The organism is Sulfurisphaera sp., assembly GCF_059755235.1.
This window is the reverse complement of record NZ_DBPRYF010000048.1, coordinates 165,286-254,481: the sequence shown is the minus strand read 5'-3', so window position 1 is coordinate 254,481 and position 89,196 is coordinate 165,286. Positions and strand designations below refer to the sequence as shown.

Annotated in this window: 112 protein-coding genes, 11 tRNA genes and 1 pseudogene (1 of these 124 only partly in view); 59 read left to right on the top strand and 65 right to left on the bottom strand. The window is 33.1% G+C overall.

Features of this window, described 5'->3' with window-relative positions; all coding sequences use genetic code 11:
* Positions 1-29: 29 nt before the first annotated feature.
* The gene (locus AC3OCB_RS10275; protein WP_498342362.1) at positions 30-1,061 is read left to right on the top strand and encodes a hypothetical protein; all 1,032 of its coding nucleotides are present in this window, start codon (positions 30-32) and stop codon (positions 1,059-1,061) included.
* Positions 1,062-1,309: 248 nt separating this feature from the next.
* Here AC3OCB_RS10275 and AC3OCB_RS10270 read toward each other — a convergent pair.
* Positions 1,310-1,387: transfer RNA gene (locus tag AC3OCB_RS10270), tRNA-Arg, on the bottom strand.
* Positions 1,388-1,939: 552 nt separating this feature from the next.
* Between AC3OCB_RS10270 and AC3OCB_RS10265 the strand changes: the two genes are divergently transcribed.
* The 6 genes from AC3OCB_RS10265 to cedD are packed head-to-tail and all read left to right on the top strand — an operon-like array spanning position 1,940 to position 7,489.
* Entirely contained in the window at positions 1,940-3,751 is a 1,812-nt protein-coding gene (locus AC3OCB_RS10265) for a ribosome biogenesis/translation initiation ATPase RLI (RefSeq protein ID WP_498342361.1), read from the top strand.
* A 32-nt stretch (positions 3,752-3,783) separates the two neighbouring features.
* Positions 3,784-4,938 carry a fructose-1,6-bisphosphate aldolase/phosphatase gene (gene fbp / locus AC3OCB_RS10260; RefSeq protein WP_498342360.1) on the top strand — a complete coding sequence of 385 codons (1,155 nt, stop codon included), beginning with the start codon at positions 3,784-3,786 and terminating at the stop codon, positions 4,936-4,938.
* Between the two features lie 42 nt (positions 4,939-4,980).
* Positions 4,981-5,217, top strand: coding sequence for a 30S ribosomal protein S17e (locus AC3OCB_RS10255; RefSeq protein ID WP_498342359.1), 237 nt, complete (start codon positions 4,981-4,983; stop codon positions 5,215-5,217).
* A gap of 3 nt (positions 5,218-5,220) precedes the next feature.
* On the top strand, positions 5,221-5,472 hold the full coding sequence (gene urm1 / locus AC3OCB_RS10250; protein ID WP_498342357.1) for a Urm1-like protein: 252 nt from the start codon (positions 5,221-5,223) through the stop codon (positions 5,470-5,472).
* Positions 5,473-5,476: 4 nt separating this feature from the next.
* A complete protein-coding gene (locus tag AC3OCB_RS10245) occupies positions 5,477-5,842 on the top strand; it encodes a hypothetical protein (RefSeq protein ID WP_498342356.1) in 366 nt (121 codons plus the stop codon).
* A gap of 18 nt (positions 5,843-5,860) precedes the next feature.
* Entirely contained in the window at positions 5,861-7,489 is a 1,629-nt protein-coding gene (cedD, locus tag AC3OCB_RS10240) for a DNA-translocating ATPase CedD (RefSeq protein ID WP_498342355.1), read from the top strand.
* Here cedD and thsB read toward each other — a convergent pair.
* Both thsB and AC3OCB_RS10230 read right to left on the bottom strand, forming a co-directional pair.
* Positions 7,486-9,138, bottom strand: coding sequence for a thermosome subunit beta (gene thsB, locus AC3OCB_RS10235; protein WP_498342353.1), 1,653 nt, complete (start codon positions 9,136-9,138; stop codon positions 7,486-7,488). The genes cedD and thsB overlap by 4 nt on opposite strands.
* 56 nt (positions 9,139-9,194) lie before the next feature.
* The gene (locus AC3OCB_RS10230) at positions 9,195-9,758 is read right to left on the bottom strand and encodes a TFIIB-type zinc ribbon-containing protein (RefSeq protein WP_498342352.1); all 564 of its coding nucleotides are present in this window, start codon (positions 9,756-9,758) and stop codon (positions 9,195-9,197) included.
* Between the two features lie 63 nt (positions 9,759-9,821).
* Between AC3OCB_RS10230 and AC3OCB_RS10225 the strand changes: the two genes are divergently transcribed.
* From AC3OCB_RS10225 to psmB, 3 genes are read left to right on the top strand one after another with little or no spacing between them, the layout of a single operon-like run.
* Complete coding sequence (locus AC3OCB_RS10225) at positions 9,822-10,100, top strand: ribonuclease BN (protein WP_498342351.1); 279 nt, start codon at positions 9,822-9,824, stop codon at positions 10,098-10,100.
* A gap of 5 nt (positions 10,101-10,105) precedes the next feature.
* Complete coding sequence (gene hisS, locus AC3OCB_RS10220; RefSeq protein ID WP_498342350.1) at positions 10,106-11,383, top strand: histidine--tRNA ligase; 1,278 nt, start codon at positions 10,106-10,108, stop codon at positions 11,381-11,383.
* 35 nt (positions 11,384-11,418) lie between these two features.
* A complete protein-coding gene (gene psmB, locus AC3OCB_RS10215; RefSeq protein WP_498342349.1) occupies positions 11,419-12,012 on the top strand; it encodes an archaeal proteasome endopeptidase complex subunit beta in 594 nt (197 codons plus the stop codon).
* Here psmB and AC3OCB_RS10210 read toward each other — a convergent pair.
* The gene (locus AC3OCB_RS10210) at positions 11,999-12,376 is read right to left on the bottom strand and encodes a DNA-directed RNA polymerase subunit G (RefSeq protein ID WP_498342348.1); all 378 of its coding nucleotides are present in this window, start codon (positions 12,374-12,376) and stop codon (positions 11,999-12,001) included. The two genes, psmB and AC3OCB_RS10210, sit on opposite strands and share 14 nt — an antisense overlap.
* Positions 12,377-12,423: 47 nt before the next feature.
* Between AC3OCB_RS10210 and AC3OCB_RS10205 the strand changes: the two genes are divergently transcribed.
* Together AC3OCB_RS10205 and tgtA are read left to right on the top strand one after the other, a co-directional pair.
* On the top strand, positions 12,424-12,858 hold the full coding sequence (locus tag AC3OCB_RS10205; protein WP_498342347.1) for an Lsm family RNA-binding protein: 435 nt from the start codon (positions 12,424-12,426) through the stop codon (positions 12,856-12,858).
* A gap of 1 nt (position 12,859) precedes the next feature.
* Complete coding sequence (tgtA, locus tag AC3OCB_RS10200; protein ID WP_498342391.1) at positions 12,860-14,326, top strand: tRNA guanosine(15) transglycosylase TgtA; 1,467 nt, start codon at positions 12,860-12,862, stop codon at positions 14,324-14,326.
* Here tgtA and AC3OCB_RS10195 read toward each other — a convergent pair.
* Genes AC3OCB_RS10195 through AC3OCB_RS10185 form a run of 3 tightly spaced genes read right to left on the bottom strand, consistent with a single transcriptional unit; the run spans position 14,291 to position 16,686 of the window.
* A complete protein-coding gene (locus AC3OCB_RS10195; protein ID WP_498342346.1) occupies positions 14,291-15,013 on the bottom strand; it encodes a proteasome assembly chaperone family protein in 723 nt (240 codons plus the stop codon). The genes tgtA and AC3OCB_RS10195 overlap by 36 nt on opposite strands.
* Entirely contained in the window at positions 15,003-15,512 is a 510-nt protein-coding gene (locus AC3OCB_RS10190) for a PUA domain-containing protein (protein WP_498342345.1), read from the bottom strand. The genes AC3OCB_RS10195 and AC3OCB_RS10190 overlap by 11 nt, the downstream gene beginning before the upstream one ends.
* Positions 15,505-16,686 carry a proteasome-activating nucleotidase gene (locus AC3OCB_RS10185; RefSeq protein WP_498342344.1) on the bottom strand — a complete coding sequence of 394 codons (1,182 nt, stop codon included), beginning with the start codon at positions 16,684-16,686 and terminating at the stop codon, positions 15,505-15,507. Before AC3OCB_RS10185 ends, AC3OCB_RS10190 begins: the two co-directional genes overlap by 8 nt.
* Positions 16,687-16,755: 69 nt before the next feature.
* Between AC3OCB_RS10185 and AC3OCB_RS10180 the strand changes: the two genes are divergently transcribed.
* The 7 genes from AC3OCB_RS10180 to AC3OCB_RS10150 all read left to right on the top strand — a co-directional run bounded on the left by AC3OCB_RS10180 (position 16,756) and on the right by AC3OCB_RS10150 (position 20,843).
* Positions 16,756-17,256, top strand: coding sequence for a multiprotein bridging factor aMBF1 (locus tag AC3OCB_RS10180; RefSeq protein ID WP_498342343.1), 501 nt, complete (start codon positions 16,756-16,758; stop codon positions 17,254-17,256).
* Positions 17,253-18,311 (top strand): GTPase HflX, encoded by a 1,059-nt coding sequence (gene hflX, locus AC3OCB_RS10175; RefSeq protein WP_498342342.1) that lies wholly within the window; start codon positions 17,253-17,255, stop codon positions 18,309-18,311. The genes AC3OCB_RS10180 and hflX overlap by 4 nt, the downstream gene beginning before the upstream one ends.
* A 65-nt stretch (positions 18,312-18,376) precedes the next feature.
* Positions 18,377-18,841: a tRNA methyltransferase gene (locus AC3OCB_RS10170; RefSeq protein ID WP_498342389.1), complete on the top strand. Its 465-nt coding sequence runs from the start codon at positions 18,377-18,379 to the stop codon at positions 18,839-18,841.
* Positions 18,834-19,370 carry a transcription factor gene (locus AC3OCB_RS10165; protein WP_498342341.1) on the top strand — a complete coding sequence of 179 codons (537 nt, stop codon included), beginning with the start codon at positions 18,834-18,836 and terminating at the stop codon, positions 19,368-19,370. Before AC3OCB_RS10170 ends, AC3OCB_RS10165 begins: the two co-directional genes overlap by 8 nt.
* Entirely contained in the window at positions 19,351-20,319 is a 969-nt protein-coding gene (locus AC3OCB_RS10160) for a DNA cytosine methyltransferase (RefSeq protein WP_498342339.1), read from the top strand. The genes AC3OCB_RS10165 and AC3OCB_RS10160 overlap by 20 nt, the downstream gene beginning before the upstream one ends.
* Positions 20,294-20,749: a RecB-family nuclease gene (locus tag AC3OCB_RS10155; RefSeq protein WP_498342338.1), complete on the top strand. Its 456-nt coding sequence runs from the start codon at positions 20,294-20,296 to the stop codon at positions 20,747-20,749. Before AC3OCB_RS10160 ends, AC3OCB_RS10155 begins: the two co-directional genes overlap by 26 nt.
* 19 nt (positions 20,750-20,768) lie before the next feature.
* Positions 20,769-20,843, top strand: a tRNA-Val gene (locus AC3OCB_RS10150).
* Positions 20,844-21,078: 235 nt separating this feature from the next.
* Here AC3OCB_RS10150 and AC3OCB_RS10145 read toward each other — a convergent pair.
* The 7 genes from AC3OCB_RS10145 to AC3OCB_RS10115 form a co-directional block, all read right to left on the bottom strand.
* Positions 21,079-21,172, bottom strand: a tRNA-Tyr gene (locus AC3OCB_RS10145).
* A 196-nt stretch (positions 21,173-21,368) separates the two neighbouring features.
* Positions 21,369-21,469: transfer RNA gene (locus AC3OCB_RS10140), tRNA-Ile, on the bottom strand.
* Positions 21,470-21,535: 66 nt separating this feature from the next.
* Complete coding sequence (gene ahcY / locus AC3OCB_RS10135) at positions 21,536-22,783, bottom strand: adenosylhomocysteinase (RefSeq protein ID WP_498342337.1); 1,248 nt, start codon at positions 22,781-22,783, stop codon at positions 21,536-21,538.
* A 34-nt stretch (positions 22,784-22,817) separates the two neighbouring features.
* Positions 22,818-23,291: a hypothetical protein gene (locus AC3OCB_RS10130; protein ID WP_498342336.1), complete on the bottom strand. Its 474-nt coding sequence runs from the start codon at positions 23,289-23,291 to the stop codon at positions 22,818-22,820.
* A gap of 20 nt (positions 23,292-23,311) precedes the next feature.
* Positions 23,312-23,500: a hypothetical protein gene (locus AC3OCB_RS10125; RefSeq protein WP_498342335.1), complete on the bottom strand. Its 189-nt coding sequence runs from the start codon at positions 23,498-23,500 to the stop codon at positions 23,312-23,314.
* A 140-nt stretch (positions 23,501-23,640) separates the two neighbouring features.
* Positions 23,641-23,715, bottom strand: a tRNA-Val gene (locus tag AC3OCB_RS10120).
* A 63-nt stretch (positions 23,716-23,778) separates the two neighbouring features.
* Positions 23,779-25,701, bottom strand: coding sequence for a beta-CASP ribonuclease aCPSF1 (locus tag AC3OCB_RS10115; RefSeq protein ID WP_498342334.1), 1,923 nt, complete (start codon positions 25,699-25,701; stop codon positions 23,779-23,781).
* 69 nt (positions 25,702-25,770) lie between these two features.
* On the opposite strand from AC3OCB_RS10115, the gene AC3OCB_RS10110 reads away from it, so the two are divergent.
* Positions 25,771-26,823 (top strand): NAD(P)-dependent glycerol-1-phosphate dehydrogenase, encoded by a 1,053-nt coding sequence (locus AC3OCB_RS10110; RefSeq protein ID WP_498342333.1) that lies wholly within the window; start codon positions 25,771-25,773, stop codon positions 26,821-26,823.
* On the opposite strand, the gene AC3OCB_RS10105 is transcribed toward AC3OCB_RS10110, so the two are convergent.
* Positions 26,813-27,514 carry a peptidylprolyl isomerase gene (locus AC3OCB_RS10105; protein ID WP_498342332.1) on the bottom strand — a complete coding sequence of 234 codons (702 nt, stop codon included), beginning with the start codon at positions 27,512-27,514 and terminating at the stop codon, positions 26,813-26,815. The genes AC3OCB_RS10110 and AC3OCB_RS10105 overlap by 11 nt on opposite strands.
* Positions 27,515-27,603: 89 nt before the next feature.
* Here AC3OCB_RS10105 and AC3OCB_RS10100 point away from each other — a divergent pair, with 89 nt between their 5' ends.
* From AC3OCB_RS10100 to AC3OCB_RS10085, 4 genes are all read left to right on the top strand, one after another.
* On the top strand, positions 27,604-27,789 hold the full coding sequence (locus AC3OCB_RS10100) for a 50S ribosomal protein L37e (protein ID WP_498342331.1): 186 nt from the start codon (positions 27,604-27,606) through the stop codon (positions 27,787-27,789).
* Position 27,790: 1 nt separating this feature from the next.
* Complete coding sequence (speE, locus tag AC3OCB_RS10095) at positions 27,791-28,693, top strand: polyamine aminopropyltransferase (protein ID WP_498342330.1); 903 nt, start codon at positions 27,791-27,793, stop codon at positions 28,691-28,693.
* A 32-nt stretch (positions 28,694-28,725) separates the two neighbouring features.
* Positions 28,726-28,833: transfer RNA gene (locus AC3OCB_RS10090), tRNA-Ser, on the top strand.
* Positions 28,834-28,940: 107 nt separating this feature from the next.
* Positions 28,941-29,039, top strand: a tRNA-Leu gene (locus AC3OCB_RS10085).
* Here AC3OCB_RS10085 and AC3OCB_RS10080 read toward each other — a convergent pair.
* The 3 genes from AC3OCB_RS10080 to AC3OCB_RS10070 all read right to left on the bottom strand — a co-directional run bounded on the left by AC3OCB_RS10080 (position 29,021) and on the right by AC3OCB_RS10070 (position 30,747).
* Positions 29,021-29,779 carry a hypothetical protein gene (locus AC3OCB_RS10080; protein WP_498342388.1) on the bottom strand — a complete coding sequence of 253 codons (759 nt, stop codon included), beginning with the start codon at positions 29,777-29,779 and terminating at the stop codon, positions 29,021-29,023. The two genes, AC3OCB_RS10085 and AC3OCB_RS10080, sit on opposite strands and share 19 nt — an antisense overlap.
* A gap of 551 nt (positions 29,780-30,330) precedes the next feature.
* Positions 30,331-30,422, bottom strand: a tRNA-Glu gene (locus AC3OCB_RS10075).
* 37 nt (positions 30,423-30,459) lie between these two features.
* Positions 30,460-30,747 (bottom strand): TIGR00304 family membrane protein, encoded by a 288-nt coding sequence (locus AC3OCB_RS10070; RefSeq protein ID WP_498342328.1) that lies wholly within the window; start codon positions 30,745-30,747, stop codon positions 30,460-30,462.
* A 144-nt stretch (positions 30,748-30,891) separates the two neighbouring features.
* On the opposite strand from AC3OCB_RS10070, the gene AC3OCB_RS10065 reads away from it, so the two are divergent.
* A complete protein-coding gene (locus AC3OCB_RS10065; protein ID WP_498342327.1) occupies positions 30,892-31,818 on the top strand; it encodes a transcription initiation factor IIB in 927 nt (308 codons plus the stop codon).
* Positions 31,819-31,856: 38 nt separating this feature from the next.
* Here AC3OCB_RS10065 and yciH read toward each other — a convergent pair whose 3' ends face one another.
* Complete coding sequence (yciH, locus tag AC3OCB_RS10060; protein ID WP_498342326.1) at positions 31,857-32,159, bottom strand: stress response translation initiation inhibitor YciH; 303 nt, start codon at positions 32,157-32,159, stop codon at positions 31,857-31,859.
* Positions 32,160-32,245: 86 nt separating this feature from the next.
* On the opposite strand from yciH, the gene AC3OCB_RS10055 reads away from it, so the two are divergent.
* Positions 32,246-32,392 (top strand): DNA-directed RNA polymerase subunit P, encoded by a 147-nt coding sequence (locus AC3OCB_RS10055; RefSeq protein ID WP_498342324.1) that lies wholly within the window; start codon positions 32,246-32,248, stop codon positions 32,390-32,392.
* Here AC3OCB_RS10055 and speB read toward each other — a convergent pair.
* Positions 32,379-33,266: an agmatinase gene (speB, locus tag AC3OCB_RS10050; RefSeq protein ID WP_498342322.1), complete on the bottom strand. Its 888-nt coding sequence runs from the start codon at positions 33,264-33,266 to the stop codon at positions 32,379-32,381. The genes AC3OCB_RS10055 and speB overlap by 14 nt on opposite strands.
* Positions 33,267-33,307: 41 nt before the next feature.
* On the opposite strand from speB, the gene glyS reads away from it, so the two are divergent.
* The 6 genes from glyS to AC3OCB_RS10020 all read left to right on the top strand — a co-directional run bounded on the left by glyS (position 33,308) and on the right by AC3OCB_RS10020 (position 37,389).
* Positions 33,308-35,023, top strand: a complete 1,716-nt coding sequence (glyS, locus tag AC3OCB_RS10045) for a glycine--tRNA ligase (RefSeq protein ID WP_498342321.1) — start codon at positions 33,308-33,310, stop codon at positions 35,021-35,023.
* On the top strand, positions 35,016-35,366 hold the full coding sequence (locus AC3OCB_RS10040) for a hypothetical protein (RefSeq protein WP_498342319.1): 351 nt from the start codon (positions 35,016-35,018) through the stop codon (positions 35,364-35,366). Before glyS ends, AC3OCB_RS10040 begins: the two co-directional genes overlap by 8 nt.
* Positions 35,363-35,761: a hypothetical protein gene (locus AC3OCB_RS10035; protein ID WP_498342318.1), complete on the top strand. Its 399-nt coding sequence runs from the start codon at positions 35,363-35,365 to the stop codon at positions 35,759-35,761. Before AC3OCB_RS10040 ends, AC3OCB_RS10035 begins: the two co-directional genes overlap by 4 nt.
* A gap of 23 nt (positions 35,762-35,784) precedes the next feature.
* Complete coding sequence (locus AC3OCB_RS10030) at positions 35,785-36,414, top strand: DUF47 domain-containing protein (RefSeq protein WP_498342317.1); 630 nt, start codon at positions 35,785-35,787, stop codon at positions 36,412-36,414.
* 1 nt (position 36,415) lies between these two features.
* The gene (endA, locus tag AC3OCB_RS10025) at positions 36,416-36,958 is read left to right on the top strand and encodes a tRNA-intron lyase (protein WP_498342316.1); all 543 of its coding nucleotides are present in this window, start codon (positions 36,416-36,418) and stop codon (positions 36,956-36,958) included.
* Between the two features lie 101 nt (positions 36,959-37,059).
* Positions 37,060-37,389 carry a hypothetical protein gene (locus AC3OCB_RS10020; RefSeq protein ID WP_498342387.1) on the top strand — a complete coding sequence of 110 codons (330 nt, stop codon included), beginning with the start codon at positions 37,060-37,062 and terminating at the stop codon, positions 37,387-37,389.
* Here the strand turns inward: AC3OCB_RS10020 and AC3OCB_RS10015 are convergent.
* Positions 37,352-38,002 carry a UbiX family flavin prenyltransferase gene (locus AC3OCB_RS10015; RefSeq protein WP_498342314.1) on the bottom strand — a complete coding sequence of 217 codons (651 nt, stop codon included), beginning with the start codon at positions 38,000-38,002 and terminating at the stop codon, positions 37,352-37,354. The genes AC3OCB_RS10020 and AC3OCB_RS10015 overlap by 38 nt on opposite strands.
* On the bottom strand, positions 37,936-38,142 hold the full coding sequence (locus tag AC3OCB_RS10010; RefSeq protein WP_498342313.1) for a TRASH domain-containing protein: 207 nt from the start codon (positions 38,140-38,142) through the stop codon (positions 37,936-37,938). The genes AC3OCB_RS10015 and AC3OCB_RS10010 overlap by 67 nt, the downstream gene beginning before the upstream one ends.
* Before the next feature lie 78 nt (positions 38,143-38,220).
* Between AC3OCB_RS10010 and AC3OCB_RS10005 the strand changes: the two are divergent.
* The 6 genes and pseudogenes from AC3OCB_RS10005 (at position 38,221) to AC3OCB_RS09980 (ending at position 41,752) form a co-directional block, all read left to right on the top strand.
* Positions 38,221-39,020 (top strand): annotated as a pseudogene (locus AC3OCB_RS10005) (sulfide-dependent adenosine diphosphate thiazole synthase).
* A gap of 26 nt (positions 39,021-39,046) precedes the next feature.
* Positions 39,047-39,409: an eS24 family ribosomal protein gene (locus AC3OCB_RS10000; RefSeq protein ID WP_498342312.1), complete on the top strand. Its 363-nt coding sequence runs from the start codon at positions 39,047-39,049 to the stop codon at positions 39,407-39,409.
* Positions 39,381-39,581 carry a 30S ribosomal protein S27ae gene (locus tag AC3OCB_RS09995; RefSeq protein WP_498342311.1) on the top strand — a complete coding sequence of 67 codons (201 nt, stop codon included), beginning with the start codon at positions 39,381-39,383 and terminating at the stop codon, positions 39,579-39,581. Before AC3OCB_RS10000 ends, AC3OCB_RS09995 begins: the two co-directional genes overlap by 29 nt.
* Positions 39,578-40,573 carry a KEOPS complex N(6)-L-threonylcarbamoyladenine synthase Kae1 gene (kae1, locus tag AC3OCB_RS09990; protein ID WP_498342310.1) on the top strand — a complete coding sequence of 332 codons (996 nt, stop codon included), beginning with the start codon at positions 39,578-39,580 and terminating at the stop codon, positions 40,571-40,573. The genes AC3OCB_RS09995 and kae1 overlap by 4 nt, the downstream gene beginning before the upstream one ends.
* A complete protein-coding gene (locus AC3OCB_RS09985) occupies positions 40,564-41,220 on the top strand; it encodes a Kae1-associated kinase Bud32 (protein WP_498342309.1) in 657 nt (218 codons plus the stop codon). The genes kae1 and AC3OCB_RS09985 overlap by 10 nt, the downstream gene beginning before the upstream one ends.
* A complete protein-coding gene (locus AC3OCB_RS09980; RefSeq protein WP_498342308.1) occupies positions 41,183-41,752 on the top strand; it encodes an XTP/dITP diphosphatase in 570 nt (189 codons plus the stop codon). The genes AC3OCB_RS09985 and AC3OCB_RS09980 overlap by 38 nt, the downstream gene beginning before the upstream one ends.
* Here AC3OCB_RS09980 and AC3OCB_RS09975 read toward each other — a convergent pair.
* On the bottom strand, positions 41,736-42,713 hold the full coding sequence (locus AC3OCB_RS09975; RefSeq protein WP_498342307.1) for an aldo/keto reductase: 978 nt from the start codon (positions 42,711-42,713) through the stop codon (positions 41,736-41,738). The two genes, AC3OCB_RS09980 and AC3OCB_RS09975, sit on opposite strands and share 17 nt — an antisense overlap.
* Positions 42,714-42,770: 57 nt before the next feature.
* On the opposite strand from AC3OCB_RS09975, the gene ubp reads away from it, so the two are divergent.
* Positions 42,771-43,097 (top strand): UBP family nucleoid-associated protein, encoded by a 327-nt coding sequence (gene ubp / locus AC3OCB_RS09970; RefSeq protein ID WP_498342305.1) that lies wholly within the window; start codon positions 42,771-42,773, stop codon positions 43,095-43,097.
* Here ubp and AC3OCB_RS09965 read toward each other — a convergent pair.
* The 5 genes from AC3OCB_RS09965 to AC3OCB_RS09945 form a co-directional block, all read right to left on the bottom strand.
* Positions 43,080-44,045, bottom strand: a complete 966-nt coding sequence (locus AC3OCB_RS09965; protein WP_498342304.1) for a V0D/AC39 family V-type ATPase subunit — start codon at positions 44,043-44,045, stop codon at positions 43,080-43,082. The two genes, ubp and AC3OCB_RS09965, sit on opposite strands and share 18 nt — an antisense overlap.
* Complete coding sequence (locus AC3OCB_RS09960; RefSeq protein WP_498342303.1) at positions 44,046-44,375, bottom strand: hypothetical protein; 330 nt, start codon at positions 44,373-44,375, stop codon at positions 44,046-44,048.
* A 14-nt stretch (positions 44,376-44,389) separates the two neighbouring features.
* Positions 44,390-45,163 (bottom strand): tRNA (adenine-N1)-methyltransferase, encoded by a 774-nt coding sequence (locus AC3OCB_RS09955; RefSeq protein WP_498342302.1) that lies wholly within the window; start codon positions 45,161-45,163, stop codon positions 44,390-44,392.
* Between the two features lie 77 nt (positions 45,164-45,240).
* Positions 45,241-45,390, bottom strand: a complete 150-nt coding sequence (locus AC3OCB_RS09950) for a ribbon-helix-helix domain-containing protein (RefSeq protein WP_498342300.1) — start codon at positions 45,388-45,390, stop codon at positions 45,241-45,243.
* Positions 45,391-45,433: 43 nt separating this feature from the next.
* A complete protein-coding gene (locus tag AC3OCB_RS09945) occupies positions 45,434-46,174 on the bottom strand; it encodes a TrmB family transcriptional regulator (protein ID WP_498342299.1) in 741 nt (246 codons plus the stop codon).
* Positions 46,175-46,221: 47 nt separating this feature from the next.
* Here AC3OCB_RS09945 and AC3OCB_RS09940 point away from each other — a divergent pair, with 47 nt between their 5' ends.
* Positions 46,222-46,551, top strand: a complete 330-nt coding sequence (locus tag AC3OCB_RS09940; RefSeq protein WP_498342298.1) for a 30S ribosomal protein S25e — start codon at positions 46,222-46,224, stop codon at positions 46,549-46,551.
* On the opposite strand, the gene AC3OCB_RS09935 is transcribed toward AC3OCB_RS09940, so the two are convergent.
* Positions 46,552-47,436 (bottom strand): carbon-nitrogen hydrolase family protein, encoded by an 885-nt coding sequence (locus AC3OCB_RS09935; RefSeq protein ID WP_498342296.1) that lies wholly within the window; start codon positions 47,434-47,436, stop codon positions 46,552-46,554.
* Positions 47,437-47,440: 4 nt separating this feature from the next.
* Complete coding sequence (gene rgy / locus AC3OCB_RS09930; RefSeq protein ID WP_498342386.1) at positions 47,441-51,130, bottom strand: reverse gyrase; 3,690 nt, start codon at positions 51,128-51,130, stop codon at positions 47,441-47,443.
* 107 nt (positions 51,131-51,237) lie between these two features.
* Here rgy and AC3OCB_RS09925 point away from each other — a divergent pair, with 107 nt between their 5' ends.
* Both AC3OCB_RS09925 and AC3OCB_RS09920 read left to right on the top strand, forming a co-directional pair.
* Positions 51,238-53,487, top strand: coding sequence for a CDC48 family AAA ATPase (locus tag AC3OCB_RS09925; RefSeq protein ID WP_498342295.1), 2,250 nt, complete (start codon positions 51,238-51,240; stop codon positions 53,485-53,487).
* Positions 53,484-54,725, top strand: coding sequence for a 2,3-bisphosphoglycerate-independent phosphoglycerate mutase (locus AC3OCB_RS09920; RefSeq protein ID WP_498342294.1), 1,242 nt, complete (start codon positions 53,484-53,486; stop codon positions 54,723-54,725). Before AC3OCB_RS09925 ends, AC3OCB_RS09920 begins: the two co-directional genes overlap by 4 nt.
* A 47-nt stretch (positions 54,726-54,772) precedes the next feature.
* Here AC3OCB_RS09920 and AC3OCB_RS09915 read toward each other — a convergent pair whose 3' ends face one another.
* The 6 genes from AC3OCB_RS09915 to AC3OCB_RS09890 are packed head-to-tail and all read right to left on the bottom strand — an operon-like array spanning position 54,773 to position 58,352.
* On the bottom strand, positions 54,773-55,270 hold the full coding sequence (locus tag AC3OCB_RS09915) for a GTP-dependent dephospho-CoA kinase family protein (RefSeq protein WP_498342293.1): 498 nt from the start codon (positions 55,268-55,270) through the stop codon (positions 54,773-54,775).
* 14 nt (positions 55,271-55,284) lie between these two features.
* A complete protein-coding gene (spt4, locus tag AC3OCB_RS09910) occupies positions 55,285-55,488 on the bottom strand; it encodes a transcription elongation factor subunit Spt4 (protein WP_498342292.1) in 204 nt (67 codons plus the stop codon).
* Complete coding sequence (locus AC3OCB_RS09905) at positions 55,488-56,039, bottom strand: DNA-directed RNA polymerase (protein ID WP_498342291.1); 552 nt, start codon at positions 56,037-56,039, stop codon at positions 55,488-55,490. The genes spt4 and AC3OCB_RS09905 overlap by 1 nt, the downstream gene beginning before the upstream one ends.
* Positions 56,040-56,050: 11 nt before the next feature.
* A complete protein-coding gene (locus tag AC3OCB_RS09900) occupies positions 56,051-56,467 on the bottom strand; it encodes a type II toxin-antitoxin system VapC family toxin (RefSeq protein ID WP_498342290.1) in 417 nt (138 codons plus the stop codon).
* Positions 56,446-57,702: a translation initiation factor IF-2 subunit gamma gene (gene eif2g / locus AC3OCB_RS09895; protein WP_498342289.1), complete on the bottom strand. Its 1,257-nt coding sequence runs from the start codon at positions 57,700-57,702 to the stop codon at positions 56,446-56,448. Before eif2g ends, AC3OCB_RS09900 begins: the two co-directional genes overlap by 22 nt.
* Before the next feature lie 8 nt (positions 57,703-57,710).
* The gene (locus AC3OCB_RS09890; protein ID WP_498342288.1) at positions 57,711-58,352 is read right to left on the bottom strand and encodes a 30S ribosomal protein S6e; all 642 of its coding nucleotides are present in this window, start codon (positions 58,350-58,352) and stop codon (positions 57,711-57,713) included.
* A 66-nt stretch (positions 58,353-58,418) separates the two neighbouring features.
* On the opposite strand from AC3OCB_RS09890, the gene AC3OCB_RS09885 reads away from it, so the two are divergent.
* Entirely contained in the window at positions 58,419-58,778 is a 360-nt protein-coding gene (locus AC3OCB_RS09885; protein ID WP_498342287.1) for a CbiX/SirB N-terminal domain-containing protein, read from the top strand.
* Here AC3OCB_RS09885 and AC3OCB_RS09880 read toward each other — a convergent pair.
* From AC3OCB_RS09880 to pcn, 4 genes are read right to left on the bottom strand one after another with little or no spacing between them, the layout of a single operon-like run.
* The gene (locus tag AC3OCB_RS09880; protein ID WP_498342286.1) at positions 58,758-59,216 is read right to left on the bottom strand and encodes a 30S ribosomal protein S15; all 459 of its coding nucleotides are present in this window, start codon (positions 59,214-59,216) and stop codon (positions 58,758-58,760) included. The genes AC3OCB_RS09885 and AC3OCB_RS09880 overlap by 21 nt on opposite strands.
* Positions 59,217-59,222: 6 nt before the next feature.
* On the bottom strand, positions 59,223-60,239 hold the full coding sequence (locus tag AC3OCB_RS09875) for a methionine synthase (protein ID WP_498342285.1): 1,017 nt from the start codon (positions 60,237-60,239) through the stop codon (positions 59,223-59,225).
* Positions 60,232-61,200 (bottom strand): uroporphyrinogen decarboxylase/cobalamine-independent methonine synthase family protein, encoded by a 969-nt coding sequence (locus AC3OCB_RS09870; RefSeq protein ID WP_498342284.1) that lies wholly within the window; start codon positions 61,198-61,200, stop codon positions 60,232-60,234. The genes AC3OCB_RS09875 and AC3OCB_RS09870 overlap by 8 nt, the downstream gene beginning before the upstream one ends.
* Positions 61,200-61,937: a proliferating cell nuclear antigen (pcna) gene (gene pcn, locus AC3OCB_RS09865; RefSeq protein WP_498342283.1), complete on the bottom strand. Its 738-nt coding sequence runs from the start codon at positions 61,935-61,937 to the stop codon at positions 61,200-61,202. Before pcn ends, AC3OCB_RS09870 begins: the two co-directional genes overlap by 1 nt.
* Positions 61,938-61,984: 47 nt before the next feature.
* On the opposite strand from pcn, the gene AC3OCB_RS09860 reads away from it, so the two are divergent.
* Positions 61,985-63,298, top strand: coding sequence for a cobyrinic acid a,c-diamide synthase CobB (locus AC3OCB_RS09860; protein ID WP_498342281.1), 1,314 nt, complete (start codon positions 61,985-61,987; stop codon positions 63,296-63,298).
* On the opposite strand, the gene AC3OCB_RS09855 is transcribed toward AC3OCB_RS09860, so the two are convergent.
* The gene (locus AC3OCB_RS09855) at positions 63,263-64,024 is read right to left on the bottom strand and encodes a DUF2208 family protein (protein ID WP_498342280.1); all 762 of its coding nucleotides are present in this window, start codon (positions 64,022-64,024) and stop codon (positions 63,263-63,265) included. The two genes, AC3OCB_RS09860 and AC3OCB_RS09855, sit on opposite strands and share 36 nt — an antisense overlap.
* Positions 64,025-64,615: 591 nt before the next feature.
* Here AC3OCB_RS09855 and AC3OCB_RS09850 point away from each other — a divergent pair.
* From AC3OCB_RS09850 to AC3OCB_RS09830, 5 genes are read left to right on the top strand one after another with little or no spacing between them, the layout of a single operon-like run.
* A complete protein-coding gene (locus AC3OCB_RS09850; protein WP_498342279.1) occupies positions 64,616-65,272 on the top strand; it encodes a 3,4-dihydroxy-2-butanone-4-phosphate synthase in 657 nt (218 codons plus the stop codon).
* Positions 65,266-65,733, top strand: coding sequence for a riboflavin synthase (gene ribC / locus AC3OCB_RS09845; protein WP_498342385.1), 468 nt, complete (start codon positions 65,266-65,268; stop codon positions 65,731-65,733). Before AC3OCB_RS09850 ends, ribC begins: the two co-directional genes overlap by 7 nt.
* The gene (ribH, locus tag AC3OCB_RS09840; protein WP_498342278.1) at positions 65,714-66,178 is read left to right on the top strand and encodes a 6,7-dimethyl-8-ribityllumazine synthase; all 465 of its coding nucleotides are present in this window, start codon (positions 65,714-65,716) and stop codon (positions 66,176-66,178) included. Before ribC ends, ribH begins: the two co-directional genes overlap by 20 nt.
* On the top strand, positions 66,175-66,840 hold the full coding sequence (locus AC3OCB_RS09835; RefSeq protein ID WP_498342277.1) for a GTP cyclohydrolase IIa: 666 nt from the start codon (positions 66,175-66,177) through the stop codon (positions 66,838-66,840). The genes ribH and AC3OCB_RS09835 overlap by 4 nt, the downstream gene beginning before the upstream one ends.
* Positions 66,821-67,924, top strand: coding sequence for an amidohydrolase family protein (locus AC3OCB_RS09830; RefSeq protein ID WP_498342276.1), 1,104 nt, complete (start codon positions 66,821-66,823; stop codon positions 67,922-67,924). Before AC3OCB_RS09835 ends, AC3OCB_RS09830 begins: the two co-directional genes overlap by 20 nt.
* Here AC3OCB_RS09830 and AC3OCB_RS09825 read toward each other — a convergent pair.
* The 3 genes from AC3OCB_RS09825 to AC3OCB_RS09815 are packed head-to-tail and all read right to left on the bottom strand — an operon-like array spanning position 67,891 to position 70,329.
* Positions 67,891-68,637: a DNA polymerase sliding clamp gene (locus AC3OCB_RS09825; RefSeq protein WP_498342275.1), complete on the bottom strand. Its 747-nt coding sequence runs from the start codon at positions 68,635-68,637 to the stop codon at positions 67,891-67,893. The two genes, AC3OCB_RS09830 and AC3OCB_RS09825, sit on opposite strands and share 34 nt — an antisense overlap.
* Positions 68,634-68,987 (bottom strand): RNA polymerase subunit Rpo13, encoded by a 354-nt coding sequence (locus AC3OCB_RS09820; RefSeq protein WP_498342274.1) that lies wholly within the window; start codon positions 68,985-68,987, stop codon positions 68,634-68,636. The genes AC3OCB_RS09825 and AC3OCB_RS09820 overlap by 4 nt, the downstream gene beginning before the upstream one ends.
* Positions 68,988-68,997: 10 nt before the next feature.
* A complete protein-coding gene (locus tag AC3OCB_RS09815) occupies positions 68,998-70,329 on the bottom strand; it encodes an ATP-binding protein (RefSeq protein WP_498342273.1) in 1,332 nt (443 codons plus the stop codon).
* Between the two features lie 360 nt (positions 70,330-70,689).
* Between AC3OCB_RS09815 and AC3OCB_RS09810 the strand changes: the two genes are divergently transcribed.
* The 6 genes from AC3OCB_RS09810 to AC3OCB_RS09785 all read left to right on the top strand — a co-directional run bounded on the left by AC3OCB_RS09810 (position 70,690) and on the right by AC3OCB_RS09785 (position 75,460).
* The gene (locus tag AC3OCB_RS09810) at positions 70,690-73,425 is read left to right on the top strand and encodes a DEAD/DEAH box helicase (protein ID WP_498342272.1); all 2,736 of its coding nucleotides are present in this window, start codon (positions 70,690-70,692) and stop codon (positions 73,423-73,425) included.
* Between the two features lie 42 nt (positions 73,426-73,467).
* Positions 73,468-73,758: a 50S ribosomal protein L14e gene (locus tag AC3OCB_RS09805; protein WP_498342271.1), complete on the top strand. Its 291-nt coding sequence runs from the start codon at positions 73,468-73,470 to the stop codon at positions 73,756-73,758.
* Between the two features lies 1 nt (position 73,759).
* The gene (locus tag AC3OCB_RS09800) at positions 73,760-74,014 is read left to right on the top strand and encodes a tRNA pseudouridine synthase A (RefSeq protein WP_498342270.1); all 255 of its coding nucleotides are present in this window, start codon (positions 73,760-73,762) and stop codon (positions 74,012-74,014) included.
* A gap of 76 nt (positions 74,015-74,090) precedes the next feature.
* Entirely contained in the window at positions 74,091-74,804 is a 714-nt protein-coding gene (locus AC3OCB_RS09795; RefSeq protein ID WP_498342383.1) for an RNA-guided pseudouridylation complex pseudouridine synthase subunit Cbf5, read from the top strand.
* Positions 74,797-75,351: a class I SAM-dependent methyltransferase gene (locus tag AC3OCB_RS09790; RefSeq protein ID WP_498342269.1), complete on the top strand. Its 555-nt coding sequence runs from the start codon at positions 74,797-74,799 to the stop codon at positions 75,349-75,351. Before AC3OCB_RS09795 ends, AC3OCB_RS09790 begins: the two co-directional genes overlap by 8 nt.
* Positions 75,352-75,376: 25 nt before the next feature.
* Positions 75,377-75,460 (top strand) — tRNA-Ser (locus AC3OCB_RS09785).
* Positions 75,461-75,658: 198 nt separating this feature from the next.
* Here the strand turns inward: AC3OCB_RS09785 and AC3OCB_RS09780 are convergent.
* Positions 75,659-75,737: transfer RNA gene (locus AC3OCB_RS09780), tRNA-Gly, on the bottom strand.
* 131 nt (positions 75,738-75,868) lie between these two features.
* On the opposite strand from AC3OCB_RS09780, the gene AC3OCB_RS09775 reads away from it, so the two are divergent.
* The 4 genes from AC3OCB_RS09775 to AC3OCB_RS09760 all read left to right on the top strand — a co-directional run bounded on the left by AC3OCB_RS09775 (position 75,869) and on the right by AC3OCB_RS09760 (position 78,490).
* On the top strand, positions 75,869-76,528 hold the full coding sequence (locus tag AC3OCB_RS09775; protein WP_498342267.1) for a DUF5752 family protein: 660 nt from the start codon (positions 75,869-75,871) through the stop codon (positions 76,526-76,528).
* Positions 76,525-77,778: a glycosyltransferase gene (locus AC3OCB_RS09770; protein WP_498342265.1), complete on the top strand. Its 1,254-nt coding sequence runs from the start codon at positions 76,525-76,527 to the stop codon at positions 77,776-77,778. Before AC3OCB_RS09775 ends, AC3OCB_RS09770 begins: the two co-directional genes overlap by 4 nt.
* A gap of 67 nt (positions 77,779-77,845) precedes the next feature.
* Positions 77,846-77,935, top strand: a tRNA-Phe gene (locus AC3OCB_RS09765).
* A 21-nt stretch (positions 77,936-77,956) separates the two neighbouring features.
* Complete coding sequence (locus AC3OCB_RS09760) at positions 77,957-78,490, top strand: archaemetzincin family Zn-dependent metalloprotease (protein WP_498342263.1); 534 nt, start codon at positions 77,957-77,959, stop codon at positions 78,488-78,490.
* Here the strand turns inward: AC3OCB_RS09760 and AC3OCB_RS09755 are convergent.
* From AC3OCB_RS09755 to rplX, 20 genes are all read right to left on the bottom strand, one after another.
* Positions 78,467-78,886, bottom strand: coding sequence for an archease (locus AC3OCB_RS09755; protein ID WP_498342262.1), 420 nt, complete (start codon positions 78,884-78,886; stop codon positions 78,467-78,469). The two genes, AC3OCB_RS09760 and AC3OCB_RS09755, sit on opposite strands and share 24 nt — an antisense overlap.
* Before the next feature lie 276 nt (positions 78,887-79,162).
* Entirely contained in the window at positions 79,163-79,912 is a 750-nt protein-coding gene (locus AC3OCB_RS09750) for a DNA import protein CedA (RefSeq protein WP_498342261.1), read from the bottom strand.
* 12 nt (positions 79,913-79,924) lie between these two features.
* Complete coding sequence (gene cedA1 / locus AC3OCB_RS09745) at positions 79,925-80,158, bottom strand: DNA import protein CedA1 (RefSeq protein WP_498342260.1); 234 nt, start codon at positions 80,156-80,158, stop codon at positions 79,925-79,927.
* A gap of 43 nt (positions 80,159-80,201) precedes the next feature.
* Entirely contained in the window at positions 80,202-80,744 is a 543-nt protein-coding gene (gene cmk, locus AC3OCB_RS09740) for a (d)CMP kinase (RefSeq protein ID WP_498342259.1), read from the bottom strand.
* Positions 80,741-81,004: a 50S ribosomal protein L34e gene (locus AC3OCB_RS09735; RefSeq protein ID WP_498342258.1), complete on the bottom strand. Its 264-nt coding sequence runs from the start codon at positions 81,002-81,004 to the stop codon at positions 80,741-80,743. The genes cmk and AC3OCB_RS09735 overlap by 4 nt, the downstream gene beginning before the upstream one ends.
* A 23-nt stretch (positions 81,005-81,027) precedes the next feature.
* Positions 81,028-81,372 (bottom strand): hypothetical protein, encoded by a 345-nt coding sequence (locus AC3OCB_RS09730; RefSeq protein WP_498342256.1) that lies wholly within the window; start codon positions 81,370-81,372, stop codon positions 81,028-81,030.
* A 97-nt stretch (positions 81,373-81,469) separates the two neighbouring features.
* Positions 81,470-82,051: an adenylate kinase gene (locus AC3OCB_RS09725; protein WP_498342255.1), complete on the bottom strand. Its 582-nt coding sequence runs from the start codon at positions 82,049-82,051 to the stop codon at positions 81,470-81,472.
* Between the two features lie 2 nt (positions 82,052-82,053).
* Positions 82,054-83,445, bottom strand: a complete 1,392-nt coding sequence (gene secY / locus AC3OCB_RS09720) for a preprotein translocase subunit SecY (protein ID WP_498342254.1) — start codon at positions 83,443-83,445, stop codon at positions 82,054-82,056.
* Positions 83,446-83,460: 15 nt separating this feature from the next.
* A complete protein-coding gene (locus tag AC3OCB_RS09715) occupies positions 83,461-83,895 on the bottom strand; it encodes an uL15 family ribosomal protein (RefSeq protein ID WP_498342253.1) in 435 nt (144 codons plus the stop codon).
* Positions 83,896-83,897: 2 nt separating this feature from the next.
* Positions 83,898-84,374 carry a 50S ribosomal protein L30 gene (locus AC3OCB_RS09710; protein WP_498342251.1) on the bottom strand — a complete coding sequence of 159 codons (477 nt, stop codon included), beginning with the start codon at positions 84,372-84,374 and terminating at the stop codon, positions 83,898-83,900.
* Between the two features lies 1 nt (position 84,375).
* On the bottom strand, positions 84,376-85,020 hold the full coding sequence (locus AC3OCB_RS09705; protein ID WP_498342250.1) for a 30S ribosomal protein S5: 645 nt from the start codon (positions 85,018-85,020) through the stop codon (positions 84,376-84,378).
* A 1-nt stretch (position 85,021) separates the two neighbouring features.
* Positions 85,022-85,612: a 50S ribosomal protein L18 gene (locus tag AC3OCB_RS09700; protein ID WP_498342249.1), complete on the bottom strand. Its 591-nt coding sequence runs from the start codon at positions 85,610-85,612 to the stop codon at positions 85,022-85,024.
* Positions 85,613-86,068 (bottom strand): 50S ribosomal protein L19e, encoded by a 456-nt coding sequence (locus AC3OCB_RS09695; protein WP_498342248.1) that lies wholly within the window; start codon positions 86,066-86,068, stop codon positions 85,613-85,615.
* 7 nt (positions 86,069-86,075) lie between these two features.
* Entirely contained in the window at positions 86,076-86,471 is a 396-nt protein-coding gene (locus AC3OCB_RS09690) for a 50S ribosomal protein L32e (protein ID WP_498342247.1), read from the bottom strand.
* Positions 86,455-87,015, bottom strand: a complete 561-nt coding sequence (locus AC3OCB_RS09685) for a 50S ribosomal protein L6 (protein ID WP_498342245.1) — start codon at positions 87,013-87,015, stop codon at positions 86,455-86,457. The genes AC3OCB_RS09690 and AC3OCB_RS09685 overlap by 17 nt, the downstream gene beginning before the upstream one ends.
* Positions 87,016-87,025: 10 nt before the next feature.
* Entirely contained in the window at positions 87,026-87,427 is a 402-nt protein-coding gene (locus AC3OCB_RS09680) for a 30S ribosomal protein S8 (protein WP_498342244.1), read from the bottom strand.
* Between the two features lie 5 nt (positions 87,428-87,432).
* Positions 87,433-87,597: a 30S ribosomal protein S14 gene (locus AC3OCB_RS09675; RefSeq protein WP_498342243.1), complete on the bottom strand. Its 165-nt coding sequence runs from the start codon at positions 87,595-87,597 to the stop codon at positions 87,433-87,435.
* 5 nt (positions 87,598-87,602) lie between these two features.
* Complete coding sequence (locus AC3OCB_RS09670) at positions 87,603-88,142, bottom strand: 50S ribosomal protein L5 (RefSeq protein ID WP_498342241.1); 540 nt, start codon at positions 88,140-88,142, stop codon at positions 87,603-87,605.
* Positions 88,142-88,873 (bottom strand): 30S ribosomal protein S4e, encoded by a 732-nt coding sequence (locus AC3OCB_RS09665; protein WP_498342240.1) that lies wholly within the window; start codon positions 88,871-88,873, stop codon positions 88,142-88,144. The genes AC3OCB_RS09670 and AC3OCB_RS09665 overlap by 1 nt, the downstream gene beginning before the upstream one ends.
* Position 88,874: 1 nt before the next feature.
* Positions 88,875-89,196, bottom strand: partial view of a 50S ribosomal protein L24 gene (rplX, locus tag AC3OCB_RS09660; RefSeq protein WP_498342239.1) — the 3' portion only. It continues 92 nt past the right edge of the window; the window shows 322 of its 414 coding nt (coding positions 93-414); its start codon lies off the right edge, out of view; its stop codon occupies positions 88,875-88,877.

Sequence of the window (89,196 nt, the reverse complement as noted above, 5' to 3'; positions counted from 1 at the left end):
AGGAGAATTGTTATATCATGAGATGTTAGATGAGGAACCAAACACCTTATCTTGTCTATTTAGACTTTCTCATCACAATAATAGGTGCCTTTGCCATATACTCAACAAACTATATAGCATACACTAACACAGTCCCAATATTTGGAACCGTCTATGGCATGATAATAGTTACGCGGGGATTCATGCCATTACTACTTCATAGCGAACTACTTTTCAAGAAGTTGCCATTTGTCCACCTCTTCTTCCTATTCTCAACGATAACGCTAGCTCTACTCCTCAATAACATCACAATATACCTTATAGGAATTTCAATCTCCGCGCTACTCGGTATTTACACTGGAGGATACATATACAACCTGGAAGTTAGCTGGTCAAAGAACTTAAGAGATCCTTCAAAATTCTTCTCACTAATTTCTGGAGCTGAAGCTGTAGCATTTTTCATAGCACCAATACTTACGTACATGACGGTGAACAAGATAGTCTTCCTCACAATTCTGTTAATATCTACGGCTCTCGGGTTCATTCTACTCATGTATTTTGCTCGTCTTGGCGGCGCTGAGATAAAGCCTAGATTCTTCTCTGGAGAGCCGGCATTAATTAGGAAGGCTGCTCTTCTTGCAGCGTTAGCTGGTTTCAACTGGTTCCTCCAGTACCTCTGGATGGGAATGGTGTTTGGGCTTGGGGCTAGGCAAGGTATATCTAGTTTCCTAGTCTTCTTAGCAGTGGAGCTTGAAACAGTCACATATATGACTATCCAGTTCGTGATCAGTAAGAGGGGCATTAAGAGGCTAGCAAGCATGAGAATTGTTTCTATGTTAGTAGCAGTCTATGCACTGGTTGTATTACTATTTACATCTCTCATTTTCGTTAAAATAGACCCAACTGTATTCTTTCTTATATTACTTGCTCTAGCGGTCTTATCAAGCCCACTAGAGCTCCTCATTAATACACTAGTCTCATTTAACGACCGCGCACCTGAGGTCTCCACTATTGTGTTGAGCTTCAACTACATAGGTGGTGGGATTGGATATACCTTATCCTCGCTTCTGCTCAGAATCTAACCATTTTTCGTTAGACTACCTCGTGGCATCAAGGAAAACATGGAGGTAGCGTTCTTAACCACTCCGAGCATTTGGGCTAGTTTACGAACGTTGCGTCCACGCTTCTTGTGTAGATACAGCAAGACTTCCTTAGCCTGGTCAAGGTTCAGTATGCAGTGTCCCATGTTCCACCATGTTATGGGACAGCCCCAGAGACATAAATAGTTTATAGGGACAAGAGGAAAAGACTTAAAAAGAGGGTATATGAATGGCGGACCCGCCGGGATTTGAACCCGGGACCACTGGCTCCGAAGGCCAGCGCTCTGTCCTGGCTGAGCTACGGGTCCATAGTATAAATCTTAATTCGTTCAAAGGATAAATATCTTTTTTCTTCTCGATAAAGTAAAAACTAGATGATATAAGAATATATAGTAAAGCTAGTAGCAGAATAAATGGTATTTATGGTCTATTTGTATTCAGATTTTATTTCTACACATTTATACCAAATGATATTTTTATCACTTTGACTTTATCGAGCTGAAGTTATCTTTTAACTACTTGATGCAGAGATTGTTTAATGTTGCTAATTGTTATAAAAAATTTATTAATAAAATTAAAATTAATTAAATTTGAGTTGTTAAATAACTAAGATTTTATCCCCCTAACATATTTTTGAATCGGTTCTGAAAGACGTCTTGTTAGACTCGAATAGGTAATTTTTTAAGTTAAACAATCATGTGTTGAAATGGTGAAGGTTTTGGTTTTTGAGGAAGATTGGGAAGAAGAGGAATTTGATGAGCTTGATGAGGAAGATTGGGAAGAAGAGGACTTCGAAGAAGATGAATGGTAATTAAAAACAAAGTTTTTTCTTCGATTTTATTTTGATAAAAGGTGTTACTATGAGGGTTGCTGTAATTAACTACGATTTTTGTAAACCAGACAAATGCAACTTAGAATGTATCACATTTTGTCCTATCAATAGGTCAGGGAGTAAAGCAATTGAACTTGCAGAGATAGTTAAAGGCAAACCTATAATTTATGAGGAAACGTGCATAGGCTGTGGTATTTGTATCAAGAAATGTCCTTTTGAGGCAATTGATATTGTTAATCTTCCAGACGAATATGGAGAAGATGTTGTACATAGATATAAGATAAATGGGTTCAAACTCTTTGGTTTGGTTACTCCTAAACGCGGTTATGTAGTCGGTATATTAGGTAAGAATAGTACTGGTAAGTCTACTATTCTCAGAATTCTAAGTGGAGAGATAATTCCAAACTTTGGAGACCCACAAGCTAAACCAACTGTAGATGATGTTCTTTCTCACTTTAAAGGTAAAGAACTTTATGACTATTTTTATCAATTATATAATAAAAAACTTAAAGTAGCACATAAAATTCAGTACGTAGAGTATGCCTCAAAGTATATTAGTGGTAATGTTAGTGAATTGCTAAAGAAAGTAGATCAGAGAGGAAAGGTCGACGAGGTTAAAGAGTTACTTAATATGAGAAACTTTTGGGATAAAGATGTAAAATATCTTAGTGGTGGTGAATTACAGAAGTTACTAATAGCAGCCACTTTACTTAAGGAGGCCGACGTATACTTGTTTGACGAACCTTCTTCTTACCTAGATATTAAAGAAAGAATAAACATGGCCTACGCAATAAGGGAAATGACTAAAGACAAATATGTGCTAGTAGTAGAGCATGATTTAATTGTCCTTGATTATCTTGCTGATTTGGTGAATATAATTTACGGTAAAAGTTCTGTTTACGGAAGAGTATCAAAAACTTATAGTAATAGAGTTGGGATAAATAATTTCTTAAGAGGATTTTTACCAGCAGAAAATGTTAAAATTAGGCAAGAGGAAATTAGGTTCAATCTTAAAGATCTTACAGATTTAGATTTTAATCCAAATGCAATCCAAAAAGTTATTTGGACAGATATAACTAAAAATTTAGATAAATTCTACCTCGAGGTTAAGAGTGGCTTTGCAAGAGAAGGAGAAGTTATAGGAATTGTTGGTCCTAATGGAATAGGAAAGACTACATTTATGCGTATTCTAGTAGGGGAAATTAAGCCTGACACTGGAGAAGTCTTAACAGAAGGTTTAACGTTAGCTTACAAACCACAAAAGATTGTACCAGATTTTGATGGCACTGTACAACAGTATTTAGAGAATGTAAGAAAAGATGTACTTTCTTCCTCATCTTGGTTCTTTGAAGAAGTCATAAAAAGGTTGAATCTACATAGAATTTTAGAGTCTAATGTAAAGGACCTTAGTGGCGGTGAATTACAGAAACTATATATAGCAGGTACTCTGTCTAAAGAAACAGATATCTATGTGTTAGACGAACCATCTTCATATCTTGATGTAGAAGAACGTTATATAGTAGCTAAAGCAATTAAGAGAGTTACAAGAGAGAGGAAAAGTGTTACATTCATGGTGGATCATGATCTGGCATTACATGATTATATAGCTGATAGAATCATGGTATTTGTAGGCCAACCAGGTTCTCATGGCATTGGCAAAACACCACAGAGTCTCATCAATGGTATGAACGAGTTTCTTAAAGAGTTACAAATTACATTTAGGAGAGATATGGAAACTGGAAGACCCCGTGTAAATAAACCAGGTAGTTACCTGGATAGGTTACAAAAGGAAAGCGGAGAATATTATTCGTTAAAAACGATAAAAGAAGAATCTACATAAAGTTTTTATGTGTAGAAAGCATTAAGTATTTGATGAAAACAACTATAAGTGTTATAAAAGCGGATATTGGAAGCCTAGCTGGTCATCATATAGTTCACCCTGATACAATGGCAGCAGCTAATAAGGTCTTAGCGTCTGCAAAGGAGCAGGGAATAATAATAGATTATTATATAACACATGTGGGAGACGACTTACAGTTAATAATGACTCATACAAAAGGTGAACTCAATACTAAAGTTCATGAAACTGCTTGGAATGCTTTTCAAGAGGCTGCAAAAGTAGCTAGAGATTTAGGATTATATGCTGCAGGTCAAGATTTATTATCAGATTCATTTTCGGGTAATGTTAGAGGTTTAGGCCCCGGAGTAGCTGAAATGGAAATAGAAGAAAGAACCTCAGAGCCTTTTGCTGTATTTATGGCTGATAAAACGGAGCCTGGTGCGTATAACTTACCTTTATATAAGATGTTTGCTGATCCTTTTAACACGCCTGGTTTAGTTATAGACCCAGCAATGCACGACGGATTTAAGTTCGAAGTGCTAGATGTTTATCAAGGAGAAGCCGTAACACTTAGCGCTCCTCAAGAGATCTATGATTTGCTAGCTTTTATTGGAACTCCTGCAAGATATGTGATAAGGAGAGTTTATAGGAATAGTGATAATATGCTTGCGGCAGTAGTATCCATAGAAAGACTTAATCTTATTGCAGGAAAATATGTAGGAAAAGATGATCCTGTAATGATTGTTAGATTACAGCATGGATTACCAGCATTAGGAGAAGCCTTAGAGGCCTTTGCATTTCCTCATTTAGTTCCAGGGTGGATGAGAGGTAGTCACTACGGTCCATTAATGCCAGTATCTCAAAGAGATGCTAAAGCTACTAGATTCGATGGTCCACCAAGATTATTAGGTTTAGGCTTTAATGTAAAGAATGGGAAACTGGTTGGTCCTTCCGATTTATTTGATGATCCAGCATTTGATGAAGCAAGGCATTTAGCTAATACTATTGCTGATTATATGAGACGCCATGGCCCGTTCATGCCTCATAGACTAGAACCAACAGAAATGGAGTATACAACATTACCTTTAATACAAGAGAAATTGAAGCCAAGATTTAAGAAAGAAAGTGATGTATATAAGGTAAAAGAAAGCATATATGCTAAAGAAGAAAGCCAAGGTCATGATTAATTTTTTCTTCTTATCTCCTTACTTTAACTTAAGGTGAAATAATTGGGTAACGTGTACACGAAGGACATCAAAAGAGTGGCTATTCAATTGTATGAGAAATTCAAAGATCAATTATCTACCGATTTTAAAACTAACAAAAAATTTGTAGATAGTTACGTAGACGTTCAATCGAAAAAAGTTAGAAATAGAATAGCAGGATATTTAACTAGGTATGTTAAGATGCAAAAAACTCAGGCTAAAAAGGAGGCTACAGAAGAGTATATTGAAGGTGAAGAATAAATAATGGTAAATGTCATTTTTAAAGGTCCTCTTGCTACTTCTTTTGGAAAGGAAAAAATCAGTTTACCTAATTCTTATTCTAACATTTATGATTTGTTAAACGATATCGATATAAATGGAATTTTAGTTAATAATGATAGAATTAAATCAGGGTATATAATATTAATTAATGGTAAGGATTATAGGTTACTTGAAAATAAGAAAATTGATGATAATGATGTAATAGAAATAATTCCAATTAACCATGGTGGATAGCTGAATGTATGTTAAGGAGCTTCATGAAGACGATTTTAAGAAATATATAAATTATGACTCGAAGTGTATAACTCAAATAACTAATTTTATCCCTGATAATATAATATTGGCTCAAGTTTGTGAAATTTTCCATTATTATATTAACTCTGCAAAAAATATAAAAATAAAGGCACCTTCTATTTTTTTCCTGGCATTATTGTATGGTTCTTCGAATATTAAGGATATATTAAACCAAATAACTGAATCACCAAGAAAATTCCTTGTACAATGTTGTACTGATGAGAAATATAGTGACACAAAGATAACTAGTAAGGAAACGAGGTTAAAACTTAGCAAAGTAGCTATAAGTTCGCTTGACTCTCTATTATAATATATTACAGTAAATTACATGAATAATAGGTACTTAGCATTAGTTCTACTGCTCTTAGGAGGGTATTTACTTTTAAACTCTCTGCACATTATATCATATAATCCTCTGTATATTTCAGCTATTATAATTCCATTAATCCTACTCCTTATTATTATATCTAGATTGAAGATAGGAAAGAAAATAGAAAAACTATTAATTAAATCATCGATAGAAAACTCATTATATACGGTCCAACTAGAAGATGGTGAATATTATTTTTTGGGTTTTAAAGTAATTGGAAAAGAAAATAATGAAATTAAAATTGATTATGGGAAAGAATTAGAGCAAGCGATAGACGCTGTTCAACGTAATAAGACTAGATATCTTAAGGTTGCAATAATAACGTTACTAGATCCTTTACCTGGGAGTGCAATTCTCTTTTATGTCAAAAAAGATAATAATATGAACAAGGAATTTTTGTTAAACGAGGCTATAGTAATAAAGAGTACGATAGAAAGTGTAGCTCCTCATATTTCACTTGAGCCAATAGGATTAAATACTAATTCAATCCTACCTATGCCCAAAGCATTAGGAAGTGTTGTGTACGGAGGATATGTAAGTCAAAAGAAGTTTGATATAAAATCTGATCATAATATTTTTGGAGAGTATGATATTGAAATTGGAAGAATAATTGGAAATAATGAAATGCCTATAGGTATAAGATCAGATGATGTCTTTAAGCATGTGGCTATATTTGGATCTACTGGAAGCGGTAAATCAAATACTTCTGCATTATTAGCTAGAGAATTTTTTAAAAAAGGGTTTGATGTAATTATTTTAGACTGGCATGGAGAATATAGGCAAATATTGCCAGAATTTACTTTTTATAGCGAGAAAAACTATCTTACACTGAATCCTATTGATGTAGATGATCTGACTGCTATTGATATAGCAGAAATTATTGGAGATGCGTTAGAGTTAACAGAACCGCAGAAGTTCGTATTATATCTCGGTCTGGAAGTGCTTAATCAAATGAAAGAGTTTGATTTTAAAACTTTGCTACAAGTTATATCTTCGAGCCTTTCAGATAACACCTACATGCAGAGAGATATAAAATTTGCACTAACAAGAAAAATTATCATGTTATTTTCTGGTTTAGGTGAGAAATTAATATCGTCAAAAAATGGATATACATACATAGACTTGGCAGAGAAGTTAAAGGGAGGGAATATAATAGATCTAAGCTTTATTAGAAATATAAAGCTTAGGAAACTGTACGCTATGATGATTTTAAAATTCTTACTAGAATATATAGTAGAGACTAAAAATAATTCAAGAAAAATACTTATAATAATAGAAGAAGCTCAGAATTATTTTAATCAGTCCAATGTAATTATAAATAAGGCTTTGCAAGAAATTAGAAAATTTAATGTTGGGATATGCATTATATCACAAAGCCCCTCAAACGTAGACCCAGAAGTTATTAAAAATACCAGTATAAAGATAATACACTCTATAAAATCAAATATTGATAAAAAAGTTATAGCAGATTCATTATCTTTAGACAAAGAAGAAATACAAATACTTGATAAATTAGATGTTGGAGAAGCAATATTAGTAGCTCCAAATCTCAGAAAAGAAGTTATAGTTAAGATAAAAAAAATTTAGTCTTCTTCATGTCCTCCTGCTTTCTGTTCTGGTTTTGATTCTGATTTCTTTCCTGCTGCAATTAGATCATCTATTCTTAATATTAATGTAGCTGCTTCTGTTGCTGCTTTTATTGCATTCATTTTAACTACTGCTGGCTCAATAACACCTAATTTCCACATATCTTCTACTTGACCATTAAATACATTTATACCATGCCATTTGTTAGCCTCATTTTCGTGAGCACTCCTTAACTTTACTAACAAATCAATAGGATCATAACCTCCATTCTCTATTAATATCATTACTAGGTTTTCTAATGCATTAGCATAAGCTTCTATGGCTAATTGCTCTTTTCCACCTATTTGTGGTGCATATTTTCTTAGTCTTTTAGCAATCTCTAATTCAACTGCTCCTCCACCTGCTACCGCTCTACCATCTCTTATTACATCTGCTACTGTACCTAGCGCATCCCTTAGTGCTCTTTCTGTTTCATCCACCACTCTTTCTAAACCTCCTCTTATCAATATGCTGACTGCTTTTGGATTCTTAGCTCCTTCAACAAATACCATTTTGTCTTCTCCAACTTTTCTTTCTTCAACTAATGCCGCATATCCTAGATCTTGAGAGGTTAATTCATCAATGTTAGATACAACTCTTCCACCAGTTGCTCTAGCTAATTTCTCAAGGTCACTCTTTTTAGCTCTTCTTACTGCTAATATACCCTTCTTCGCTAGGTAATGTTGAGCTACTTCATCGATTCCTTTCTGGCATATTACAACGTTCGCACCAGTGGCTGCAATTTTGTCTACCTTCTCTCTAAGTAAGTTTTCTTCTTCTTCAAGGAACTTTTGCATCTGGGTTGGATCATTTATACGTATTTCCGCATCTAATTCAGGTTTTTCTACCTCTAATGAGGCATCGAGAAGTGCAATTTTGGCATTTTCAACTCTCTTTGGCATACCTGGATGGACTACTTCCTTATCAACTACTATTCCATAAATTATCTGTGTGTCATTTATGCTCCCGCCATGCTTTTTAACTATTTGTATATTATCTAGATCTACGTACCATTTATCTCCTCTTAATTCAGCAACTTGAGTTACAGCTTTTGCTACTATATCAGATAGGTATTCTCTAGCTCCGGCAACAGCTTTACTATTTAAGGATGTCATAGCAACTTTTTTCAATATATCCATGTCATTAACTGAAACTTTTTGAGCAATTTCTTCAATCGTCTTAAGTGCTTGCTCTTCTGCTTTCTTATAACCGCTTACAATAATAGTAGGATGTATTTCTTTATATAATAATTCTTCTGCTTTCTTAACTAATTCACCAGAAAGTATAACTGCAGTTTTTGTTCCATCTGCTGTTTCTTCATCTTGTCCCTTAGCTATTTGTACTAAAAGTTTTGCAGCAGGGTGCTGGAGATCCATTTTATCAAGGATTGTTGCACCATCATTTGTGATTGTTATATCTCCTAAGCTATCTACTAACATTTTATCCATTCCCCTAGGTCCATAGGTGCTCTTTAACGCCTCTTCCACTGCTTTTACTGCAGCTATGTTTATTCTTAGAGCTTCTTTTCCATATGTTCTACTTGAACCTTCTTTTAAAATTATAACAGGAATACCTTCTGGAGTAGTTGCAACTGTAGCAGTAGTTGACATAAAACTTTCACCGCTAAAACCTCATAAGAAGTGGTTATATAAAAAATTTACTCTAACTAATATCTTTTAGTCTGTTCATTAACTAATTTCGGATCTATCTTTCTCTTTAATAGACTCTGAATTTTTAATTTATCTTTGACTTTTAATTTAGATAATATTTTTTTCATATATTTATCACTTATATTTAAATTTCTTTTTAATTTATTAAATTCTTTTTTGTCGAGCAAATATATTCCAACAGCCAGCTTATATTTTGAATTTTTTGATCTAAATTGAGGTAAAGTATCCATTATGTCGTATAAGATTAATAATCTCTCATTATTTTCTAAAATTTTCATTGTATTTAAGGATGATTCTTTTATTGATGAACCATTATAAATTATCGTTTTTCTTAATTTTCTCTTATTTTTCTTAATTTTCTCTTTATATTCATTTAATCTCTCTAATTTTTTGAAAAAATTATAATAAGCATACTTAGGCGTTATCACTACGTCATCAGACGTTTCATATAGATTATCATAGTATATTTTATCTATCACTGATGCGCATTTTGAGCAAACCATGTCCCCAGTTTTATAATCCCAGACTATTTCACTACTTCCACAATATGGGCATTTCATATATAAAATGAACTAAAGAAGTATATTTGACACTTATAAGCTATAACTTGAATTTAGAGGGTGATGAGTGAAGATATTGATATAAAGATAGTATCAAATGATCTTAAACAACGTGGCAGAAAGACCACAGCAAGTGGTAAATATATTTTCATTTCTATGTCTAATGAGTTAGAGTATATTGTATATCCAGTTAACGAGAACAAGGTTATTGATGTAAAGGAATTGGAAAATTTCGTAGATTTTTCAAGTAAAATTAAAAAGAAAGGAGTTTTAGCAGTAGTTGATAAGTATGGCGATGTTACATATTACTTTTTATCGGAGATAAAATTAGGTAAGAGGTGAATAATATGGTTTCCTATGAACCTGTAAGAGGAATGAAAGATTATTATAATGATGAATTATACAAAATAAAGATAGTTGAGAATGCGTTCTTGAAAATTGTAAAGCTAGCTGATTATAAAGAAGTTGAAACGCCCATAGTAGAGGATTTTAGATTGTTCGCATTAAAAGGAGGAGAAGAGCTAAGAAACACTATGTATGTTTTTAAAGACAAAGCAAACAGAGAAATAGCATTGAGACCAGAGTTTACACCCAGTATTGTTAGGTTTTACCTTAACTCTTTACAGCATTTACCTAAGCCTATACGTCTATACTATCTGGGTACCGTCTATAGATACGATGAGCCTCAATTCGGTAGATATAGAGAATTCAGACAAGCAGGAATAGAATTGTTAGGATCGTCTAATATCTTAGCCGATCTGGAAGTTCTTCAGATAATTATTCAAATATATAGAGAATTAAATTTGTTAGAGCGAATACAAATAAAGTTAAATAATATAGGTATAATTAGGAAAATTTTATCCAAAATGGGCGTAAATGAAGAGAAACAAGAGCATATATTACATTTGATAGATAAGAATAGAATCGATGATGCTTTATCAGAGTTACCAAAGAGCGAATACATAGATCTACTTACACTAATACTTAATATAAACCATCTAACTGAAAATGATTACGTAAAATTAAAAGAAGAAATAGAAGAGAAATACAAAGTAGAAAATCTTGTGCAAGAAATTGATAAAATATTAACCATAAAAAATATAATAACGACTCTAGGTGTAAATTCATATGTTAACTTAGGTTTTGTTAGAGGATTAGCATATTATACTGGATTAATATTTGAAGTTGTTCATCCATCTGTCCCATTTAGTATTGCTGGTGGCGGAAGATACGATAATTTAGTAGAGTTATATGGTGGAAATCCTACTCCTGCGGTAGGTTTTGCAATAGGTATCGAAAGAACGGCGTTGGTTTTGGATAATTTACAGAAAAATGAAATTTATCCTAAAATTAGTGTTATAATATTATCGGAAGATGGACTCCAGTATGGAATAAGTATTATAGATAAACTAAGGAGTAATAACTATGTTGCAGTATTAAATCTTAAATGCAGTCCAGTATCTAAGTTAATTCCATTATACGCTGAAGAAGGCTTCTCTCATTTAATATTCATTGGTAAGAAAGAACTAGAAGAGAAAACATTAACTATAAAGAATTTGAGAACAAAAGAGCAGATTATAGTAAAAGAAGAAAACCTAATCGACTATCTTAAGCAAATAATTTAAGTTATAAAACACTCATTTTCATGGGTTATTAAAATATGGAAGAATTACCCGCAACAGCTTTGGGAATTAAACTTAATGAGGGCATAATTCTAGCAGCAGAAAGGAGATTAAGTTATGGTGGCTTTGTACTTAGTAGATCAGCAAAGAAAGTATTCAAGTTAGGTAGATTCGGTATAGCCGGAGCTGGTATAATGGGAGATATCCAAACACTCACACGTATTATGAACATGGAGATAAAATATTATGAGATGTATAATGGTAAACCCATTTCAGTAAGGTCTGCAGCTAAGCTACTATCAGTTATTCTATACCAATATAAATGGACTCCTTTTATTTCTGAACTTCTGTTTGGAGGAATAGATGAAGAAGGGCCCAAACTTTTTGTTTTAGATCCAATTGGATCCTTAATTGAAGATAATTACGCTGCTGTTGGTTCAGGTGCAAGAGTAGCAGTGGGTGTGCTAGAAGCCGAATATGATCCAAATACTCCATTAGATAAAGGTAAAGAGATTGTAACCAAAGCAATAAAAGCCGCTATAGAGAGAGATACTACTTCCGGAGACGGTATAGATATCTTAACAATAAAAAGAGATAATACCAGTACAGAAGATTTCATTAAGATTTTTTAACACAATAATATACATGATCCATCATATTGAAGATTTTATCACCTATTAGACCATTATTGCTATATATTTTTACTATCAAGCCATACAGTGATATTTGATCCAATACTTTTTCTCCTTCCTTTCTTTCATAGAAAAGATAGCCATGAGCACAAAAATCATTTGAAGTAAATGTAGGTTTTTCTCTAGATATAATCATTTTTACCTTTTCTTCTTGCTTAAATATGTTTATAGTATCTATAATATCAAATTCAACATAATAGTTATCACAGTTCATTTTAACTATATATAATCCTTTTAAGCTGCCTCGATCGATCGATACTATCTTACAATCTGTCTCCAATTTACCTTCGACTTGAATTGACATATGAGAAGTAATAGTTTAATCTTAAATAATATTAACTGTTATTCAATTTGATGAGTAGCAGAAGAGTTGCAACAGAACTAAATTCCTTGCTAGATAAAGCGATCATTGTAAGACTTGTAAACAATAAGGTATATGATGGAGTATTATCTTCATATGAGTTATCCCCATTTCTCTTAGTTTTAACGAATGCAAAAGATAACGATAATAACAATTACTATAAGGTAATCTTAAACGGTACTTCCATAACTGAAATTCTAGTAAAATCATCACCTATATTTAATCCAAGAGAATTTGCAGATTTAGTAACAAAAGAACTTAATTTAAGGGCAGCTGACACAAAAATATATGATGAAGCAGGAGTAGTCGTTATATTAGATAGAATTAAAGTTTCTGAGGTCGGAGTAGAAGGAAGCGGTCCTTTGGCTCAAAGAGTTTATGATCTTTTTAATGATTATATTAATAAAAAGAGAAAAGGAGCCTAAAATGGTTGGAGAGTTTGAAGTAACAGATGAAGATCTTGCTGGAAGAGTTGGCTTGTTAATTACTAAAAGTGGAAAGCTTGAGACACCCGCTTTTTTTCCCGTCATAAACCCCTTCAAATCAGAAATCACAACTAGAGATATCGAGGAAGTAGGTTTTAAAAATATTATAACTAATGCGTATTTAATTAAAAAGAAATTTGGAAAAAATATCGACATTCATGAATTATTAAACTTTAATGGAATTATTATGACCGATTCTGGGGCTTATCAGATCCTTCAGTACGGTAATATAGAGGGTTCTAATAGAGAAATAGTACAGTATGAAAAAGAAATCAACACTGATATTGCAGTATTTTTAGATCTTCCTACAGGTGATACTGAAAATAGAGAAGAAGCTGTTAATAGCGTCAATACTACATTAGAGAGAGCAAAAGAAATTGAAGATTTAATAAAAGAAGATGAAAACAGAATTTGGGTTCATCCGATACAAGGAGGAAAATTTCTTGATCTGATCAGTTATTCTGCATTAGAAGCCGATAAAAATGAAATGTTTAAAATGTTTGCTTTAGGTAGCCCTACAGTAGTTATGGAGAGATATGATTATTCTTTGCTTATTGATATGATATTCTCAGCTAAGAGTAATGTAAGCAGAGGAAAACCTTTTCATTTATTTGGCGGAGGGCTACCACATATTATACCATTAGCAGTCTCTTTAGGTGTAGATTCTTTTGATTCTGCTTCTTATATATTATATGCGAGAGATAATAGATATATAACAAGAAGTAGAGTATACAGATTAGAGGAACTAGAATATTTCCCTTGCTCATGTCCAGTATGTCTTAGACATACGCCTAAAGATTTATTACAACTGCCGAAAAATGAGAGAATAAAGTTATTGGCTCTTCATAATCTCTATGTTATTAAAGAAGAAATAAATGCTACTAAACAAGCAATAAAAGAAGGTAGATTATTTGAATACATCCAAGAAAAGGCCTATTCTCACCCAGCAGTTTATACAGCATTCAGAAAACTACTAAAGTATAAGGATTATTTAGAGAAATATGATCCCAGAGTAAAAGGAGAAATAAAGGGAATATTCCTATTTGATAATAATTCATTAGAAAGACCCGAAATTGCCAGGCACGAAAAATTTATGTCCACTTACCCAGCCAATAATGATACAGCAATAATAATATGTAATAGATCTAATCCTATTAGGACTACTACATATAATGCAGATGTTTATTTGTTTGATCCATTTTATGGGTTAATACCTAAAGATTTATGGGAAGTATACCCTTATTTTCAAACAGAGCATCCTTCAGAAGAAATTGATCCAATAGTTTGGGAAAAAACAAAGAGGAAAGTTATTGATTTTCTAAGAAGTAAAAAATATAAGAAGGCTGATTTTATAGGCTGTGAAAAGTATAATTTACATATAGACTCTATTCGATCCTCCCTTGGTTAATTCTTTTTGAACTAATTCTAATTGTTTTTGTAATTCTTCTTCTATTTTTTTAGCATCTTCGTATAGCTCTGAAGTGTCAACTTTAAGCCCATAAATCTTATTTATCTCTTCGATTGCTATGGCTGCGGCTGCTGGATCTATTCTCTCTCTGTCTGCATAAGGTAATAAAATAGCGCTTGGTAACTCCTCGATTTCCGCATATATAGTAAAGAGCGCTAAAGGTCCTATTATTAGCAATTGTTTTTCCATCAAAGGATAAGGTAAATTAAGTTTACTAGACGACGTTTTAAACCATCTTAAATTACTGCTATCTGTTTTATATCTTTTATCAAGCCCTCCTATGAGAAGCATATCAGATACTTGTATTTTCTTTAACCATTTTATTATTTTTTCAGAAAACTCATTCATTTCTTTCTGTAATGGTAGAAGATGACTTAGAAGCACTAAAACGTGGTTCTGGTTATCATAAAATAGTTCAAATGGAGTTGCTAGTCCATATTCATCGATAAAAGTTACATCACGTAAATATTTAGTCAAGATAAACCCTACTCTTTTCATATTTGTTTTTAATACTAAATATCTTGTTGCAATATATCCTACTTCTCCAAGAGTTCTGAAGCCAGTAATAAATCTAGCTCCTTTAAGCTCTTCTTCAGTAATCCCTTTAAGAACTATTTTAATCGACATTTTTTATACCTCTCTTTACAATTACAGCTAAACCTCTTTTATATTGTTTTACTTCCTCTCCAGAAACCCTAGCCCTACCTATTCCAATAAGGTTATCGTTCTCGTCTACTAGTAGAACTTCATCCCCTGCTCTTATATTTTTATCAGCGTCTACTACAAACTTACAAAATGCGTTCTTTCCTTCTTTAATGAACTCTGCTACATCTGATTGAAGTATAAATCTAAAAGAAGGAGGAGAAGAACAATTTTTTATAATGTTCCCAGAGCTATCTGTTAACGAAAATAAATTGTCTTGAGCTCTAAGAACTAAATAGAGTTTTTTATCCTCTGTTAATACATTTCTTATTCTATTTGTAGTTAAAGATTTTTGTATTAAAAATGTTCTGTTATCTGGGAACAAACATGAGGCTATTTCATGAGAGAATTGATAAGATGCTATACTCTTTAAATATTCTATTTCATTAGTTTCTGCTCTTAATGGCTTCGTTAAGTTAAACATACTTTTCTTTTCTTTCACTAATTTTGGGCTTATTATTTTTTATCCTTATTTTTTCTATAGCGTTTAATAGATCAGCCATTGTTACGTTTTTCCTAGAGTTTCTTATTGCTAGGTAGCCTGCTTCAGTACATACATTTTTTATCTCAGCACCGCTGAACTCGTCAGTCAATCTTGCAAGTACATCATATTCTATTTTACCATCAGTTTTCATTTTACTTAGATATATTCTAAATATTTCTTTCCTACTTTCATAATTTGGTAATGACACTTCTATTATTCTATCAAATCTACCTGGTCTTAGTAGAGCTGGGTCTAAAATGTCTAACCTATTCGTAGCAGCAATTATCTTCACGTTATCCAGGGGTTTAAATCCATCTATCTCTGCCAGTAGTTGCATCAGTGTTCTTTGCACTTCCCTTTCTCCGCTTGTTCCCATATCAACTCTTTTAGCTCCTATAGCATCAATTTCATCAATAAATACAATGCTCGGTGCTTTTCTTCTAGCTAACTCAAATACTTCTCTAACTATCCTAGCACCTTCTCCGACAAATTTCTGTGCAAACTCTGATGCAACAACTTGTATAAACGTTGCGTTACTTTCAGTTGCTACTGCTTTAGCAAGCATTGTTTTGCCAGTGCCGGGTGGTCCATACAATAGAACTCCTTTCGGTGGTTCAATTCCTATCTCTTTGAATAATTCTGGGTTTTTAAGAGGTAATTCTACTACTTCTCTAAGTTCATTAATTTGTTCTTCTAACCCACCTATCTCAGAATAATGAAGATTAGGCTTTTCAACTACTTCAAAAGATTTAACATAGACATCTTCTCTGCTCGGTAATATCTCAACAATAGTTGAACCTCTCTGTGTAATCGCTACTGAAATACCTGGCTTAAGTTTTTGAAAATCAATATTAGAGGACACATTAACTACTAAATTAGGACCAGAAGAACTTCTTACTACTACTTTACCATCTGGTAATACGTCCAAGACTGTAGCCTCTATATATGGTGGAGCTAACAACTTTTCGAGCTCTCCTTTATACCAATTTAAATCTTGACGTAATTTATCTAATTCTTTAGTTAGAGATTCTATCTTTTCCTCTAGTAATCTTACTATAGGATCATCACTGTTATTGTAATTTTTAGCTCTGTAGCTATCCAATTCTCCTGACAATTTACCCCATATAATACTTGATCAATTAAACCTAAAAATGTTTAAGAGTAGTAATAAAGAGTATATATTATGCAAAACTCTGTTACGAAATACTGTGAGATGTGTGGTGCTCCTATAAAAGGTAAGGGAATTACTGTGTCTTATGAAGGGAGTATTATTACAGTATGTCCTAATTGTTACAATAAAATTAAAAAATCAGCAAAAATTGTAGATGAAAGAGAACTGAAGAAAAATGAAGAAATGAAGAAAAAAATAAAAACGTCGGTACCAAAACTGTCTAATGAAGTGGAACTCGAAGTAGTAGATGATTATTATAAAATGATCAAAGAAGCAAGAGAAAGATTAGGTTTATCACAGCAACAATTAGCTCAGCAATTAAAGGTTTCAGAAAATATAATAAAAAGATTTGAAAGTGGGAAACTAAAACCAACAATACAGCAAGCAAAGCAATTAGAAAAAATCCTTGGGATAAAATTACTTCAGCCAATTGAGTCAGACGAAGGGACAGAAGACACAGATTTTGAGTTAACCTTGGGAGATGTGGCCAATATTAGAGAGGGGAAGAAGTGAAAGCAGTCTTATTTACATCAGAGGAATATAAAGACGAAGCATTATCATTAGCTGAAACTGCTTTATATGAAGTAGTAAAAATATATAAAAGTCCAAGGAAACCTAATCCAAAGTTTTACATACAAACTGATAAAGTAGAAGAAATAAAAAATATGGAAGAAGTAGAAGCAATTATAATTTTTGATCTTTTAAGATCTCGTCATTTTATAAACTTAAACAAAGAATTGTTAGGAAAGAAAATACTAGATAAAGTTCTTTTATTGCTAGAGATATTTGCACTCCATGCAGGTTCTAAAGAAGCAAAATTACAGATAGAATTAGCAAGACTAAGATATGAACTACCAATTCTAAAAGATATGTATAAAAGAAGCAAAATTACAGAGCAGCAAGGTCCATTAGGAGCAGGTGTTTATGGAGTAGAAAGTGCGATTAGATTGTACCAAAGAAGAATTGTAAAAATAAAGAAAGAGTTAGAAGAATTGAAAAACGCAAGAGAAGAACAGATTAAGAGAACAAATTTTAACACTGTTGCAATTGTTGGATACACAAATGCAGGAAAGACTACAATCTTTAATTATTTAACCGGACTAAACCAAAAAGTTGATTCCTCAATGTTCACTACAACAGCTCCTAAAAGACATGCCATACCAATAGACAGTACAAAAGTTATGATAGTAGACACAGTAGGATTCATTAGAGGTATTCCTCCACAAATAATAGAAGCATTCTTTGTAACATTATCTGAAGCTAAATATGCCAATGGACTCGTACTAGTACTGGATTCATCTCTTTCCGATACTATGCTATTAGAAATGCTTCAAAGTTCTCTACAAACCTTACGTGAACTAGGAGTTTCTGGGAAGCCTATGATTATTGTGCTGAATAAAACTGATAAAAATGCAGATAAAAGAGAAATAGAACACAAAATAGAGTTAATAAAGCAAGTTTCCTCATCACTTTATTCACCAGTGATCGATATTCTTCCAGTATCAGCATTAAAAGGTACAAATATGAATATTTTAAGGGATAAAATATTAACGCTCCTTCAGAACTAAAAGAGGTTTATGTTTTAAGACTTCATCACAGACCAGAGAGAGATAAAAGAGTCACAACACATGTAATATTAGTAGCTAGAGCTTTTGGTGCTAAAGGAGTTTATGTCCAAGGCGAAGACAATTATTTAGTTACTACGCTAAATAAAGTAAAAGAAAATTGGGGAGGAAAATACTTTACTCTAGAATTTGTTAAAGATCCAATGAAATTAGTGGAAGACTGGAAAAAAGAGGGAGGGGTTGTAGTTCACTTAACAATGTATGGAATTCCTATTGACGAAGTCAGTAATAAAATTACACAAATAAACGGTAAAATATTGGCTATTATTGGTTCAGAAAAAGTAGAGGGATGGTTCTATCATAATTCAGATTATAATGTTGCTATAGGTAATCAACCCCATTCTGAGGTAGCTGCATTGGCAATTTTCCTGGATAGAATATATAAGGGTGGAGAACTAAATATACAGTTTAGTGATGCTAAATTATCAATTATACCCCAAGATAAGGGGAAGAGGGTGAGGAAAAATGAGTAGTAGAGCTGAAGAACTTATTATAAGTTTAGCAAAAGATTTGGTAGGGGATGATGCAGCAGAACTTTTGAAGTTTTTGCTTAGGAAAAGAATAGAAATGACAGACGATGATATATCAAAAGAGCTGAATATAAAAGTGAATGAAATAAGAAAGAAATTGTATCTTTTAGCAGAACAAGGCTTTATTACTTATCGTAAAACTAGAGATAAAGATTCAGGTTTGTTCATTTACTATTGGAAAGTTAATATAGATCAGATAAATGATTTATTGATTAACAGAAAGAGGCTTGTATTAGAAAAACTAAAAACAAGATATGAGCAAGAAAAAGAAGCCTCTTACTATTACTGTTCACAAGATAATATATTATATAGTTTCGATGAAGCATTAGAAAATGAATTCAAATGTCCAAAATGCGGTTCCCCCTTAGATTATTATGATTCAGAGAAAACAAGAGCTTTCCTTAATTACAAAATTAGTCAACTAGAAAATGAGATAGAAAGAGAGACAAAGCATGGAGCTAACAACCATTGATCTCTTTTCTGGGGCTGGAGGTTTTTCTTTAGGCTTTAAAAAACAAGGTTTTAACATAAGACTAGCTATAGACATTAACCATGCAGCTGCGCGTACCTATTCAACTAATTTCCCAGAGACTATTGTTATAGAGGATGATATAAGAAGTATCACAGGGAAAGACATAGAATATTTTGTAGGGAAGAAAGTAGATATTGTAATAGGTAGTCCACCTTGCGAGCCATATACAGCTGCTAATCCCTTAAGGATGAAAGAGCCTTTAGATAGACTCTATCTTGATCAAGATGGGCAATTGACATTAGAGTATATTAGGCTAGTAGGAGAGTTAAAACCTAAATTCTTTGTTATGGAAAATGTTCCATCGATTATAGGTACTGACAGCCTAAGATCTGCTATTGAATATGAATTTAATAAAATCGGGTATAAAGTCTTCTTTAATTTTTTAAAAGCAGAAGATTACGGTAATCCGTCAAAAAGAACACGTGTATTTATAAGCAATATAGAACTTAGACCGCACAAAATAAATAAAAAGAAAACTGTACTAGATGCAATTAGTGATTTACAAGGACGTTATGACGTTCCAAATAATGAAATCCAAGAATTAAGTGAAGATAAAATTAAGGAAATAGCTAAACTAGGTTTTGAAGACTATTTAACTATGTTTAGAGGAAGTTCTGGAAGAAGTATTCCTCTATATATTAGGCTAAATCCTTATGACATAGCGCCTACTGTATTAGGTAATTCGAGATTTATTCATCCATTTGAGAATCGATTCTTAACTGTAAGAGAGCAAGCCAGATTAATGTCGTATCCAGACGATCATATATTCTTAGGAGGAAGAGATGAACAGTATAATCAAGTAGGAGAAGCAGTTCCAGTAGTCTTATCTACCGCAATTGCGCGAGAAATAATGGGTAAAGTATATGGAATTGTTAATAGTACTACATAACGTCAGTAGTACACAAAGAATTATTGACTTTGCAAAATTGGTATTTAATATGAATATAAATTATTTTATTCTAACAAAAGTAGGTGGTGTGGGGGCACAGGCAGGAATACCAGAAGTAAGTAAAATTGCTTATAAGAATAAAAAGCCGTTTATTGTTCTTCCAGATCTAAAAGACGCAATAGAGTTATTTAAACCCGAGAGTGTTTTTATTTTCACCCAAGCTGCCGAAAAAACGTTCAATAAAGACCTAATAAGAGATAAGAATAGAGTAATGTTTGTATTTTCAGGTAATGAAGTAGGGTTTAATAAACTTGAACTTAATCTTGGCGAACCGGTAAAAATAGAGGGTTTAAATAATGAGATATCTTCAGTAGCATTAGCTGGAATTGTAGCTTATTGTATAATGAACGATGGAAAGATTTTAAAGTAGCAAATGAGTATTTTTTAGCGGGCCCGTCGTCTAGCCTGGTTAGGACGTCGCCCTGACACGGCGGAGGTCCTGGGTTCAAGTCCCAGCGGGCCCACTATGTCATGTATAATTTTTAATAAGGTACAAGTACAAATGAATTTTGTTTTTGAATGTCACACTTTAGTTGAATTATATTATTCTTTTTAACTTTTATAATTTCCTTAATTAATAATGAAAAGATTATTTAGAAATAATTGCTATATCAAATAACTAGACGAAAATACAATATATAATTGAAGATTATCTGTTAATTTATAAATAACTAGAAATAAAAAGAAAGCCGTGAGAAGTCCCGCCGCGGGGACTTGAACCCCGGACCACCCGGTCACTGCGTGCCCTCCTTGCCCTACAGCCGGGCGCTCTACCGGGCTGAGCTACGGCGGGTCTCCATTTCTATTACATATCATCTTTGCTAATAAGTTTTACCGTTATAATTTGAGGGGTAATAAACTAGAGATATAATCTAAACTTTGATTCTTAATAAAGCATAAGAATTATTAAAGGGTACGAGATATCTTTCCCCTTACAAACAATAACCTAAACCTATTCATATTATTATTTATTTTAAAATAATTAGTAATGGGCCCGCGGGGACTTGAACCCCGGACCACCCGGTCTCTCAAAGTACGGAACACACCACCTATATGAGCCGGGCGCTCTACCGGGCTAAGCTACGGGCCCAATTAAGAAATATGCAAAAATGATTTAAAAGAGTTGCGCTTATGTCGTAACTTATGTATCACAAAATTATGTACCATATTTCCATTGTTTTGTGTATTCTATTTGCTCTTGTGTCATTTGCTCTATTTCTATTCCCATACCCTTAAGTTTTAGTCGTGCTACAGTTTCATCGATATCTAAAGGTACGTTGTATACTTTTTTATCTAATTTGTCTTTGTTCTCATAGATATATTTTACAGATAGTGCTTGATTTGAGAAACTAAGATCCATTACCTCACTAGGATGTCCTTCTGCAGCTGCTAGATTAACGAGTCTTCCTTTAGCAAGAAGATAAACTCTTTTATGGTTAGGTAACTGATATTCCTCTAAGTTTGGTCTTATAACTCTTGAGGACAAAGCTATTTCTTTAAGTCCTTTAACATCAATTTCGACATTAAAATGCCCAGAATTTGACAATATTGCACCATCTTTCATTTTCAATATATGTTCTTTTCTTATCACATTTATATTCCCTGTAGCTGTAACGAATATTTCTCCTACTTCTGAGGCTTTATCCATTGGCATTACATCAAATCCATCCATTACTGCTTCCAAAGCTCTCAATGGAGAACTTTCTACTACTATTACTCTAGCTCCCATTCCTCTTAATCTTAAAGCAATTCCTCTTCCTACCCAGCCATAACCAGCCACTACAGCTACTTTCCCTGCAATAAGTATATTAGTTGCTCTAAGTATTCCATCTATCGTACTTTGCCCTGTTCCTATTCTATTATCAAAGAGGTACTTAGTAAATGCATTATTTACAGCGATAACTGGATATCTTAACACTCCTTGTTCTTCCATAGCTTTTAATCTAATTACCCCAGTAGTTGTCTCTTCAGTTCCTCCATGAAGTTTCAAATTTGGCATGTTCTCATGAACATAAGCATGAAGATCTCCACCATCATCCATTATTATATGTGGCTCATATTTTAGGATCTCTTTTATATTTTCATAATAATCTTGCTCATTTTCTCCTCTCCAAGCGAACACTTTAATACCTTCTTGAACTAAAGCTGCAGCTACATCATCTTGTGTAGAAAGAGGATTACTACCAGCAAGTGCAACATCTGCCCCACCAATTTTTAACGTCTTTACTAGAACACCTGTCTCTTTAGTAACATGAAGTACTGCACTAATTCTTAGTCCTTTTAGAGGTTTTTCTTTTTCAAAATCTTTCCTTATTTCCATCAGAGCTGGCATGTGCATTTCTGCCCATTCTATCTGCTTCTTTCCTTGTTCTGCTAAATTAGGATCTTTAATTTTATAGTCCATAAGGAGAAATAGAAAAAATAAAAATAAGTTTAACTTATGCTCCTACTGCTCTAGCTACTCTATAGGAGACAAAAGCTGCAAACACACCTACTATAGTAGTAAATGGGAACGTTGTTAGTATATCAAAACTGATTTTACTCCAATTTACTATTCCTCCATATATCAACGGTTTCAGAAATCCTTCCCATAGTAGCGGATCTGGCAAACTCCATAGAAAACCTACTATAGCCCCTTGAATAGCTACAAATATTTTGTTTCCCTCGAACGGTCTACCCTTAGTTAAAACTATCATCAAGTCAATAAAGAGCCCGTATGTTAAACCTTCATAAATAAAGAACAATGGTTGCCCTGCCCATCCATAATGAACTGCATCAGCCAAAACGTCAAATATAACTAGAGAGAGTATTCCTGCACCAAACTTTCTTATTTTCGCTACAGTGATAATTAATATGAACATTCTTCCCCAAAAAGCTACATCTACATAGCTTATTGCAATAGCTCTATTCAAAAAACTACCAATGAAAATTCTCAAACAGTAGCTATGGCAGCACCAATTCCCATGTATACATAATCTAATGTTGTAAATTTCTTAATCACTCCTTCTTTTTTAGCTAGTATATATAGGACTATTGGTGTTATAATAAAATATGCTGCGACCAATTCCCATGGCAGTTCTCCTGGTATATTTATATTTCCTTCGATATGGTTAAAGACCATAATAATTAGTCTTTATTAGTATTTTTATCTTTTGTCTTAATATTATATATAGAAATACACAATATATATTACTATATAGTTCTATGTGAAACCGGTTTAGAAGAATTATACAGAAAGAAGTTTAACCTAATAATAATAAGTGGGCCCGCTGGGACTTGAACCCAGGACCTCTGCCTTGTAAGGGCAGCGTCCTAACCAGGCTAGACGACGGGCCCAGTAACATATTTTTCGATCAACATTTAAAAAATTATAGGTCTAAAAGTCCTAAAGTATTCTATCTAAACTACTCTAAGACTATCAAGTATTTGTGGGGCATATACTCTTGTTCCTTTCATCCCAATTTTTTCTTTTTCCCTTTCAACTAATCTCCTAAAAGACTCTATCGAATTCGGTTCTCCGTGGTTTAATAATAAGTTCCTTGGTTTTACATTTAGATTTCTAAGGAAGCTAATAAGTTGTCTTCTATCCGAGTGTCCAGAAAAGCCTTCAACCCTCTGTACTTCCATATTTATCTTTATATTTTCTACTCTCCCATCTCTATCTATTATTTGTATCTCGGAAGACCCTTCACTTACTTTTCTACCTAAAGTTCCTTCTGCCTGATAGCTTACGAAGATTATTGCATTTTTACTGTCTGGAGCCATTGTTTTAAAGAATTCCACTGCCGATCCACCATTTAACATTCCGGAAGTAGCTATTATTATAGACGGACTTCCTTGTGCAATATCCTCTTTATAGCCTTCTATTCTATGGAAGAATTCTGACATAAACGGATTCTCATCTCTATATAAAATGGCTTCTCTGACTTCTCTGCTTAACATTTCTGGGTAAGCGTTGTGTATTGCTGTAATTTCTTCTACTAGACCGCTAACATATATAGGCACTTCTGGTATTAGTTTTTTCTTCATTGCATCATTTAGAACTAACATAATTTCTTGACCTCTTCCTACCGCTAATACTGGTATTAGGACTTTTCCCCCTCTATTTATTGTTCTATTTATTATTTCTATTAGTTTAGCTTCTGCTTCTTCTCTGTTTTCTTGTTCATGATCTCCATACGTAGTCTCCATAATCATTGTATCAACTCTAGGGAATTCATCATTAGCCTTATCAAGGAGCTTAGTCCTTGCATACTTAAAATCACCAGTATAAACTATGTTATGAGTACCATCTCCTATGTGTAAGTGAGCCATAGCGGAGCCAAGTATATGACCAGCATTATAGAATGTTAATTTAATATCTGGAGCGATATCTGTAACTTCTTCATAGTCAAGTGTAATAGTATGAAGTAGTTCTTTTCTTACCTCTTTAGCTGTGTAGGGAAGAGGTCTTCCTTCCTTTTCAGCTATATCTAAAGCGTCTAGTTGCATTAGAGCCATAATATCCCTTGTAGGAGAAGTGGCGTAAACTGGCCCTTCATATCCGTACTTAAATAATAGCGGAACCATCCCGCAATGATCTAAATGTGCATGGGTTATTACTACTGCATCAATATCTTCAAGTCTTACTTGATCAATATCTAGTTTTGGAAATAGTTTTTCTCCATAATTTACACTAGGGTTAAGTCCTACGTCTAATAATATCTTGCTTTCTGGTGTTTCTACCAATACAGCTGATCTTCCTACTTCCTGAAAGCCTCCTAATGCAGTGACTCTAACGCTTCTATCTTTAAATAGTAGTTCTCTATGTATTCTTTCTCCAAAAACTTTGAGTGTTTTAGCTCTATATTCTGTCTCATTATATATATGCGTTAAGATACTATCAACTGTCTTTGATTTTAGTGGAGGTTCTCTGACTATTATCGGTCTCCAATATGTTTCAAAAAAGATCTTAGTTTGTATCGTTCCTCCCTTTCCTATTACAAGCCCAGGTTTCTTTGCTTTTATTAATACTTCTCCTAGTTCGTCGTCAAACTTTATATCTGTTATCTCTGCTTCTTTAGGTACAATGTTCTTTATAATTTCTATAGTTTCTTTTTTATCTTTTCTTGCTTTTTCGTCAGCTTTCAATACTATTCTTTTCTTTATATCTTTAGCAATTTTTTTGAATAATTCTGTTTTATCTACTAATATTGAAGGGTTCTTTACATATACTGCTATTTCTGGTCCTTCAAATTCTATTTTAGATATTCCGGCTTCTTTTGGGATATTGTTGTATATTGACGCTATTATACTCAATCTAAGCGATGACACATAATTCACCAATTAAGAAATAGATGTACAAGTACCATATGCTAACTTTTAATATTTAAATTCTTGTTATAGTATTTTGTGGAACCAAAAGAACATATAATTGATTTACCAAAGAAAGTTTACATTGGATATGATATAATCGAAAATACGAAAGACTATATTTATTCCTTGAATCTTTTGGGACCATTTCTTATTATTACTGGGCCTTTGGTAAAGAAAATCGTGGCTCAAAAAGTAATTGAAACACTTAAAGATGAGAAAATAGAAGTAATCGAAGTTAAGACAGCTTCAATGGATGAAATAAGTAGAGCTGAAGAAATAGCGAAGAAGTTTAATGCTAACACTATAATTGGTGTAGGCGGTGGTAATATAATTGACACAGCGAAATATGTATCCTATAGATTAGGTAAAGAATTTATAAGTATACCTACAGCCCCATCACATGACGGAATTACTTCTCCTTTTGCAGCAATTAAGGGTTTAGGAAAGCCTACATCTGTAAAAGCAAAAGGACCTTTAGCTATAATTGCAGATATAAACATAATGGCTTCAGCCCCTAGAAGATTAATAAATGCAGGAATAGGTGACACAATAGGCAAAATAACAGCAGTGAGAGATTGGCAATTAGCTGCAAGGCTTAGAGGTGAATATTATGGTGACTATACTGCCTCCTTAGCTTTGCTCTCAGCTAAACATGCATTGTCATGCGCAAAAATTCTAGATAAAGATATAAAATCTGGGGTAAGAATACTTGTTGAAGCATTAATTAGTAGTGGGGTAGCAATGGGTATGGCAGGGAGTACAAGACCAGCTAGCGGATCAGAGCATTTATTTGCTCATGCAATTGAGATTTTATATCCAGATAAAGCTCTTCACGGCGAGCTAGTAGCTTTAGGTACAATAATTATGGCTTATATTCACGGCATGAATTGGCGTAAAATCAGAAAAGCCATGAAAAAAGTAGGTCTTCCAACCAAAGCAAAGGAACTAGATATACCAGACGAAATTATCATAAAAGCACTTACTATTTCTCATACAATTAGACCAGAGAGATATACTATACTAGGAGATAGAGGAATAACTTGGGAAGCAGCAGAAAAAATAGCTAAAGAAACGGGGGTTATTGACTAAAAACATTCTTATTATAATTTTCTATGAAAGTTACATTAGATTCTGGTAACACATAATTTATTATATCTTTAGCTAACATATATTTTCTTATTTGTATATCCTCAACTAAATAAAGTTCTTTAGGAACAGTAAACTTAACATTTTTCTTTTCATCTATTTCCATGCTCAATTTATCAGAGTAAGATTCTCCTAACCATCTTTCAATCAATGCTTTTATTTTATCTGTTTCATTATCTAGGACTTTAACTACCTTTACTTTATATACTAAATGTTTTCCTGCTAATGGATGGTTCAGATCAAGAATAACTCTTCCTCCAGATACACTTTTTATCACGGCTAAAGATCCATTAGATAATCTTACAACCATATTAGGATATGGGTTAATGCCTTGCCTCTTTAATTCTCCCAATGAAATTGTCTTAACCTTTGTATTATCCCTAGGTCCATATGCCTTTTCTGGTGGCACTTCAATTTCTTTCTCCTCACCAGGGTTCATTTGATATAATGCTTCTTCAAGACCTTGGATAATATTATGTTCTCCCAGTATTACGAGCTTAGGTCCATATTTAGTTTCTTTATTATATATGTTAGCTTTTTTAGCCTCTTCCTCAATTGTAGTATCGAAGACTTCTCCGGTATCTTTTACTTTTCCAACGTAATCTATATAGACAAAATCTTTATCTTTTAACATTTTTCAATCTAAAATCTGTAGGGATTGTAGTTTATAAAGCTAAGTGGAAGGATAAAGTTATAATTTAGTATCTTTATCTTTTAACTGAAATGAAAGGTACACCTTCATTTGGAAAAATGAACAAATCACCATCTCATGTAAGATGCAGAAGATGCGGAAGGAATTCTTTCAGTGTTAGAAAAGGATATTGTGCGGCTTGTGGCTTTGGTAGAACAAAGAAAATTAGAAGATACAGTTGGCAGAATAAGAAAGTCAATGGTTTGAGGCTAGTATAAAATGTATGAATGGCAATGGCATTTAGAGTGGCAAACACCATATGAATTTCATGGTCATGCGATATCAAAGGTAATAGTAGAGCAAAAAACTCCGTATCAGAGAGCTTTACTAGCGGAATTTTATAGGTTTGGTAAGGCACTAATATTAGATGGTAAGATTCAATCATCAGTTGTAGACGAATTCATTTACCATGAAGCATTAGTACATCCTTTGTTACTATCGTTAAATAACCCTGAAAATGTTTTAATTTTAGGCGGAGGAGAAGGAGCAACATTGAGAGAAGTATTGAGACATAAGAGTGTACGAAAAGCTACAATGGTGGATATAGACCCAGTAGTAATCGATTTTGCTAAAAAGTATTTACAAGAATGGCATCAAGGAGCGTTCGATAATCCTAAGACTAAATTAGTCATAGAAGATGGTAGCAAGTTCATAAAGGAAACTAAAGAAACTTATGATGCAGTAGTAATAGACTTAACAGATCCAATAAAGGATTCCCCTTCCCAGTTACTTTATACAAAAGAATTCTATGAAGATATAAAGAAGATAACTAAAGGAGGAGTAGTAACCCAAGCAACCTCACCTTCGTTTAGTTTAGATGTGTTCTCAGTCGTTTATAATACACTAAAGCAAGTGTTCAGAAAAGTAAGTGTGAGTATAGTATATGTTCCTGCATTTGATGGGCTATGGGGGTTTGTTTATGCTTCTGATAATAGTAACCCAATAGAGTTATCAAAAGAAGAAGTAGACAGAAGAATTAATGAGAGAATAGAGGGAAAATTGAGATTTTATGATGGAGAAACACATAATACAATGTTTAGTATCCCCAAATATATAAGAGAAGTTCTAGAGAATGAAAAAAGAATATCTACGAGGAGCAACCCAATAGCTGTCCCTGCATAAATGTTTTTAGTTTTTATTCACTTTTTATATTTGCCGGGGTGCCCGAGCGGACCAAGGGGGTGGGCTCGAGACCCTCCAGCGTTAGGCTAGCTACCCACTGTCTCTCTCGAGACACACGGGTTCGAATCCCGTCCCCGGCGCCTTAGTTAAAAAAAGCTCAGTAATAGAATATATATCAATTTATGTCAAATAATAACTCTAACGAGAGAAATTAATTTAAAAATGCGTAAACTAATTTATATAATGCGCGGGGGTGCCCGAGCAAGGTCAAAGGGGTCGGGCTCAGGACAGCATGTGAGATCCCCGATGGCTTAGGCCTGCGTGGGTTCAAGTCCCACCCCCCGCATCTGCTTTAAATTGACCTACTTCTTCTGGTTCTTCATACCACTTTACTTTTCTTCCTACTTTTGCCCTCATCTTCCATTTAAGGCTTTTAGGTTCATCTTCTAATTTTTTCATTAAATGTTTTAATTTTTCAGATATGTTAGAAGGAGGATTGAATTCGTTAAGAATTTTTTGTATATTATCTGTTACTGTAGTATAAAAACCCCAGTCATCTGCCAAAAGCTTTGCAATATACTTAATGTCTATTGTTTTTTCGTCATCATGATCTCCTAGATCTAAGTCTGTAAGAAGCGCAAAGATATCTTTTATATCGTTTTCAGTCATTTTGATAATTTGTAGTTTTGTAAGAAGAAGATCTGAAGGGGGTATAGTATATTTCATAATTGTAAGTCTATCTTTTAAGACAATTTTGTGGCACATCTCAAATGTATCTAAAAATACATCAATTGTGGAATCTAATTGAGGGTCATAAAACATTAATCTTCTATCTCCATGAAGTGCATTAAATCGTTTGTTAGGTATCATTCCAACGCTCTCCAATATTTCAGAAATCTTTTTACTCTGACTAGAAACACCAAAAAAGTCAATATCCTTATACTTTCTTGCAAACATTTCGCTACCCTTAGGTGCTAGAATAGCGACTGCGGCTCCTCCTATAAGTCTAAGTATCACGTTTTTTTCATTTGCCTTATCGATAATTTCTTTCCCCCTCTCAAGCAGTTTCTCCTTTGTTATTGCTATCTCTACTCACCACAATAAGAAATAGTCTCAACTTACATTTAAATATTAAATTACGTATTCGTTAGAAAATATAATCTCGAGTCAGAGTAGATGCCGACTGTTTCAATATAATGATAAAATTTAGTTAAGTGGAATAGCTAAGTTAAGAAAGGTAGAAATATGATTAAGGATAAAACGTATTGAAATGGTTAACATGTAAAAGGATCTTTGTCTTAAAATATGTTGGCCAGAAAACAAAAGAAGTATAGTTAACCGATTCTCAAGTGAAATGGTGGAAATTATTCCTACAAAACATCTATCTACATGAATAGAGTTAAAGACTTAAGGGACTTGACGTTTCTTTTAATCTTAACACCCTATTCTTACAATTTAAATTAGGAATTCTTAAAAATATTATTCTTCTAAGCAAATGATGTCTATCTTCATATAATTAATCTCTATAATTATCAATACAATTTCTATTAAAATCAATTAACATATTTCTATCATGAGTATTGATTAAAACAACGTGTAAAGATTTATGGTTATATTACATGGAAATCATAAAGAAGTGCCGCGGCCGGGATTTGAACCCGGGCCATGGGCTTGAGAGGCCCACATCCTTTCGACGCTAACGCGCTTGACCGGGCTAGACTACCGCGGCGTTTATATAATTATTTTATTTGCCTAAAAAGTTTAGCTCAAAATCTACTTTGACTTTTCCTATACATTATAAGAGGAAGAATAAAAAATAACAAGACTGCTATTATTGTGAAGATTATACCAAATGTAAATAAATAGGGTAATTGTGAAGGGCTCCCTACTCCAAATACTATTGGAAATGGACCTATAAACACTACACCGGCAAATCCTCCACTTGTAGTAGGTTGTGTAGTTATAGTTGTGCTTGTTGGTGAGGCTATACTAGCAATTATCATTATAATTATTCCAAGAAATAGCAATCCTAGACCAGAGTAGACTAGTTTCATATACTATGTTTCGAGTCTAAGGTTTTAACTCTTTTTTGAATTTTTACTATCAACTGAATCAAAATTGATAGAAAAGCTTATATATATATGACAGCATAAGATTTAAAAGGGGTTTTAAAATTTACGCCCTTTCTGGGTGGTTCTATGTCAGAAAGCAATAAATCTCAGGCTTCTTCATCTATTTGCCCTCCCGATAAAATAGTTTTTGACGAAGAAAGAGGAGAGTACATTTGTACAGAAACTGGAGAGGTAATCGAAGAAAGAGCAATTGATCAAGGCCCTGAGTGGAGAGCATTTACTCCAGAAGAGAAAGAAAAAAGGAGTAGAGTTGGCGGTCCACTTAATCAGACTATACATGATATGGGTATTTCGACTGTAATTGACTGGAAGGATAAAGACGCAATGGGCAGAAGCTTAGATCCTAAAAGAAGGTTAGAAGTATTAAGATGGAGAAAGTGGCAAATTAGAGCAAGGATTCAATCTTCAATTGATAGAAACTTAGCTCAAGCAATGAATGAGTTAGAGAGAATTGGCAACTTATTAAATTTACCTAAGGCGGTAAGGGACGAAGCTGCATTGATATATAGGAAAGCTGTCGAGAAAGGTCTAGTTAGAGGTAGAAGTATAGAAAGTGTTGTCGCGGCTTCGATTTATGCAGCTTGTAGGAGAATGAAGATGGCAAGAACATTAGATGAAATTGCACAATTTACTAAGGCTAACAGAAAAGAAGTTGCAAGATGTTATAGGTTAATTCTTAGGGAATTGGATATTGAAGTTCCAGTAAGTGATCCTAAAGATTACGTAACGAGAATAGGTAGCCTTTTAGGTCTAAGCGGTGCTACTATGAAGATGGCGATAGATATCATAGAAAAAGCTAAAAATTCTGGTTTGACCGCCGGTAAGGATCCTGCAGGTCTCGCTGCCGCAGCTATATATATTGCAGCCCTACTCAATGATGAGAGAAGAACTCAGAAAGAAATTGCTCAAATTGCAGGAGTTACAGAAGTAACAGTAAGAAATAGATATAAAGAATTAACACAGGAGTTAAAGATTCAAATTCCAAATCAATAAAATTTTTAACTTTTCTTTTCCTTTTCTAACATTTCATATTATTCTATAATTATTATATTTGATTCTGGGTATCCCATTTTCATCAGAAGTTCTTTTACTCTCTCTCTATGATCCCCTTGCAATTCTATTTTACCATTCTTTACAGTGCCTCCTGCAGCCAGTTTTGATTTTAGTTCTGAAGCTATTTTCTTTAATTCTGCATCTGATCCAGAAATACCTTCTATTATTGTTACTTCTTTTCCATATCTTCTTTTTTCTACCTTTATTTTTACAAACTGTTCTTCTTTATTTAGTTGTTCACATATTTCTGGTGGTAAACCTCCACACAAATTATCAGACATTCTCAAAGATTTTAATTGCATTAGGGCTTTTTCAACTTTTCTGTTAACAGTTAGGTTTTTAATTAATGGAGTTTTATTATGTTTTGATGGCAAGATACAGATGTGGTAGATGTTGGAAAGAATTTGACGATGAACAATTAAGGGCATTGCCTGGTGTAAGATGCCCATATTGTGGCTATAAAATAATTTATATGGTAAGAAAACCTACAGTAAAAGTTGTTAAAGCGATTTAGCTTTTTGTATCTGTGCAGCAGTTTCTAGTATTATTCTAGATGCTAGAACAGATGTTATACCAGAAGGGTCATGAGGTGGAGAAACTTCTACTACATCAAATCCTATAACTCTTTTATCTACAACGAGTGAAATTATATCTAAGACTGTAGTTGGATCTAATCCTTCTGGTTCTGGTGTAGCTACTCCCGGTGCATAAGCTGGATCTATTCCGTCCATATCATAAGTGATATAGATTTTTTGGCATTCTCTGAAATTTGTTACAATTTTCTTTGCTGTTTCTCTAACCCCCAGAAGTCTTATCTGATGTGGTGTTAAATACGCTATACCTGCTCTATTTGCATATTCTAACTCCTCTTTTGAGACTGCTCTAGTACCTATTTCCATTATTTTAACTCCTTGTTCAGATATTCTTCTCATTACACAGGCATGATCATATTTATATCCCATATATTCATCTCTAAGATCTAGATGTGCATCAATACTTAGTAAGCAATCTGGTTTTATTCCTCTAGTTGTCCCAACTGTTATAGAATGCTCTCCTCCTATGCTAACTACTATTTTATCTTTTTCTGCGAAATAGCTCGTCACATCGCTTATTCTCTTTATGTTCTCTTCTACGTCTGAAGGATGCATAACAATGTCTCCCACATCATTAAATCCTATCTCTCCCATGTCTATACCAGTTCTTATCGAATAAAATTCAATATATTGAGTAGATTCCCTTATAGTAGACGGTGCAAATCTAGAGCCTGGTCTAAAGCTACTTGTTATATCTAATGGTATTCCAAGTATAACAAAAGGAGACGTTGGCTTATTAAATCCTGCAAACAATCTGCTGTTTTCGTTTAAGTATAGTAGTCTACTATCTGCCATGAGAGTAGAAATTTTTAATCTTGTTTATATGCTTATCTCGTATGAGTGAGAAGTTAGTAGAGCTCGCAAAGAGAAGAGGGATATTTTGGCCTTCATATGAGATTTATGGTGGCGTTGCTGGTCTTTATGACATAGGTCCAGTAGGAGTTAAGATAAAAAATAAAATAGTCGATCTATGGAGAAAATATTTCGTTTATGACAACTCGGAATTCGTAGTAGAAGTAGAAACTCCTATAATTACTCCTTATAAGGTATTGGAAGCTAGTGGCCACGTGGAAAATTTTACAGATCCTATAGTTGAATGTACTAAGTGCCATAAGATATATAGAGCTGATCACCTTATCGAGGAATTAGCAAAGATAAATGTCGAAGGATTATCAACTTCTGAACTCGATAAAATAATTAGAGAAAAAGGAATTAAATGCCCTGCATGTGGTGGAGAATTAGGGGAAGTAAGAGTATTTAATTTATTATTTAGTACAAATATCGGACCTTATACTGGTAATCAAGGGTTTTTAAGACCAGAAACTGCACAAGGCATGTTCACATCTTTTAAAAGGGTATATGAGGCATTTAGGCAAAAGTTGCCCATTGGAATCGCACAGGTAGGAAGAGTTGCAAGAAATGAAATTTCTCCAAGACAAGGGCTAATAAGGATGAGAGAGTTTACAATTATGGAAATAGAGTTTTTCTTTGACCCAGAAAGCGATATAAAACCTGCCTTAGAAAAATTTGGTGACTTAAAGCTTAGTATCTTAAGAGGTGAAGATAAGGAAAAAGGAGGAGCTCCTAAAGAGTATTCAGTAGAAGAGCTATTGAAAGAAAAGATTGTATATAATCCATGGATGCTTTATTGGATGGCTACAGCGACTAAATTTGTAACAAGCTTGGGAATTAATAAATTCTATTTTGAGGAAAAATTACCACATGAAAGGGCTCACTATTCTAAGCAGACTTTCGATCAGATAGCTATTATTGGAGATGAGAAAGTAGAAATTTCTGGTCATGCTTATAGAGCTGATTATGATTTAAGCAGGCACATGAAATATAGTGGACAAGATTTAACCGTATTTAAGAAGTATGATACTCCCAAAATAATTAAGAAGAAAGTAGTAGTAATTAACAAGGATTCTCTAAATAAACAGAATAAGGATTTTGTAAAGAAATTTATGTCTTTCATATCTTCTAAAACGCCAGAAGAAGTGGAAGACTTAATAGTACGTGATGAGAAAATTGAAGGAAATAAAATTAGCGAATATGTAAGAATCTTAGAAAGAGAAGAGAAAGTAACGGGAGAAAAAATAATTCCTCATGTAGTAGAGCCATCTTTCGGCGTAGAAAGATGCTTATATTTAACGCTTCTTAATGCATATAGGGAAAAAGAAACAAGAGTGATACTCTCGTTACCTAAAAACTTAGCACCATATGAAGTTGCAGTCTTCCCTCTATTAGAAAAAGAGGAACTAGTGAAGAAAGCCAGAGAAGTTTATGAATTATTAAAAGCTAAGTTTGATGTAGTTTTTGATGATTCTGGAAGTATAGGGAAAAGGTACGCAAGAGCCGATGAAATAGGTATTCCTTACTCTATAACTATTGATCCCCAAACGTTAGTAGACAACTCTGTTACTATAAGGGACAGGGATACATGGCAACAAGTAAGAGTAAATATTAACGACTTGGAATCGGTGCTAGAAAGACTGTTTAAAGGTGAAGAGTTTAATAAGGTAGGTAAAATAATTAATAGTGAAAATGAGTAAGGAGGAAAAAGAAGAGGAAAAGAAAGTTGATGTAAAAACATTAGTTAATATTATACCTCCTGCTTCGGCACTAAAAAAGAGCAAGGCACCACCAAAAGAAAAGAGGCTGAAGATGAGAAAAAGACCAGACGTAGATCAAGGTATTATCTTAATTTCAATTAAATTAGCCAACGAGCTAGGAATTAAGGATGAAGCAGAAGTTTCAGTAAAAGGCAGAAGATTTACATTTAAGGTAATTATCCAAGATGGATTACCAGATACTGAAATTTATGGAAACGAAGCAGATATGATGAAATTAGGGTTGGAAGATAATAGCACAATAAGCTTGAGGGCAGCGAAATGAATGAGAGTGACTTAGAAATAGGTCGAGTATTACTTCAGTTTGATGAGATTGTAGAAGAGCACAATTCTTACCTAGAAGAACTAGAAAATATGCTAGAGTTACCCACTATAGATAAAGACAGAGTAGCCAGGTTATTAAAAAGACTAAGACGAACTAGAAGAGAGATATTAAATGGAATAACTAGTATATCTAATCACATTAACAATTCTAAAGATTCTAAAATAAAAGAGGAGGCTTTAGGCATTATGAATTATTTTTATATTGTAGGCATTAATGATGAGGAAAAAGCCTTGAGAAAAGTAATTACTTTTGATTCTACAATGAAGGATGAAGTAGAAAATGATATTTCTGTATTGGAAAGAATAAAATCATTAGTAATGCAATTCATTTATTAACCATAACTCATTTTTCTATCACAATGAGTGTTCCAGAGCTTAGCATTGAAGAACAAATTCAAAATATATTAAATAATATCATTGACCAACTAAGGTTGTTATACGAGCAATTTACAGAAAATAACATTAATCATATGCAAATATATTCGCGTATAGACGGTATTAAGACTGCCGTTGAGAGTTCTAAGTATAAGCTTGGCGAATATATTATTAAGGTGAATGAGGGAATAGAAACTGGAACCCTCTATTTAGATATTTTAAATTACTTAGAAAAAATATCACAAAATCTGGGTGCAGTATCATACAGATATTCTGTTTTACAGACAAGAAGTAAATTGGAAGAAAGCACAATACAGTCATTATTAGTTACTATGATAGAAAAGTTGATAGCTGCTGCTAGTAGCGCATTAGAATCTTTTCGTTTATTATCATTAAACTCTAAGAAGTCCGCTGAAAAAGCAAGAAATGTTATAAAGATAGAAGAAGAAGTTGATGACCTTTATAGGAATTTTGAATTAAAAATATTCGATAAAAACAATGAGCTTATTTTTATAATGTTAACAAAAGATATTGGGGATAGACTAGAAGATTGTGCAGATTTATTTAGAGATGTAGCAAATAATATACTTTATATAAGTTATATAAGGGAATAGAATGAAGGGTGAATTACTAAAAGATAAAATTATTATAAAAGATGTAACTGAGGCTAGGCAAATTTATAAACTAGGTTATTATGGCAAGCCGTTAGGAATATCTAAACCGAAAAACGCTGATGAAATAAATAGTGAATTGATTTTATCTCTTATAGAAGGTGTTTATTTAAGTAAAAAAGGGCTTTTAAAAGTATATTACAATGATGAAGAACTTTCTACTGATAAACTGAACGAAATAGCTATCGTTCAAATACCTAGATTTAAGATATTATACTCAGTGTATGAAGACTTGAGGGAGAAAGGGTATGTTGTGAGATCCGGGATAAAATATGGTGCAGATTTTGCTGTTTATACTATAGGACCCGGGATAGAACATGCACCATATTTAGTTATTGGATTGGACGAGAATTCTAAAATAACTTCCAATGAACTCTTAGGTTTTGGAAGGGTTTCTCATAGCACAAGAAAAGAGTTACTACTAGCGATAGTGAATCTAAATACTAGTAAGATAAGATACATAATGTTTAAATGGTTGAAAATGTAATATCATTATAAGGTTCATAAATATTGGGTGAGCTTTAATTGAATCATAGAGACTCTACACCTAGGCAAAAACCCACTTTCAATGCTGATGAACCAAAACCAATGCCATTAGGTGATAAATGCAATTATTTGTGTCCTTACTTTAGATGTAATAAAAAAGCCTTAAGCATACAGAAAAAATATGTAAAAGGAACTCCACAAAAAATTGGATACTGTATGTGGGTAGGCGACGTATGCATAACCGGAGATTGTCAATACGCTTACTGCGAAAAAAGAGCTTTATTACCTGGTAATAAATGTGCATTTGCTATGAAGAAGAATGAGAATGGTGAAGATATGGAGAAGGAGTTAAAACAAGAAGATGAATATGATTCCCGGATGAAGGATTTATTATCTAAGAGATTTGGTCGCAAAGGTTATGATTTGTACTAACTTTGTTCCAGTGTTCATATAAGGAATTAGGTATTTTTAATAAATCAAGAATTTTTCCTACCACGAAATTTATTAAATCGTCAATAGTTTGTGGATTATGATAAAAACCTGGAGAAGCTGGGAGTATTATTCCGCCAGCTCTAGAGACTTTTAATGCATTAGAAAGTTCTATTGTGCCCAGAGGTGTCTCCCTAATTACCAGAACGAGAGTTTTCTTTACCCTAAGGAAATTTAACGCTGTTCTGCTAAGCAGATTAGAAGCTATTCCATTAGCTATTTCAGCTAAGGTTTTAATGCTGCATGGTACTATTACCATCCCTTCTGTTTCGACTACGTGACTAGAACTGGAAGGAGGTTCTTCTATTTGATATTCCATATATACCTTAGAGCTATATTTCTGTAAGTAACTGTCTATATCCATATCACATTCTAGTTTTGAAACTTTTCTAGCTTCCGCACTTAATATGGTCTCAGTTTCGTATCCTAGTTCATAAAGTATTTTTATAGTTTTTAACCCATAAATAATTCCGCTAGCTCCACTAATACCTACAACAATTGTCCCTTTCTTGTCCCCGTTTTTTGTTCCTGCATTTTGAGCCACTCTCTCACCCAATTATTATAGCATTGTTTGCTACAAAATACCCATGGTTTATTATTACAACATGTTTTTACAACTATTGGATTGTCTCTAACTATTTTTCCACACCAACTGCAGTGTAGTTGATTTACTTTTGTGCCTAATTGAAATGGCATACTTAGGTTATTTATGACATAAAATAATAGATTTTTCATAAAAATGGCATATAAGCTACTTTATAATCTACTTAATTTATGGAAAGAGACTTAAAAAAGGTTAAACAAGTTGATGAAGTAAAGATAAGTAGATACATTCTCAAATACACTTTTCAAGATTGGGATAACATAGTAGAAAGTGATGTAGTTATTGTCGGTGCTGGGCCTTCTGGAATGGCAGCTGCATACTATTTAGCTAAATCTGGTCTTAAGACTGTAGTTTTTGAGAGGAGATTAAGTTTTGGCGGAGGAATTGGAGGAGGAGCTATGTTATTTCATAAAATAATTATAGAAAGTCCTGCTGATGAAATCTTAAGAGAAATGAATATAAGGCTTACTAAAGTAGAAGATGACGTCTATGTCGTTGATTCTTCAGAATTTATGGCAAAATTAGCTACTGCAGCGATAGACGCAGGTGCGAAAATAATTCATGGAATAACAGTAGACGATGTTATTTTTAGAGAAAATCCATTAAGAGTAGCTGGAGTTGCTGTGGAATGGACTGCTACACAGATGGCTGGTCTTCATGTTGATCCTATATTTATTTCAGCAAAAGCAGTAATTGATGCAACAGGTCATGACGCGGAAGTAATTTCAGTAGTAGCTAGAAAACTTCCGGAGTTAAATATAGTAATTCCAGGAGAGAGATCAGCTTATAGTGAAATTGCAGAACAATTAACAGTAGACAATACTAGCATGGTAGCCCCTGGGCTCTATGCAGCTGGAATGGCTGTAACTGAAATTAAAGGATTGCCGAGAATGGGCCCATATTTGGTGCTATGATCCTTTCTGGTAAGAGAGTAGCTGAAATAATTATAAAAGACCTCCGTTACTCTTAAAGTCTATTGTTTTATTTTTTACTACGATGAGTGAAGCTCAACAAATTAAGATAAAGGTTTCTGAAAAAGCTGAAGGAATAGTAGAAAAAGATACAAAAAATAATGTAATAGGGAGAAGAGAATTGTATATAAAAGTTTTCCATATAGGAAGTGGTACAGTATCTAGGAAAGATTTGATAAAGGCAATAGCATCTACTTTTGGTGTTTCTGAAGACCTTGTTGTAATAAAGAAAGTACACACACTTTATGGGGCTGGAATAAGTTATGTTAGAGCTAATATTTATAATGATAAAAAAGTATTGCAAGAGTTAGAACCCCAATATTTAATAGGAAGAGATACTGGACAAAAAGTAAAGAAAGGTGGTAAAGGTGCCCAAAAACAAGGATGAAAGTGTGAAAGCTATAGTTAGAACGTATTATGAAATAGAAGGAGATAAGATTAAATTAAAGAATAAGAAATGCCCAAGATGTGGGAGTATAATGGCCCATCATATGAAACCTATTGAGCGTTGGGCATGCGGAAAGTGTGGTTATACGGAATTCATAGGTAAGAGGAGATGATTGTTTTAGGGATAGAATCCACTGCGCATACTTTTGGAGTAGGGATAGTTACTGATTCCCCTAATATTCGTATTTTATCAAATGAAAGAGATACTTTTGTTCCTAAACAAGGCGGAATGAAACCGAGTGATTTAGGTAGACATCATTCAGAGGTAGCTCCAGATATTACAAAAAAAGCGCTAGATAAAGCTCATATCAACATAGAAGATGTAGATGCAATAGCTGTATCTTTAGGACCAGGAATAGGTCCTGCACTCAGAGTTGGAGCTACAGTAGCCAGAGCCTTAGCATTAAAGTTTGATAAAAAATTAGTTCCAGTAAATCATGGCATTGGTCATATAGAAATAGGTAGATTAACAACGAACTCCTACGACCCTCTAATACTTTATTTATCTGGAGGAAATACTATAATTACAACTTTTGTAGATGGAAAATATAGAGTTTTCGGAGAAACTTTAGATATAGCTTTAGGGAATATGTTAGATACATTTGTTAGGGAAGTTGGTTTAGCTCCACCTTATGTAGTGAATGGCGTTCATCAAATTGATATTTGTGCAGATAAAGGAGGAAAGTTCATAGATTTACCTTATGTAGTTAAAGGTCAAGATATGTCTTATAGTGGATTGTTAACAGCAGCATTAAGAGCTACTAAAAAATATAAGTTAGAAGACGTGTGCTATAGTTTGAGAGAAGTTTCATTTGATATGCTTTTAGAGGCTACAGAGAGGGCCTTGGCATTAACTGGAAAGAAGGAAATTCTAGTTGTTGGTGGGGTTGCAGCCAGCGTAAGTTTAAAGACAAAATTATTCGATTTGGCCAAAGATTGGAACATAGAAATAAAAATAGTTCCTTCTGAGTATTCTGGTGATAATGGAGCTATGATAGCATACACAGGCTTACTTGAGGCTAAACATGATGTTTTCATTCCAGTTGAAAAGTCATTTATTAGACCTAGATGGAGAATTGATCAAGTTGACGTAGTATGGAGATAACCAGAGAGTTAAAGAGAGGAGCAGAGTCAATAATATATGAAGGATATTTTGCAGGATTACATGCCATATTTAAAAGAAGAATATCGAAGTCTTACCGAAACAAAGAATTAGATTATAAAATAAATAGTGATAGGACAAGATTAGAAGCAAGATTAATCTATTCAGCTCTAAAGAACGATATAAACGCACCTGCTATATTAATGGTAGATCCGTATGAATACCTAATTGTTATGGAGTATATTGAGGGAAAACCAGTTAAGGATATTATAGGTAAGCAAGATATTAGCCTAAAAAGAATAGGAGAAATGATAGGAGAAATAGCGGGAAAACTTCATAAAGCTGGTATTTCTCATGGCGATTTTACTACTAATAATCTTATTCTTTCTGAGTTAGAGGGTAACGTATTTATAATAGATTTTGGGTTGGCTAAAAGGAGTGACGACATCGAAGATTTTGCTACAGACATCCATGTTTTCTTGAGAAGTCTTGAAAGTGTTCATTATGGTTTTAAAGATGATATATTTAAAGGATTTGAAAGTGGATATTCTAAGTTCATGAATTTTGATAAAGTTATGAAAAAAGTTAAAGAAATAAGAATGAGGGGAAGATATGTTGAAGAACGTAGAAATAGACGTGGTAACATCTAATGAACATAAATTTGTTGAATTGAAGTCAATAGCTGAAAAATTTGGTATTAAGTTAAAATGGATAAAATTACCTAAGTTTGAGATTCAGTCAGATTCGTTAGAGGAAATTGTAAGAGTATCAACGATTTACGCATATAATATGATAAAAACACCTCTAATAATGGAAGATAGTGGTTTGTTTATAGAAGCGTTAAATAACTTCCCTGGTCCATATACAAATTATGTAAGAAGAACTTTAGGACTAGAAGGGATACTTAAGCTGATGGAAGGCGTAGAAAATAGGAGAGCCTACTTTATGACGTCTCTTTGTTATGTTGATGAGAAGACAGTCAAAGTGTTTAATGGAAAAGTACAAGGAAGAATTTCACATTTAATAAGAGGAGAAAAAGGATTTGGGTTTGATCCGATATTTATTCCAGAAGGAGAAGAAAAGACCTTTGCTGAAATGGAAACCGAAGAGAAAAACAAGTATTCTCATAGGGCAGCAGCATTTACTGAGTTTGTAAAGTTCTTTCTTACTTATATCTCTTAGTTTCTTCTATGCTTTCATCATTTAACTCCTTAAATGTTTTTATTGAATAATTGTATAAGTATGTGTACTCTTCTTCTGTCAAATCTGGTAAGTTTTCTACCTCTAAGTATTCGTTAAGTTCTTTCTTGCTAGAAATATTAGGTAGTACAGAAGTCACTTTTTTATTGTAAAGTATAAATTTCAAGGCTAATTGAGATAGTTTCATATTACGTTGCTTAGCAAAATCAAGTAAAGGTTTAGATAATTCAGCTGCCTTCTTTATCCAGTCAACATTTTTTAAATTTCTGTGTAACTTTGGATCGCTAAATATGGGCCATTTATCTTCAATTAGAGCATCTGATGCATGTGGTACTCTAACGAAATGTGCAATATCAAAATTTAAGAAATCTATACCAGGTCGTAGTTCTATTAGATTATAGATGTACTCTAGGCTTTCGTAACCCATTTTTATCGCTTCTATTCCCTCTTCTCCCCATCCCAATGTAGGGCCTAATGCCACGCCAATTAATTTTACTTTTCCATCTTTTTTCAAGCTCTGTAAATAGTCTAATATTTCTTTATTTTTAATATCTTTCATTTTAGGATTATGTATCATGAGTATATCAACATAATCTGTGTTAAGTCTTTCCAGGCTCTTTTTGAATGCAAAATCAAGGTAATTCATTGTAAAATTATGAGTGGTCTTACCGTTCACTTTATGATAGAAATCATACCCTATTTTTGTTAATATAACAATTTTATCTCTTTTGGTACCCAGAGATTTAGCTAGTATTGTTTCTCCTAATCCTTCTCCATAAATGTCTCCAGTGTCAAAGAAGTTTATTCCTTTTTCATATGCTTCTTTAATAATTTCCTCTCCTTTATTCACTTTTGCCCCCCACCAATCGGTTACTAAGCTCCATACCCCTATTCCTATTTCAGAGACTTCAAGGTTAGTATGATTTACCTTTCTTAGTATCATGTAATACCTCTCCTAATGTTAAAATCCTTTTTCATATTATAAAAACCAATTTATATAATGCTAATAAAAGTGCCAGAAAAAATATTTGACGAAGTACTTAGAAAACTGAAGACACAAGTTTATGAATATAACTCTAAAATAAAAGATTCAGGTATATATCTTAAACCGTATCACATTGTATATAAGAATGGAAAACAGTACATTTATATAGGTAAATATTGGTATAGACTAGAAAAGAAAGGAAGCAAGCTAAAGTGGATTTATTTAGGTAAGAACAAACCTACAGATGTATTATTAGATCCGCCAACAATACCAGATTATACGATAATAAAAGACGCGGATGGCTATATAGTTGACGAAAAAGTGTTAAATAAGCTCAAATGAGGTCATTTTTTTAATCTTTTCAGTTATTCCCAGTTTTATTCCATTAATTATCATTGTTAAATCTTCATAATCTAATCTCATTAGTTCCGCTATAGCTAAAGTTGTTACTGGTGTAAACGGACTTCCCATAAATGCTTCTAGTGACGATTTACGCGAATTTACTCTTGCTAAGTGATATAAGCTTGAAAGCGCTTCATATGCATTATTTAAATCTAATTTTTTAGCATAGATTGTTCTTGCTATTATATCTATTATCTCTTTATCATTTCTAGCTGCTGAAATGTCTTTCAGTATACTTTCATCTACTTTGCAAGTAATGCTTTCTACTGTATGAAGTTTATAAGCAAGCATTATAGAATAATAATCTTTATATGTACAAATTATATCCTCAGCTTTTGATTTCCAGTCTCCTCTAAATTCACTTACTATTTTTGTTAGTTTATTTATAAAATAAAATTCGGCAAGAGAATTTATCTCAGAAGGAGTCTTTTTGTTAGATTTATTTAAGGCAAATTTTAGGCCTTCTGAAATTATGCCTTTTGAAAAGTTTACTAAATCGTCAATACTTTGTGGATTTGCTTCCGCTAAATCTTTAATTAACAAGAAATTGTTTGTTAGTTTGCTTCCTGTTATTGTTGAAGCTACCAATGTTTCTAATTCATTCAGACTAAATAAGTAAATATAAAGATCTAATATATCTGCATTTACTTTAGTATTGCTTACATATCCTCTTATCTTAGTTAAGAAATTTACTGCTCTCTGTTTTAGAAGTTTTTCAACATCCTCTATTGTATCTGGTACTTCATTTATGTACCCTCTATCCTTAAGTAAATTTACTGCGTCTCTCCAATCTGTCATTGTTAATAATTCATTTACTACTCCTCTGGTCAGAATAAAGGATTTATATAACCGTGCAATAGCTGTAGAATACGCTAAAGTACTACTCATTTATTTGAAAACCTCCTCTATTTTCTCCAGTACTAGTTGAGATGCTTTCTCAAGGTTTTTCTGTCCCATTTGGTTTATCTTTGAAAGTTGTTTTTCCCTCTCCTCAGCATATTTTTTAGATAATTCGTTTATTTTATCATTTGTATTTTTGTCAATATCTTGAGATATTTGAGCTAATACTTCATCCGCTACACTTCTAAGTTGGCTTACTAATGACTCTGTTAAGATAACAAGCTTTTTACCATCATCAGAAAGGTTTTTCTCCATATTTTTTAGTTCTTGTTCATATCTAACTATAAGGCTGGCATATGTGGCTAACTTTGAAGACATCTTACTATAATATCTTAGCTAATGCTTTTTAATGATTTCCTTCCTCTAATTATGTAACCGGTGTGAACTACTCCTATGTTTTTGGGTCTTATAGCATTTTCTTTAATTTGATATTCTCTCATGATCAGTTCTTCCGCATGAATGTCTATAAAATTATTATTCTTTAATGCTACAGTAGCTTTTTCAATCTGATTCGTTGTTGGCACGAATATGATTATTGTACCAGATGGCTTTAGTGCATCATATGCTGATTTTGTAGCATTCCAAGGGTCTGGCATATCAAGAAAAATCGCATCTACATTAGTCTCATCAAAGCCAGTTCTTATATCCTTTAACTTAAATATCACTCTATTTGTAAGGTTCAAATATTCTATGTTTTTCTTTGCTATCTCTTGCATATCTTCTCTTATGTCATATGTTATTACTCTACCTTTTTCCCCTAAGTAATATGCTAGTGAGATTGTTAAAAAGCCAGAACCAGTACCTGCTTCTAAGACCGTATCTCCAGGTTTTATGCCAGAGGAATAGATCATATATGCTATGTCTTTAGGATACAATACTTGTGAAGGCCTTTTTAGCCCGTTATAAATATCTATTAGAGAAGGTTGTAGTAAATATCCCTTATCCCCTGTTGATAAAGATACTTCTGAACCATATTCTAGTCCTATAATTTTGTCTAACTCTAGTGCCCCTTTATCTGTTCCGAATTTTTTACCTGGTTTAACTTTTACTAAATATGTTCTTTTTGGGTCAATCCATAACGTTACAACATCGTCTTCTTTTATCATTAGATTAGAAAAAGGATTAAAGGATTTAAAAATCAGTTCTGGTGTCTTATTTCATTGATCAAAAACACCAGCTCTCATCATTTTTCTTCTATCCATAGCTCTTTCCTAATAAACTCATTTAGTGCAGCCCGAATTACTTCACTTCTTGATGTATATCTTCCAGTATTTATTAATTCATCCATTGCTTCTAAGAACTGCTCTGGTAACTTAACTGTTATTATTCTCATTATAGGTCAATTGATGGAATTGTTTTGTATAATCTTATAAGGATTACCCCATACTTTTGTCTGCTTTATCCCATAAATATTCAAAGTAGACTTTCCCTATTTCTACGAAGTATATATGGTTTGAATACATGCCTAGCAATATATTTCCTTGGGTTTTTATAATCAAAAATATAGAATTAGATGTTATAATACCGCTACCAAACATAGAGTCCAAATATCTAATTTTCAATGTTTTACTATTAATTTTCAAGTTTTTAGTTGCTATTACTTTAACATCGGTTTTATAAGAATTCACTTCAAGTATTTTGATTGTATCTTCAGTTAATAGTTCGTCAAATGATAATGCAACATAATATTTACTAGAATTTTCCGATAATACTTGCTTCATTGTTTTTGTTATATTCTCTTGTTGAACTAACGCAATATTATAAAAAGAAGTCTGTGAGGTTAATAATACGGAAATTGGCAGTATTATATCTCTTTCTACTTTTTCGAGATTTTCTAATATACTTTTTTTAACATTTTCCCACACATCTCTAATAGGGTTTGCAACATAATATGAAGGCCTTTTCCCTACTCTCGTTATCCACCCTCTACCCTCTAGTTTAGTCAAGATTGGGTAAATCTTAGTATAAGAGATATTCATTACATCAGAAATTTCTTTAGCGGTCATTTTTCCATTTAATAATAATATGAAATAGAGCTTCAACTCATTTCTGCTTATTCCAAAAGCTCTAGCTATATTGCCTAGCTTAGCTAATATATCATCTATGCTTTGTGACATGTTAACATTTTTAATTTCAGATTCATACTAATAAAATGGTGCATTAAATGGGTGGTGCTAATAAGAAACCTATATCTAATGTAGAGAAGAGATTAAAGAAAATGAATGAAGAGCAACAGAAGAAACAACAGAAGAGATCTACTACAAAAACAGGTAAGGAATTAACTAGCAAAAATGTAGTTGTAGATAATGAGACACTTAAAAAAGTCCAAGAAGAGTTGAAGAAAGAAAGTATAGTTACTCCTTATGTGCTCTCTGGAAAACTAAATGTCACGATAAGTGTTGCAAAGAAAATACTTGAAGAATTAGAGAGACAAGGAGTAGTAAAAGTAGCTGCTAAAGATAGAAGAACTGCAGTATATATAGCTGCATCTTAATTATTCTTCTTCTTTTTGATCTTCTGTTTTCTTTCTTTCTTCTACTGTCTTTATCTTCTTAATATTTTTGCAAAAACCTTGAAGTATATTTTCTATGTTATTTATTCCTCCAATCCTTTCTTTTCCACTATCTTGGGTTAACACGGTTGATTCAACGTATACTACTGTATCGTCCTCTTCTGCTTGCTTATATATTAGCGAATTCACGCTAGTTACAAATGTTGGAGACGATCCTATAATTTCTCCGCTTTCATCTTCTATTGTTTCTCCTACTATAATATATGGTAATCCATTTTCTAGCGTTCTTGCTATGGTCATATATTTAATTATATCGTAGCCATTTCTTGGATAGGCTTTTACAGTTCCTATAATAGCGGCAGCATTACCAAGTGCTAATAGCCTATTTATCTCTGGCGAAAATATGTCGTCTTCTGATATTACCCCATATCTTTTATCTAGCGTCATATAGACTGGTTCTTTTCCAGATGAAATACCTAATCTTACATCTTTTACCGATGTAATAATCTTTCTGTATTTTCCTAAAATTTCACCTTGAGGTGATATTATTAATGTTGTAAGGAATATTTTAGGTCCTGCTTGTTCAAGAATTGGTCCGACTATTAGATGAACCTCTCCTTCCATTGATAAGTGAATCAATGTATCTGTTACGTTCCCGGGTATTTTTTCCGCTAAATTTCTTATTATGCTCTTTGATTTTTTATCATTCTCGTATACTTCAAAGATATTTCCCACAGGGAATAATGAAGGTAATATTACAACTTTAGCTCCTTTATCTTTGGCTGTCTTTATTAATTTCTTAGCTTTTTCTATATTATATTTTTTTGACATTTCCCTCAGTCTGAGATGTAATAAACCGATTAACATAATATCACCTAATTTCACTTATCTCTTTGTAAATCTCATTTAATACATTTATATAATTCTCATTTCCGGTTTCTATCTTATCCATCAAGCACAGTAAACCTCTGGTTCTTTCTTCAGATACAAACTTACTAAAGTTTTGATTTAAATACTTATTTACCTCTATGCCTAACGCCGTTGGAATGAGTTTTTTGCTTTTTTTACTCTCAAGGACATAACCTCTTTTAAGGATAGTATTTATTATCGTAGCGTACGTACTCGGTCTTCCAATTTGTTTCTTTTTCATCTCGCTGATTATATCAGCTTGAGTATAAAGATCTATAAAATCCTTTATCTGCGAACCTTCAATAATGAGACTTTTTACAAATGAACCTTGTAATTTAGCTTCGAATTCTTTTTTCCCTCTAATTTTATCTACTATACTACCTTTAATTACTCTAGTTGTAGGTAGATAAAGGAACTTAGAATAATCCGCTTGTTTCAAGGGAAAATCTATGGCAGTAATAAACTCTGAAGCACTTTGTAATAATAACAATTTAGTCTCTTCTTTTTCACAGTCTTCGTATCCTTCATATTCTATCCTTTCCTTTATAATGTTTAATGGTACTAGTTGGCTCGTAATAAATCTTCTAAAGATAAGATCATAAATTCTGAAATGATTATTAGTAAGCTTTTTTGCTAATTCTAATTCTCCTTCATCAATTAATAGTTTCAGTTGATCTTCATCTAATGGTCTAGTGGGTCGTATAGCCTCATGTGCTCCTTCTTCCCCCCAACTTCTAGGTTTGAAAACCTTACTATATTCATCACCCAAATTTTCCTTAAGATAATTCTCAGCTATTCCTATTCCAGTATTTGATATTCTTGTACTATCTGTTCTGTGATATGTGATTAAACCTAGTTCGAATAAATCTTGCGCAATTTTCATCGTATCTTGTGCTGATATTCCATAGAAGGTGTTTGAGTCATACAATAATGTGTCGGTAGTGTAGGGTGGTAAAGGATTTATTGTATCTTCTCTTTTTTCTGCACTCTTGATTTTAATACAAACTTTGGAGCTCTTTCTAATTGAAGCATCATGATTTTTAACTACATAAAAACTTAATTTTTGATTTTCCTCTAATTCAATAGTCGTGTAGTATACCCTTAGTTTATGATTGTTGTAACACTCATACCTAGTTACTATCCAGTTTAAGACCGGAGTCTGAACTCTTCCAGCACTCAAATTGTTAATATATTCTTTTCTAAATTTTACGCTTGGATTTCCACTTATATATTGCCTTACCTTTTCAGTTAATTTAAAACCTATCCATCTGTCTTCAATTCTTCTAACTATCTGAGACTCTACTAAATATACATTGAAAGACCTTGGGTTGTTTATAGCCTGTAAAATAGCTTTTCTTGTAACTTCATGAAATTCCGCTCTCTTAATATTAGGATTGAAAGGTCTTAGTGCTAAATATATGTCCCAGGCTATTTTTTCTCCTTCTGTATCTGGATCGGTTCCTACTAAGATTTCATCTACCTCTAAAGCCAGTTTTCTTAAGGCATCTATTGTCATAGTTTTATCTGTGATTATTTCTGTTGTACCACAGATTGGACATTTTCTGTTATCTTTATAATCGGTGAACTGATGTCCATTTTTACATCTTTTTATGGTATTATAATAAGGTGTGAAGTCATAATGATTATTCTTTCTTGATACATCTACACCATATATGCCTATATTTTGTGTAGTTAGATCATAGACGTGGCCTCCAGAAGCAGCAACAATTAGTATTTTGTCCTCTAGAACTGTTTCATATGCTCTAATATTTTCAATTTGACGTACGCTTGGTTTCGAAAAAAAGTTAGAAATAGTTTTTGCTTTATTGGGGGATTCTACTATAAGTAAAACAGTCTTAACTCTTTGTAGAGAAGGTTCTACTTCTCCTTCAGTTTTAATTTTGTATATCTTTTTCCTTTCATCGTTTATCTTGCTTACTATATCATGTAAACTTTCACCACCGATCCTATCATTCTCTATGTCTAATTCGTGCCATGTTATGTCATCAAGAACTAGTGAGAGTTTTTTGTTTAATATTCTAAATAAGTTATCATCATCGACAAGTAAAACTGATAAACCTGTTGTGAGTTCTCCTCCATATATTCTTGATGTTCTTCCACTTGCCTGTATATACGTAAGATAATCTGGTATAAGTATGTTTCCAGAAGAAATCACTAAATCTCCAAGTTCAGCCACCTTATTTAAAATCTCATTATCTTTAAGATATTTGTTAGCAACTTCATAAGCTTGTAGTAAGGTTTCATCTTCTAGTTTTCCTTCTCTAGCTTGAGAAGTTAACATAGCTATTGCTGCAGGACTTAGCTTTCTTAATTTTCCTCTTACCCTTCTAGCTAAATTAATTATCTCTCGATCTTTTGTTATTATACCTAAAATACTTAATATCCTTGATAAAGCTACAATGTTCATTATATCTCCTATTTTAAATTTGAACTTTGGAATCCCAACAAATATCGCGTATTTTACTCTCCAAGGGATATCAATCCCTCTTACTAATATACCATAATGAGTAGCGGAACCGATTAAAGCATAAAGATTGCCTTTAGCAAATTCATCAATTTTGTTTGCTTGCGATGAGGTAATCATAGCGACGTTTAAATCTGCCAGTTGTTGTTCTAACCACTTAGCATACTCTTGCCCTTTGTCTACGGGTACAAAAATAAGTCCTCCATCTCCTAACTTTTTAAGAAGAATTCTCAGTAATTTCAATACATCATTATCATTTTTAGGTAATCTTGTATACGTATCAATTATTTTTCTTATATATATCATAGAGCTTCCAGGTCGAAATCCCATCAAAGCAGATAGCACTGGATTCCCTTTCGTTAATGTGGCTGATGAAAATACAATGGTTTTTCCTTTTAACTTATTTCCTCTTATTTCTTGGATTTTAGTGTATGCACTTTCATCTTCTCTAGCTTTTCTTAGTATATCTTTTACCGCTATTATATCTTCCTTTGAAAACCCAGCTAAGTTAAGGATAGAATCTGCACTTTTGCTTGATTTTAATGCAGTATCTACATCATCCACGAATAAAAAGTCATATTTTACGCCTTTTATCTCATTTATTCTGTCTATTATAAATCTATTTGTAGAGATAAAAATATTAAAGTCTCCACTAATTAGTGACTTATAAAGCTCTTCTCTTTGTGACTCATTTAAACCTGAATGGTAATAAAGCAATTTTGTTTCAATTTCTACCTTTTTAGTAAATTCCGATATTCTATCTACTGCTTGCTTTACTAGACTCCTTGTAGGGAATATTAATATCGATTTCCCATTTTTTCGTGAGAAATAAATCGATGATATTATGCCAAAAGTTGTCTTTCCTAAACCCGGAGGAGCGATGATAGCAAAGCTTTCTTTTCGTAATACTCTTATAATCCAACTTTTTTGAGGGCCAAATGGTGGGAATCCTATAATATTACTAAAGAGAGACCTAAAAGACTCATACTCTTTTAATATATCCATTATGTCCTTAAGTTTATTTATTTTACCAAAGTTATACAACTCATCTACTAACTCTTTTATATCGTCAAATTGGTCATCTTTTTCTAAGCAGTTATTACACACAGAACCTTTATATAATCTCTCTGCTGAGATCGAACTACCACAATTAGGGCATGAATTCATGTAAATTGATGAGGGAGGAATTTTAAGTGAATTTTGGTTTTCCAAGTTCTCGTTCACTAATTTATGTAAAAGTTAGACTTATTTAAAAGATTGCATAGTTTAAAATAATGAGCCAAGAGATTACGTTAAGAGTAAGTGAAGCAAGGCAAAGAGATGTTGGTAAGAAGATTGCAAGATTGTCGGATTATGCAATGAAAAAACTTGGTATAGAGCCTGGAGATTATATTGAAATAATAGGACCTAAAGGTTCTGTACCAGCGCAAGCGATGCCCGCAGAGGGTATTTCTGATGACGAAATAAGAATTGATGGTAATATTAGGAAGTTTATTGGTGTTGGTGTTGGTGACGATGTCAACGTTAGAAAAGCCAATGTTAGACCTGCAGCAAAAGTCGTATTGGCACCAGTAGAGCAGACGATATCTTTCTATTCCTCCTTCCCTGAGTATGTAAAATATGAGTTGCTAATGAACAAACCGTTAACAAAAGGGGAAACTATACCGATACCAACTATCGGCGGTTCATTAGACTTAGTTGTAGTTGAGACACAACCCTCTGGTTACGTTTATGTAACAGATTCAACAAACATTGAAATAAGAGAAGAACCAGCAAAGGAAAGTGAATTAGGAGGATATCCAAAGATTACTTGGGAAGATATAGGAGATCTTGAAGATGCAAAACAAAAAATAAGAGAAATTGTTGAGTGGCCACTAAGACATCCAGAACTATTCCAGAAACTAGGAATTGAGCCACCGAAAGGAGTTCTATTATACGGCCCACCTGGTAACGGTAAAACACTACTTGCTAGAGCTTTAGCTAATGAAGTAGGAGCTAGCTTTTACACAATTAACGGCCCAGAGATAATGAGTAAATTTTATGGTGAAAGTGAGCAAAGGTTAAGAGAAATATTCCAAGAAGCTGAAAAGAATGCACCATCAATAATTTTCATTGACGAGATAGATTCTATTGCACCAAAGAGACAAGAGGTAACGGGAGAGGTAGAAAGAAGAGTAGTGGCACAGCTTCTTACACTAATGGACGGGATAAAAGGGAGAGGAAAGGTTATTGTAATTGGAGCAACAAATATACCTGATGCAGTAGACCCCGCACTAAGAAGACCCGGCAGGTTCGATAGAGAGATTGAAATAAAGCCACCAGATACTAAAGGTAGGAAAGAAATATTACAAGTTCACACTAGGAATATGCCATTAGATAATGATGTAGATTTAGATAAACTGGCAGAGATAACTTATGGTTATACCGGAGCTGATTTAGCAGCTCTAGCGAAGGAAGCAGCTCTAAATGCATTAAGAAGATTTATAGCCGAGAAGAAAATTAACCTAGAACAAGAGAAAATACCAGCGGATATATTAAAGGAACTTAAAGTAACTATGCAAGACTTCCTAGAAGCAATGAAAAGCATACAACCAACATTACTTAGAGAAGTTTATGTAGAAGTACCAAAAGTTCATTGGTCAGATATTGGCGGATTAGAAGGAGTAAAACAGCAATTAAGGGAAGCGGCAGAATGGCCTTTAAGATTCCCCGATGCGTTCAATAAAGCTGGCATAACTCCGCCAAAGGGTATTTTGTTGTTTGGCCCACCTGGTACTGGTAAAACTATGCTAGCTAAGGCTGTTGCTACTGAGAGTGGTGCAAACTTCATAGCTGTTAGAGGGCCAGAAATACTCTCTAAATGGGTTGGTGAGAGTGAAAAAGCAATTAGGGAAATATTTAGGAAGGCAAGACAAGCAGCACCAACAATAATATTCTTTGATGAGATTGATGCAATAGCACCAATGAGAGGGATATCATCAGATAGTGGAGTAACAGAAAGAATAGTTAACCAACTGCTGGCAGAAATGGATGGAATTGTTCCCTTGAATAGGGTTGTAGTTATTGCTGCTACTAACAGACCAGATATACTTGATCCTGCTTTGTTGAGACCAGGTAGATTTGATAGGCTTATCTATGTTCCTCCACCAGATAAGAGTGCTAGAAAAGATATTCTAAGAGTGCACACAAGGAATGTATCATTGGCTGAGGATGTATCATTAGATGAGTTAGCAGAAAAAACAGAAGGCTACACTGGAGCAGACATAGAAGCTCTAGTTAGAGAAGCTGCTATAAATGCTATGAGGAGAGCTTATTCCGAGTGCGATAAAAATGCAAGAGATGAGTGTAAAGATGGTCAAGATTGTTATTTAAATAAAATGAGACAATGTATGAGCGAGAGTAAAATAGTTGTTACAAAAGATGATTTTAACAAAGCTTTAGATCTTGTAAGACCCAGTGTAACACAAGCTGATATTCAGAGATATGAAAGAATGGCAAAAGAATTAAAGAGGTCAGTTATATGAAGCAATATAAGATATTATTTTTTATAGGAGACGGACTTGGAGACAGGCCAGTAAAGAAGCTCAACGGAAAGACCCCATTAGAGTATGTTGAAAAGCCCAATATTAAAGAACTTCTAAAAAATTCAATTGTTGGTCTAATGGATCCTATTTCTCCTGGAGTTATTCCCGGAAGCGACACTTCCCATTTATCTATGTTTGGTTTAGATCCTCATAAATACTATAGAGGAAGAGGTGCATTTGAAGCTATAGGTGCAGGTGCCAGATTAAAAGGCAGTGATGTAGCTTTTAGAGGTAATTTTGCCACGGTGAATAATGATTTAGTGGTTATTGATAGAAGAGCTGGAAGAAAAATTGAGGAAGCTGATGAATTAGTTAAGGAACTTAACGATAAAATAGGAGAGATAGACGGTATCAAAGTAAGATTTTATCATGGTACTGAACATAGAGTTGCTGTCGTTTTGAGCGGCAAAGGATTAAGCGATAAAGTAAGCGATACAGACCCTCATGAAGTTAATAAAAAAGTCTTGGAAAGTAAACCTTTAGATTCTTCACCGGAAAGTCAATTCACAGCAAATGTGGTTAACAAATTAACTAGAAGAATATACGAGATACTAAATAGCTCAGAGATAAATAAAAAAAGGATAAATAAGGGAGAATTACCAGCAAATATAATTTTAGTTAGAGGTGCGGCAGAATTTGTTGAACTTCCTCAATTCGAATCATATACTAAACTAAACGCGGCAGCTGTTTCAGCTACTGCATTAATTAAAGGCATTTGTGAGCAAATAGGAATGAAAGTTGTTACACCTCCAGGTGCTACTGGTGGTTTAGATACAAATTATTTAGGAAAAGCCGATGCTGCTGTAGATTTACTTAAAGAATATGACTTTGTATTTCTTCATCTTAAAGCTACTGACGCAGCATCTCATGATGGTAATGTTGATGGTAAAGTCTATGCAATTCAAAAAATGGATGAAATTATCGGCAGAATACTTAATAAATTTGGAAGTGAATTAATTATCGGAATTACTGGTGATCATGCTACTCCAGTAGAAGTAAAAGAACATAGAGGTGATCCTGTACCTTTCCTACTTTATGTTCCTTACAGTGTTATAGTAGATAATGTCGCTGATTTTAATGAGAGAGAAGCTAGAAAAGGCTCTCTTAGAATAAGAGGCTTGGATGTACTTAATATATTGCTAAACTACTCTAATAGAGCAGAAAAATATGGAGCATGAAGAGGCTCGAAAGGGCTGACTAGTGATGACCCCGCGCAGGTCGGATTTTAACATTTTTTTACAATAAATTTTTCAAGTATTTGTTTTACTCTAAGTTTTACAAAAAGGTTATTTATTATCAATACTGCTCCAGCATTTGGCTGTCCATAAATAATTATATCATTATTTTTACCAAAAAGAATTACCGGAATTACTAATAAATCTTCTTCTCCATCAACTAGTATAACATTTTTATCCATTTTAATTTCGTCATTTAATATTTTTTGAATTAAATTCATAACAGAGAGCCTTATTAATGACTTTTCATTTTTGACATGAATTGAATTTTCTTTAATTATTTTCATTTGTATATATCTTTTTGTTTTTCCGTCAATTATAGATAGAAAAGGAATAATATTAATACTTTCTAGCGTTGAAGTTACTACATCGCCTATGGTTATAACCCTGTTATTTTTCTTTTTATGTAAAAATTCGATTAGTGAGTTATTATTTGTAAATAAAAACCCATAGGGTCTTGAGAGTTCATCTTTTAGAGATCCAGGCATTTGAAAACAATAGTCTATTTCACTATTATTGCGTATCTCCAAGGTACTGAAGCCCCAAACAGTTTAGCTGTCTCTGATTCTGTATCAAGTATTATTACTATGCCTTCCCATTCGTCACTAAAACTTGTTGAACCGCAGACTGGACATTTAGGAGTATCTGGTGGTACTAATGCTCTACAGTTTTTACAAGCCTTAAATTCCTTATTCTTTTCTGGCATTACTTACTCGCCTTCGCTAGTTCTTGTGTAATCCATTCTATTTTTCCTAGATAAGGTTGTTTCATCGTTAATGCTATTCTAGGCATCCTTCCTCCACTTGTAGATACGCTAATAATTCTTGCTCTTACTCTGTCTCCTTTCTGTAGAGTTTTCTTGCTTTTTTCTCCTATTAAAATTCCTCTATTCTGATCAAATTTAAGATTATCATCTGTAATTTGTGATATATGTACTAAACCATCAACTGGCCCAATATTAACATAAACACCATAACTATCTACCTGGTTAACTTCTCCTTCAACTACTTCTTGGATGACAGGGTTGAAAACTAATAACTCGAAGCTTACCTCATGGTAAGTTGCTCCATCACCAAACAAAATGTAACCCTCCTCACTAGTTTTTGCGTTTAAGACAGCTAATATTAAACCAAGATCTTTTGACATTTTTTCTTGGTATTCTTGTCTTAATATTTGAAGTGCAATATCATCTAGCGGTTGACCAAAATATTCTGGAGGTATCCGAATAACTCCTTTTGCTTTAATTAGTTTAAACATAAAATATCAGACTAGATAATAAAATCTACCTTTATATTTTTACTCTTCTGTCTAAGGTAAATAACTTTAATTCCTTTTTCTTTTGCTTTTTGTCTAAGCTTACTATCATTTGTGAACAGTACTAGATTGTTATCTTTACACATTCTAATCAGCCCATCATCTACTAGCATGTTTTCATAGCCCTCAATTGTTTTCCAATAAGTTTTGTAAATATCTAAGTACTTAAAGGCCAAATTTGCTTTCTTACTCATTAATACACTTTTAGAATTAAGGAACTTATCTAATTCCTTTAGGACAATTTTTGGAACGTAGAAAATAGGTTTATAGTCTAAGAATTGAATCAGCTTAGCAAATGGATCCAGACCATAGTAAATATAAAGAAGAATGTTTGTATCTACAACTACTCCTAGATCTTTATTATTCCCCAACCCACTAATCTCCATCTTCCAGTAACTTGTTTACTTATTGCAACTCTTAAATCTTTATCCCATACTACTAATGGTCTCTTTAATTCAATTTCTACATCTCCGCCTTTTATGTTTTTAACTACACCTAATGTTGTGGCAGAACCTAGTGTTAGCATAACTACCTCATTTTTCTTAATATTGTCTACCTTTATTAGATCTTTTGCACCTACAACCCTATCAAGGAGCTGATAATTTGTAATCTTTAAATTCCACATTGTCTTAACGGTATCATTATTAGCCTTTACTACTACACTTCCAACCAAACTATCCGCTTTAACATATGAAGGGTCTAAGGTTGTTCCTATAGCAACTAGTCCCCCAGGTTTTGCTTCTTTTACTTCTAGATCCGAAAAACGGAGAGAAGTTATAGTCGTGTATAAAGGTTCATATTCAACTTTTCCCCCTGGTTTCTCATGTCTGATTCCAGGGAGTATCTTTATTTCATCTCCTATTGACAACTTACCTTGAATTATACTACCCCCTAAAACTCCCCCTTTTAGTTCGTTATAAGGAGTGCCTGGTTTATTAATGTCAAAACTTCTTATGGTAAGCATTATTGGGTCTTTTGTTAAGTCTCTTTGAGGAGTAGGAATATATGTTTCTAAAGTCTCAATTAATGAGTCTATATTTATTTTATGTAACGCACTTACTGGAATTATTGGAGCATTTTCAGCCCAGGTACCTTTTATAAACTCTTTAATTTGCTTATACTGTTTATAAGCTTCTTCTTTACTTACGACATCTATTTTATTTTGAACTATAACTATGTTTTTGATATTTACGATACCTAATGCAACAAAATGTTCTCTCGTTTGAGGTTGTGGAAAAGGTTCATTAGCAGCAACTACAAGTATCGCTCCATCCATTAACGCTGCTCCAGATAACATTGTAGCCATTAAGACTTCATGACCCGGAGCATCAATAAAAGATACTTTTCTTAGAAATTTTGGTTTTTCGTCACTTCCGCATTGGTTGCATGAATACTCTGTTGTATATGCTTCTGGTTTATTGCAATGTTCACAGATTCCAATACTTGCTTCGGCATAACCAAGCTTTATTGTCATTCCTCTTTTTAACTCTTCAGAATGTTTAGATGTCCAGACGCCCGTTATAGCCTGGACAAGAGTAGTCTTACCATGGTCTACATGACCTACTACACCTATATTGACTTCTGGTTGAACTTGTGGCCAAGACAAAAGAATTATCACCTAATTATTACAGTATTGATCTGAACTACTTCCGGAGTGACCATGTTACCGCGAACAGTCTTTTTCTTTCTCATTCCGTCTTCTTTGGGGTGGTAACCTGGTGGACCACTTAATAGTAGTTTTCTTTTAGCTCCACCAGGCACATCAAATCTCATAGGAAATCCGGAGTTATCTGATCCTCCAGTAATTTTCAGCTTGAAGTTTAAACCAGATACAACTAGTTCTACCGAATCACCTATTTTTGACCCAATTAAGTTGTTCAGCTTTGACTGATCTATTGATAATTGAAAAGACTTAGTTCTATATGCTATAGCTTCAAACTCATTTGATCCATATTTTTCTGCCATAGTCGAGGAGATCCACACTTCATCTGGTGGTACATCATTATTAATTTCTACTTTGAATGGTGTTTTCACTTTTACTCTTTTATCCCCCTCTTGTTTGGTTATTTCGATTGTAAGTAAATTGTCTATTCCTAGCTCTTCTTTTAGCTTTTGATTTATTTTTGCAGAAGGTATAGCTTTTCCTTCCTTTTCTCCTTGAATCGATTGAACTTGGTCAGACACTTTTACCTTTACCTTTTTCTGTTTAGGCTCTTTAGTTTGTGGATCAGATATGACAATTTTAAAGTCTGGCAAGTTATTATCCCTTGGTAAGGTAAATTAGAATACAAGTATTTAAAATCGAAGTTACATAAAATACGTATGCTTGGTGTACTATTAGTTTTACATGGAAGTAAAATTCAAGAATGGCAAGATGTAGCAGTTCAATATGCCAATCTTTTGAGAAAATATTTTGATTTAGTTGAATATGGCTTTATAGAATTTAATACACCTTCAATAACCGAGGCGGCAAAAATATTAATTAATAAAGGAGCAGATACAATCGTCGTAGTACCATTACTGTTTGCTGCGGGAACTCATTTTAAAAGAGATATTCCTAAGCAACTAGCTGAGATAAAAAATGTAAAAATAATCATTGCAGATACTATAGGTATAGATGAAAGAGTAGCAGAAATTCTAAAAGAAAGAGTAGAAAATAGTTTAAAGAGTACCAGAGACTAATAATTCTGCTTTTTCTGGTTCATATCTCCACTCTGGTGGTAATACTCCATTCTCTTTATAATATGCAGCTACTCTTCTTATCTTAGATTCTATTTCTTCTAACCCTCTTTTTGCTTTTTTATCCTTTGGGTGCTCAAATAGATGCCTTCTAACGTTAGCTGCTCTCCTTATAAGATTGAATAAATCTTCTGGAATCTTTGGAGCTAAATTCTTTTCTTCTAGTATTTGAACTACTTTTTTACCAGTAATTTGTTTTACTAGAGGAATTCCATACTGATCTCTTAAAATTAGTCCGATCATACTAGGTGGATATCCTTTTTTTGCTAACTCCTCGACTAGCAGTTCTACTTCTTCTCTGGTAAATCTTACCCACTTAGGGGATCCACTTCTTACTGGTCTAGTTGAATGTGATTTTCCATTAGGTCTCTTCTTATTCACTAAGCTTCACCTATTAACTAAAGGTTTTAGTGAAGTAGTATTAAATCCCTTCTTTTTAAGTTCTTCTCTTACAATTTGCGTTCCTTTAGACATATTATATAGTTTTTGGAACGCTATTTTTCTAGGTAAAAGTTTTACTCCGCAATCAGGATTAACCCAGATCATTTCTGGCTTAAAGTAATTTAGCAACATTCTTAGATCATTTGCTACTTCCTCTGGTGTCTCTATTCTCTTTTTATGAACATCTACTACACCAACTCCTATTTCTCTATCCCATTTAGTAAATAATTTAACCGGTTCATAATCATAATTTTTCAAAGCTAGATTAATTTGATCTACGTTCAAATTATTTAGATAAGGTTCTAGATAGCTATACTCACCATAACAGACGTGCATGACAACCTTTACGTTTATTCCTTTAATAGCTTCGTTTACGGATTCTATTGCCCACTCAACTTCGTCTTTATGAGTATGTATTGCAGGCTCGTCAATTTGAATTATTTTAGCTCCAGCTTCTATAAGTTTTCTCATTTCACTATTTATTACTTTAGCTAAATCGAATGCTAGATCTCTCTTGCTTTTATAATACTCATTATACGACCATTCAGCTATTGTATATGGCCCGGTGATGGTTATCTTTAGATTTTCAGTATACGATGCTGATTTTGCAAATAAGAATTCATCTACCAACATAGGTTTTACATATTCCACTTTTCCGACAACAGACGGTTTTCTATAATAATTAGTTCCCCATACTCTCACTGGGCCATAAAATTTAAATCCAGCTAGTCTTTCAGCGAAAAACTCAACCATTTCATCTCTTCTCATCTCACCATCAGTAGGTACATCAATTTCAGCGAGTTGATGATCTCTCAGTACCGTTATTACTGCATCATCAAATGCCTCTTGTAAATCTTCATCTGATATCTTCCCAGCTTTATGTAACCTAATTGATTCTCTAAGCCACTTAGGTCTTGGATAACTACCTATAACTGTAGTAGGTAAAATGGGGAGCTCATCCATTTAAGACCATCTCCTTAGCTTTTTGTAATAATTTAAATTTTTTCTGAACTACAATCTCTGGAATAAAATCATTAAACGACGAGTTTCCAAGGATCAGCCTTGAAATTCCTTTCTCATTTGCGCTTGAGACTATTCTTTTTATAGTAACAATTTTTTCCATTTTAGTAGTTCTAGAATCTAAGACACCGAAATAAACTTCCTTATTCTTTAGTAATTGATAAAGTTTACCAAGTTTATTTTTGTTATTTTCAGTAACGTCGAATCCATAAACAGTAACAGGTAGTTTAAGGAAGTATTCTAATCTGTTAAAGTTTATATCAAAGTATGTTAGTAAATGTGTTTCAGCGTTAATATTGGACAGTATTACATTATAAATTTCTGGCAATAAATCTAGGGTTTCTTTTTTGATGCCCTTTTGAAATATTGAAGGTTCATGTATTTCAATAATATCAGTTTTTATTTCAGAAAGTAAGGCATTCAGTATTTTTGCATAATCTCTCATTAGCTCATCTTCCTTTTTGTAATACTCATCTTTAGAAAGTTTAAGAAACGTTAAGGGTCCTAGAATAACAGCTTTAAGCTTTGCTTTATGTTTTTTAGATAGCTCTTTGGCCATCTCAAAGTATTTTATGTATGTATTATTTTCCTTGTACTCTAGTCTATTTTTTATAGTTATTTGCCTATAATAGAAGTTATTATCAAAAAATCTTGTTAAAACTTCTTTTTGTCCTCCTTTTATAAATGAATATGTTAAATCCTCTATGTCATCCCATTCTATCATGCTATCCGTAGTATAGTCTACTTCGAAAGAGTCCATCATTGAAAAGAAATTATCCATAAATTTTTCAATTTCTTTCAAAAACTTTTCATCACTTAATTTTCCATTATTATATTTTGAAATTAACTTTGCTATTTTTACCGGTTTTGGATAGCTTCCGATTAACGCAGTTTCTATTTTCATTAAGATAATTTGGGGGCAAGCAAATAAGTAACTTTCCCCCCTCCTTCCATATTGAACTCTAGTTGCATAGGCTTTTGCTCCGCAAACGCTACCTTAACATAATCCGATAATTTTGTCAAAGAAATTATATCATCTAAATAATCTATATCGTACGACGAAGAGCACTCTTTATTAAACTCTATTTCATTTATACTTCCAGTTTCCTTTGAAAATTCAACCTCTACTTTGTTTTCCCCCTCGCCTTTTGTTATTATTTTTTCTTCATTAGCAGAAATTAATAAAGTGTCAGAAACTTCTGAAATCTCTCCTATGGCATTCTTAAAGCCACTAGCATTTATTGAAGCTTTTACATCAAATTCCAAGTTTACTTCTGGTACTTCAGGTGGTAATACTTCTATGTTATTAACGTTGAATACCCTATTTAAAGCTCCGCTTAATGTTAACTTTACTACTTCTGGGGTTTCCGCTTCTATGACTATTTCCTCTTTTCTTTTTGCCACTTTCAAAAGTTTACTCATATATTGAGTATTAAACCCAAATTTGAATTCATCAGGAACGTCATATTCTTTAAACATTTCTTTAGGTAAGTCAATTTTAATTAGTGAAATATGTGCCTTATCTATTGCTATCAGCTGTATTCCTTCTGGCTTAATATCAAAGAGTGCTTCGTCAACTAGCTTTAGTAATGCTTGAATGATTGCTTTTAGATCCCTTACATCATCATAAACTATACGCATACTTAATCCCTAATCTATTTAATCTAATCTCTCTCTTATTTTTTCTCATGGAGTTTCCTCGTATAATCATATCTTCAGATAGGAGTGGTTCAGGTAAAACATTGTTCTCTTCTGCATTAATGAGAATTTTCTCGAAAAAATTCAAAGTTAGAGGCTTTAAAGCCGGTCCTGATTTTATTGACCCTAAATATCATAAAATAGCTTCTGGCTCTCCCTCAATAAACCTAGACTTATGGATGATGGGGGACCAAGGCGTTATAAGAAGTTTATCAAAATATGGAAAAGGATACGATATAGGTATAATTGAAGGTGTTATGGGTCTATATGACGGTATTGATACAGAGTATAGTACATATCAACTTTCTTTAGTAACAAAAACTCCGATAATACTTCTTATTAACTGTAATAATGTAAGTTCTACTGTAGGTGCAATAGTTAAAGGTTTAAAAGAATATGGAAACGCAAACATTGGAGGCGTTATATTTAATCAAATAGGATCAGAGACTCACTATAATTATTGTAAAAACTCAGTTAAAGACGTACCAGTTTTGGGTTATGTAAAATTTGATAAGAAATTTGTTATACCGTCAAGACACCTAGGCTTATACACAACAGAGGATTATAAAGAAGCCGAAGAATCAATTAAGCAAGTCGCAGAATCTATAGAAAATACAGTTGATATAGGACAAGTCTTTGAAATAGCCTCCACTGCTATGCCTTTACCTGATGAAGATGTCAGGGAGAATGAGGGAAACAGAAAGAATAAGATAGCAGCGGTAGCTTATGACTCTGCTTTTAATTTTTATTATGAAGAAAACCTAGATCTTTTACGTAAAAAATACGAGATAAGATTATTTAGTCCACTCATGAATGAGACCGTTGAGGAAGCAGATCTAATTTATATAGGTGGCGGTTATCCAGAATTACATTTACAAGAGCTCGAAAACTCACATAAAACTATTAGCTGGATAAGAAAGGAAGCTGAAAAAGGTAAACCTATATTAGCAGAGTGCGGTGGTCTAATGTACTTATCAAAAGAAATTATAGATGAAAGAAATTACAAGATGATGGATTTGTTTGATATCAGCATAAAAGCAAAAGATAGACTGACTATAGGTTACACAGAATTAGAAATTATAAAAGATAATATCCTAGGGACTCAAGGTCAAATAGTTAGAGGGCACGAGTTTCATGTTTCTAAGGCTATGAATATAGGGAATGATGTAAATTTTTCAATGCAAAATAAAATAGGAAAAGGGATATGGGACAAAAAGGATGGTGCTACAGTGTATAATGTTCTTGCTTCATACAGTCATTTTCATTTTTCAAGAGCTAGTAGATTGTTGTCTTTTGACTTCTAATTTTTTAACTCTGTCTAATACTTCTAAAAGTCTATCTATTTCTGTTGTATATAATCTAATTTTGTAAGGTAATTTTGATGTACTCGAATGAATTTCTACGTATCTTTTCTCTCTATTATCTATTATTTCTGCATTAACTAAGTGCCTTGAGTGTAGATATACTCCGGATTTGTCGGTAGACAGTATTCCTTTTTCGGTTACCTTATAACTCTGTGGAGCCATTACTTCCATTGCCTGGAACTTTACTAGCCTTCTATATACGAGTATATTAAACAAATACAAGGTCTCAAAATATATAATATAAATTGCAAGCCTCTCATAACCTATTTCATGGCTTACGATTTTTAATAATACTTCATCATATAGAACATATAATAATATCATATATCCTATCATGAATATAAAAGATTTAAAGCTTGATGAAGCAAACTCCTGCATCTTCTTAAGATATTCTTGATCTTTCTGTATAATATCACTAGCTTTTTTCTCTTCAAACAAAGTCCTCGAATTTGAGATCTCCGGCAAGTATTTTCTTTCACTAAGCATCGGGTTGTTTCTCATTGTCATAATACTAGTAACGCCCATGATTAGAATAATATAAAGTATATAAATCGGTACAAAGTACTGAGGGTATAATGATAAGAGAAAAGACATTAGGATCATTCCTACTTGCGTCATTAGAATCATTTTCCAATTGTATGGATTAGGATAAGGGGAAGATGCCATGCCTAATAATAATATCTTTAAAGCCTTAATAAATATGTGTTTGATTCTACTATTGCTTTATTCAATTACGGCTTATTCGTTTTTTACTATCTCACATTATTCTCATGTTATACCTTCAACTAATACTTTACTCAATATTTATGTGGAACAGCAATATATCATGTCTCCCATAAAGGTAAATTTATCTTTTGGTAATCTTTACATAAGTTTTTACATTTTTAATATATCAAGGATGAACATATCATATTCAAGTTCTTTTAATTCTTCTTTTGATAGACCGATTATTTTTTATAACGAAAGTGTTAATGCTACTATTATTAAAGTCAATTATATATTTGCGTCTAACATGTCAATTACTCTATCCACACCTTTTCAATATGTGAAGATAATTGGTAATATAAGTAATGAAAATATCTCTATTCCTTTAACGTCTTATTCTACTTCTAATCTCTCCAAGTTACATGGATTTAATTTTAATTATATTACCTTTATATTTATATCTATAACTGCAATATTTTTATTTATTGTACTGAGAAGATATAAAGGTCATTAGTATATACGCTTTTATATTTTTGATTAAAAATCTATTTGATGGTACCAAAAAGTGATTTGAGGAAAAACTTGGAAGACGGACTACCAATACTTATTTATGATTTTGATGGACGAGAGGAAGAAGTTGATCTAATGTTTTATGGTGGCAGAATAACATGGAAAAGTATAAACATGCTTAGAAAAGATGCAGGTGGATTAATATGTTATGTAACTTCTGAAGATTATGGAAAACAACTTGGAATAGATTTCATGACTAATATTGTAAAGGAAAAATATCCTTACTTAAGTAAGAAACCAGTATATGGAGATGATCCAGCTTTTTCTCTTTGGGTTAATCATGTGGATACAAGAACAGGGATAAATGACCAAGATAGAGCAAAAACTATAAGTGAATTACATAATGTAATTTCCTTGCTAAAAGAAGACAAAAACTCTGCTATTGAGAAATTTAGAAATGAATTCTACTCTCCCGGTCATGTACCAATACTTATGTCAAGAGGTCTAAACAAAAGAAAGGGGCACACAGAGTTAAGTATGGCACTGTTAGAGTACGCTGGATTGGAAAAGAGTGCTGTAATAGCTGAAATGCTTGATGATAAAACAAGTTTGAATAAAGAAAAAGCTATGAGATATGCAAAATATAATGGCTTTCTTTTTGTTGAAGGTAAAGAAATTCTAAAAGAGGTGTTATTATGAGAAAATATGGTGTTGTTGATACTACTTTTTCAAGAGTTGACATGGGAAGTATTGCAATAAAAGCAATAAAAGCAGAAGACCCTGACGCGGAAATTATAAGATATACTGTACCTGGAATTAAAGATCTTCCAGTAGCTGCAAAAAGGCTTTTAGAAGAAGGATGTGACGGTGTAATAACTTTAGGGTGGGTTGGTAAGACCATGTTAGATAAATATAGCTATCTTGCTACTAGCATTGGATTAATAACAGCTCAGTTATTGACATCGAAGCACATAATAGATGTTACCGTTCATGAAGATGAAGTAGAAGATGAAGAGAAATTAAAAGGTCTAGCAATAGACAGAGCTAAAAAGCATGCAATAAATTTAGTTAAACTTGTAAGAGATGGGAAAAATTCTTTAACTCCATATGCAGGAAAAGGATTAAGACAGGGGTATGAACATGCAGGATCAATCGATTAACTTAGGAATTGTCGTTGCAGAATTTAACTATGATATAACTTATCTAATGCTACAAAGAGCTTTATCTCATGCAAAGTTCTTAGGAGCCAATGTTAAAGTTGTGTTCAAAGTTCCAGGGAGCTATGACATGGCTATTGCAGTAAAAGAGCTACTAAAGAGAGATGATATAGATGCCGTTGTTACTCTGGGTGCAGTAATAAAGGGAGAAACAAAGCATGATGAAATAGTTGCAAATCAAGCTGCAAGGAAACTATTAGATCTTTCAGTGGAGTATAGTAAACCAGTAACTTTGGGAATTATTGGGCATGGGGTTACTCATGAACAAGCAGTTGAGAGAATTGAGGAATATTCCAATAGAGCAGTTGAATCTGCTATAAAACTTGCAAGAAGACTTAAGCAACTTAAAAATATTGGGAATGTAGAAGGTATGGTGACAATAGAGTGAAAATAGCCGAGATAAATCTAGTTGGATATAGAGAATGGACAGAAAGCCTAGGATTTGATAGAGAATGGAAAATTCAACATTTTCAGCATTCTTTTACGGCTAGTCTTACTAGGTTAGCTTCGGAAATAAACTCTTTTCTTTTAACATATAGATATGATTCATATATTTTTTTATTAGATGGAGTAAAAGTTGAAAATTTTTATTCTATTTTAGACAAAATTAAAGAGCTCTCTCCAGTACCAATAAATGTATGTTTGGGATTCGGCGAAACATTATTAGAAGCTGAAAGAAATTGCTATAATGAAGATTTAAAAGATAAATATGACGAGAAAATTGTCTTAGCTCATTTTGATTTAGATAGTTTTTCAAGGAAGAGATCTTCATTTAATGCTTATTTAGAAATTTATGATATTTATACCAAGATATTTGACTTTAGTAGAAATATAGGAGGTTTGGCTTACTATTTTGGTGGGGATAATATAGGGGTTTTTATGGGGCTGGATAAGGTAGAAGAAGCAAAACAAATAGTAAGTGAACTTGATAACTTAAAAGTTGGAATAGGGATTGGTGACACTCCAAGAGAGGCAGTCACTAAAGCAGCTAAAGCTCTTCACATAATAAGGACATATAGGGATAGGAAGATTGAAATCGCTAAAGATTAATCTCGGTGCTGGCTTAATAGGTGAAGAATTAGTTTATAAAGAAAGTATAAATATAGAGCTTGATGAAAACAATGTAATCCAGCATATAGGAAACGGTTTTGATTCAGACGCGATTGATGCTAGAAACTTTATTTTGTTACCACCACTTGTAAATGCCCACGTTCATATTGCGGATTTTACTTTCCCAGAAATAGGCATTGAAAAAACTATAAAAGAGCTAGTAGGAGACCCTCACAGCGAGAAATATAAATATCTAGATCTTTATGCTGAAAAAATCGAAGAGGGGATTAGAGAGTTTGCTTTGAAAGCTCTTAAGCAAGGAATTAGAGTAATATTAGATTTTAGGGAACAAGGAATATCTGGAGTTAGAAAAGCTAAGAAAGCGCTGCTAGATATAAATATAGATTATTTTGCCCTGGGTCGCTCAGATAATTTTACTGATTTAAATGAGCTAGCAAAAGAGGCTGAAGGCTATGGGCTACCAGATTTTAAATATCATTCTCTTGAAGAGCTTAAAACTATAAAGGATCTGTTTATACGCAAAATAAGGGCTGTTCATTTAGCTGAAACAAAAAAGCAATATTTAAGGGATGACGTTGGGAAAATTATTGATGTATATTCCCCCAACCTAATAATTCATGGAACTTATTTTAGTGAAAATGAGTTTAATCTAGCTAAAGATAAAAAAATATCCATAGTGTTTTGTCCTAGAAGCAATATGTGGTTTGGTGTAGGCATTCCTCAAATTTCCTTAGCTTACGACCAAGATGTAAGTATACTTTATGGTTCAGATAATGGTAGTTGGATTTCTCCAAATCTCTGGAAAGATTTAGAATTAGCTCTTTTATTAACAAGACTTCAAAAACCTGGCAGTAACTACGCTAAAAATATTCTTTTGTCTGCTACTATTGAGGCTTATAATTTCTTAGATCTTAAATATGCTATTGAAGAAGGTAATCGGACTTTTCCTATTTTTATAAAAGGAGAAGAAATTTTTAGAGCAGAGGAAAAATATAGTGCTATTATAAAAAGAGCAAGTGATAATGGAATTTATAATCTAGGAGCAATCCAGAATATAAGCTGACCACCCGAATCTGTTTGTGCTTCTATTTTCATAGGAATATTTTTTCCAAACCCTACAGAAACACTAGAAGAGAATGAAACTGCCTTTAAGACCTCTTTTAATACTTCTATACTATAAATCGCTTCGGACGGGGATTCTATTGTTAATGAGGTAAGTGGTTTATCTTGTTTGAGGATAGCGTTATATGTTTTTCCAGTCTCTTCTGTGGATAAGCTTACAGTATCCTCATTTGCTGATATATTTACCTCTTCACCTATAAGACTTAAATCTCTAGCTATATCATTGAGAATTTTACCATCTACGCTAAACGTAGTGGTCAAATTAACTTTAGGTTCTGATAATTGATCTACTGTAGTTTTCTCTCCTTTCATATATATGTTACTTCTAATTCCAGTTTTTTCATCTCTTACTGTAACTTTAACACCTGCATCTGTTTCCTCAAATGTTACACTTGCACTTTTAGACCTAACTTTACCAAGGATTTTCTTTAGCTCATTTATGTTAAGTTTTATCCCTAAAGGTTTTTCTATGCTATAATCTTCCAAGTACTCTTTAGAGATTTTTAAAATTACCATAAGAACTTTATCATCAGTTAGATATCTTGAGAAAATACTGTCTTCTGTAAAGTTTAAAAGTATCTCATCAGAAACCTTAACTAGTGCAGATAGAAGAGAATAAAAATCCTTGGCATTGGGATAAGTAGCTTTGATCATTCTTCCTCAGTTGTTTTTTGTTGTTTTGCTTTTTTAGGTTTTTTTGCTACTTTTTTCTTTTTCTTCCTGTCGGAAGTATTATATCTCGATGCTAACTCTTGAAACATTTTCTTTGCTTCTTCTACGCTTATCTTTCCATTTAGTAAATTATCCCAAATTTCACTATTTTTCATTAATAATTCAATATCAGCCACACTTAACGCGGGTAATACTTCCTCTGTCTCTGTTTCTATCCTTTCTTCATGCCCCCCTTCCTCTTCTTGTGGTGCTAGCTCCTCTTCATGCTCATGTTCAGTAGGCTCTTCCTCTTCTCCTCTTTCATGCTCTTTCTCCGGCTCCTCATCAAACATTATAAATCACCTATGTCAACTGTAGTAGATATACTTCACCCCTTAATAAATCTCTAGTTACACAGTATCCTCTGGGAAGTTTTTGCAATGTCTCATAAATTACCGAATAATAATGAGGATCCGAACCTCCTACTAATCTACTTGCATAATCTAGTTCTTTTGGTTCTATTAAGTTGAATATGAAGTAATAGCTTGCATTAGCTAATAAATCCTTTACATACTCTGTAGTTTGAGAGATTATAATAAAACCAAATCCAAATTTTCTTCCTTCAGCAAGTAACCTCTCAAGTAGCTGTTTCCCAGACTCTTTAGATAGTATGAATGGTGCTTCATCTATAATAATCATTTTCTTTAAATTTGAGACTCCAGAAGTATACATATAACTCTGTATCGACTTTAATAGTGTTTCCATAATAATATACTTTATTTCATTTGTGGGTACTCTTGAAAAATCAATTATCATATTTCTTGTTAATAAATCATTTACATTTACAGTAGAATTAGAAAATACAGCGGAAGACAAAAATTGGAGATATGGTTCTATTGACTGGTACCTTATTAGATCTTGTGATGTGGTAGCTAATTTTTTCTTTCTTTCTATTAATAGAATTAAGTCTCTTAATGTAGGTAAAGGATTATCCCATGTGCGTTTGTCTGTTTCATCTATTCCTTTTTCCATATATGCTTCTAGAATAAGATTAACTAATTCCATGGTCTGCAAATTCCCCAAGTTAAAAAGACTTTTTAACATCATGGATACTTCTAAAGCTCTTTCTTTTGGGCTTCGTCCAAATAAACTAAGCGGATTTATTGATATTGATGAAGCGTCAATTTTCTCAGCCCCATCAATGTTATATTCACCATGTAGATCAAAAATTAAGTAAGAGACTGTGAGATTTTTTACAATCTTCTTTGCTAGACTGGATTTACCAACTCCACTAGTTCCTATAATTACTGTGTTGTAATTTTTACTCTCTAAAAAATTTAATGAATAAATTCCGTCATATTTGATCCACTTGTATACTGGATCAGAAGTGTAAAAAGTTGAGTTAATTACTCCTCCTCTACCTAATCTCCCAACAATTTTTCCTATAACTAAACTGTTTTCTTGAGTTTTTTGCTTAGGAGTAACCAAATAAGGTAGCGCTATCCAGTTCAACGCTATTAAAGGCAGTTCATAATAAAAACCGTAGAGGGATACAACTATAGTAGCTAGAAAACTCCCTATAAGAAATAAGAAATTCTTAAACAAAAACCAGTAAAGAAGTAGTGAAATTAAAATTCCTATTCCTAATTTGATAGGAGAGAAATCTATCTTTGTTTTCCTTAGTTCATCAACCAAATAATCATAAAAATTTCTTTTTATAAAGGAATATATAAAGTAAATAAATATTGATACGATAATATAATATGGGGCATAGTATACAAAGGTTAAAGCGGACTGATCAAAGTTTTGATTAAACACAATACTATAAAGGACGAAGAATACAGGTAAGCAAATAAAAGACATCAATATAGAATTAAATAGGATAAAAGATACAATGCCGTTTAATGCTACTATGATTGTTGTCAATATGAATGCATATAAGGGATAATTAATATTAGTTACATACAAGATAGAAATTTCAAGTGAAATAATTATTAAAAATATTATATAAGACCTCACTTATATTAAACCCTGAAACTAAGTATTACTAGCTAGATGATAAACGTTTCTAATGAGTTTGCAACTAAGCTTAAGGAATTAGGGTATGTTAATCTTACTCCTATACAAAAAATAGCTATCCCTATAATTTTAAGAGGAAAGAACACACTAGTTATTGCTCCAACTGGTTATGGTAAAACTGAAACTGCAGTTTTCCCTGTTTTTTATAAAATTTTTGCTGAAAACTCTTTGCCTATCTCAGCGTTATATATAACTCCACTTAGAGCCCTAAACAGAGATATTGAAATAAGACTGAAAAGATTAGGAGATGCTCTAGGGATAAAAGTTAAAGTAAGACACGGCGATTCTACTGAAAGTGAGCGTAGAAGACTACTTTTAGATCCTCCACAGCTTCTTCTCACAACCCCAGAAACTTTGTTATACTTGCTAGTTAATGAGAAATATAGGAAATTATTAGAGAATTTAAAATGGATTATAATAGACGAGCTTCAAGAAATGTTAGATGAAAAACGAGGTTATGAGCTTCTTGTAATGTTAGAGAGATTAAAAAGAATAAGTAAGAATAAAGTGCAATTAATTGGTCTATCTGCAACTATTGGAGACATTGAAATAGCCAAGAGATTTCTCGGAGAAGATGTTGAAGTAGCTAAAGTAGATGCTAGGAAGAATATGGAAATATCTCTTTTGATACCAGAAATAAAAAAAGAATACGCAGATTTATCTGTTAAGTTCAATTTAAATCCAGAAGTAGTTTCAAGGATTAAGGAAATTGAGGAAATAATAAAGAAGGAAAGGCCTGTTTTAATTTTTACAAATGTTAGAGAGACGACAGAGTTCCTCTCTAATGAACTCTCTAAAATTACTCAATTAAAGGTATTAACTCATCATGGTTCTTTATCTAGAGAGATGCGTGTCGAAGCAGAGAAAGAATTTAGAGAAGGAGATATTGATGCCTTAGTCGCAACCTCTAGCTTGGAATTAGGCATCGACATAGGTAAAATAAACGCGGTTATACAGTACATGTCACCTAGACAAGTTATCAGATTAGTTCAAAGGATAGGCAGAAGCGGGCACTCAGTAGACAGACTTTCAAAAGGTTATATTATTCCCTCAAATGATATATATGATATTTTAGAGTGTAAATCTATTGTAGACAGTTTTAGAGAAGGGTACTTAGAAAAACCACTAGTAGAGTATAAGCCTTATGATGTTATAGCCCATGAAATAGCCGGAATGGTTTTAGAAGGATATAATGATCAAAAGGAAATTCTTGATATAATCAGGGGTGCATTTCTATTTAAGGAATTAACAGAAGAAGAATTTGATGATATACTGGGCATTTTAGAGTCTGCAAGAATTATAAAAAGGGAAAAAGGGAAAGTACTTCCTTCTTATAGGTTGTGGAGATACTACTATGGAACTAATATGATTCCAGATTCTTTGAGAGATTATTTAGTAATTGATCATGTGACAAACTCTAGGGTAGGTACACTAGACGAAGAATTCATTTCTACCATAGATGAAAATACTGTTTTCGTTTTAGGAGGGAAGTTATGGAAAGTTATCACTATTGAAGAAGGAAAGGTGTATGTAGAGCAAGCTCAGTTAAAAAGCGGAATTTTACCTAGTTGGTTTGGTGAATCTATTCCAGTAGAAAAGGAAGTTTCTTTAAAAGTTTATAAATACATAAACAGTGTAGAAAAAGGCAAAGCAGTAGATTTACCTGACTATATCCTTGAGAAGCTGAAAAATATTTTAAAAGAACAAATACAGAGAGGCTATCCAGTTCCTTCAGATAAAGAAGTATTAATAGAGATTAATAATGATCTAATTGTTATACACTCTGCATTCGGTACTAGAGGAAATAATACAATTGGGGCGCTGTTTTCAATCCTTTTAACTCAAGTTAAAGGAATTAGAGCTAATTATAGGTCTGATGCTTATCATATTGCTATAGCTACAGTAGTTTCTATACATAAAGACGATTTAGTAAAAGTAATTAATATGATAAATTCTCTATCAGAAAATGAACTTGAAGAATTATTAAAAGTTGCAATAAAGGAAAGTCCGCAGTTTAAGTGGAAATTATTAATAGAGGCCGAAAGATTTGGGGTCATAGATAAAAATAAAGATATAGACGTTTCCTCTACTTTACTAAGGCCATTCATAGATACAATTGTAGGAGAGGAAGCAATCAAAGAACTGCTTGTAAAGAACTACGATCTTGATGTTATTAAAAATGAAATAAAGAAAGTAAGCTGGAAAATAGTTGAAGTTCCAAACTTTTCGCCTTTAGCTAGAGAATTTTTAAATAGACTGTTTGTCTTTCATTCGAGTGATGATAAACCTGTTATGATAGAAATATATAAAAGAAAACTTTCTTCAAAGGAAGTCAGGATAATCTGTCTAGTCTGCGGATGGAATAATATCTACAAAGCTAGTGAAGTTCCAGCAAAATGTCCTAAGTGCGGTTCAGTATTTTTAACAGTTGTAGATCCTCAAGACAATGAGAGCATTGAGATTGTAAAGAAAGCAATAAAGGGAGAAAAAATGGCAAGAAAAGAGTTAAAAAGATTAGAAGAACTAAAGAGGATTTCATCTTTATATGCTGAGTATAACAAATTTGTCGCAATAGGTCTTTCAGCTCCGGGGGTAGGTGTTACTAACATAAGTAAAGCGTTAGAAAAAGTAAGAGAAGGAGAGGACAAGTTTTATGAAGCATTGCTTGAGCTTGAAAGGAAATTTATAAGGACACGAAAGTACTGGCACTAAGTTTAAATTTTAATTAATATGTTTTTTCAATAGGTAGTAGTTATGCCTGCAATAGAAGTAGGAAGGATATGTGTAAAAACAAGAGGAAGAGAAGTAGGTAAAAAGTGTGTGATTGTTGATATAATAGACGATAATTTCGTATTAGTAACGGGTCCTAAAGACATAAATAAGGTAAAAAGAAGGAGAGTCAACATCCTTCACCTAGAGCCAACAGATAAAAAAATAGAAATAAACAAAGGAGCGAGTGATGATGAAGTAAAGAAAAAGCTAGAGGAAGCTGGACTTACAGAGTTCATGAAACAGTCTATCAAGCCAAAAATACCTGTGATTTAATATGGAACTATATGATTTTATATATAAAATAGATTCTTTTTGTAATTATAATAATTCATGGAATATAGTTCAAGATTCTCAAACTAATGAGAAATATGGATACTTTGCGGATAAAAGACCAATTGATATCCTTATAAAAAACTCTATTATTAACCTTGATAAACCACCAGGCCCAACAAGTCATGAAGTGGCTTATTGGGTAAAAGAGATGTTTAAAGTCTCAAAGGCTGGTCATGGAGGAACCCTAGAGCCCTAAGGGTCTGACCCTTAGGCGGGGACATCCTAAAGTCTCAGGAGTTTTGCCTATAGGATTGGAGAACGCTACAAAACTAATGCCTTACATAACGCATTCTGGTAAAGAGTATATATGCCTCATGCAAGTACACTGTGATTACGACTTTAAAGAGCTAGCGCAGATTATGAAAAAATTTGTAGGCGTAATATATCAAAAACCTCCAGTAAGATCTTCTGTTAAGAGAAGAACAAGAAAAAGAAAGGTTTATGACATTAAGATCTTGGATCACGAAGGGAAATATGTACTTCTTGATATATCTTCTGATCCGGGTACTTATATGAGAAAAATTTGCCATGATGCTGGCATTATATTAGGTTGTGGTGCACACATGAGAGAGTTAAGGAGAATAAAGACCGGCTCATTTACTGAGAAAAATCTAGTAACGTTACAAGAAGTTTCTGAGGCATTATACATGTGGAGAAATTGCAAGGACGAAAGTGATCTGAGAAAAATCCTATTACCAGAGGAATTTGCTACTTGCGGTATGCCCAAAGTAGTAATAGACGATAATGCAGTAGACGCTATAGCATATGGAGCCATGCTAGCAGCACCTGGTATAATAGCTTTTCAAAATTTTAAAGAAAAAGATAATGTTGCGATATTAACTTTAAAAGGAGAGATAGTTGCTATAGGTGAAGCAGCAGTAGATTCTATGAAGTTAAAAGATATGAAAAAAGGTACTGTTATAAGGACTAAAAGAGTTATTATGCCAAGAGATATATATCCTAGATCATGGAAGAAGCATGAGTGAATTTATAGTTAATGATGTAGTAAATGGTATCCCACTTTCTCTAGTTAGCAGCCATGGAGTGTTCTCCAAAAAGAGACTGGATCTAGGCACCAGATCTCTGCTGGAGAATATAATTTTACCAGAAAAAGGGACTGTTGCAGATGTAGGATGCGGATACGGCCCTATAGGTATTTATATAGCATTAAAAAATCCCGGTCTAAATGTTTATATGATTGATATTGATGAAAAAGCGGTATATCTTGCAGAAAGAAATGTTAAAAGATACAAGCTAGAAGATAGAGTCAAAGTAATAAGAAATAATATTTTAGAAAATATACCATTAAAATTTGATGGCATTTATTCTAACCCTCCGCTAAAAGCTGGAAAAGCATTTATTGAAAAATTGGCCGAACAAAGTTATGAGAAATTAAATCAAAACGCAATAATAGAAATGGTAGTTTATAAAGGAGAGGAAAATGTAAAGATGTTATTTAAAAAGCATTTTAACGACGTGCAAGTAATTAAAAGAGTGAAAGGGTATTCGATTATAGTAGCGGTTAAAAATTAAAGCAATTAATTCATATAATTATAGTGCCGGGGTGCCCGAGCGGACTAAGGGGCTGGCCTTGAGAGCCAGTGGGGGTCTCCCCGCGCGGGTCCGAATCCCGCCCCCGGCGTTTTTAAATTCTCTAATAGTTTCATAAATAGAATCGAGTTTACGATATTTCACCTGTTGTTCTATTTTATGTTGATAATAGAAATTTTATTTTGAAAATGCTTTCCTTTGTGTACCTATGTCTCAAAGGGGATCAAAATGAATACATAATATGAACAAATCGTTAGGAACGATACTCTATAGTATAAAAGTTTCATAATGGTGCGGCCGCCGGGATTTGAACCCGGGACCACCAGCTTGGGAGGCTGGCGTCCTAATCCAGGCTAGACGACGACCGCAATATATATTTAATTTTCCAGGGTAATAAATTTTTGATGATGAAAAGAGGGTAGAAAGATAGAGATGATTTGCGCTGGAAAAACTGAAAAGGAGAAAATTATTTTAGAATTATTACTATAATTATTATCTCATGCAAAAAGAGATATTAGATAAACCATCTCAGACACCATTTCGTTTTGAAGCAGCCTACTATCCTCCAAAATATGCAGGAATAAAGGCCTATACAGTTGATGAGCTAATTGAAGGTATTAAGAAAGTAGATGGTCTATCAATTTTCTACCACATATTTCATCCATTATTTTCGAGTCACGTGGTCCCTGAAGATATGCATAACGATTTTGCTTTGTGGATTAAAGATGAATTATATAACCTAGATCTGGCACAGCTTATTTCAGATGTAGAGGGTAAGGAACCAAGGACTGTTGAAGATGTAAGGGCTGATTTAATCAAAATTTTGAACGAGAATAAGGTGAGTGGAAGAGCCAATAAGCCATTCTATTTCGTCTCTTGTACTCCAGTTGTTTATGATACGACTAAGGTAGCTAGAACATTAGGTGAATTAATAGATATCATAGCTACAATTTCAATTAGATCATTAGCATATCATTTTATATTCAAAAGAGTTATGGGATACTCTACTAAGAATGATTTTTCGCTCTGGATAGAAGAAAATTATGGACTAAAAGATCTATCAGATTCTATATCTTCAATAGATCCTCAGACTTACACAGATGAGGAAAGACTAAGGGAGGATCTGTTGAGAAAAATAGAGGAGGTGATATTCAAATGATAGAGAAATATTCAGAAATAATAGGAGAAGACGAATTAGATAGTATATTTAAAATAGCTGATAAACTAAAAGGAGTTTCAATACTTCATATAAATTCTACTCCTAGTGGCGGTGGTGTCGCAGAGATATTAAATAGGTTAGTTCCATTGATGAGGGAACTAGGAATCCATACTGATTGGAAAGTAATAAGAGGAGACAATGAGTTTTTCTCGGTTACTAAAGCTTTTCATAATTCACTTCAAAATGGATATGGAGACTTACCAAAAGGAGCTTTTGAGACTTATGATAAATGGCAAGAAATTAATGGTAGCGAAATGGATTTGGATTACGATATAGTTTTTATTCATGATCTCCAACCTGCTGGTTTAATTAAGTTTAAGAAAAAAGGGAAATGGATTTGGAGGTGTCATATAGACATCTCTAATCCTTATGAACCAGTATGGAAATTCTTAAAGCAGTACATTCAGCAATACGAGAGTGTTATAATTTCTTCCCCAGTATTTGGCAGAGATGATTTATCAAAGCCACAGTATATAGTTCCTCCTTCTATAGATCCTTTAAGCATAAAGAATAGATATATTCCAGAAATAACGGTTAAAAGAATATTATATAAGTTCGATGTAGACCCAGAAAGACCTATAATAACTCAAGTCTCAAGGTTTGATAGGGCAAAAGATCCATTAGGGGTAATAAAAGCCTATAAGCTAGTTAAAAAGCATGCAGACGTTCAACTGGTTTATGTAGGCAGTCCTGCTTCTGACGATCCTGAGGGTGAAATTGTATATAAGGAGACAGTTGAGGTTGCAGGAAATGATAAAGATATAAAACTCCTAATGTTGCCACCAAATAGTGATCTAGAAATAAATGCATTTCAAAGAGGAGCTACAATTGTAATGCAAAAATCAATAAAAGAGGGATTTGGTTTGACTGTTAGTGAAGCTTTATGGAAAGAAAGACCAGTAATAGGAGGGAACACTGGAGGAATTCCATTGCAGGTGATTAATAACATTACAGGGTATTTAGTTAATACACCAGAAGAAGCTGCACACTATGCCTTATATCTATTAAGGAATGATAAGATAAGAGATAGGTTAGGTAAAAATGGCAGGCAGCATGTAAGAAAGAACTTCCTATCTACGAGAGAGTTAAGGGATTACTTAATGGTTGCAAGTTTAGCTTTAGAGCAAAATAATTTTGTAGGGACCTCTGGAGACCCTATCTCATCGAACCCAGATCGGGTCTCTCGATAGAGTGTCGCCCAGTCCCAACTAAAAATAAAGCATTAAACCTTTAAATTCATACTTCATATAATATTATGCCGCCGTAGCTCAGCCCGGGAGAGCGCCCGGCTGAAGTTGAATGCACGCAGTGACCGGGTTGTCCGGGGTTCAAGTCCCCGCGGCGGCACTTGTTAGAAAGGTGTTTCTGTTGTACAGAGTGCTTATAGTAAGGCTAACAAATATTGACAAAGACATTTTAAATGAAGTTAAAAAACATCTTTTGGGTATTGGTTTTGATGTAACTATTTTAACTGAAATAGAGCACTTGAATGCTTCATATTTTAACTGGGAAAGATATCAGTATGATGCAGATAGAATACTTCATAATTTAATTAAAAAATATGCAAATTTTCCTTATGATTCTATAATAGGTATTGGAGATGTAGATGCTTATGTGGAAGGGTTAAATTTTGTATTTGGATTATCTACTAAAAAGATCGGTACAGTGTTTTTGGCAAGATTAAGGAATGAGTTTTATCATAAAGAGTGTGATATGAAGCTTTTCATAGAACGAATTAAGAAGGAAGTAACTCATGAGTTAGGTCATACCCTCGGATTAGAACACTGCTCTAACCCTGAATGCGTAATGAGTTTCAGTAATTCTGTTGTGGAAGTCGATAGAAAAACACCGTATTTTTGTAATGAGTGTAAATTAAAACTAAATATCAACAACAAAAGTTAGAACATAATAGTCTCCTTTATTTTCAATGCTCATTTCATGGTAAGTCATCGCTTTAACTACTATTCTTCCTTCATGCTTCTCTTGGTTGAATCTTTCTCCCCATGCTTTTCCGGTTAACTTTAAGTTATTAATATCTATATTAACTTTGAATTTACTAAACAGAAGCAATTCTGAATCATAATATACTAATAAACTTTCTATCCATCTATATAATAAATTTTCTATGTCATATCCCTCAACTTGAATTTCTCTTACTTCTTTAGGTTCTACCTTGCTAGTATCGGTCATTAATTCAAATACAGCAAGAGCAGCATTTTCAAAAGCCTCATTTAAGTCCTTTCCATATGCTTTAATTCCGACATCAGCTGTATGATCGAAGAATTCAAACTTTTGCATAAAAATATAAAACCTTCTAGGATTTTATTTTTTATTGAGGTAAAATGGGAGGCAGACAAAAAACTACATTATTTATGACTAAAGAAGTAAAGAAAGAAGCTAAAAAAGGAGTAACTACTCAGCAAACTTCTCAAAAATAATTCTAAATCCGATAAAAATCGCTATGCTCGCTACAATTCCAATTCCTAAGATCATTATATTTTTTGTATATAAATAAGCTATTATTGTATTAAATACTAAAATATAGGAGACTATTTCGTAACTTTTCATAATTTATCACGGCACTTCTACTATGAATGGAACTCTACTTCCATATCCGCCTATAGTATTTCCTAATCCCACACTAAGGCCGCTTAATAGCACTATATAACTTGAAGGTATTAGCAAATTTGCAAGGAAAATTTCAGGGATTGCGTATTGAAGTATAAATGAAACGGAAGGATTTGGCGGAATATGTAAATTAAGTATGTTAAGATCGAGTTGTGCCAAGAAGGTAGGTAAATAAGGCAATCCTACATAAAATACTAGAGATGCTGAAATAAATGATGCTCCTATACTTCTACCTATTCTGAATGGCAGGCTCATTAAAAGAATACCTAAGGCTACAAATATGCCTGTGTATTGATATATCATTTGCGAGGTTATGGTCAAAAATTCAACGAAGGACGTAGCAATAGACAGTAAAAATGAGAACAGCATAAACGGTGCAAAAGTACCACCTAAATATTGCAATGCATCTATCATCGCTTTTATAAGTTCATATTGTATAATATCATAATTCTCTACTTGGTATAACCACTGAAAATAGGAATTCCATGAGACTCCCAGAAGGGATAACAATTGCTGTGTAAAACCTAGAACTCCCGTGTATATTGCTGTCCAAACCATAGTATATATCGAATCACTGATTAATTTTGGACCCCATTTTTTTATTCCGTATACCGGTATTGGAAGAGCATAAAATAAAGAGCCTAATGAATAAGATAATGAAGCAAGTAATTGAGCATAAAATAAAACTTCGAACACATTCCACATTTTTCACACCTGAGAGGCTATATAGGATATAAAGTAGAAGATTGTGCTTCCTATTGCTAAGAAGAAAGCAGCTATTACTGCATCTTCGATTAAATCTTGTCCTCCTCGCTTAATTCTAAATATAGGTACTGGAGAGCCTCTTAAAGCCCAACCTATTGCCCATGCTAATATGAACACACTCCAGGCTATTTCTGTAATAGTTGTGTTCAAATTTTGTATAAAATCTAAGAGGGTCATTTTCTTTTCAACAAGTTATTAACGTTAATTAGTTAGAGAGAGTTTAATGAATATTTTTAGTCTTGAGAGACAGAAGAACAGTTTCAATAATTTTTGTTACATCGTCTGGCGATATAAAATCTGAGTTAATCACCAAGTCAAACACGCTTAAATCTGTAATGTCTATTCCATAATAAAATAAAAATCTTTTAAAATGACTTTCTTCTCTTTTTATTATTTGGTCTAATGCATCATAGAACGATATGTTATCCCTTATCGATATTCTTTTAGCTCTAGTTTCGATGGATGCATTTAGATAAACCGTAAGGTTCGCGATATTTTTTAATAGCCAACCTCCAATATGAGACTCTATTATCACATTTTTTTCAGTAGTAGCTATTCTATAGATCTCTTGGTCTATTTTTTTGTCTATATCAAAATCTTCCTCAGCTTTTTTGTTAAAATCAAGCAAGGATAATCCTTCCTTTTGAGCCAAGTCTCTAAATATTTGACCGGCCGAGATATATCGTAAAGAAAATTTGTTTGATAGTTTTTTCCCTACTGTTGATTTTCCGCTGCCAGGTGGTCCGCTAATAACAATAATCATGAAATTCCTCTCAAAGTCTGTTTAACTAATACTTCAAGACAACTGTGGCACAAATACCCTCCATAAATTCTTTCAGGCCTCTTTTGTGTTTTTGAGAACTTATTTACATTATTACTTTTAATTCCTCTCAAAGGCTTTTTGCATATAGCGCAAACTGCTCCTTTATTTTTCTTTCTTTCATAATGAATCCCGGATTTACCGGAGGGTAGTTTCTTATGAATTTTCCTATAGGAGCTGGATCTCTGCTGAGGAGTAGGCATATGTAAAATTAATAATATAGGTTTTAAATAGTCTTCGGTCTTCTGAGTGACAATGGAGTAAAGAGAAGAAATGAAATTATGTATATGAAAAGATTACTTATTATGTATTTTCCATGATATGCTATTGTTAGAGGTGTATCATAGGGAAAATAAACTGGAGATGTAATTAGATCTATTATGATAAAAAGACCAACCATATACACAAAAATCAGAGTTAATGATTGAATAAACATGTAATTTCTAAGCTTACCTGTGTAATAGTCAACCTCTTTAGATATTTTTTTCATAGTTTTATCTTTTCTTTTTGGAGATGTAATTTTTACAACTCTATCTTCATATTCTTTTATTTTTTCTAAAGCTCGATTCATTTTATTTAGTAAATAAAATTTATACTCAAAGTACATTAACAAGTTTAATAAAAAAGAAAATCCTAATATATAAAAAATTGTTAAATTCATAGAACCACTACATGCTGCCAATTATTTCATTTGCAGCTATTGCAGGGTCTCCTTCTATGTTTATAATTACTTTTACTGTTGCTCCTACCAATACTGCTGATGCAGTTGCAGCATACCTGGCGAAATTTATGACCTCATTTATAACTTTTTCATCACTATAATCGCCTCTGCTTCTTGTCATGTCCCTTTTTTGTCTATCTAAAATCACTTTAGGATCAGCTTCAAGTAAAAATATCACTTTAGGGTTTATTTCTTCTATGACATATTTAGGAAGTCCCGGTAGGTAGCCTGAAGGAGTTCTTATTATTGCATGTGTGTCTATAAAAAATAGTCCTTCTCCACCTTCTGCAGCTTCTTTAGCTATACCTCTAGCGGCCTCTATTTGCAACTGTTTTTGCTTATCAACTGGTAGTTTTCTCATTTCGTCTCTGTTATTAACATAACCTAGTTTTATTGCTGTCATTAACATATAGTCCCCATAGTTTACTATCTTACTGTTTATTTTTTTCTCACCCAATATTTCTTTTACTTTAGATAAAACAGTTGTTTTCCCTACTCCCGGAATTCCAGTTACAATCCCTATTTTCATCCTTACTCACCGATAATTCTCTTTAATAATGGGTACATCTCTAATGTTCTCTCATAAGCTAATAAATTATAATACTGAATAGCTATCGTAACGCCTAATAATATTCCTATACCAGTTCCATATACTCCTAAGAATGTTGCAAAAACTGCTATTAAACCTACAATTAAGGAGCTAAAGAAACCTAAAGGATAGATATATTTTGCCAATATTCCTTCAATTACTCTTGGGTTATTTCTCATCCCTGGTATTTCAACTCCGCTTTCTATCATTTGTTGTGCTTGAGTTGCAGGGTCAAGACCAGCAACATCAATCCATAACATACCAAATATAATTGATAATACTATGAATACTACAGCATATATAGCAGCACCTACTGGGTCTAATACTAAAGCAAATACACTGTGTGGTATATTTTGTGGAGGGAAAAAGAATGCATTTGCAATATCATTTAATATACTGGAGGCAGTGGGAGAAATATAGGATCCTAGAGATGCAAATAACTGAAAATCTGCTCCTAACACGCTTACAAATATTACTGGGATGCTACTAACGTAAAGGAAGTTTAATGGTATAGTACTTTTGATTCCTCTAAGTCTTTGCGTTGTTACTGGTATTTGTATGTTGATATTAGTAAGATATATTATTAATATAATAAAACCTATTGTCGATATCAATCCTATGAGGTCTGGGGAGTAGGGTGATGTTGTACTTGTATTTACTATAATAGAGAGTATATTCTTTCCACTTATTATATCTGAAGCCAATAGAGGGAAGAAACCTATTGGTAGGTTCTGGTTTTGAACCGCAGCTATTCCAAACATGTCCCAGAATAATGTTTTTGTTACACCAGCAAGTATGAATAAGCTGATTCCAGATCCTAACCCCCATCCTTTTTGTATCATTTCATCTAACAAAAGTATTATGTAAGTTGCTACCACTAATTGTACGAAGACGATTACAGAGAGCAACAAACTACCTGACGCTTTGGTAAAGACGTAACCAAATAATGCTGCTTCAACTAGTATAAATAAGAACGCTAGTCCTTTTTCTGCTTCTGTGAACCTAGCTTTGTCTTCCTCTTTAGCCAAATCCATCTGTATAAGTTTAGATCCAACAAGAATTTGCATTATTAAACCAGAAGTAATTATTGGTCCGATTCCTAATTGAGCTAATGTACCCTGAGTAGAGGCAAAGATTATCTGTTCAGCCAAAAAATTACCTAAAATTGAATTAGTTGAGGTTACTCCATACAAAGGTATTGATGCCATTACGAGATAAACGATAACTCCGATAAAAGACCAAAGAAGTTTGTTTGCTAAAGAAGGTCTTTCTTTAGGCTTGGTAACTGCAGGTAAATATTCTCCCAGATTAGCAAGAAAGTCCACAAAACCCATACTACTCTAAAAAGCCTATTCATTCGAGGTTAATATAATTTCTCCTCCTAATTCCTTAACTTTCTCAACAGCTCTCTTACTTGCTTTCTCTACTTTGATCACTAATCCTTGTTTTAATCCTTGGTTCCCAATCAGTTTCTCATAGCCCATTTCAGTTAGATCAACAATTTTCTTTCCGTTTTCTTCCTTTATCTTTGCTATTCCTTTCTCTATAAGTTCCTGAAGTTTTCTCATGGTAATTACATTATATACTTTTGTTGTAGGATTAACGAATCCATGTTTTCCGTACCATCCTTGTCCATATTTCACTACCCAAGACCATTTTTCTTTATGCATTCCTATTTGTCTTCCACCCTCTTTTCCTCTATCTCTATGCTGACCTTTAGTTCCCCATCCATGAGTTCTATACCCTCTATACTTTCTACTTTTCTTTTCTCTTCTAACGGTCATTTTTACACCATCCTCTTAATCAATTCATTAATTTTTTCTCCTCTATAACCGAACTCTCCCTTTAAATTATATGGTCTGTTTATTTTTCCTTTGAATCCACCGCTTGGTGGGTGTAATCTAATAGGCAATTTAAAGTAATTATCTAACTTATGAAGTTTTAATTGTCCTTCAGATATTCTTTTTACAAATTCGCTGTATTCTTCTATTTTTAGTTTACTCTTTAGGAATTCATTGTTAATTCTATCTTTTCCAGGTTTAATATACAATCTGCTTAAAAGTAATTTTACTCCTTCTTCGTTTAATTCCCCCCAAGTAACATAAGGCTCAACGACTTTTAACATACCTCTGAGGGTTTTTGAATCCTCATATATCATTGCATTAAAGTTTTTTTCTAGTCTTAGTAACCTTAGAGTATCTTGTATAAACCATGGAGTAGCTGCATAACCTCTAATTCTAATTATTCCTAATAACTTAGGCATTTTACCTCCTCCTCATCCAATCTACTGGAGTAACAAACTTGTATGTGTTATAAAGTGCATTATATCCAGCCTTTATAAAATTCTCTGTAGTATACGTAGAGCCTTTAGTTAAAGACCAAGCATCTTTAATTCCAGCATAGGTTAACAACGTTTTCAATGCAGGTCCTACAACTAAACCTGTTCCTTTCGGAGCTGGCATTAAAAGAACTTCAACACTTCCAGCCTTTCCATAAACTTTGAATGGTAGACTATGTGCTTCTCCACATGTACATTCCCAGCTTCCACAACCTCTTCTTACCGCTATTATGTTCATTTTAGCATCTTTAATCGCTTTTTGAATAGCAACTCTTAATTGCTTAGCTTTTCCATTTCCATAGCTCACATAACCATCCATATTTCCCATTACAATAAGAACTTTGTATTTTGAAATTTCTCCGGCATCTGTTTGTTTTTGTACCATCCTTATATCCATTACTTCATATTTCATTTTCGGTAGAAGTACGTCTACTATTTCTGGTTCAGTTATTGAGTAGTTTCTTTCAAATAATTCTTTCATTGAAGTTATTTTTCCTTCTTTTACCAGCTGACCAACTTTAGTTCTTGGTTTCCATTCTTCTGGGTTAATTACGGGTACTTCTTCAGACATTTTAAGCACCTCCAGTTTTTATTTTATTTAATGTCTCTTCGAAGTGTGAGGGAAGATCTTTAGGATTAAGCCCCCTCTCTAAATACTTAGAAAATTGTCTCTTAAATAAGTCAGGATTTTCAGCTTCAAGTTTCTGAGCGTACTGACTAATATGTATACCCTTTATTCTATCTTCTTTTACGCCTATATCTCCTACAGGTATGCTGAGACCAGCATCTATTGCCCCTTTAATTATTGTGAATATTCTGTTTCCTTTAATTGGTGCAAATAATCCAATATCAGCCACAGCTTCTTTGATCCCAGCTTTCAGAGCTCTTACTCCTAATAGATATCCAGTAAGATATGCTGCAGGCGTATTATTAGTATCTCCTTTCCAACCATATTTCTTGGCAAGTTCAATTGAATGTGCTGCAGCTATAATTATATCTCCTTTCGGACTAAATTTTACTATTTGTGCAATTATATGTTTGTTTGTTCTTCGTACAACCAATCTTGTTGCATTATTTATTACATATATATACCTTTTGTAATAGTCAGTTTTTTGCTCTCTCCTTCTTCTTAATTTAACTCTATAATTAGGACCATGTGCCATTTACTCCACCTTTACACCTAACTGTTTTACATAATTTTTAACATCAGATAAGCTCCTAAAAGAATTACCTTTAGCTTTTCTATAGAGAATTCTATAAGTCTTTCTATCTATTAAGTTGTTATCTCTTAACCATTTTAAGTAATTTCTAATTTTCCTAATTTTCGAGACCCATAATTCTTTTTTGCCTCTTCTCGCTCCTGCAGGGCCTTTTCTGCTTCCGCTTTTTCTTTTTTCTCCTCTTTTTCTCCTCTTCTCCTTCTTTTCTTTAAGTCTTCCTCCACTTATTCCCTTCTTCTGCTCTATTATTATTTTACCATCTTTAATTAATCTCCTAATTTCTTCACGTGTGATTGCACTCCCTATATCCTCTACAAATTCTGTATTGAACTTAACTCTTCTTTCACCAACCTTTGCAACTTGGGATGCAAGCCTTCTTTGTAATTGAAAATCAGCCATTTTTTTTTCACCCATTTGCAACTTTTAATCCTAATTGTTTAGCCTTTTCAACTAATTCTAATTTCTTTTTTAAACCTATCGTTGAAGAAATAACTACAATTACTCTTTCTTTTGATTTTGCAACTTTTTCTAAATCTTTTTGATTTGTCACATATACGGGAGTTAGACCTGAAGGATGTAAACCTCTAATATCTTTTGGTGTTCTGAACCCTATTCTTGCTTTTGGCTGGTAGCCTTTTAATTCAAGCCTTACTGCATTATCTATGCCTCTTGGCCTTCTCCAAGTCTCTTGTTTTCCTATTCTATAATATTTATCCCAATCAAACCTTAAGAACTCTATTTTTTTACTTCTTACTTTCTTTATCTTACTTTGAGTTTTCCTTATTTCATTCCTTTGACTCACTACCTATCACCTCTTTTTTATAGATATAAATTCCATCTGCAAAAACTCTTCTATCATAACCAGTAATTTTTGTAGCAGCTTCTATGTTAGCAGCAGTTTGTCCAACCATTTCTACGTCAGATCCTTCAACTACTACATCTTCTCCTTTTACGCTAACTTTAACTCCAGGCATGATTCTTGCTTTTCTTATATTTTTCTCTCCAATGAGGTTCTGAATTTGAACTTCATTATTAGCTACCTTAACTGTCACTGGGAAATGCGTGTAAATTATTTTAAGGTAGTATCTATAGCCCTTTGTCACTCCAGTAAACATGTTTTTAATATGAGCAATTAAAGAGTAAAATTGTGCTTTTCTTTTTCTGTCAGCAAATGTAGTTTCTAATATTATTTTATTGTCTTGAACAGCTATTGTAATTCCAGTTATATGACTAAAGTCTTTTTCTATTTCTCCTTTCGATCCTTTCACTTTCACTTTCATTCCATTAACAGTTACGGTAATATCTTTTGGTATTCCTATTTCTTCATGTAAATAGACAGCTTTCATACATTTCACCTCAATAAACATAACCTAGTGCGATACCACCAATCCTTTCTCTTACAGCATCTTTGTGGCTCATGATGCCTTTTGGTGTTGAGATAATGATTGAGCCAATTTCTTTCGATGGAAGGTATCTTCTAATATAATCTGGTAATGTAAGTAAATCTCTGTATGTTAACGGATAACGCGGTGTAATTGGTCCACATTTATTGATCCTACCTAATAATTGCACAACTATTTTGCCAGCTCTTCCATCATCGATAAATTCGAATTCCCCTATATAGCCTTCTTTTTGCAAAGCCCTTAATACACTTATAACAAGTTTTGACGCAGGCATGATTATTGCTTGTTTATTTCTTCTTATCTCATTATTGTAGAGTGTTATTAGTGCATTTGAAAGAGGATTAACATTCACCATTTTATTCACCTCGTCTTTTTAAATCCCATCTCATTTGCAACTTCTCTAAAGCATTGTCTACATAAGTACAATCCATATTTCTGAATAACTGAATCAGTGCTACCACATCTTTTACAAGTTTGAACTCCTCTTCCATGTTTTCTTTCTGCTGGTGGTTTATATTTACCCATTTCTTTCACCCTTCTACAATTGTAACATTAAAGTTTTGCTTAAGATATTCCATTACTTCTTCTTTATTTATGAGTCTATGTCTCTTTGGAATATGCGTCTGCTTTATCTTTCTTCTTCCAACTCTAAAACCGGGTCTTACAAATGTCATTACAACATCCATTCCAAATATTCCTATTTCTGGGTCATATCTTGTACCCGGGATCAAGACGTGTTCTGCTATTCCGAAACCTACATTACCGTAATTATCAAAGCTTGAGGCCTTTAATCTATGCCCAACTGCACCTAAAACTCTATTTAAGAATTCATTGGCTTTCTCCCCTCTGAGTGTTACTTTTACACCTATAGGAGAACCTTTTCTAACTCCAAATTCTCTAATGGATTTTTTAGCTGTAGTATAAACTGGTTTAACACCGGTAAGTTCTTGTAGTAGTTGGTAAGCTCTTTGTAATCTTTCTCCTGCTTCTCCAACTCCGATATTTACCGTTACTTTTTCCAACTTAATTTTTTTCATAGGATTTGTTTTTTGTTCTTGTGTTGTGGACATTATCTCACCCCAATATTAGGATCCGGTTCTGTATCACCTATAACCATAACGTTTTGTAAATTAGTTTGAACAATTTCTCCATTCTTCTGTTCTATTGTCACAATACTATACTTTGCTTTTTTATAATTGGCGTACTGAATTGACTTAATAATACCGTGAAGACCTACGTTTCTTCCACCAACTATTATAGCATATTTACCTTCTTTGATTTCATAAGACGCAATAATATTCTGACTTGGCAGCTCTATTTTCAATGTTGAAAGTGTGGGAAATTTCATTTCATTAATTTTTTCTTTAGGAATTAAGATGTTTCTACCATCTTCTAAGTTAAGTTGTAAGTTTCCATGTTTATTAGTAGTCTTATTTGTTATTCTAACGAACTTATATTTTGCATCTTCTTTTGTTATTTTAGCTAATGATAAGTATTTTGTGTTATCTGGAACAACTCGGAAAAAGAGATCAGCTGAAGGAATTGAAATAACATCCATTAGACCTACTGGATATTTATAATCTTTTCTAATTTTTCCATCAACTAGCACTTTTCCATCGAATATTAATCTTTTTGCTTCTCTAGTGGTATCTGCGACTTTCATGTAGTGTTTCAGTAACAATGCAAGTGGTACACTTTCAGATAATTTATGAGGGCCAGCGTTTGACCTAACAGCCCATTTATATTCTTTTTTATTTACTTCTAAGAACCAGGGAGCTTCAAATCTCGTTATATGTGCCACTTTACTTCGCCTCCGTAGTTTGTGTGTTCTTCTTTAAATATTCTTCTCTTGCTTTTCTTTTTCTTTCTATTGCTTCTTTTCTTTTTGGATCACTAAGATCTAACTTTGTAATTATAACTTTAGACGCATGAATCCATCTATATACTGGAGTTCCATCAGCTTTTTTCCTTGTAAGCCCCTCAATTGCAATTCTCCCAGTTTTGGAATCTATATCAACAACCTTTCCTTCGAAGTTAAATACGTCTTTTTCCCCCCTTACGACTTTTACAGTGTCGCCTTTTCTGATAGGGAGTCTTTTTATTCCTTGTTGTTGCTGTAAATCA

What these genes read in the sequence shown, in the direction of transcription:
- AC3OCB_RS09735 (WP_498342258.1), bottom strand. Translation starts at nt 81,004, where the DNA reads ATGCCTACTCCTCAGCAGAGATCCAGCTCCTATAGGAAAATTCATAAG.
- AC3OCB_RS10055 (WP_498342324.1), top strand. Translation starts at nt 32,246, where the DNA reads ATGGCAAGATACAGATGTGGTAGATGTTGGAAAGAATTTGACGATGAA.
- AC3OCB_RS09960 (WP_498342303.1), bottom strand. Translation starts at nt 44,375, where the DNA reads ATGTCTTCAAAGTTAGCCACATATGCCAGCCTTATAGTTAGATATGAA.
- ubp (WP_498342305.1), top strand. Translation starts at nt 42,771, where the DNA reads ATGCTAATAAAAGTGCCAGAAAAAATATTTGACGAAGTACTTAGAAAA.
- AC3OCB_RS09860 (WP_498342281.1), top strand. Translation starts at nt 61,985, where the DNA reads ATGGAGTTTCCTCGTATAATCATATCTTCAGATAGGAGTGGTTCAGGT.
- AC3OCB_RS09945 (WP_498342299.1), bottom strand. Translation starts at nt 46,174, where the DNA reads ATGTCACAAAGCATAGATGATATATTAGCTAAGCTAGGCAATATAGCT.
- AC3OCB_RS09670 (WP_498342241.1), bottom strand. Translation starts at nt 88,142, where the DNA reads ATGTCCACAACACAAGAACAAAAAACAAATCCTATGAAAAAAATTAAG.
- AC3OCB_RS10070 (WP_498342328.1), bottom strand. Translation starts at nt 30,747, where the DNA reads ATGAAACTAGTCTACTCTGGTCTAGGATTGCTATTTCTTGGAATAATT.
- AC3OCB_RS09795 (WP_498342383.1), top strand. Translation starts at nt 74,091, where the DNA reads ATGCCTTACATAACGCATTCTGGTAAAGAGTATATATGCCTCATGCAA.
- AC3OCB_RS10160 (WP_498342339.1), top strand. Translation starts at nt 19,351, where the DNA reads ATGGAGCTAACAACCATTGATCTCTTTTCTGGGGCTGGAGGTTTTTCT.
- AC3OCB_RS09800 (WP_498342270.1), top strand. Translation starts at nt 73,760, where the DNA reads ATGGAACTATATGATTTTATATATAAAATAGATTCTTTTTGTAATTAT.
- AC3OCB_RS10020 (WP_498342387.1), top strand. Translation starts at nt 37,060, where the DNA reads ATGCCATTAGGTGATAAATGCAATTATTTGTGTCCTTACTTTAGATGT.
- AC3OCB_RS09705 (WP_498342250.1), bottom strand. Translation starts at nt 85,020, where the DNA reads ATGTCTGAAGAAGTACCCGTAATTAACCCAGAAGAATGGAAACCAAGA.
- AC3OCB_RS09940 (WP_498342298.1), top strand. Translation starts at nt 46,222, where the DNA reads ATGGGTGGTGCTAATAAGAAACCTATATCTAATGTAGAGAAGAGATTA.
- AC3OCB_RS09965 (WP_498342304.1), bottom strand. Translation starts at nt 44,045, where the DNA reads ATGAGTAGTACTTTAGCGTATTCTACAGCTATTGCACGGTTATATAAA.
- kae1 (WP_498342310.1), top strand. Translation starts at nt 39,578, where the DNA reads ATGATTGTTTTAGGGATAGAATCCACTGCGCATACTTTTGGAGTAGGG.
- cedD (WP_498342355.1), top strand. Translation starts at nt 5,861, where the DNA reads ATGAATAATAGGTACTTAGCATTAGTTCTACTGCTCTTAGGAGGGTAT.
- ahcY (WP_498342337.1), bottom strand. Translation starts at nt 22,783, where the DNA reads ATGGACTATAAAATTAAAGATCCTAATTTAGCAGAACAAGGAAAGAAG.
- AC3OCB_RS09715 (WP_498342253.1), bottom strand. Translation starts at nt 83,895, where the DNA reads ATGACCGTTAGAAGAGAAAAGAAAAGTAGAAAGTATAGAGGGTATAGA.
- AC3OCB_RS10265 (WP_498342361.1), top strand. Translation starts at nt 1,940, where the DNA reads ATGAGGGTTGCTGTAATTAACTACGATTTTTGTAAACCAGACAAATGC.
- AC3OCB_RS10210 (WP_498342348.1), bottom strand. Translation starts at nt 12,376, where the DNA reads ATGTCAATTCAAGTCGAAGGTAAATTGGAGACAGATTGTAAGATAGTA.
- AC3OCB_RS09775 (WP_498342267.1), top strand. Translation starts at nt 75,869, where the DNA reads ATGCAAAAAGAGATATTAGATAAACCATCTCAGACACCATTTCGTTTT.
- AC3OCB_RS09870 (WP_498342284.1), bottom strand. Translation starts at nt 61,200, where the DNA reads ATGAAAATAGAAACTGCGTTAATCGGAAGCTATCCAAAACCGGTAAAA.
- AC3OCB_RS09805 (WP_498342271.1), top strand. Translation starts at nt 73,468, where the DNA reads ATGCCTGCAATAGAAGTAGGAAGGATATGTGTAAAAACAAGAGGAAGA.
- thsB (WP_498342353.1), bottom strand. Translation starts at nt 9,138, where the DNA reads ATGTCAACTACTGCTACAGTTGCAACTACTCCAGAAGGTATTCCTGTT.
- AC3OCB_RS09825 (WP_498342275.1), bottom strand. Translation starts at nt 68,637, where the DNA reads ATGATCAAAGCTACTTATCCCAATGCCAAGGATTTTTATTCTCTTCTA.
- ribH (WP_498342278.1), top strand. Translation starts at nt 65,714, where the DNA reads ATGCAGGATCAATCGATTAACTTAGGAATTGTCGTTGCAGAATTTAAC.
- AC3OCB_RS10105 (WP_498342332.1), bottom strand. Translation starts at nt 27,514, where the DNA reads ATGTTAAAAGATAAAGATTTTGTCTATATAGATTACGTTGGAAAAGTA.
- AC3OCB_RS09700 (WP_498342249.1), bottom strand. Translation starts at nt 85,612, where the DNA reads ATGGCACATGGTCCTAATTATAGAGTTAAATTAAGAAGAAGGAGAGAG.
- AC3OCB_RS10190 (WP_498342345.1), bottom strand. Translation starts at nt 15,512, where the DNA reads ATGTTTAACTTAACGAAGCCATTAAGAGCAGAAACTAATGAAATAGAA.
- cmk (WP_498342259.1), bottom strand. Translation starts at nt 80,744, where the DNA reads ATGATTATTGTTATTAGCGGACCACCTGGCAGCGGAAAATCAACAGTA.
- AC3OCB_RS09695 (WP_498342248.1), bottom strand. Translation starts at nt 86,068, where the DNA reads ATGGCTGATTTTCAATTACAAAGAAGGCTTGCATCCCAAGTTGCAAAG.
- AC3OCB_RS09685 (WP_498342245.1), bottom strand. Translation starts at nt 87,015, where the DNA reads ATGAAAGCTGTCTATTTACATGAAGAAATAGGAATACCAAAAGATATT.
- AC3OCB_RS09675 (WP_498342243.1), bottom strand. Translation starts at nt 87,597, where the DNA reads ATGGGTAAATATAAACCACCAGCAGAAAGAAAACATGGAAGAGGAGTT.
- rgy (WP_498342386.1), bottom strand. Translation starts at nt 51,130, where the DNA reads ATGAATTCATGCCCTAATTGTGGTAGTTCGATCTCAGCAGAGAGATTA.
- AC3OCB_RS09790 (WP_498342269.1), top strand. Translation starts at nt 74,797, where the DNA reads ATGAGTGAATTTATAGTTAATGATGTAGTAAATGGTATCCCACTTTCT.
- AC3OCB_RS09925 (WP_498342295.1), top strand. Translation starts at nt 51,238, where the DNA reads ATGAGCCAAGAGATTACGTTAAGAGTAAGTGAAGCAAGGCAAAGAGAT.
- AC3OCB_RS10125 (WP_498342335.1), bottom strand. Translation starts at nt 23,500, where the DNA reads ATGGTCTTTAACCATATCGAAGGAAATATAAATATACCAGGAGAACTG.
- yciH (WP_498342326.1), bottom strand. Translation starts at nt 32,159, where the DNA reads ATGTCTGATAATTTGTGTGGAGGTTTACCACCAGAAATATGTGAACAA.
- AC3OCB_RS10035 (WP_498342318.1), top strand. Translation starts at nt 35,363, where the DNA reads ATGAATGAGAGTGACTTAGAAATAGGTCGAGTATTACTTCAGTTTGAT.
- speB (WP_498342322.1), bottom strand. Translation starts at nt 33,266, where the DNA reads ATGGCAGATAGTAGACTACTATACTTAAACGAAAACAGCAGATTGTTT.
- AC3OCB_RS09935 (WP_498342296.1), bottom strand. Translation starts at nt 47,436, where the DNA reads ATGTTAATCGGTTTATTACATCTCAGACTGAGGGAAATGTCAAAAAAA.
- AC3OCB_RS09855 (WP_498342280.1), bottom strand. Translation starts at nt 64,024, where the DNA reads ATGGCATCTTCCCCTTATCCTAATCCATACAATTGGAAAATGATTCTA.
- cedA1 (WP_498342260.1), bottom strand. Translation starts at nt 80,158, where the DNA reads ATGACCCTCTTAGATTTTATACAAAATTTGAACACAACTATTACAGAA.
- AC3OCB_RS09850 (WP_498342279.1), top strand. Translation starts at nt 64,616, where the DNA reads ATGGTACCAAAAAGTGATTTGAGGAAAAACTTGGAAGACGGACTACCA.
- fbp (WP_498342360.1), top strand. Translation starts at nt 3,784, where the DNA reads ATGAAAACAACTATAAGTGTTATAAAAGCGGATATTGGAAGCCTAGCT.
- AC3OCB_RS09980 (WP_498342308.1), top strand. Translation starts at nt 41,183, where the DNA reads ATGTTGAAGAACGTAGAAATAGACGTGGTAACATCTAATGAACATAAA.
- hisS (WP_498342350.1), top strand. Translation starts at nt 10,106, where the DNA reads ATGGTTTCCTATGAACCTGTAAGAGGAATGAAAGATTATTATAATGAT.
- AC3OCB_RS09955 (WP_498342302.1), bottom strand. Translation starts at nt 45,163, where the DNA reads ATGATAAAAGAAGACGATGTTGTAACGTTATGGATTGACCCAAAAAGA.
- AC3OCB_RS09680 (WP_498342244.1), bottom strand. Translation starts at nt 87,427, where the DNA reads ATGGTGAATGTTAATCCTCTTTCAAATGCACTAATAACACTCTACAAT.
- AC3OCB_RS09820 (WP_498342274.1), bottom strand. Translation starts at nt 68,987, where the DNA reads ATGTTTGATGAGGAGCCGGAGAAAGAGCATGAAAGAGGAGAAGAGGAA.
- glyS (WP_498342321.1), top strand. Translation starts at nt 33,308, where the DNA reads ATGAGTGAGAAGTTAGTAGAGCTCGCAAAGAGAAGAGGGATATTTTGG.
- urm1 (WP_498342357.1), top strand. Translation starts at nt 5,221, where the DNA reads ATGGTAAATGTCATTTTTAAAGGTCCTCTTGCTACTTCTTTTGGAAAG.
- AC3OCB_RS09810 (WP_498342272.1), top strand. Translation starts at nt 70,690, where the DNA reads ATGATAAACGTTTCTAATGAGTTTGCAACTAAGCTTAAGGAATTAGGG.
- AC3OCB_RS09885 (WP_498342287.1), top strand. Translation starts at nt 58,419, where the DNA reads ATGCTTGGTGTACTATTAGTTTTACATGGAAGTAAAATTCAAGAATGG.
- AC3OCB_RS10155 (WP_498342338.1), top strand. Translation starts at nt 20,294, where the DNA reads ATGGAATTGTTAATAGTACTACATAACGTCAGTAGTACACAAAGAATT.
- AC3OCB_RS10195 (WP_498342346.1), bottom strand. Translation starts at nt 15,013, where the DNA reads ATGTCGATTAAAATAGTTCTTAAAGGGATTACTGAAGAAGAGCTTAAA.
- AC3OCB_RS10040 (WP_498342319.1), top strand. Translation starts at nt 35,016, where the DNA reads ATGAGTAAGGAGGAAAAAGAAGAGGAAAAGAAAGTTGATGTAAAAACA.
- AC3OCB_RS10100 (WP_498342331.1), top strand. Translation starts at nt 27,604, where the DNA reads ATGAAAGGTACACCTTCATTTGGAAAAATGAACAAATCACCATCTCAT.
- AC3OCB_RS09725 (WP_498342255.1), bottom strand. Translation starts at nt 82,051, where the DNA reads ATGAAAATAGGGATTGTAACTGGAATTCCGGGAGTAGGGAAAACAACT.
- AC3OCB_RS09875 (WP_498342285.1), bottom strand. Translation starts at nt 60,239, where the DNA reads ATGGATGAGCTCCCCATTTTACCTACTACAGTTATAGGTAGTTATCCA.
- pcn (WP_498342283.1), bottom strand. Translation starts at nt 61,937, where the DNA reads ATGCGTATAGTTTATGATGATGTAAGGGATCTAAAAGCAATCATTCAA.
- endA (WP_498342316.1), top strand. Translation starts at nt 36,416, where the DNA reads ATGAAGGGTGAATTACTAAAAGATAAAATTATTATAAAAGATGTAACT.
- AC3OCB_RS09905 (WP_498342291.1), bottom strand. Translation starts at nt 56,039, where the DNA reads ATGTTTAAACTAATTAAAGCAAAAGGAGTTATTCGGATACCTCCAGAA.
- AC3OCB_RS10225 (WP_498342351.1), top strand. Translation starts at nt 9,822, where the DNA reads ATGAGTGAAGATATTGATATAAAGATAGTATCAAATGATCTTAAACAA.
- AC3OCB_RS10275 (WP_498342362.1), top strand. Translation starts at nt 30, where the DNA reads ATGAGGAACCAAACACCTTATCTTGTCTATTTAGACTTTCTCATCACA.
- tgtA (WP_498342391.1), top strand. Translation starts at nt 12,860, where the DNA reads ATGGTTGGAGAGTTTGAAGTAACAGATGAAGATCTTGCTGGAAGAGTT.
- AC3OCB_RS10180 (WP_498342343.1), top strand. Translation starts at nt 16,756, where the DNA reads ATGCAAAACTCTGTTACGAAATACTGTGAGATGTGTGGTGCTCCTATA.
- AC3OCB_RS09915 (WP_498342293.1), bottom strand. Translation starts at nt 55,270, where the DNA reads ATGCCTGGATCTCTAAAAGATGAACTCTCAAGACCCTATGGGTTTTTA.
- AC3OCB_RS09755 (WP_498342262.1), bottom strand. Translation starts at nt 78,886, where the DNA reads ATGCAAAAGTTTGAATTCTTCGATCATACAGCTGATGTCGGAATTAAA.
- AC3OCB_RS09730 (WP_498342256.1), bottom strand. Translation starts at nt 81,372, where the DNA reads ATGAATCGAGCTTTAGAAAAAATAAAAGAATATGAAGATAGAGTTGTA.
- AC3OCB_RS10000 (WP_498342312.1), top strand. Translation starts at nt 39,047, where the DNA reads ATGAGTGAAGCTCAACAAATTAAGATAAAGGTTTCTGAAAAAGCTGAA.
- AC3OCB_RS09975 (WP_498342307.1), bottom strand. Translation starts at nt 42,713, where the DNA reads ATGATACTAAGAAAGGTAAATCATACTAACCTTGAAGTCTCTGAAATA.
- secY (WP_498342254.1), bottom strand. Translation starts at nt 83,445, where the DNA reads ATGGGTTTTGTGGACTTTCTTGCTAATCTGGGAGAATATTTACCTGCA.
- spt4 (WP_498342292.1), bottom strand. Translation starts at nt 55,488, where the DNA reads ATGCCAGAAAAGAATAAGGAATTTAAGGCTTGTAAAAACTGTAGAGCA.
- AC3OCB_RS10065 (WP_498342327.1), top strand. Translation starts at nt 30,892, where the DNA reads ATGTCAGAAAGCAATAAATCTCAGGCTTCTTCATCTATTTGCCCTCCC.
- AC3OCB_RS09985 (WP_498342309.1), top strand. Translation starts at nt 40,564, where the DNA reads ATGGAGATAACCAGAGAGTTAAAGAGAGGAGCAGAGTCAATAATATAT.
- AC3OCB_RS10010 (WP_498342313.1), bottom strand. Translation starts at nt 38,142, where the DNA reads ATGCCATTTCAATTAGGCACAAAAGTAAATCAACTACACTGCAGTTGG.
- AC3OCB_RS10245 (WP_498342356.1), top strand. Translation starts at nt 5,477, where the DNA reads ATGTATGTTAAGGAGCTTCATGAAGACGATTTTAAGAAATATATAAAT.
- AC3OCB_RS10030 (WP_498342317.1), top strand. Translation starts at nt 35,785, where the DNA reads ATGAGTGTTCCAGAGCTTAGCATTGAAGAACAAATTCAAAATATATTA.
- AC3OCB_RS09950 (WP_498342300.1), bottom strand. Translation starts at nt 45,390, where the DNA reads ATGAGAATAATAACAGTTAAGTTACCAGAGCAGTTCTTAGAAGCAATG.
- AC3OCB_RS09710 (WP_498342251.1), bottom strand. Translation starts at nt 84,374, where the DNA reads ATGCCTAAGTTATTAGGAATAATTAGAATTAGAGGTTATGCAGCTACT.
- AC3OCB_RS09920 (WP_498342294.1), top strand. Translation starts at nt 53,484, where the DNA reads ATGAAGCAATATAAGATATTATTTTTTATAGGAGACGGACTTGGAGAC.
- AC3OCB_RS10165 (WP_498342341.1), top strand. Translation starts at nt 18,834, where the DNA reads ATGAGTAGTAGAGCTGAAGAACTTATTATAAGTTTAGCAAAAGATTTG.
- psmB (WP_498342349.1), top strand. Translation starts at nt 11,419, where the DNA reads ATGGAAGAATTACCCGCAACAGCTTTGGGAATTAAACTTAATGAGGGC.
- AC3OCB_RS09770 (WP_498342265.1), top strand. Translation starts at nt 76,525, where the DNA reads ATGATAGAGAAATATTCAGAAATAATAGGAGAAGACGAATTAGATAGT.
- AC3OCB_RS10230 (WP_498342352.1), bottom strand. Translation starts at nt 9,758, where the DNA reads ATGAAATGCCCATATTGTGGAAGTAGTGAAATAGTCTGGGATTATAAA.
- speE (WP_498342330.1), top strand. Translation starts at nt 27,791, where the DNA reads ATGTATGAATGGCAATGGCATTTAGAGTGGCAAACACCATATGAATTT.